Below are 115343 nucleotides of genomic sequence, written 5' to 3'. Positions count from 1 at the left end.
AACCGCTCGCAGCTTCTCCGGCCTGCGCGGCGGCATCCACGCCGCGGCGCATGCCGATACCGTGGTCGCCGTCGCCGGCGATTGCGTCCAGCTTGCCGAGCTCCTCTTCATGCTCGACGACGACGTCCCGCACCTGGGCGAGGACCGCAATGGCCTGCCGCCCGAGTTCGGCGGCAGCCGGGGTGGGCTGTTCGATGTCGGCGGTTTCGGCGTAGTCGATGGCCGCGGCCGCGCGGGCTGCGCGCGGTGCCATGCTGCCCTTTCGGAAGGCGGGAGTGTCAGCGGGTGCTGCCCAATACTGTTCGAGTTCCTCGTCCAGCCACAGCAGCGTCAGCGAGAGTCCGGACATGTCCAGGCTGGTCACCAGCTCGCCGCATTCAGGTTCAACGACCGTCAGTCCTGCGGCACTGAGCAGTTTTTCGATCTTCCCGAACAGCAGGAAAAGTTCGTCGTATTTGACGGTGCCCAGTCCGTTGACGATCGCTACGACGCGGTCCCCTGCGTCCTCCGGCTTGTCGGCCAGCAGCTTAGACACCAGGAGATCGGCGAGCTCGGAGGCCGTGGGCATGGGGTGCTCGGAGATGCCGGGTTCGCCGTGGATCCCCAGGCCGAGGGACATCTGGCCGGCAGGGACATGGAACAGCGGATCCGTGGCTCCCGGGAGCGTGCAACCGTCGAACGCCACACCGAGGGAACGTGTGCGGTAGTTGGTCTTGATGGCCAAACGCTCGACGTCGTCGAGGTTCAGTCCTGCTTCTGCGGCGGCGCCGGCGATTTTGAAGACCGTGAGGTCCCCTGCAATGCCGCGGCGCTTTTCGATCTGCTCAATAGGCGCACTGGCGATGTCGTCGGTGACGGTGACCGTGCGGGTTTCGATTCCCTCGGCGTTAAGCCGCAGCTGGGCCTGGCCGAAGTGGAGGACGTCGCCGGCGTAGTTTCCGTAGCTGAGGAGGACTCCCCCGCCCGCATTTGCAGCCTTGGCCACGCGGTAGACCTGGCCGGCCGCCGGGGAGGCGAACATGTTGCCGCACGCCGAACCAGCCGCAAGGCCGGGTCCGACGAGTCCTGCGAAGGCCGGGTAATGCCCGGAACCTCCACCAACCACCAGCGCCACCTGGCCGGCGGGTACTTCGGTGGAGCGCACCACTCCGCCGTCCACCCTGGCTACGTAGCCGCGGTTGGCAGCGACGAAACCGTCTAGGGCTTCGTCGGCGAAGTCTGCCGGGTTGTCAAAGATCTGTGTCATTTCGCGGCTCCTGCCAACGCTGCCACGGGTTGCTGCCGTCCCTGGGCGACCTGGCTCGTTCCCAGCGCATAGCCATCGGACTTCGGGAGGACGTGCCGGCGGAGGTAGTCCTGGTTGCTCGCGGTCACGCTGAGGCCGTCTCCGCCGTAGTGCTCAGTGCAGAGGATGCCCTGGAAGCCCACCGAAAGCGCCACTTTGAAGGCCTCGCGGTAGTTGATGAGTCCGCTTTCCATCGGGGCAGGCATGGTGATGTAGCTGTCGCGGGCTACGTCTTCGTCGCGGATGTAGTTCTTCATGTGCCAGTAGTTGGAGTACGGGAGGGTCTTGGCCACCATTTCCCGCCAGTCCTCAATGGGCCTGTGGAGGCGGATCAGGTTGCCAAGGTCCGGGTTCAGGCCAACGTTGTCCAGGCCGATGTCCTGGACCAGCTGAACGGAAGAGTCGGAGGTGCCCAGGTAGGTGTCCTCATACATTTCCAAGGAGAGCAGGATGCCGGCCTCTGCTGCGTGCTTTCCGAGTTCCCGGATACGGGAGACCGCGTTGCCCCATGCTTCCTTGTCCCCGACCGGATCCTTGTAGCCCTCCACGGTCCAGAACCAGAGTTGTTTCTGCTGCTCGGCAGTGATGGCCTGGTGGAGTCCGATGGAGACAACTTCGCAACCGAGCTCTGCGGCGGCGTCGATGGTGCGGTGGCTGTAGGCGAGGTTGTCGGCCCAGTCCGTGCTGTGGATGACGCTGCGACGAATTGCTGAGATCACCGGCATCCCGATGCCCACATGGTCCGCGGTCTGCTTGAACTCGGCGAGGCGGTCCGTGCTGAGGTTTCCCGGACGGACCCAGCTGTCGGTCAGGTCGGCGTTCGCGAACCCTGCTTCCTTCACTTCCTGAAGGACTTCGGCCCAGACGGAAGCATCGGCGTCGTTGATGTCCCGGCCCGTGCTGTCGGTGCCCGGGAACTGCAGGAGGGCCGCTGTAATGGGCCAATTCTCGGCGGTATACGCCATGATGATCACTCCTTCGTGGAATCCTGTTTCCTATAGGATTTACGAACAGAGAGGAACTGTCAAGCCTTTTCGGAAACTTCCTAGATCCTATATGTCATACATATGTCTGTGAAGGGGGTCACAGGAGCTGGTGGCGGGGCGCGCGGGTCTCTGCGGGCATGCGCGTGCGGTCAGCGGGCAAGTCCATGCCCGAACCAGACGCGGGCGGTTAGTCCGCCGGCGTGGGCCGGTTAGTCTGCCGGCGCGTCCGCGATCGCCCGGCCGCGCACCTTTTCCACGTGCTCGGTCATTTTCTGCGCGGCTTTCTCCGGGTCGCCGCTCATCATCGCATCCAGCACGGCCTGGTGCTCGGAGATTGCCTGCTCAGCATCCGTGATGCCCACTCCCCCGAACAGCCTGAAGCGCTGAATCTGTCCACCCAGGGTGTTATAGGCCGCCAAGAGGAACTGGTTGCTGGCCTGGGCCGCGATGAGCTGGTGGAATCGCTCGTCCGCTTCGAGATAGTTGCGGTATTCAGCGAACGTCCCGCCCCTGGGAGCTGTCTTCAAGTCCTCCACAGCCTGCTTCAGTGCTTCCAAGCCCTCCGGGGTCATGCGGGCACACGCCAGGCGGGCGTTGACGGGCTCAATTGAGAGCCGGGCTTCCATCAGTTCGGCGAAGTCTTCGCGGGTGAACACCGGCGCCACCCGGTAACCCTTCAGCGCGACACGACGCACCATCCCCGTATGCTCCAAGCGGGCCAGCGCCTCACGCACCGGCGTCGGCGAAACGTCCAGTTCCCGCGCCATTCCGTCGATGCTGACGGCAGCTCCGGGCTCCAACCGGCCGTCCATGAGCCATTCGAGCAAAGCTTCATACACGTGGTCGGCCAGGACTTGGCGACTGACAGGAAAGCCGCGGCGGGCGACTGCCGGCGAAGGTTGAGACATGCCACAAATCCTATAGGAACGCGGACCCATGGCCGATAGGGAGACGTCGTCACATTGCGCTGGATGCCGGTAGTTACAGGTGACCGGTACTTAAGGCACGACGCCGGCAACGCACCACTGGAAACGAGTGGTGAGTGCCGGCGTCGTGGCGTGCTGTGGGTTAGTTCGCGTAGAACGGGTAGTCCGTGTAACCCTCGGCGCCGTCCGCGTAGAACGTCGAAGCGTCCGGTTCGTTCAATGGCAGGCTTTCACGCCAGCGGCGGGCAAGGTCCGGATTCGCGATGGCGGGACGGCCAACCACTACGGCGTCGGCGAGACCTTCTTCGATGATGGCGAACGCTTCATCGCGGGTAGTGATCTCGCTAAAACCCGTGTTGACCAGGAAAGTGCCGTTGAAACGCTCGCGAAGATCCTGGACCAGCGCACCCTTGGGCTCGTGGTGCAGGATGCTCAGGTACGCGAGGTTCAGCGGGGCGATGGTGTCCACCAGCACTTCGTAGGTGGCCCGGACGTCGGTGGCATCCGTCTCGGCGATGCCCTGGACGTTGTGCTCCGGGGAGATCCGGATGCCAACGCGGTTGGCACCCAAGGCTTCAACCACAGCGTTGACGGTCTCGATCACGAAGCGTGCGCGGTTCTCGGGAGAACCACCGTAGCTGTCGGTACGGACGTTGGAATTCGGGGCAAGGAACTCGTGCAGGAGGTAACCGTTGGCGGAGTGGAGCTCGACGCCGTCGAAGCCTGCCTCAATAGCGTTCTTCGACGCTGTGACGATCTCCTGGATCACTCCGGGGAGCTCGTCAGTGCGGAGTTCACGCGGCACGGGGTAGGCCTGCTTGCCCTGCGGGGTCCGCACCTCACCGTCAATGGCTACCGCGCTGGGAGCCACGATCTCGTGGCCACCAGTGATGTCGGCATGCGAAACCCGGCCGCCGTGCATGATCTGGGCGAACATCCGGCCACCCTCTGCGTGAACGGCATCAGTCACCTTTTTCCATCCGGCAATCTGGTCCTCGGTCACGAGGCCAGGCTGCCCCGGGTAGGACCGGCCTGCCGGCGTCGGGTAGGTTCCTTCGCTCACGATCAAGCCCAAGGAGGCGCGTTGACGGTAGTGCTCGGCGATCAAGGAACCGGGCACACCCTGTTCGCCGGCGCGGAGTCGCGTCAGCGGGGCCATTACCAGTCGGTTGGAAAGTTCAAGCTCGCCGAGGGCCAAGGGGGAAAACAGCATGCGCAGTTCCTTTCAGAATGAAACAGGTTCACTGCGCACAACTGCATGGCGTCTGCAACTATTCCGGCTGAGTGGCAGATCACATCCTCGTGTCCGCTCCTGCTTCGCCAGGCCCCCCCGCTTGCTGATCCAGCAGCGCATTCACCCTGCGGAGGTAGGAGCCCCAGTAGCGGCGGTATTCTTCTCCTTCCAAGGAGAAGTCACCAGAGACTTCAAGGTCGCTCTCAATGGTCAGCCGGGATCCGTCTCCGGTGCCCTCCAGCCTGTACCTCGTCAGCATGTCAGGGCCGACCGGCACCCGCGGGCGGGTGACGGCCAGCTGCTCCGGAACCTCTTCGACGACTTCCAGTACGCCGATGTAGCCGTTGCGGTGGAAGAAACACTGAAGTTCGCCCGGCCCATCCGGAATAGCCGGCACGGACAGGGCGTGGTACACGCCGTCCTCCAAGGAGAGGGACGATTCAGCAGGGCGAATGACGGCCCACACGGCGGACGGTGAGTGTGCAAAATCCTCGGAGGCAACGACGGTGGTCGTCGTCGACTCCCGCGCGATGGCCCCGGGAGACCCAACAGCGCTCCCGGCCTTGCTTTTCCGCCCAAGCATCACCCCCTGAACGAAGGTCAGCAACAGGCCACCGACCACCAAGGCAAGAACAGGGATGCCCCGGTTGTCGTTGCGCTGCAGCATGGATGCACCAAGGACACTAAGGGACACCAGCCCTGAGAGCGCCAGCACCGCAAAATAGCCAATAACAGTACTTTTCACAGGGATAGAGTGTCACGGCCACGCGCCCAGCCCGGGCTGACACACGCCGCCGCTGTTACTTGGTCAGCTCCCGCATGGACTCGTCGAAGCACTCACAGAGGGCAAGGACGGCCACCAGGTGCGCTTCCTCGGCATGTGGGGGGTCCGTGTTGATGTTGATGGCTTCACTGACGGATTGGGCCAGGTCCTTGGAGTCCCTGCCTGTCAGAGCCCACACCTTGGCGCCGGCGGCTTTGGCAGCGGTCGCGGCGTTGCGGAGATCGTCCGTAATCCCCTTGGCAGCCAGGAGCACCACGATGTCTCCCTGCCTGACCACTGAGGGAATTTGGTCACTGATGGTTTCCCCGGTTTCCTTGCTGGCGACGATGGCCGTGAACGAGCCGGGGCTGCCGTCGTGAGGATGCGCAGCGCCATGGGCGGTCAGCTCGGAGGTAAAACGGTCGGCTTCGTGGGCTGAGCCGTCGCTTCCGGCAGCGAACACACTGCCTCCCCGCAGGCGGACACGGGCCAGCTCTTCGCCCCACTCGGCGAGCCTGGACGACTCCCGGCGCAATGCCGCCACGGCCGGGCCGATCTCACCAAGGTGGCCAAGGACGACGTCGACCGCATGCCGGTTCGCCTTCGACTCCGTACCGCGGATCGCCTGACCTGTCCGTCTCACCACAATGCTCACTTTCCTACCTCCGCTTCGTCGTTGAAACTACAGGTTCCTTTCATCCTCACGCGTCGAGCGGTCGCGCCTGCTCCGGTCGCGTGTGAGCCGCTCACCCTCAGCCAGATTGGAGCGGTCAGATGAACCGTTCACGTCCTCGGCACGGTCCGCGCCGGCAGTGCCGCGGTCGTTTGCGCGGCTGGCATCGGCGGGCCGGGCCGAAGCGGCATTCGGATCAAGCTTTTCGGCATGCCGAAGGTGTTCCTCGACGCGTCCGTGCGCTTCGTGGGCCTTTTCCGCGTGCTTTTCGGCGTCCATACGGAGCCGGTTCGCTTCGGCTTCAGCTTGCAAAGCATTGGCCTCGGCTTGGGCAGCATCCGCTTTGGCTTGATGGGCGCCAATGGCTTCTTCCTGCGCCTTTTCGCGCAATTCCTCGGCCCTGCGATGGTTGACTTCGGCCTTCTTGCGGCGTCCGACGACGACCGCGAAGATCACAGCGGCGATGACCACCACGGCCAGCACGATGATCAGTACCAGTTGTCCTGTATCCATAAGGATTACCTCCCTGGTGAGCGGGCTTCTGTGGGCGCCGCTCGCGGCCCTCGCTGTGCTTAATGTCCGAGTCGTACCCAGATCGGGTTATTCCTAAACGTTTCCGGGTCCGCCTCTCCTTTATGGTAGCTAGTTATCAGGTTACTTACTAGTTTCAGCTGCCGGTCTCCTCCGGATCTTCCCTGGCACGCTTCGCGTCCGGCGTCTCCCCGGAGTCATCCGGGACAAAAGTGGGGTCCAGTTCAGTTGTGAAGTCGCCCGATCCGGCGGTGCCTTTGTCATGTTCGACGGCGGCAGGCGCCGCTTGCCCGGACTGTTCCGCTGGCGTCTCTTCAGCCTTGTTTGCTTCCTCGCTCATGGCCTCAATGTAGGCTTCGCCGGGGAAGCCTGTCGAGAGCGGGCGACCTTGTGCCTCGGCATGATCTCTGTTTCGCTGGGAAGGTCTCCAGAAGAGCGGGACCTACCCCCAGCAGCACAGCAGGGAGATCCAAAAGTGAAAGCAGTGACATGGCAAGGCCGGCGCTCACTCAGCGTCGAAGACGTTCCGGACCCCTCCATCCAGGAGCCCACGGACGCGATTGTCCGGATCACCTCCACAGCCATCTGCGGCTCGGACCTGCACCTGTATGAAGTCCTGGGACCGTACATGCATAAAGGCGACGTCATTGGCCACGAGCCCATGGGCATCGTGGAAGAAGTGGGATCCGGGGTCCATCGCCTCAAGAAGGGCGACGGCGTGGTTGTCCCCTTCAATATTTCGTGCGGGCACTGCTACATGTGCAACCTCGGCCTGCAGTCCCAGTGCGAAACCACTCAGGTCAAAGCAAAGGGTTCTGGAGCGGCTCTGTTTGGCTATTCCGAGCTGTACGGCTCCGTTCCGGGCGGACAGGCCCAGTACCTGCGAGTGCCCTTCGCGGACTACGGCCCCGTGAAAGTGGACTCGGACGCGCCGGACGAGCGTTATCTTTTCCTCTCCGATATTTTGCCCACCGCGTGGCAGGCAGTGGAGTACGCCAATGTTCCCGAAGGTGGAACCCTGGCGGTCCTGGGCCTGGGACCGGTAGGCCAGTTTGTCACCAGAATCGGCCTGCACAAGGGCTTCCGGGTCATTGGCGTCGATCCCGTTCCGGAACGGCGTGCCATGGCAGAGTCGCGTGGTGTGGAAACGCTGGACTACAGTTCGGACGTTTCCGGAAAAGTCCGCGAGGAAACGCTTGGCCGGGGGCCCGACGCCGTGGTTGACGCCGTGGGCATGGAAGCGCATGGCTCCCCGGTGGCTTCCTTCCTTCACCGGGCGGTATCCCTCCTTCCGGACAAGCCCGCACAGGTCGCCATGGAGACCATGAGTGTGGACCGGCTTGCCGCGCTCCACACGGCCGTGGATATGGTCCGCCGCGGTGGCACCATTTCCTTGAGCGGCGTCTACGGCGGCCAAGCCGACCCCATGCCCCTCATGACCATGTTCGATAAGCAGATCCAGCTCCGCATGGGTCAATGCAATGTACGCAGCTGGATGGACGACCTGCTCCCGCTGGTAGAGGACGACGCCGATCCCCTGGGAGTGATGAACCTGGTCACGCACACCGGTGGCCTGGAGGAGGCGCCTGCACTCTACGAGAAGTTCCAGAAGAAGCAGGACGGCTGCATCAAGGTGGTGCTGAAGCCCTGACGGCGGGACGGGTATCCCGGACGCCTACGCCAGAGGCTTTCCGCCCGTGACACCGATGACCGAGCCCGAAATGTAGCTGGAATCCTCGGTGGCCAGCAGCACATAGGCAGCCGCGAGTTCGGCGGGCTGTCCGGCCCGGCCCAGCGGAATGCCCAAAGGGGACTCCCCCCGTTCTTCGTGGGCTGGATTCTGCGCGGGCCGGACGGACGGTTGCGCCGTTGTTCCTATGTCCCCGGGAGCAACGGCGTTGACGCGGATCCCCCGGGGTCCCAAGGCTTCGGCCAAGGAAAAAGTCATGCTGTTGACGGCTGCTTTGCTGGCGGCAAAGTCGATCAGCCACCGGCCGGGTTGGTAGGCCTGGTATGAGGAAGTGTTGATGATGGCAGCCCCGGGCTGCAGATGCGGCAGTGCAGCCTTGCAGAGCCAAAACAGGGCGTAGACGTTGGTTTTGAAGGTCCGGTCGAACTGTTCGTTGCCCAGGTCTTCAAGACCATGGCTGGTAAAGAGCTGATAGCCGGCATTGTTCACCAGGACATTGAGTCCGCCGAATTCAGCAACGGTCTGCGCTACGGCTTCCTGGCAGAACTCCTCGTCCTGCAGGTCACCGGGAAGGGCGAGCGCCCGGCTTCCGGCGTCTTCGATGAGTTTGACGGTTTGCTCGGCCTCCTGCTCATCCTCCGGAAGATACGTAAAGGCGACGTCGGCACCCTCCCGTGCGTAGGCGATGGCCACGGCCCTGCCGATACCGCGTTCACCGCCGGTGATCAACGTGCGCATGCCCATCATCCGGTGGTGGCCAACATAGTTGCGCTCGCCGTAGTCCGGGCGGGCAATCGCGGCCTCAGCCCACCCCGGGTCCTGGAGCTGAGGCCCGCTGGCTGCGGCCGGGTTTGCACCGACAGGAGCTTCGGATTCCCGGGCGTCGTCTTTGGGAGGATCCTCGGAAGGGCGGATTACCTGGTTCACCAAGGCCATCGCAATGTCCTCGTCCAAGTCCGTTTGTCCCGATTCCCCATTCGGGGTGTCCTGAACCATGGCTTCAGTGTAAGCATCCTGGCCGCTGGCGGAGTACGTTCAGGAAGTACCCAGAATTGCTCGTTAGCCTAGCAATTGTCAGCGTTGGACTACATCGAAGGAGATCCCATGGGACTCGGAGACAAGATCAGCAACAAGGCACAGGAAGTCACCGGCAAGGCCAAGGAAGCCTTGGGTGACGCCACGAACAACGAAAAACTGCAGGCCGAAGGTGTTGCCGACCAGGCAGCAGCCAAGACCAAGCAGGCAGGCGAGAACGTCAAGGACGCCGCGAAGGACGCCTTCGACAAGTAAGCCCCACAGCTCGACCAACAAACGCAGAACACACAGCAGAACGCCCCGGCTCCCCCAAAGGAAGCCGGGGCGTTCTGCGTCGGCCAAGCAGGTAGCAATCAATGCCGTCCGGGTTCTGATAACCGCGTCGGCCGCTCCCCGTGGGGCGGGTCCGGCTACTTTTGAGCGGGAAGGACCAGGCCGCCCGACTTGTCCGTGGACAAGGCGAGGGACGAGATGTACTGCGGTTCGCCGTCGGGACCGTCCTGGCCGGAGCGGAGCATGTCGGGGCGTTCGAACTCCAGGCCTGTGACGTGGCAGAGGAGCTTGGCGTCGCTTGGGTTGCCGTCGGCGTCGAACATCGGCAGCTCGATGCCGTCGTCGGTGCGGCGCAAGTAGTAGCGGCCCTTGGTCGCCAGAGCCAGCACCGGCGGCAGCACCAACGCCAGGCCCACAGCGAAGATCGGCGAGAACGGCTGGACGGCGGAGCCGAAAGCACCGAAGAACACCGCGATGGAAACTCCGGCGGAAACCAGCATGGACACGAAGCCCACCGGGTTCACGGCGTACAGCATGCCGCGCCGGAATTCCGGAACCTTGGGCGAGATCTTCAGCAGGTACTTGTTGATGGCAATGTCCGAGGCTACCGTGACCACCCACGCCATGGCGCAGTTGGCGTAGAAGCCCAGAATGGTGTTGAGGAACTCGAACATGTTCGACTCCATGAGGATCAATGCGATCACCAGATTCACCACCACGAACACCATGCGGCCCGGGTAGGTCTTGGTGATGCGGGTAAAGGAGTTGGTCCAGGCAAGTGATCCGGAGTAGGCGTTGGTCACGTTGATCTTGATCTGCGAAATGACCACCAGCACCACGGCCAGGGTCATGGCGAGCCAGGCCGGCATCATCTCTTCGTAGACGCCCAGGAACTGGTGGACCGGCTCATTGGCGTGGACTGCGGCTGCGGGGTCGAGCTTGGCGATGAGGTAGATGGCGATGAACAGGCCGATGATCTGCTTGATGGCGCCGAAGATCACCCAGCCCGGCCCGGCGAGGATCACTGCACGCCACCAGGCGCCCTTGTTTTCGGCGGTCTTGGGCGGCATGAAGCGCAGGTAGTCGATCTGCTCGGCGATCTGGGCCATCAGGGACAGACAGACGCCTGCGGCCAGCATCACCGACGCCAGTTTGGGTCCGCCGTCGCCCGAAGCACCGGTGAACGCGAAGAAGGCGTCGATGCTCTCAGGGTGCGAAAGAAGAAGGTAGCCCACCGGAACCACCATCAGAAGGAGCCATAGGGGCGTGGTCCATACCTGCAGCGTGGCCAGGGTCTTCATCCCGTAGATCACCAGCGGAATGATGATGATGGTGGACACGGCATAGCCGATCCACTGCGGAATGCCCAGGCCCAGCTGGAGGCCCTGGGCCATGATGGAGCCTTCCAGGGCGAAGAAAATAAACGTGAAGGTGGCAAAGATGATGTTGGTGACCACCGAGCCGTAGTAACCAAAACCAGAGCCACGGGTGATGAGGTCAAGATCGATGTTGTAACGGGCCGCGTAGTAGGCAAGCGGAAAACCTGTGGCGAAGATGATCACTGCGGCCACGATGATGCCGAAGATGGCATTCACCGTTCCATAGGCAATCCCGATGTTCGCTCCAATGGAGAAGTCGGCCAGGTACGCAATTCCACCCAGGGCGCTGGTTGCCACCACGCCGGCGCTCCACTTCCGGTAGGAACGCGGTGCGAACCGGAGCGTGTAGTCCTCCAGGCTTTCTTTCGCTGCGCTCATTGCGTCGGCGTTGCCTGACGCTGGAACGGTTGAGGTGCCGTTGACGACGGCGGGGCCTGCCGCCGTCGTCGGCTCCAGCGTTGCGGTACTCGTCGTGTCGTCGCTCATGCGGGCTCGCTTTCTTCGTGGGTCCTGGGCTCGTCCACGACGCTAGTCACGCAGCGCGTCAATTCAGTCACGGGCGTGTTTCGCAGTTGTAACTTCTGCATCAGGGCTACCAAAGCTTCCATTACCAAAATCCCGGATCACCCTTTGTGCGCACCCCACAAAATGCCCTTCCACCTGCACGGATACCGTCGAGGACATGACCCACGCACCCCAGGAAAAGACCGTCCACGCCATTCTTGACACCGCCCGTCGGCAGGTCCTGGAACGCGGCGAGGGCCTGAACGAAGACCAGCTTGTCGAGATTCTGCGGCTGCCTGATGAGGCCATCCCGGCGGCACTTCAACTCGCGCACGAAGTTCGGCTGAAACACTGCGGCGAGGACGTGGAGGTGGAAGGCATCATCTCCATCAAGACCGGAGGCTGCCCTGAAGACTGCCATTTCTGCAGCCAGTCAGGACTGTTCGACTCCCCCGTCCGCGGGGTCTGGCTGGACATCCCGGAACTCGTCAAGGCAGCCAAGGAAACCGCCGCGACAGGTGCCACGGAGTTCTGCATCGTCGCCGCCGTACGTGGCCCCGACATCAAGCTCATGAACCAGATCAAGTTCGCGATCGACCGCATCAACGAAGAAGTGGACATCAACATCGCGTGCTCCCTGGGCATGCTCACCCAGCGCCAGGTGGACCAGCTGGCCGGGTGGGGCGTGCACCGGTACAACCACAACCTCGAAACGGCCCGCAGCTACTTTCCCGAGGTCGTCACCACGCACAGCTACAAAGAACGCCTCGAAACCTGCGTCATGGTCAAGGCTGCCGGCATGGAACTCTGCTGCGGCGCCCTGATCGGCATGGGCGAATCCGTGGAGCAACGCGCCGAACTGGCCACCCAGCTCGCCGCCCTTGAACCGCACGAAGTCCCCCTGAATTTCCTCAATCCCCGCCCCGGAACGCCTTTGGAGAACCAGGGGATCATGGACGGCAAGGACGCCCTCCGCGCCATCGCCGCCTTCCGCCTCGCCATGCCACGCACCGTGCTCCGCTACGCGGGAGGACGCGAACTGACACTCGGCGACCTCGGCACCCGGGAGGGTCTCCTCGGCGGGATCAACGCCGTCATTGTCGGCAACTACCTCACCACCTTGGGCCGTCCTGCCAACGCCGACCTCAATCTCCTGGTGGAGCTGAACATGCCCATCAAGGAGCTCCAGAAGTCGCTGTGAGGGCCGCGGTGCCGCCCGCCTACTGCGGGCACTGCGGAGGTGAGGGCCCGACGTCGGACGCTCACCAAAGCTGCCGACAGCAGTTGGTGATGGAGCCGCCGCGCTATTGCCCGGCGTGTCGGAGGCGCATGAAGGTCCAGGTCACGCCGTTGGGATGGACAGCCGAGTGTTCACGCCACCCCCTCACGAGTTTTTGTACAGATAATGCTCCCAAAAGCGCCCCATAAGGCCATTATCTGTACAAAAACTCCCTGGGTAGAGTGGTCTTATGGGCGAGAGCCGGGACCTGTTGACACCGGAGCAGCGCAGCCGCAACATGTCCAAAATCCGGGGAAAGGACACCAAACCGGAGTTGCTGGTCCGCAGGCTCCTGCATGCCAAGGGCTACAGGTATCGCCTGCACGGCCAATCCGGCGGATCAAAGCTCCCCGGCCAGCCCGATCTGGTGTTCGCCGGCCGCCGCAAGGTCATCTTCGTCAACGGCTGCTTCTGGCATTTCCACGACTGCAAGGCCGGCCTGCATGCTCCTGCCGCGAATGCGGACTTCTGGGCGGCCAAGCGTTCCCGGACCCGGGAGCGGGATGCCCTGCAGCGGGAGCAACTCGGTGCGTCCGGCTGGCAGGTGCTGACGGTCTGGGAATGCGAGCTGAAGGATCTTCCGGTTCTCGAAAACCGCTTGACGGATTTCCTGGGCAGGCGCGCCGGCTACGGCCTGGAGGACGTTGAGGGGGCAGACTCGACGGGGTGATCGGAGCCAACACTGTGTGATCCCTGCTCCCAGAGAGCATAGGCTGCGGTCCCGCCGATGCCGAGGAGGATCGCCAGGCAAAAGGCAATAGTGACCATCAGCCCAGGCGATGGGCGAGCACTGCTGTCCACGCTTTTCCCCTCTCCTTGGTAGACGCTGGAAGGTCCCCCGGATCAGGGATTTCTTCTGTTCGCCCTACTCTGCGGCCCGGGAATCAAGACTCCCTCTGAGTCCGCTCAAGATTGGATCAAGCTTCGCTTTTATGGCACTTCCGCTGTTCCACGGGTTCTACTGTTGAAGCGTGAATCGATTGTTCGGAGGCGGGAGGGGTTTGGTGTCTGAGTATGACGAGTGCACAGACGCCTTGGTGGATCACACCGTTCTCACTGGACTCCAAGCCGAGCTCGGCGGCGACCCCACCATCATCCACGCGTTCGTTCGCAATTACGTGGCCCTGCTGCCCTGGCGGGTTTCCCGGCTGCATCGCGCCCTGGACAATCTCGACATCGAAGACGCCATGGACGCGGTCCTGAGCTTGAAGACGTCCAGCCATATGGTGGGGGCGATCTGCATGGAGCGCCTGGCGACGGAACTGGAGATGAGCATCCGGCTGCTGCCCACTGCCGATCACCTGCACGAACTGACGGATCAAGTCCGTGCGATCGAGAACTTCGTCTTCGGGACCATCCGGGAGCTGGAAACCCCGATTCCGTAAAATTCTTCACCTTAATGAAGAAAACCATTGACTCGCTAAAAATCTTCACTATAGTTGTGTGAGTTAGCTCACCAACGAAGGATGCGGCAATGACCACCGAGACTCCTGCCCCACCAGCCACCAGCGAACTGCTGGCGACTGTAGGAAACAAGGTGCGCACCATGCGCAAGGCAAAGGGCATGACCCTCGCCCAACTCTCGGACATTACAGGCCTCAGCCAGGCAATCGTCAGCCAGATCGAACGCGGCATGGCCAACCCTTCCTTCACCACGTTGGCCCAGCTGGCCCACGGCCTGGACATCCCCGTAGGGAGATTCTTCATAGGCCAGGACGAATCAAAGTCCCCCGTGGTCCGCAGGTCCGATCGACGCAACCTGAAGAACGTCACGCGCGAATCCGTCGGTGAAGCAGTACATGAACTGCTCACCCCGAACCGCGATGGAAGCATCGAAGCACAGTGGATCAGCACGCCCCCAGGGCACGACACCAGCGACACCCCTTTTACCCACAGCGGTGAAGAGTTCTGCTACATCATCTCCGGCCGTAAAGACGTCTATTTGAACGGCGTCTGCTACAGCCTCGAAGAGGGCGACTCCATCACCTACTCCTCAGAGATCCCCCACTGGTACAAGAACAGCTACGAAGAGGTATGCGTAGCCATCTGGGTCAACGCACCACACGCGTGGTAACCCTGCCGCCGTACAACGGCGCCGGCGTTTTCCCTTAACCGTCCGGGCACGAACACGTGGCCGCTGACACTCCTTGCCACTTTCGCATCAAACGCCTCCAACGGGCGTTCCTGCGTCATACCCTCCCACGCCCTCCCGGGCGTCAGCGTAAGGACACTTCCATGCTCGACATCCAAACGGACAACGTAGTCCCCTCACCCAAAACCCATGAATCCACTGCCGTGAAGAACGCCAGGTTCACCCCGGAAGTCCGTAAGGGCCTCCTCGGACTTGGCCTGGGCAACGCCCTTGAATGGTACGACTGGATGGTCTTCGGCCTCCTGTCAGCCTTCATCGGCCCCAACTTCTTCCCCAACACCGATCCCCTCTCGGCAACGCTGAACGCCTTGGCCGTGTTCGCCGGCGGGTTCGCTTTCCGCCCCTTGGGCGGCATCCTCCTGGGCACGCTGGCGGACCGGATCGGCCGACGACGCGTCATGCTCCTGTCCATCATGCTGATGGCAGGCACCACCCTAATCATCGCTATCACCCCGAGCTACGCAACCATCGGCCCTGCCGCCGGCATCATCCTCCTGGTGTGCCGCGTCCTGCAGGGAATCTCGACCGGCATCGAAGCTCCGCTCTCCACGTCCCACGCCGTGGAACTGGCACCGGAAGGCCGCGAAGGGTACGTCGCAGGCATCATGTCCTTCTATGTGAACATCGGCATCCTCATGGCCTCCCTGGTCAGCTTCCTCTGCAGCCTGGTCATCGGCGGGACCGCCATGGGCGAGTGGGGTTGGCGGGTCCCGTTCATCATCGGCGCCCTCTTCGGCTTCGTGGTCCTCTACCTTCGCCGTTCCCTCCCGGAAACCCTCAAGCAGGAGGAAATGGCAACCAACACCCCCCGCGCAGTCTGGAAGGGCGTCGGCAAGCACTGGTTGTCCGTCCTGGCCATCATCTTCGTGGTGGGCGCGGCACAGGCCTACAACTACGCCTGGAACGTAGGCCTCCCCAGCGCCGCCCGCAGCGGATTCAAGGAAGATCCCACCGCTGTATTCGCCCTGACCACCATCCTGGGCGTCATCCTGGTCATTGGCAGCTGGGTCATCGGAAAACTCGCCGACGGCAAAGCGATGTCCACCTGGTTCCTGGTCACCCGCATCCTTGCCATCCCCGCGGTCTTCCTGATGCTGCTCTACGTACAGCCGGGCATCGGAGGCTTCGCGGCAGTCCTCCTGGGCGGCTCGATCGTTCTGGTGCTCAACATGACCCTCTACAACGTGGTCAGCTCCTCCCTGATGCCCAAGAACATCCGCGGCACCGGCGTAGCCCTCGGCTACGGGATCGGTGTGGCCCTCTTCGGCGGAACCGCCTCCTACCTCCTGGTCTGGTTCCAATCACTGAACCTCAGCTGGATCTTCCCGGTCTACGTGGCCGTCCTGTCCATCCTCAGCATCGTTTTCTACATCGCCGCCCGCCGCAGCAACGGCATCTTCGTCGGCAAGTAAGGACTTCACCATGAACCCGCTCGAACACCACACGTCCCTCGAACTCAGCACTTCGACGGCGGACCTCACCGCCCCGGTCATCTCCCGCTCCGATGTCCTCGTCGTAGGTGGCGGGCCCGCCGGTGTGGCCGCCGCCGTAACCGCAGCGCGCTCCGGCGCGAAGGTCACCCTGCTCGAACGCTACTCATCCCTGGGTGGCCTCGCCTCCGGCGGCATGGTCCTTGTCCTCGACGACATGATCAACGGCCAGGAAATCACCGTCACCGGCATCGTCTCCGAGTACGTCGAACGCCTGCAGAAGCTGGGCCTGGCCATCGTCCCGCCGGCCGATGACCGCAAGACCTCCGAGGAACTCTGGAACAAGTGGGGGCGCTTCGGCACCTTCGACTTCCACTCCCACACCAACCCCAAGCCCATTTGCTACGCCGCCGCCTTCGACCCCGACGGCTGGAAGCGGGTATCCAACGACCTCGTCCGCGAAGCCGGAGTGGACCTCCGCCTGCACTCCTGGTTCTCCCGTCCCATCGTGGACAACGGCGTGATCAAGGGCGTCATCTGCGAAACGAAACTTGGCCCGCAGGCCTTCATGGCCGACGTCGTCATTGACACCACCGGTGACATCGACGTCGCATCCCGTGCCGGTGCCAGCTACGCCAAGGACAACTACCTCACCACCTTGGTCTTCCGCCTCGGGAACGTCGACACCAACGCGGCCGAAGCCTTCGAGCAGGCCAATCCGAAGGAAGCCCGCGCCATCAACCGCAAGATCAAGCGCCTCCTCGGCGGCGCCTGGGAACTGTGGTGGCTCAAGACCCCCATCGACGGCGTCGTCTGGTGCAACGCCCCGCACATGACCGGTTTCGACGGTGTCGACCCCGCCGACATGACCGCAGCAGAGTTCGCTGCCCGCGACCGGATCTCCGAGGCCGTGGATTACGTCCGCGCCAACCTCCCGGGCTTCGAAAACTGCTACATGCTGGACGTCGCCTCCCAGATGGGCGTCCGCCAGACCCGGCTCCTGCAAGGCGAATACGTCATGACCAAGGACGACATCACCCAGCGCCGCCACTTCGCAGACACCGTGGCACGCGGCCGGGACTACTACTACCCCTACCGTTCTCTGCTGCCCAAGGAAGTGGACCAGCTCCTGGTAGCCGGACGGCACTACTCCGCAACGCCCGAGGCCCAGAAGATGTCCCGCGAGATCCCGCCCTGCATGGCCATGGGCCAAGCCGTTGGCGTCGCGGCGGCTCTCGCCGTCGAGAACAACGTCCTGGTCCGCGATGTCGCGGCAGCGGACATCCAGCAGGGCATGCGCCGCCACGGTGCAGACCCGGGCGACGTCCCGTCGTCGAACGCCACCGTCGACTCCGAAGCAGCGGTGCCGGCATGAGCACCGTGACCCTGGAACAAGCAGAACACACGACGGCGGCACACGCCGCAGAGTCCCGGGCACCCATGCGGCTCCCCCTGGACGGCATCAAGATCGTGGACTTCACCCAAGTGTTCATGGGCCCGTCCTGCACCCAGCTGCTGGGCGACTACGGTGCCGACATCATCAAAGTGGAACGGCCCGGCGCCGGCGACATTTCCCGCAACTCCTTCCCGGACCAGGACGGGCAGGACAACCCGATCTTCCTGTCCATCAACCGGAACAAGCGCAGCGTCTCCGTAGACACCCGCACTGATGAGGGACGCGAGGTACTGCACAGGCTCATGGCCGACGCAGACGTCGTGGTCAGCAACTTCCGCTCAGGCGTCATGGAACGCATGGGCTTCGGCTACGAGGAACTCAAGGAGAAGAATCCGGGCATCATCTGGGCCTCCGGTACCGGCTTCGGCCCCGTTGGACCCTACTCGCACAAGGGCGGCCAGGATGCGATCGCCCAGGCCTATTCCGGCGTGATGTGGCGCCGCGAGTCCGAAGACGCCAAGCCGGCCATCTACCCCACCACCCTGTGCGACTACATCACCGGCATGCACCTCATGCAGGGCATCCTGCTGGCGCTGCGTACCCGGGAGACCTCGGGCACCGGCCAAAAGGTGGAAGTGACCATGTACGACTCCATGCTGCACCTCCAAATGCAGGAAGCGTGCATGCAGCTCAACCGCGGCTACGAGGTCAACTGGGGTGCCATGCCTTTGAGCGGAGTCTTCGAAACCACCAACGGCGCCGTGTGCATGGTGGGTGGTTTCACCCCGGACCCGTTGGCCCGGATCTCCGATGCGCTGGACCTCGACGAGGACCTCACCGAACGGCCCGGGTTCGCCACCTTGGAACAACAGTTCAAGAACAAACCCGCCCTCCAGGCAATCTTCCGGGAGCACTTCGCCACGAACACCACTGAATACTGGACCGCGAAGCTTGAGGAACAGGGCCTGCTGAACGCCCCCGTGCACACCTTGGAGCAAGCGCTCGCCGACGCACAGACCGAAGCCAACGGGATGATCGTCGAAGCTGAACATCCGACGGTGGGCACCGTGAAAATGCTGAATGCTCCCATCCGGCTCTCCGCCACCCCTCCCACCATCCGCAGGACAGCACCCCGGCTGGGCGAGCACAACGTCGAGGTCCTGCTGGAAAACGGCTTCGATGAGGAAACCATCGAACGCCTGCAGCAGTTGGGAGTCCTGCGATGAGCGTCGTGGTTGAAGAAACCGTGGACGAGGTCACGCTGACGATCACCGGTGGAGTCGCCACCGTGGTCATCGACCGGCAGGGCGTGCTCAACGCCGTGGACGGCGCCACGCACGCACGGCTCAACGAAATCTGGGCCCGGCTGGAGGCAGATCCATCCGTGCGGGCCGTGGTGGTCACCGGCGCCGGGCCTCGCGCGTTCTGCGTTGGCGCCGACATGTCGGCAGAGGCAGTGGACAAGACCGGGCTGGAATACTGGGCAGGACTGGACCCCAACGGCTTCGGCGGCCTCAGCCTCCGCACCAGCCTGGACATCCCCGTCATCGCCCGGGTCAACGGGTATGCCTTGGGCGGCGGCATGGAAATCGTGCTCGGCGTAGACATCGTGGTGGCGGCCGATACCGCGAAGTTCGGTTTGACCGAACCCCGGGTCGGGCGCTTGGCGCTCGACGGCGGTATCCATCAATTGGTGCGACGTGTCCCCTACACGCAGGCCATGGGAATGCTGCTGACCGGACGCAAGGCCGATGCTGCCGAAATGCGTTCCATGGGGCTCGTCAACGAGGTGGTACCCGCCGAGGAACTCGACGCCGCAGTCCAGCGCTGGGTGGACCAGATCCTTGCCTGCGCGCCCACTTCGGTCAAAGCCGTCAAACAAATGGTCAGCCGGACCGGCCACCTCACGGCCAAGGAAGCCCGGGGCATGCGTCTTCCCGCCCTGATGGCCGCGCTGGACAGCGAGGACTCCGTAGAAGGCGTCCGGGCCTTCCAGGAGAAGCGTCCGCCTTTGTGGCCCGGCCGCTGAGTAAGCGCCCACCACCAGCCACTTCAGGCACCACAGCACCGCATTTGCACTGAAAGGAACCACATGCCTCTCTCTTCTGCGCCCAAAAACCGTGAATCCCTCCCGCCCGGCGTATGGGGCGTTGTCGCCACGCCGTTCCAAGGCAGCACCCTGGACGTGGACCTGGACAGCCTCGCCGGACTCGTGGAGCACTACGAGGCCATAGGGACAACCGGCCTCACTGTCCTGGGCGTCTTCGGCGAAGCGGCCTCCCTGACACCGCAGGAACGCCGCGATGTCCTGGAAACGGTTATCGACAGCACCACCCTTCCGCTGGTGGTGGGCATCACCGCTCTGGCCACCCGGCCGGCCATCGAAGAGGTCCTGGCCGCACAGCAGATCGCCGGCCCGCGCCTTGCCGCGGTCATGGTCCAAGCGAACTCGCCCCGCGCCGAAGCAGTCATCGCCCACCTTGATGCCATCCACCGGGCAACAGGGGCGAAGGTTGTCCTGCAGGATTATCCCCTGGCCAGCGGTGTCAGCATCCCGACACCGGCATTGATCACTGCGGTCAACGCCTGCGCCTCGGTCATCGCAGTCAAAGCCGAAGCCCCGCCCACCAGCGTGGCCATCGCGCAGCTACGGGCCGCCGTCGGGGTTTCCATCTTCGGCGGCCTGGGCGGCCAGGGCCTCCTGGATGAACTCCTGGCAGGCGCAGCCGGTGCCATGACCGGTTTCTCCTATCCGGAAGCCCTCATTTCCTGCGTGCGGGCCTGGCAGGACGCCGGATATGCAGCCGCCGAACGCGAACTGCAGCCGTACCTGCCACTTATCAACTTTGAGCAACAGGCGAAAGTTGCCCTCGCCATCCGCAAGGAATGCCTTCGCGAGCGCGGCCTTATCAAGGACTCCGGCGTCCGTGCACCGGCGGCCGGATTCCCGGACGTGCTGCGCGAGGCCATGAACTTGCACCTGGCAGAAGCCGCTGCCGCACTGGCAGCACACACCACAGCAGGGAGCATCTGATGGATCTGGGCATCGCAGGAAAGACAGCGCTCGTAGCGGCCTCGACAGGCGGGCTTGGGTTGGCCGCTGCACGGGCACTGGCCGCCGAAGGCGTCCGGGTGGCAGTGGTGGGCAGACGGCGTGAGCGGGCCAAGGAAATCGTTGCCGAACTGCAGGCCGCCTACGGCACGGGAATGCTTGGCAGCACCGGCTTCGACGCGGTCGCGATCGAAGCTGACCTGGGCACTGAGGAAGGCATCGAATCCGCCGTGGACCAGACCGTGGCAAACCTCGGCCCGATCGACATCCTGGTCCTCAACGGTCCCGGGCCCAAGCCCGGCGCCGCCGCGACCCTGAGTTCGGCGGACATGGCAGCGGCTTTCGACCTCCTGGTCAAACCCCATCACGCCCTGGTCTCCAGGGTCTTGCCGGGAATGCGTGAACGCCGCTGGGGACGCATCCTGGCCATCGGTTCCAGCGGGGTCACTGCCCCGCTCCCCAACCTGGCGGTCTCCAACACCGGTCGTGCCGCGCTTGCCGGCTACCTCAAGACCCTCGCGGCCGAAGTCGCCTTGGACGATGTCACGGTGAACCTGCTCCTTCCCGGCAGGATCGCCACGGACCGCGTTGCCCAATTGGACCAGGCCGCCGCCAAACGCCGGGGTACCACACTGGAGGACATCCAGCTCGAATCCCGCAAGACCATACCCGCCCGACGGTATGGAGAACCTGCCGAGTTCGGTGCCGCCGCGGCCTTCCTGTGCAGCGCACCGGCGTCGTACATCACCGGAGTCGCGCTCAGGTGCGACGGCGGCCTGATCCGCAGCCTGTAACCCATCTACCTAAGGACCGACATGACCTCCACGACTTTTGATACCAGCCTCACAACCGGCGACACCCCCGGACCACACCTCACCGCCCAGCACCTCATCAACGGCCAATGGCTCGGCGAGGCCGGAACCAGGCGGATGAACCCGGCCCGTCCGGATGAGCTCGCCGCGCTCTCCCCCAGCGGCTCCGCCCAGGACGTGGACGCCGCCATCACGGCCGCTGCTGCCGCGCAGCCTGCGTGGGCCGCCCTGCCCGCACCGGCTCGCGGTGCCATACTGATCGCAGCCGGAAACCTCCTCCTCGACCGCCAGGCCGCCATTGCCGAGGATCTGGTCCGTGAAGAGGGCAAGACCCTGGCCGAAGCCAAGGGCGAAGTGAAACGGGCTTCCGACGTGCTCCGCTTCTTCGGCTCCCTGGGCTGGGCCGCCACGGGTGAAGTCCTGCCCAGTGGGCTTCCTGACACCACCATTACCACCCGCCGCGAAGCATTGGGCGTTGTCGGGCTCATTACGCCTTGGAACTTCCCTATCGCCATCCCCGCCTGGAAGACCGCACCGGCCCTCATCAGCGGCAACACCGTGGTGATCAAACCCGCCGAGCTCACTCCCCTCTCGGCCACGCACCTTGCCCGCGCCCTCCAGGATGCGGGACTCCCGGCGGGAGTCTTCAATGTGGTCCACGGCAAGGGCCGCATCGTGGGCGATGCCCTGGCCCGGGACACCCGGATCGCCGGGCTGTCCTTCACCGGCTCAACCAAGGTAGGTCTCGGGCTGCAGGAAATCCTCAACGCACGCCGGGCCCGTGTCCAGTTGGAAATGGGCGGCAAGAACGGGGTCCTGGTGCTGGACGATGCCGATGCCCGCAAAGCCGCGCAGGTGGTGGCCGCCGGGGCATTCGGGCTGACGGGCCAGGCGTGCACGGCAACGTCGCGCGTCTACGTGACACCCGGCATCCGCCCTGCCTTCCTGGAAGCCCTCGTAGCGGAAGCGGCCACCTACAACCCCGGGGACGGCCTTGGCAGTGGTGATTCGGGTGAAGCCCGAATGGGGGCCGTGGTGAGCAGGCAGCAGTTCGAGCAGGACCAGGACGCGGTGCGGACCGCCGTCGAACGCGGTGCGACGCTCCTGCACGGAGAGTACGACGGCGACCCCACCGGTCCGCTGTTCCTCGCACCGGCCGTCCTCACGGACCTGCCGTTCGACGACGCCGCAGTCACGGAGGAGATTTTCGGTCCGGTAGTGGCCGTGCTCGAGGTTGCCGACTACGAAGCGGGACTGGCCGCCATCAACGATTCCCGGTACGGCCTCACGGCAGGAATCTGTACGGACTCGCTGGCGTTGGCCACCGACTTTGCTGCACGGGCACAGGCCGGAGTAGTGAAAGTGAACCGTCCAACAGCGGGCCTGGACCTGAACGTTCCCTTCGGCGGAGTCAAAGATTCCTCCACCAACACGTTCCGCGAACAAGGCCGCTCCGCGCTGGACTTCTTCACTTGGGGCAAGACCGTTTACACAGGGGTGTAGCCCGCCATGAGCTACGTGATCGCCCAGCCGTGCGTGGATGTGAAGGACAAAGCCTGCATCGACGAGTGTCCGGTCGACTGCATCTACGAGGGTGACCGTTCACTGTATATCCACCCCTCGGAGTGCGTGGACTGCGGGGCCTGTGATCCGGTGTGCCCGGTGGAAGCGATCTACTACGCGGACGACGTCCCGGACGAGTGGGCAGACTATGTCCGGGCGAACGCCGAGTTCTTCGAGGATCCGGCCCGCGACCATTCTGTGGTCGCGGCCGAGCCCTTGCGGGTTGCCTAGTTGTTGTTGACGGCCGGGGCGAGCCGGTACCCGACGCCGCGGACCGTCTCGAGCCACCGCGGGCCCTGGATGCTGTCGCCCAGCTTCTTGCGCAGGTTGCCCATGTGCACCTCAACGGCACGTTCGTCCGCGTCGCTGACGTAACTGCCGACGTCGTAGGGTTCGTTGCGAAGGCGACGGGCGAGGTCGGCTTTGGTCCGCACAATCCGGCCGGTTTCCAGGAGCGCCAGCAACAGATCGAACTCTGTGCGGGTGAGCTTCAACTCGGTGCCGTTCAGGATTGCCGTGCGGGAACCGGCCGAAACGGCCAGTCCGTTGTGGATCATCTCGGGATCCGCTTCTTCCGGCGCGCTCTTGGTGTCCGACGACGCACGCGGCCTGCGCATCATGGCCTCCACCCGGGCACGCAATTCGCGCGGCCGGAAAGGCTTGGTGAGGTAGTCGTCGCCACCGGCCTCCAGGCCCATGAGAGTATCGAGTTCCTCGGCGCGGGCCGTGAGCATGATGATGTAGGCGTCGGAGGACTTACGGATCTGCCGTGCGACCTCGAAGCCGTCGATGTCAGGAAGGCCGAGATCCAGGGTGATGACGTCCGGGTTGAGTTCGCGGGCCGACGTCACACCGGCAGAACCCGTCGACGCCGTGTGAACATCAAATCCTGCTTGGGAAAGAACTACCCGCACCAACTCGCGAATATCCTGGTCGTCTTCAATGACCAGCCCCACACGTACTTCACTCATCGCTGCCCCTCAGCCCCTTCGATAACCTCAGAAGTATATCCGTTATGGTTAGGCTGATCTCATGAACCGAATTTCTTCCGCACCCGTGGTGGTTGTGCCATGACCCAACCCTCAGCTTGGGATATTGGTGAAAAGAAGAAATTGTTGATTTTTCAGCGCTCGTTCCACGAACATACCCTGCGGATGCGGGTTGTCCTCAGTCAATTGCCGTTATCGGTGTGTGTCTGTCTTTCGGCAATTCTGGTGTGGCTGTTTTTTCCCGCCACACTCGAAAACCCGTTGTTCCTCATCTTCCTGCTGAGCCAGGCATTCCTGTTGGCACTGTGCATTGTGGTTCCTTGGCACCGCCTGCCCTTCGCCAGCTTCCTCACCATCCCCATCCTGGACATGGTTTCCATAGCCTTCGGCAGGGAAGGCGGACAGGAGGCGCTTACCGGCCTCAGTGTCCTGGTGGTGTTGCCTGTCATCTGGTTGTGCGCTTCCGGCCTCTACCCGCGGCTGGCCATCGTCATGTCCTTCCTGGGCCCGCTCGGAATTGTCTGGGTACCGGTCTTCCTTCATAACCAGGTCAGCGAACAGGCCCTCACCAAACCCCTGCTGTTCCCCATCCTTATCCTCGGCATCGGCGTCTCGGTGAGTGTGCTCACCCTGAGCATGGTGCGCCAGCAGCGCGTCCTGGAGCAAAAGGACGAGGCCCTGAAAGAAGCGCTGGGTATCAGCACCAAACAGGAACGGCTGCTGAACACCGTCATGGAAGCCCTGCCGCTGGGCGTGGTGGCTGTTGACGGCGACGGGCACGACATCCTCATGAACAGGCGCCAGCGCCAGACCCACGCATTGGCCACACCGCCGGACAACGACGACCCCAACGAATCCCAGCTGCTGGTGTTCGACATTGACAGGAGCACTCCCCTGCCGCCCGACCGCCGGCCGGTGCGGCGCGCCGTCCTGGGCGAACGCTTCACGGACCAGCTGGTCTGGCTGGGTACAGGAGAGGAACAGCGGGCCTTCACCACCAGCGCCCGTCCCATGCTGGACGACGCCGGGAAGTTCGCGGGCTCTGTGGTGGTCTTCAGCGACGTCACGGATCTGGTGAATGCGCTGGCAGCCAGGGATGACTTCGTGGCCAACGTCTCCCACGAGTTCCGCACCCCGTTGACGTCCATCCTGGGTTACGTCGAGCTGATCCTGGACGACCCTGCTTTGGATGCTCATTCCCGCAAACAACTCGACGTCGTCAGACGGAACGCGGAGCGGCTGCTGACCTTGGTTTCGGACCTGTTGGCGGTGCGATCCGGACAGATCGTCATTCAACGACACACGGCAGACGTTGCCGAATTGGTGCGGGGAAGCGTCACCTCCGCCGAGCCCCGCGCAGCCAAGGCCGGCATCCGGCTCTCGATGGACCTGCCCGATGCCCTGGAAGCACGCGTGGACTCATCACGCCTGGCCCAGGTCCTGGACAACCTGGTGTCGAATGCCATCAAGTACTCCCCCGACGGCGGCGATGTGGAAGTTGCGGCCTGGGAAGATGAGGACTTTGTCTTCTGCCGTGTCACCGATACGGGCATGGGCATGAACGAGGAAGAACAGGCCGAGGCCTTCACCAAATTCTTCCGCGCCGGCGGGGTCCGCAAGAGCGCCATCCCCGGGGTTGGGCTGGGACTGCCCATCAGCAAGGCCATTGTTGAAGCGCACGGCGGGACCATCACCTTGGAGAGCGAGCCCGGGCGCGGAACCACCTTCACAGTGAAGATGCCCGCCTAGCTCTCAGCGTTTTGCCGGGGTGCCGCCCACCAAGCCGGATTCGCGTCGCCTGCCGAACAGGAAATAACTGACCGGCCCAAAGAAATTGATGAACGAAAGCGCACGCCACATCACTTTCTTCCCCCTGATGTTCGAGTCCGGGGTTTTGGCGATGCTTCGCTGCGCTGCCACCAGCAACGCCAGGTTCACAGCCCCACTGACCAGCACAGAGATGCGCTGCCCTTTGCTCATATCACGCCACGTTTTCTTGCCGGCCATGGTGCCTCCTCAGGGCGAAAGGTCTACTTCACAGGCTAGTCCGACGCCGATCGTCCCGCCACAGCCTGGCGCACTACTTCGCCCCACGACTGTTCAGCGAGGTCTGCCACTGCAGCAAGGATTTCCGACGGCGGCCGGGACAGGTCCAGCGGGTACTCCACGATGTCGATGTCCGTGTTCAGGATGCGCCGCAGCTTCACTTCCCCCGCCCCGGCATAAACCAGCCAGGCCGTAGGGACCCGCAGGGCGGTGCAGTAGGCCAGCAACTGGTAGTGGTCAGCGCTGAGGGAAGCCCCGGCGTCGGAAGCTGCCTTGTATTTGGAGTCGTACACCACCACCGGGCGGCCGCCCAGGAAGTGCACGGCATCCGGCCGGACGGTCAAACGATCCGAATCCCGGACGGCCTCGTTCAGGAGCGCGCCGTATTGCAGGCGCATCTCTCCCGGGTGGGCTGCCATGGCGCTTCTGAGGGCGGTCCCCACGAATTCCTCGAACACCTGCCCCATGTCCACCACGAATGACGCCGTCTGCTGCCTGCCCTGGCCTGCCTCTGCCGAGGCATTGCGCAGGATGACTTCAGCCAGGCGCAGCACCGCGTGGAATCTCAGGTTCATCCGGCTGGCCCGCCACGGCGGCAGCGGCGCGCCGGGCTGAAGGCGGGTCACGGCGTCGAGCTTTCCCTTGAGCTGCCGCAAGCGGCTCAGGACGTCGGGACGGACCCCGGGAACCTGGCCCATGCGTTCCAGTGCGGCCCGGAGGATCCTGTTCTCGGCGATGTCCTCGGTGAACTCGTCATAGGAGACCTCCAGCGGCACCATCATTCCGGGACGCCGTGAGATCTGGTCCGAGATCCGGATACGGCCCTTGACGGTGCGCAACGACTCTTCGACGGTGAGGTAGCCCTGCAGAACCCCACGGCTGAGCGCTTTATCGGCCAGCTGCGCCAGGGACTCCGCCAGCGCACTCCACAGGTCCGGGTGCTCCACGGCTTCCACGGAATGGTCGCGAAAACCTTGGTCCCCGGCGTAGCTGAGCAGGAACAGCAAGCGGCTAAGGCCCAAACGGTCCTTGGGCCGGACTTCCAGTTGCACTGTGGCCGTCCGAACGGAGCCCACCTTGCCCGCGGGCTCAATGCGGTAAAGGCCCATGCCCATGGGGGATGCCTTGGCCAGCCCGCTGGTGTTGATGAAAGCCGCGGATTCGGGATCGAGTTTTTCCACCACCCCGCCCGAGAGCTCGTCCATGACGATGTGCCGGGGCCCCTTGTTGGCGCCCCGGGCACTGGACGGTGCCCTCGCCGGCCTTGGGGGGATGGCGTTAGCGGTCCCCAAGACGTCCCAGCAACTGGTCCAGGCCGAAGCGCTCTTCCAACTGGGCCCGGTTCAGCTGCCCGTGGTAGTGCTCTTCCAGCAACGGCATGAGCTCGTACTTCCAGATCCGGCGCAACCCAGTGGGGTTCTGGGCGGCGTTCTTCATGAAATACGAGGGTCCGATCATGAGGTCCCGGTCCCAATCGTCGATCGAATCATTAAGGGCATCCAGCAGGTCCGCGTTGAGGGTGTCCAGCCCGCGGGCCTCCAGGAAGCGGCGCAGCGAACCACGGACCGGTTCCACCTTGGGGTGCAGCTCGATGAACGCGAAGCGGCGGCGGATGGCCGCATCCATCATGGCGATGGAGCGGTCCGCGGTGTTCATGGTGCCAATGATGTAGAGGTTGTCCGGCAGGCTGAAGGGCTCATTGGGGCTGTACTGCAAGTAGATGCGGTCGTCCCGGTACTCCAGCAGGAAGTACAGCTCACCGAAGACCTTGGCCAGGTTGGCGCGGTTCATCTCGTCGATGATCAGGAAGTACGGCTTGTGGGCGTTTTCCGGCTTTGCCGCTTCCTCGGCGAGTCGCCGCAACGGTCCGGCGACCAGCTTGAAGGACACCTGCCCGTCGTCGGTCTTGTCCGGCCGGTACCCCTCAAAAAAGTCCTCGTAGGCGTACGACGGGTGGAACTGGACCAGTTTCACCCGTTCATCGGTGTGGTCACCGGCGAGCTCAGCGGCCAGGTGCTTGGCGAGGTAGGTCTTGCCGGTCCCCGGAGGGCCGTAGAGGACCAGCTGGCGGTTCTCTTCGAGCAGTTCCGCGATCTCCTGCAGCGGCTCAAGGTCCATGTGGAGGGACGCTGCGAACTCTTCGGTCAAAGGCCGGAAGCCCTGCTGCACAACCTCGACGGCGACAGTGGGCGGCGCTTCGTCCTCGCCGTCGGTTTCGGCTTCCACGGGGAGCAGTTCCTGCAGCGCCTGGATGACCCTGGTGACATCGACGAGGATGCCGGGGGTGGACAGCTGCCGCTGGGCGTGGCGGGGAAGTTCGGGGATGGCATAGCTGTCGTCGAACCACCGGACTTTGCGGCGGATGCGGCGGTTGTCCTCGTCGTGCTCCGGCTCGCCAAGGACCACGCCAACGCGCACACGGCCGGCATGCTGGTACAGCGTGAGATCGCCGGGCTTCATGACGGTGAGGAAAGCGAAAACAGCCGTCTTGGTGTCTTCGCGTTCCACGTAGCCCAAGTGTTTGTAATCCTCGTCCACGGCGTGCTGGACGACACCGGCTGTGACGCCCGCGGTCAGGGTGCGGAGGTGCTGCACGTCCAGGGTTGCCTTCTCTTCGGCGACCCAGGAAGCGAGCAAATCCGCGTTGTCATGGTGGGTCCGCAGGAGCCAGGACCGGCGTCCCGGGTCTCCCACTTTGCGCCATTGGCTCACCAATTGCCGTGCGTACCAATCGATGCGCTGCCCGGCCTGCTCGTCCAGGTGCAGCCGGATGCGGTGGATGTCCGCTGTGATGTCCTCATCCGTGTCACCCTTGGCACCGCCCACCAGCGAGGCGAAGGCGTCCCGGATTTCCTGGCGTTCAACGTCAGCCACCACGGGCTCGAAATAACTTGGCCACACCAAGTACTCGATGCTCCGGCGCAGGGCAGGCTGGTCATCGGGCGTTGCTGCTGCCAGTTCGTGGAACATCAAAGGGTCCGCGAGGGCCCTGTTGATGGTTGCCGTGCTTTGGCTGTCCACGTGGGCTACGAAACGGCACAGCCACTTCAGGTGATCCCAGATGGTCCAGTTGAATTCTGCGGTACGGTCGCGGATCACCCCGTGGTCCGTCATGCCCTCGTACAGTTCTTCCGGAAGCTCGATGGGCGGCTCAACCCACGACGCAGCCTCGGCTACCCGGGCGCGCTTGACCCTCAGGGACTTGACCTCGTGCGCCAGCGGCAGCGACTGCAGGAAGAGCAATTCGACGGCCAGCAGCTTGGCTTCCCGGGAAGCGCCCTCCAGATTGTTCCGAAGGTTGGTCATCATGGGCGCCTTGGAGTCTTCCACCCCGCGCTCGAGCCTCTCGAGGAGCTCGGCGGCAGCATCCGCAGTCCAGGTGAGCGTCCGGCCATCCAGCGCCGAGGGTTTCCCGTGAAGCGCCGGACCGAGCACATACCAGGCTGCGTCCTCGATCTCCTTGGAGACTCCGGGGGCGCGGTCAATGGCAGGTTTCAGGGAGGGAATCACCCTGCCAACTTACCTTGTTTGGTTTAACCAAGCATCTGGATATCCACAAGCTTCACGTGCTATTGGCCCCACCTGCTGCTAGCTGCCGTCCCGGAGGTCGGCGGGTGGTTCCTCCGTCAACTCGATGGCGTCAAAGCGCGCCTCGCAGCTGGGTCCGAGTGGCGCCTGGGACATGAAACCCAAGTGGACCGGTTTTTCCGTGTCCAACCGGAAAAGCCTGACGAATGACCATTCCCGCCCGTCCGCAGAGGAGTGGAACGCCCATGCCGGCCCTACCCGGCTGACCCGCAGATATACCCAGGGCGCAGTGACCACAGGCCCGTTGGAGTCGTCCGAATAGCTGTTGGTCACCACGCTGACCACCATGGCCTCGCCTTGCGGAGAGAACTCGAAGCAGAGCTTGGCCCAGTGTTCGCTGTCCGCCCACAGACTCAGCACCCCGGCGTCGAACGTTGTCCTGGGCGACGCGACCAAAACCCTGGCGGAGAGCGAGAAAGCCGCTGGGGCCCTGAAGCCCAGCGCTGTGGCTCCGTGTTGCGGCTCTCCGCCAAGGGAGTCGTTGGTCCAGTCGACGCCGGGTGCGGCGGTGAGCACCAGCGCTCCCTCTGCGTCGTCGTAGCTGGCTTGGCCAACCGTCGAGGTCCACTCCAAGGGCGGGAGTCCTGCAATTTCGGGTATCACGTCCGTGCTCCGTTCATCGTCGCTGCTTTTCATCGTCGCTTGAGTCGTCCAGAACACGCTTTCAGAGCTTGCCCCGGATGTGCGGGAGGCCACACCGGGGCACCCCTCAATGCATTCCGAACTGGTAAGCGGCCGGCACCGGTTCGTCAGGACACACCTCTTGCCACAGCGCGGCAATCGCGTCCTCGCCCTCGCGGAGGTCCGGAACCTCCACGCCTCCGCGCAGAATCGAGGCCGCTTCATTGGCGTTTCCCGTTCGTGCCAGCGCCAGCGCCTTCAGGAAACGCAAACGCCCGACGGCGGCACCATCGTTGGGTACCGACTCCGCCAGTTCCAGGGCCATGGCAGGGTCCCCGTGGCGGATGCTGAGCGTCACGGCCTCCGTGAGCAGGGCTCTGTTGGAAGAGTCTGCCCCGACGCCCTTGCGGAGTTCAGCCAGCCCTTCGGCGTCCTGGCCGTTTGCGAGCAAGGCCAGCCCCAGTCCACGGTGCGCGAGCGCCTTGATACCCGGTGCTACCCCGTCGTCGGAGATTACCTCGCGGTAAAGATCCTTGGCGCCGTCAAGGTCCTGCCGGGCATGGCGCATGGTGGCCAGGTGGAACGTTGCCGCAGGACTGTCCTTCCCGGCCAGCAGCTGTTCCCAGTCCACCCCCGCGACGAAACTGGTCGCGCCGTCGAACGCCTTTCCCTTGAGCAGCCCAAGCCATGGCTCCTGTTCCGCGGAAACGCTCTCGTCCACGAACGGCGTACCGCTTTCGTCAATCCACGACAGACCGGCCTTCAGCCGCCGGGCCCTCTCCACCACGCCCCAGCCGCTGCCGTGCAGCAGCATTTTCGACGGCGGGACGTCGGCATTGGTGATGGCCTCGGGCAGCATGGCTTCAAGGGATTCGTGTGGCAGGAGCTCTTCCAAACGCTCACCGGCGTGGGCTACCGCGGCATCCCAGTCAGTGCTGTGGGCCGTATCCGTGTTCAGGTGTCCGTTGCCGTACGCCTCCACCCACGCCCACTCTGCACCGGCGGGCATGACCAGGTGTTCGAATTGCGTTTGTGCCAGGCCGGCCTGGATCTCCGCGTACGGGCCGGCTCCCGGGCTCAGCCATTCCTGCCAGCGTTTGCCGCCCTGTCCCTGGCCCCATACGAAGAGCTTCTTTCCCCGCAGGAGCCCCGTTGACAGCATCGCCAGCCCGTCGCCGTCGTCGTCCGCTGCCACAACCCAGCGCCGCTCGGAAGGGTCGATGTCGAAGAAGAAGTCCGCCGCGTGCGGGCTGTTGACCGGCCACGTGCCGTCATAGCCTTCGTGGGTGGTGGGCCTGACGCGGGTGATGTCCGTGGTGTAGTCGCTGCCGTAGGCCTCGTGGGCGGGCGCGATGACACGGGTGCGGTCAGTCTCCGGGATCGCGGCATTGCTCCACCAGTACATGGGGACGTCGTGGTCGTTCGGGTTCCGGATCCGAACCGCTGCCAGCACCACGGGCGATTCTGCGGGCAACCAGATGTCTACTTGGAACACCACTTCCCGGAGCCGTTCGTACTCCCACATCCGCAGGATGTGTTTGCCGTCCGGGGTGTGGACGATCGCCGTGTGCAACGGATCGCAGCTGGTGGGCGAATGGCCGCGGGTCCCGATGTTCCACTCAAGCCCGCCCGCGAACCAGGCCTTGCGCAACGCGATGTTGGCCAGCTGGGGGGCGTCATGGGTGTGGAGGAGCTGCTTGCCTGTTGCTTTGTCGAACAGTTCCCAGATGCGGCCGCCCAGGGACGGGAGGACTGTCACCTTGAGCTTGCTGTTTTCAAGCACGACGGCGGGAAACTCCCTGGGTGCCGCCTCCCGGCTGTAGCCGTCCTGCATGAGATACGGGTAGATGTTGGGCACCACGCCGTAGCGGGCCGATGCCTGCAGTTCCTCCGGCACGCCTTCGCCTACCGTATAGGGCTGGTCCAGTTCGGCGGCAACTACCGGTAGCGGGTTGAGCGGGCCGAGCTCAGCCATGGTCAGGGAGATGGTGGTGACGGTGATGCTGGAAGTTGCGGTGTCTGGCACGTCAGTATCCGATCGTGAGAAGGAGGCCGCGCTGCGGCTCAAGGGTGATGGCCTGGCCGGGCGCGTAGTCCATGGCGGGCTGGAAGCCGCGGATCGCGGGCGCCTTGATACCGGCGGCGGGGGCTGTGGAGGTTTCGTCGGTGAGGGCCGCGTTGTCGAAGATCAACGTCACGTCCTCAGTTTCCCCGGCCCATGAGGCCAGCGCCACCACCATCCCGTTGTCCGTCAACCACGTGGTTGCCAGGACATCCGGGTGGCTGGTCCGCACTGGCGTGTGGGGGTCCCAGAACCCGTGCATCCGGGCACGTTCCAGGTTGTTCGCCGTCCAGAACTCCCACAGCGGACGGTTGTCCACCGCGGGTGCCCGGCCCGTCATGCCGAACACCATTCCGCGCCACGGGTTGCCGCCGCCTTCGAGCATCTCGCCCATGAGGCCAAAAGGAATGCCGGACAATTCCACCAGCCAATAGTCGGGGTCTGTGCCGTCGTAGTCGAAATACTCCCCCAGCCACAGCCTGTCCACATACGGCAATTGCTCCATATACAAATTGGCTGATGAGGCGTAGCCGTCGTTGGCGGTGAACTGGTTGGCAGAGTGGAGGTCAATCTCCGGGCCCTCCACTCCCCTGTCCCTGCAGGCCCTTTCCAGGACCTTGCGGACGCGCACCATGGCGTGCCGGTCAAAGGCCAGGTCATCGAGGTAGATACCGTCGATTCCGTCGTCACCGGCAGCCAGTTCCTGCAGGCTGCGCACGTAGAAGTTCTCCCACCGCGACCCGCCCGTGGTCACCACCGCGATGTCCTCCACGTTCGGGGCAAACCAGGCCGAGACGTAGCCACTGCCGGCATGCTCCTGCAACCAGCTGTGGCCGGCGCCCGGACCGTCGCTGAAAATCTCGTGGTCCAAATGCAGCAGCGGCAACAGCTCGGGGCTGTGGAACGTGAGCTCACGGACAGTGTTGTAGATCTTGGCTGTCAGGCCCTCCCGATGACACTGCGCCACGTATTGCCGAAGCGTTTCCTTCGTGAGCAACGGATCATTGATATACGGTGCAGGCGCTGTCGCATGGTGGATATTGACCACAGTGGCTCCGGCCGCCCTGATCTCCGATGGGTCTTCAGGGGCGTGGAAGTAGCGCTTGCCCAGATGCCTGCCGGGTTGGATCGGCTTGAAGGGTGTGAGCAGAAGCCGGAATTCGAAGTGGAGCGGCTCGTTCGGCGTCAGCGTGCGGGCACCGCTGAACGCGCGGACCGACACTTTGCCGTTGGCAGTCCGAAGCCGGACGCCACCCCTCACCCTGTCCTCCTGGCGGTTGGCCCACGACGCCGGTTCGAGCAACGGCTTTTCCCGGTAGAAGTTGGTGTTCAGGGGACGCTGGTACTTCTCATCCCGCAACGACAACTGAAGCCCGGCGTTCACCCTTCCCAGCCACAGTGCATCCTGGTTCCTGGCAGCCACGTCCCACATCCAGTCCAGGGTCTCCGGCCGCCGGCCGCCCGGAACGCCCAGACCCATGGCCAGCGGGACGGCGTCCTCGTCGAACGAAAGCTGCAGCCCGACGTCGTTCACGTCCAGAGTCTTCCGCGGCGCGAGCCGCAGCGAGTACTCGACTGTTCCATCGGCGTCGAGGGTGGCGTTCAGCTCCAGCGACAACACCGCAACGCCTTCCTGGCTGCCCGTCCAGTTGCAGCCCCACGAGACCCGCGCAGGCCCTTCCGCGTTGAACGTCAGTGGCGAAAACTCCCAGCTGGTCCCCTCGATGTGCATAGCCATCGGAACGTCGAAAAGCCCGACGGCGGGACCATCCGTCGACGTCACGTCGCCCGTGAAGCTGGACGTCACTTGGGCGGGCAACCCCGATGCCGACAACCGCAGGCTCCGGCCAAGAATCCCCAAGGTTCGTTCCCGCTCGTCCACGGTGATGGCAGTGAAAGGAGCCACGAGCTCGGCGTCCTGGGCCACGGCAGAATCCAGCCAGGCCAAGCGCCGAAGGAAACGTGGATCGCCGAAACCACCTTCCAGGATGTCCGGGTCCGTTTCCGTCGCCACGTCCAGCGTGACCTCGATTTCCTGCGCAGCCTCACCTTCCGCATGGATGGTGACCATGGCGGAATGCGTGCTTCCGGCGGCGCCACGGGGCACGGGAAGGACCACGAACAGGGCCCGCACCGTGCCCGCCGGGACGGCCAGCTCCTTGTGCCATGGCCTGCCCAGCCGGTCTACGCCGTCGGAGTTGATGCAGTGACCCCCGGCTGATGACATGACGTCCACGGAGACGCCAGCAAGGTCCTTGAGCGCGTACAACCCCAGCTGCACCACATAGTCCTCGCCCGCAACGGCGCCCGCCCGAAAGGTGTCCGACGGCCCGTTGGCCACCCAGTGCGCAGGCAGGCCAGTACTCATGGAGACGGGATTCAGCCGGTCTTCGGGAAACACCAGGAAGGCCTCGCCCTTGTGGCACGAATGGAACTGTTCCAGTTCGTCCGCCCGGGCCGTGAAGTTCATCGGCGCGAACGAGTCCCGCTCACTTGCGGCCTCGTAACGGACGACCGTCGCGTTGGGCAGCCCGGCCTGCGCCGGTTCCCGCCAGGCCGAATACCCGACGGCGGCAGCCCACCCCGGCTCTGCCGTCGGACGACGCGGGAGGTACTGGGCCTGGGGATAGTGGGGTTTGCCCAGCATCGCGTAGGGCAGGTAGTAAACGTAGTAGATCCCCGGGCCGTCGATGGCTTCGAAAAGGAGGGTTCCTGATTCCCTGGTGCACTCCTCTATGACCACATTGCGGACCCTGGCGCCCGTCTTCCCGGAGACGACGATGACATCCACTGTCGCGGGGTCCTCATCCTGGCGCCGCCACGGCAGGACAAGCTTGTATGCCGGGGCCGTTGGGGCAACCTGGGCCGTCGGGACAACCTGGGCCGTTGGGGCAACTTCCACCACGAAGCGGTGGTTGCCGTACAGCAGTTTGTCCCACGTTCCGATGCCGCATGCCACCTCAGGATGGCCGGAGGTTGCGCTGTTGCTTCGACTGCTGGGTGGACGGGAATTGACGGCCGGTGAAACCGGCGAGGGCAGCGGCATCGCTGGGACTCCTGGAAGTAGCTTCGGGGCTTCTTCACCGAGTTGGTGAATCCTTACATCATCCGGTCGTTCCGCGGAATCGTAAAGGGTCATTGCGATGCGTACTCACTGGGATTTGCCCTGCCAGAGGCTGGACGGCAGGACTAATTCAGCCTAGCCAGATTCAAGGCGTTGATTTTCGCTTTGGCGGCACGGACGGTTTCGCGGTCCGTGACCGTGTAGGCCGTGGGATCGCTGCCGTCCTGGGTACCCAGGGAAATCGTTCCTCGGCCGAGCGTGGAGACGGTTTTCTTGGCGGACAGGTGGACCGCACTCAAACCTGCAGCGTGCATCGCCGGGATGTCTGCCAGGGCCAGTCCCCCGCCGGCCATGATCTCGATGGCACCTCCGGCGCGTTCCACCATGGTGGCGAGCGTGCCGAGGCCTGCTCCCGCCGTCGCTGCATGCCCCGAGGTGAGGACCCTGGTGAACCCCAGCTCCATGAGCTGGTCCAGGGCAGCCAACGGATCCTTCGATTGGTCGATGGCCCGGTGGAAGGTCAGCTGTGCCTCCGGCCTGGTCTCCTTTGCCGATTCCAACAAGCGCCGGATGGTGTGCACGTCGACTGTCCCGTTGGGTTCGAGTGCCCCGATGACAACCCCGTTTGCTCCTTGGCGCAGCAGATGCCTGATTTCATGCACCATGGTGTCCACGTCGGAGGCCGAGTACAGGAAATCACCGGGCCGGGAGCGGATCAGTGGATGGATTTCCAAACGGCCGTCGACGTGTTCCATGCTGGCTTCCAGCAACCCCTGGCTGGGTGTGACGCCGCCCAGTTCCAGGCTGCTGCACAGCTCAATGCGATGGGCACCCTCAGCGGCAGCCACACCTGCACCGGCGGCGCTGACCACAGCGATTTCAAGTTTCATGGTGAAACTCTACGGGCAATCGGGCAAAGTCCCGGCTAGGCCTTATAGCGTTCGAGCTTTTCCTTCTGGGCAGCCGTGAGCCTTAGAACCCTTCCGGTTGCCTCGGCGACAAAGGCCAGGTGGGTGGTAGCCTTCACGCACTCTTCCCGGGTCACGGGATCCTTGATGACGTAGTGAAGATCGAAGCTGGCCCCTTTGATGGCGCCCACCCAGATCTCCACGACCGCCGGAATATTGCGGTAGTCCAGGGTCCGGACGTAGCGGACCCTGTGCTCCACCACCAGGGTCATGACGCCCTCCTCAACGTCGTTGAAGAGGGCTGCCGGTGGTTCGACGCCGGGAAGCCCCGCACCGCTGGGCGGCCCGAAGGCTGCGATGCGGGCTTCCTCGAGGATGCGCACAATCTGGACATTGTTGATATGTCCGTAAGCGTCCATGTCACCCCAGCGCATGGGCACCAGGACCTCGATGCGCCGGGGTTCCACGGACTCCTCCGGTTGCTGCGTACTCAGCTGTGCACCGCCGTCGAATCATCCACCGCAGTCTCTTCCCCGCCAGCGAACTGGGACATGTACAAGCGGTAATAGGCGCCTTCGAGGGCGAGGAGCTGGGTGTGGTTACCCTGCTCCACGATCTGGCCGTTTTCCATCACCAGGATGGTATCGGCGTCGCGGATGGTGGACAGGCGGTGGGCGATGACGAAGCTGGTCCGGTCCGTCCGGAGCGCTGCCATGGCCTTCTGCAGCAGCAGTTCCGTACGGGTGTCCACCGAGCTGGTGGCTTCGTCCAGGATCAGCAAGGAAGGATCGGACACGAATGCGCGGGCGATGGTGATGAGCTGCTTCTCACCGGCGCTGACATTGTTGCCTTCTTCATCAATGATCGTCTGGTAGCCATCCGGCAGGGCACGGACAAAGCGGTCCACGTACGTGGCCTTCGCCGCTTCCATGATCTGCTCTTCCGTGGCATCCAGCTTGCCGTACTTGATGTTGTCGTAGATGGTCCCGCCAAAGAGCCAGGCGTCCTGCAGCACCATGCCCACCTTTGACCTGAGCTCGGAACGGGTGAGGTCCTTGATGTCCACGCCGTCCAAGGTGATGCGGCCGGAATTGAGCTCGTAGAAACGCATCACCAAGTTCACCAGGGTGGTCTTGCCGGCTCCTGTGGGCCCAACAATGGCCACAGTGTGGCCCGGCTCGGCACTGAAGGAAAGATCCTCAATGAGTGGCTTGTCCTCCACGTAGCTGAACGAGACATGCTCGAACTCAACATGGCCGTCAGTCTTTGCCGGAAGGTGGCGCGTACCGTTCTCTTCGACCTCTTCATCAGCGTCCAGGAATTCGAAGACACGCTCAGCGGAGGCGACGCCGGACTGCAGCATGTTGGCCATGCCGGCAATCTGGCCCAGCGGCTGCGTGAACTCGCGTGAGTACTGGATGAAGGCAGTGGCATCGCCCAGGCTCATGGAACCCGAAGCAACCCGCAGGCCACCCACCACGGCGATCCCGACATAGGACAGGTAAGAGACGAAGTTCATGGCCGGGAAGATCACGCCTGAGACGAACTGTGCACCGAAAGATGCCTTGTAAAGTTCCTCGTTCTTCTCGTCGAAGCGCGTCAGCATGTCAGCGTCGCGGCCGAACACCTTGACCAGGTCATGGCCGGAGAACGACTCTTCGATCTGCCCGTTCAACGCGCCGGTGTTCTTCCACTGCGCAGCGAAGAGCTTCTGGCTGCGGGCACCGATGACCCCGGCAACAACACCGGAAAGCGGCAGTGCGATCAACGCGATAAGCGCCAGCTCCCAGGACACGATGAACATCATGACCGTAATGCCCAGGACCGTGAGGACGGAGCTGACCAATTGGGAGAACGCCTGCTGGAGGCCTTGCTGGACGTTGTCGACGTCGTTGGTCACGCGGGACAGGATGTCGCCGCGCTGGCGGGTGTCGAAGTAGTTCAGCGGCAGGCGGTTGAGCTTGGCCTGGACATCGTTGCGCAGTTTCTTGATGACCCGCATGACGATCCTGTTGAGCAACCAGCCCTGCGCCCACAGGAAGATGTTGGCCACGAAGTACATGAGCAGCACTATCGAGATCAGGAACGTCAGCTTGGAGAAGTCGATCCCGTTGGTGAGTTCCATCTTGGAGACCATGTCGGCAAAGTTCCCCTGGCCCTGCTGCCGCATGAGCTCAACGAACTGTTCCTGCGATACCCCGGGCGGAATCTGCTTGCCCATCACACCGCCGAAGATGACATCCATGGCACTGCCCAGAACCTTGGGTGCGATCACGTTGAGGACCACGGAAACGATCACGAGGCCGATCACGATGAACACACCGATGCGTTCGGGCTTCAGCAAGCCCATGAGCCGCTTGGCGGAAGGCCAAAATTCCTTGGCCTTCTTTGCGGGCACATCACCGAACATGCCGCCATCGGCCTCCGAGGGGACGTACTCCTCCTCAACGAAGTCGTCGTCGTCCAGTGCTTCCGTTGCAACCTCTGCCGCAGCGGTTGCCTTGGCATCCTTCGCGGCTTCGGCCTTGGCAGCCCAGCCACGCTTCTTCTGCTGGTTCTGCTCGCTCATGCCACTTCCTCCACACTCAGCTGGGATTCGACGATTTCCTGGTACGTCGGTGACGTCTCCAGCAGTTCGTCATGCGTTCCCCGGTCAACGATGCGGCCGTTGTCCAGGACAAGGATTTCGTCAGCATCGGCAATGGTGGAGACACGCTGGGCCACGATGATGACCGTGGCATCCTTGGTCTTCCCCTTCAGGGCCTTCCGGAGCCGGGCGTCGGTAGCCACGTCCAGTGCCGAGAAGGAATCGTCAAACAAGTACACGTTCGGCTTGGTCACCAAAGCCCGGGCGATGGAAAGCCGCTGGCGCTGTCCACCGGAGACGTTGGTACCGCCCTGGGCGATGCGCCGGTTGAGGCCGGAGGACTTCTCCTCCACGAAACCCTTGGCCTGCGCGGTTTCCAGCGCGTCCCACAGTTCCTCATCCGTGGCATCGGGCTTGCCAAAGCGCAGGTTGTGCTCGATGGTTCCGGAGAACAGGTACGGCTTCTGGGGTACCGCCGATACACGACTGGTGATTTCAGAGGCATCCATCTCGGTGACAGGAACGCCGTCGAGCAGAACCTCACCGGAGGCGACGTCATAAAGGCGCGGCAGCAGGGAGACCAGGGTGGTCTTGCCCGCACCGGTGGATCCGATGATGGCGAGGGTCTTGCCCGGCTCCGCCGTGAAGGAGATGTTGCTCAAGACCGGTGCTTCAGCACCCGGGTACTTGAAGGTGACGTCACGGAATTCGACGCGTCCCTTCTTTTCAGCCGGCACTACCGGCGAAGAGGGGTTGTGGATGGACGGCTCAACGTCCAGGACCTCGCCGATGCGGTCTGCACAGACGGAGGCGCGCGGAATCATCATGGCCATGAAGGTTCCCATCATGACGGCCATGAGGATCTGGAGCAGGTACTGCAGGAAGGCCGTGAGGGCACCCACCTGCATGTCACCGGAATCGACCCGCTGCCCGCCGAACCAGAGCACCGCCGCAGTGGACAGGTGCAGGATCATGCCGATCGCCGGGAACATCAGGACAAAGAGGTTGCCGATCTTCACGGATACGGCCGTGAGGTCCTGGTTGGCATCGCCGAAACGCTTGGCCTCGTGGGGTTCGCGAACGAAGGCGCGGACAACCCGGATGCCGATGATCTGCTCGCGCAGAACGCCGTTGATGGCATCGATCTTGGTCTGCATGGAACGGAAAAGCGGCATGAGCCGGACAACGAGATAGCCAACCACTGCCACCAGGACAGGGACCGATACCCAGACGAGCCAGGAAAGGCTGAGGTCCTCACGGAGGGCCATGATGATGCCGCCAACGCACATGATGGGCGTGGAGACCATGAAGTTCAGGCCCATCAGGACGAGCATCTGGACCTGCTGGACATCGTTGGTGCCGCGGGTGATCAAGGTAGGGGCGCCAAAGCGGTTGACATCCTGGGCGGAAAAGCTGCTGACCTGGCGGAACACGCTGCGGCGCAGGTCGCGGCCGATGGCCATGGCAACGCGGGCGCCGAAGTACACGGCGATGATGGCGGAAAGCACCTGTCCCAGGGCGACAGCGAGCATGAGCGCACCGGTCTGCCAGATGAAATCAGTGTCGCCGCGGGAAACTCCCTCATCGATGATTTTGGCGTTCAGGCTGGGGAGGTAGAGCGTGGCGATGGTGGACGCCAGCTGAAAAAACAGCACGGCCACAATCTGCGGCAAATACGGCTTTGAGTAGCGCCGTATAAGGGTGACAAGCATGCCCACGGGTCCTTAGAAAGAGTGCGTGAATGTGATGAAAAGAAGTTTGGCAGCAGAGGCCGACAGTATTAGCCTCCCCACTCTACGAAATCCGTTGCCCCGGCGAAACAACTTCGGGAAAAGATCATCCCAGCGGAGTATCTGCCGTGTCGTGCATGCTCCCCCAGCGGCAGAAGGTTGCCGGAACACAGCAAAGCGCCGGCTGGAATCCCAGCCGGCGCTTTCAGTCCTGCCCTGTTCGGCCCTGTTCGCTGGACCTGTCCCGGGCCCCGTTCGCTTGACCTGTCAACTGCTCTGTTTCGCTGCAGCCGGCCTTGCGGGCCCGGAATCCCGAACCGGGTGGGGTCAGTGCCTTTCAGCCTGCGTGCTTGCCGTGTTCCTGGCGGGCTTCAACACCCTGGAGCAGAAGCAACGCCATACGTTCCTGCTGCCTGCGTTCGCGCTTGAGTTCCTTACGGATCGCGGCAAGTTCCTCAGCGGTGCGGGTCTGCTGTTCCGCGATGGTCTGCTGATCCCGCAAGCGGGCCTGCAGTTCCACGTTGGCACGGCTAAGCTGCAACTGCTGTTCGGCCAGGACGTACTGCGTGCGTGTCAGTTGCTCCTGTACTTCCTTGACGTCGGCCGTCGCTGAGGGCCGTTCCTGGGTCAGGATGCGGGCGAACTCCAGGTCGAGGTCGGAACCGGAATCCTCCGGCCGTACCTCACGCCCGGTCCCCGGAAGGGGACGACGGGCACCCACGGGGCTCGCGGCGTCGTCGGTCTTCACCCTGTCGCCAGCCTTCACCGCGTCCATGGACGCAGTGTCCAGCGACATGCCGGCTTCTCCCGAGGCCGTGGCCACGAGTTCCTTTTCCGGTGCGGCATCAACGGTGCGGCGCAACGGGCGTTCCTTGATGAAGAGGACTGCCAGGAGGGCCACCACGCTGATGATCGCGGAGATCAGGAAGATCTGTGCAGTCGCGTCACCGTAGGCGGCACGCATGATGTCTGCGATGGGAGCGGGCATATCCGCCAGGTCCATGCTGGCGCCTGAAGCGCCGCCCTGGACGGGGATGCCGGCGGCGGCCATGCCTTCAACCGCCAGGTCCTTCACATGGTTGGACATGATGGCGCCAAGAACGGAGACGCCGATCGCGCCACCCACCGAGCGGAAGAACGCCACCGATGCACTTGCGGTGCCGATGTCCTTTGCCTGAACGGTGTTCTGTACGGCCAGCACCAGGTTCTGCATCAGCATGCCCAGGCCCAGGCCGAACACGCCTGTGTAGATGGCCACGATCCAGAGTTCGGTGGTGTGGTCCATGGTTCCTGCAAAGGCAAGCCCGCCGATAAGGAGAACGGAGCCTGCAATCAGGAACCTCTTCCACTTGCCGAAGCGGCTGATCAGGATGCCCGATGCCACCGAACCGATGAGGTTTCCGGCGATCATGGGCAGCGTGAGCAGGCCGGCCTCGGTGGGTGTGGCTCCACGGGCTACCTGGAAGTACTGTCCCAGGAACGTGGAGGAGCCGAACATGGCGATACCAACCGCAACGGAAGCAACGATGGCCAGCGCCGTGGTGCGCTCCGAGATGATCTTGAGCGGAATGATCGGCTGGGCAACCTTGGTTTCGACGAACACCAGGAGCGCAAGGAGTGCTACGCCGCCGCCGACCATGAGTGCCGACTGCCACGAGAACCAGTCGTAGTACTCCGGGTTGCCGGCAAAGGAGACCCAGATCAGGAGCAGGCTCACGCCGGAGGTCAGCAGGATGGAACCGAGCCAGTCGATCTTGGCGGGCCGCTTGATGTGCTCGATCTTCAGCGTGATCTGGAGCAGGATCAGCGCGACGACGGCCAGTGGCACGCAGACGAAGAACGTCCAGCGCCAGCCGAGCGGGCTATCCACGATGAAGCCACCCAGCAACGGGCCGCCGGCCGTGCCGACAGCCATGACGGCACCCATGTATCCGGAGTACTTGCCGCGGTCGCGGGGCGGAATCATGGATCCGATGATCGCCTGTGCCAGGGCCGTGAGGCCACCCATGGCGATGCCCTGGATAACGCGCGCGGTAAGCAGGAGCGGGATGGTTTCGGACAGGCCCGCCATGACCGAGCCGGCCACGAAGATGATGATGCTCAGCTGGACCAGGAGCTTCTTGTCGAAGAGGTCCGCGAGCTTGCCCCAGATGGGCGTTGTGGCCGCGTTCGCCAGCAGGGCGGCCGTGATGACCCAGGCGAAGTCGGTCTGGGTGCCCTTGAGCTCGGACATGATGGTGGGAAGTGCGTTGGCGACGATGGTGCTGCTGAGGATCGCCGTGAAGAAGGCCGCGAGGAGGCCGGTCAGGGCTTCCATGATCTGACGGTGGGTCATGGGCGCGGCAGCCTTGGCTGCGGCGTCCACCGCCTGCGGATGTTGTGGTGCTGCTGTAGCCATGCGTGGGCTCCTAAGCTGTCTGGTCTGTTGTGATGGAGCCGGCCGCCGTTGCCCGGATTGAATCCTTGAGGGATTCGGTGAGTTTGTTGATGACCTGGGAGGCCTCGAGGGCGTCAGCCTCGCTCCAATCCGCCAGGTAATCCCGCAGTCTCACGCTGCGTTGTTCTTCGAATTCGTGCAGCTTCGCCGTCCCGCGTTCAGTCAGGGCCAGAAGCTGCGCCCTGCCGTCTGCGGGATCCGGCCGCCTGGTAACGAAGCCGAGTTCTTCGAGCTCCGCGACGTGGCGGCTCAGTACCGGCGCACTCACGCCAAGGCGCGCGGCCAGGTGCGTGGCACGGGTCTCCCCCTCGCCGATGAACCGCATCACCCCTTGGACCGCCATTCCGACGTCGGGAACGCGGGCCATGTGCGCGGTTACCACGCAGCGCAGAGTCCGCTGCAGGTCAAAGATCTGATGCACAAGATCGGTTGCTGTGGCAGAACCGACAGACATGTAAAACACCCCTTTTTGTTTGCCTAAAGCAACTATAACGCAGATTGATTGCTTTGGGAAACTAAAGGAAGAGCTTAGGCCTCCGGGCGGGTCAGCTCCCGGGCCGCGTTGATGACTTCCTCCACGCGGCGCGGACGGCTTACGCCCGGCGCCACTACGGCTGCCAGTTCGTTCGCCGGCACCTTGTCCTCGATCGGGACAAGCGCAACACGCGCACCCGTGTAGAGGGACTCGATTCCCGGCCAGACATTCGTCACCGAGTACGCCCGGCCGCTGGCCACGATGCCGCGGATTGTCTGGGCCACCACGCTGCGCCACCGCACTTTCGGCTCGATGCCCGCCGAATGGAACATCGCGATGACCCGCTCCGCGCTGGGTGGAACATCGAACAGGACTACATCCTCATCGGCGAGATCGGCAAAGCGCAGCGAGGCACTGCCGGCCAGAGGATGATCGGCGGCCAGCATGAACTGCGGCCGGGAAGGAGCCACCGTCAAAATTTCGACGCCGGGAACCGCCTGGAGCGAATAGATGAACGCAACGTCCAACTCGCCTTCCCCCACGGCACGCTGCAGCTCTTCGGCGTTTCCCTCCACGAAGTCGAGCTCCACCTCCGGCCATTTGGCCGCAAAGACATGGATCAGCTCGGGGATCAAGCGAGGCGAGATGGCAATCATGCAGCCGATGGCGACCCGACCACGCATGTCCTCATGGGAACCACGAAGTGCCCCCTGGAGATCTGCGGCTTCACGGAGGATCCGCCGGGCCCGGACGCCGAGCTCAACTCCGGCCGGCGTCGGTTCCACCCGCTTGGCGCGCGTCCGGATCAGCAGGTCCAGGCCAAGGTTTTTCTCCAACTGGGCGATGGCCATGGATGCGGCAGCCTGGGAGATATTGCTTTCACTGGCGGCCTTGGTGAGCGAACCGTGGTCCAGCACGGCCACGAAATATTCCAGCTGCCGAAGCGTAAACTCACCCATCAGTTCTCCTTATGAACTTCTTTGAATTGATTGATTATACAAGTGACGTGGTCCGCACCACACTGGAAGAAAGCCCATTCAGTCAAAGGAGCATCCATGACACCGACGTCATCCCTGAAGCCGCACATCGTCACCCTCGGAACGGCCGGCGGACCGCGATGGTGGGCAGCGGCTGACACCGGCGAGCGCACCGGGATCGCCACCGCCGTGGTGGTGGGGGATGCTTTCTACCTGGTGGATTTCGGCCAGGGCGCCGGACGGCGGCTCAGCCAGTCCGGCTTGCAGCTCAAGGACCTCCGGGCACTCTTCATCACGCACCTGCACTCGGACCACGTCTACGATCTCGCCGGGCTGGGAATCTTCGGCCTCTACGCCCTGACAGACCGCCTCGACTCCCCCGTAAAGATCATTGGACCGGGCAACCGCGGCGAGCTACCCGCCGTGTCGCCGCGCGCCGTCGTCGAGCCTCAGCCGCTGGCGCCTGAAAATCCGACGCCGGGTACCCGGCAGATGTTCGAACAGCTCATGAAAGCGCACGCCACCGACCTCAACGACCGCATCCTGGACAGCCTGCGGCCCAGCCCCTTGGACATTTTCCACGCCGAAGACATCCGGATCCCGGCGGAATCGGGCTACCACCCCAACAACAACCCGACGCCGGACATGGAACCCTTCGAGGTCTACCGCGACGAACTCGTCACCGTGACCGCGATCCTGGTGGAACACCCTCCCGTGGCCCCGGCATTCGCCTTCCGCTTCGACACCGCCGAGGGTTCCGTGACCATTTCCGGTGATACCGCTTACACGCAAAACATGATCACCTTGGCGCAGGACACGGACCTCCTGCTGCATGAAGCGATCGACTTCAACTGGGTGGAGTCGCTGTACGCAGACAAGACCGATGAGTCCAGCCGGGCTTCCCGCGACCACCACTACAAGTCCCACACCAGCGTCCGCGAAGCCGCGAAGCTCGCCGAGCTTGCCGGTGCCGGCCACCTGGCCCTGCACCACCTCGTGCCCGGTTCTGCTTCCGAAGCCGTATGGCGGGAAGCCGGGGAGCATTTCTCCGGGACGTTCACGGTTCCCAACGATCTCGACACCATCCCGTTCGCCCGTCAGCGCTGACGAGCCAGTACCCACACTGAGGAAGCACATGAGCTCAGCACCAACCGCCCCGAAGACAGGCACGGCCACTTCGGCGGATGCGTCCATGAACACCAAGGACATGCGTCGCATCCTCGCATCCAGCTTCATTGGCAGCGCCATCGAGTACTACGACTTCGTTCTCTACGCCACGGCAGCAAGCCTGGTCTTCAACAAGGTGTTCTTCGCCAACCTCGGCCCCGGCTTTGATTTGTTCGCCTCGTTCGTCACGCTCGCCGTGGGCTACATTGCCCGGCCGGTGGGCGGCCTGATTTTCGGACACTTCGGTGACCGACTTGGCCGCAAGAAGATGCTGGTCCTGTCCATGCTCATCATGGGACTGGGCACCACGGCGATCGGCCTGCTGCCCACCACCGCCCAGATCGGCATGGCCGCGCCGCTGGCTTTGGTTCTTCTCCGCCTGGTCCAGGGTGTTGCCGTCGGTGGCGAGTGGGGTGGTGCCGCGCTCATGGCGATCGAGCACGCCCCCAAGAAGCACCGCGGTTTTGCGGCCGCCTTCGCCAACGCCGGCGGACCGGCCGGCGCCATTCTCGGCACCCTTGCCCTGTCCTTGTTCGCCGCGGTTTCCGGCAATGACTTCCTCGTGTGGGGTTGGCGCGTGCCGTTCCTGCTGAGCGCATTGCTCATTGTCGTCGGCATGGTCATCCGGCTCAAGGTGGCCGAAACACCTGCCTTCCAGCGTCTGGAAGCTGCCGGCGAACAGCGCCGGGTGCCCTTGCTCGATGTCCTGAAGAACAACCCCCGCGCCGTAGTCCTGGGCCTGCTGGCCACCACCTCGTTCTACGTGTGCCAGTCCATGACCACGGTGTGGGGCGTCTCCGTCGCCGTCGAGAGCGGGGCGGACAAGAACGGTGTCCTGAATATCAAGGCCGTTGCCGCGCTGCTGACCCTGGTGATCTGCTTCTACTCCGCCCGCCTCAGCGACCGGATCGGCCGGCGTCGTGTCCTCATTGGTGCGTCCCTCCTGGGCGCCGTGCTGGTGTACCCGATCCTCATGCTGATGAGCAACGGTGAGTTGTGGGGCTTCGCGGCCGCGATCATCCTGGGCAACGGACTGGTCCAGGGCTTCCTGTACGGCCCGATTGCCGCATACGTCGCCGAACAGTTCCCTACCCGCAACCGCTACACGGGAGCATCGCTGGCCTACCAGGGTGCCTCGATGATCGGTGCGGGCTTCACGCCCATGATCGTAGCCGGACTGAGCCTTGCCGCCGGCGGTGGAATCTGGCTCATCGCGGTCTTCTGGATTGCCGCCATGCTGGCATCGGCCATCGCCGTGAAGGCCACGCCCGAAGGCACCCAACGCGAACTCGACTAACCGCTTCCCTTGCCGCCGGCATCCCCGCAACGCAGTCAGCCCCCGCACGGTATTCCGTGCGGGGGCTGACTCTTTAGGGACTTGATCGCCTTAGTCGTCCAGGTGGGTGGGGCCGAACATCTTCAGCAGCGTCTCAACCACGACGACGTTGGGTCCGTCCGCTGCGAAGGACGCCTTAAGCGCGTCCCCGACATCCTCCGGGGCAACCCGGCGGCCCGGGACACCGAAGGCTTCAGCGAGCTTCACGAAGTCCGGGCGGGCGAGCTCGGTGGCTGTGGCCTGGCCGAAAGCGCCCACCATGTACTCGCGCAGGATGCCGTAGCCGCCGTCGTCGACGATCAGCCAAGTGACCGGGACGTTGTGCTGCTTGGCGGTGGCGAGTTCCGAGATGGAGTACATGGAGGAGCCGTCACCGGAGACAGCCAGCACTCGTGCAGAACCACCGGTCTTGCCGGTGGTTTCCAGGCCCACGGCTCCGCCGATGGCCGCGGGGAAACCGTAGCCGAGGCCGCCGGCGCCCTGGGCGGAGTGGAACTGGCCCTGCCGGGCATCCCAGCAGCTCCAGCCCCAGTAGGCGGAAATGGTCATGTCCCAGAACGTCTGCATGTCCGCCGGGACGGCCTCGCGGATGTCGGACATGAACTTCAGCTCCTTGGCAAGGTCCTGGGATTCCAGGCGGGCCTTGACCTTCGCCAGGGATTCCTTGACCACATCTTCCGGAGCGGTTCCGTGCCAGGAGCGCGTTGTTGCATTCGCGGCTCCGGCTGCTTTGAGCGCTTCGTCGAGGGCCGCGAGGGCCTGGCCGGCGTCGGCGCGGATGCCCAGGCCGGGCCGGTTGGACTCGAGGACCCGGGGTTCGGCGTCGATCTGGATGATGCGGCCGCGGGGTTCGAACGTGAAGTAGTTCGACGTCACCTCGCCCAGGGAGGAGCCGATCACAATCAACACATCGGCGTCTTCGAGGACATCGGTCATGTACCGGTCCTCGATCCACGACTGCAGGGACAGCTCGTGGGTCCACGGGAACGCGCCATTGCCGCCGGGGGTGCAAATGACCGGTGCGCGCAACTGCTCGGCAATCGAGAGCAACGACTTTTCGGCCCGCCCACGGCGTGTACCGCCACCGGCGATGATCGCCGGACGTTCCGCCGTCGAAAGCCACTTCACAGCCTCGCGGACCAGCTCCACCCGGGGCGGGTTGTCGAAGGCTTCGGCGAGCGCGTCTTCAACCGGGGGCACCATGATCGGATCCAGCAGGACGTTCTGCGGGATTTCGATCCAGACCGGCCCCTGGGGCGAGGAGATGGCCTCGGTCCAGGCGTCCTGGATGGCCGACGGAATGCCGGATGCGTGCTGGATGAGGCGCTGGCTCTTGGTGACGTTCGCCGCTGAGGCCTTCTGGTCATCGAGTTGGTGCAGCATGCCCTTGCGGCGTGCGCCCAGTCCGTCGAGCGGGATCTGGCTGGCAACAACCACCATGGGAACACCCGTGGCATACGCTTCCTGGAGGGCGGCGAGGGACGTCAGCGCGCCCGGACCGGTGGACAGGAACAGCACACCGACTTCGCCGGTGGCACGGGAGTAGCCGTCAGCTGCGAACGCCGAGTTGTTCTCCACACGGGAGGACACGAAGTGCAGGTTGCCGCGGCCCATGGCGTCGAAAAGACCCAGGGCGTGCTGGCCCGGGATACCGAAAACAGTCTTGGCACCCAGCGCTTCAAGGGTCTCGACGACGAGGTCCCCACCGTTGCGCTGGTTGGTCCCCTTGGTGGGAGCTGCTGTCCCAGGATCGAAATCGATCATCGCTGCCCTCCGATGGCCTGTGCGACTTCCTGGATGCGGGCGCCGAGGGCCTGCTGCGCGTAGCCGTTCGGGGCACCGTGGCGGTCGCCTTCAACGGCGTTGTCTGCCATGAGGGTCACCAGTTCATAGGCAACGTGGCTGCCGGCGACGCCGGTGATTTCTGCGTGGTCGTAGGCCGGGGCGACTTCCACCACGTCCGCGCCGACGAGGTTCATGCCGCGGAAGCCGCGGATGATCTCCAGCAGTTCGCGGCTGGTGATGCCGCCCGCTTCGGGGGTGCCGGTGCCGGGGGCGTGGGCCGGATCAAGGACATCGATGTCCACCGAGATGTACAGCGGGCGGTTGCCGATGCGGTCGCGGATCTTTGCCACCGTCTCCAGGACGCCCTGGTAGTAGACGTCGGCGGAGGTGACGATTCCGAACCCGAAGCGGTGGTCGTCGTCGAGGTCCTTCTTGCCGTACAGCGGACCGCGGGTACCGACGTGGCTGATGGCCTCCGTGTCCAGGATGCCTTCTTCGACGGCCCGGCGGAACGGCGTACCGTGCGTGTATTCGGCGCCAAAGTAGGTGTCCCAGGTATCCAGGTGGGCATCAAAGTGCAGCATGGCGATGGGTTCGCCTGCGCGTTCCGCTGCTGCCCGGAGCAGCGGGAGGGCGATGGTGTGGTCGCCGCCGAGGGTAACCAGCTTGCTGCCGTTGGCCGTGAGGTCCAAGGCGTTCTGCTGGATGGTTTCGATGGCCTCGTTGATGTTGAACGGGTTCACTGCCATGTCGCCGGCGTCGGCTACCTGGATGTTCTCGAACGGGCTGACGTCCCAGGCCGGGTTGTACGGGCGGAGCAAACGGCTGGCCTCACGCACGTGGTTGGCGCCGAAGCGGGCTCCGGGGCGGTACGAAACGCCGGAGTCGAAGGGAACGCCGACCACGGTGACGTCGGCCTTGGAGACCTGGTCCAGGCGGGGCAGGCGGGCATACGTGGCGGCACCGGCGTAGCGCGGGATACGGGATGAATCGATGGGGCCCAGGTTGCCGTTGGCCTCGATGCGGAGTTCTTCCAAAGTACGCCACTCCTTGAGTGAATAGGGGGATTGATTCTGCGGACTGTGACACCCATCATACACTCAAAGTTGTCTAATATGCATCACTTGTTTACAACCTTCCAAAAGGATGAGACGCCGCTCACAGCAGGCGTAAAGATTCCATAAAAACCGGTGTCCCGGCGTCGAACCGGGCCATACGCTCCATGCGGAAGCAGTACCGTGCTGCGCGAAAGGACACCGTGACCACCCTGTCGAGGCCTCCGGCCGACCCGGCCAACCGGCCCAAAAATTCCTTCAAGCTCAAACCCTGGTTGCTTGAGGGAATGCCGGACACTTCAGGCAAGCGGCAAGGCCCCCACGGCCAGCCCTCGGAGTCCCACAAGCCGCAGGCCTGGTGGAAGGTCATGTGCCTCACGGGCTTGGACTACTTCTCGACACTGGGGTACCAGCCCGCCATCGCCGCCCTGGCAGCGGGCCTGCTTTCTCCCTTGGCGACGTTGCTGCTGGTCACAGCAACCCTGGCCGGAGCGCTGCCGGTTTACCGCCGGGTGGCAAAGGAAAGTCCACGCGGCGAGGGCTCCATTTCCATGCTGGAGCGGCTCCTTCCCCGCTGGGGCGGCAAGCTCTTCGTCCTGGCACTCCTTGGCTTCGCGGCCACGGACTTCATGATCACCATTACGTTGTCGGCTGCCGACGCCACGGCCCACCTCATCGAGAACCCGTTCGCGCCGGACTTCCTTGAAGGCCAGAACGTCGCCATCACCCTGGCGCTCATCGCGGGTCTGGGCATCGTCTTCCTCCGCGGATTCAAGGAGGCCATCAACGTGGCCGTCGTCCTGGTGGGCGCCTTCCTGATGCTCAACCTTGTGGTCATCGCCGTATCCATCGGCCACGTCTTCACCGAGACCCGCGTCATCACGGACTGGTGGACTGCTTTGACCACCTCCCACGGCGATCCGATCATGATGATCGCCCTGGCATTGCTGGTATTCCCCCGCTTGGCGCTGGGCCTCTCGGGTTTTGAAACAGGCGTCGCCGTCATGCCCCAGATCAAAGGCCATGCCACGGACACGGAAGCCAATCCGGCCGGCCGCATCAAGGGTGCCCACAAGCTCCTGACCACCGCCGCGATCATCATGAGCTCGTTCCTCATCACCTCCAGCTTCACCACGATCATGTTGATTCCGGCCGCTGAATTCGAACCCGGCGGAAAGGCCGATGGCCGCGCCCTTGCCTACCTCGCGCATAAGTTCCTGGGCGATGGCTTTGGAACCGTGTACGACATCAGCACAATCGCCATTCTGTGGTTCGCCGGAGCCTCCGCGATGGCCGGATTGTTGAACCTTGTTCCCAGGTACCTGCCGCGCTACGGCATGGCACCGGCCTGGGCGCGGGCACTCCGCCCCCTGGTCCTCGTCTTCACGGTCATCGCCTTCATCGTCACCATCATCTTCCAGGCTGATGTCAATGCCCAGGGTGGCGCCTATGCCACTGGCGTGCTGGTCCTGATCACTTCCGCGTCCATCGCCGTGACGCTGTCGGCACGCCGAAGGAAGCAAAAAGCACAGGTCATCGGCTTCGGCCTCATTTCCCTGGTCTTCGTTTACACCACCGTGGTCAACTCCATCGAGCGCCCGGACGGCCTGAAAATTGCCGCCCTGTTCATCCTTGGCATTCTGGTGGTCAGCTTCGTCTCCAGGATGAGGCGGGCATTCGAGCTGCGGGCCACGCACATCAAGATGGACCGGAAGGCCCTGGAGTTCACGGCCAACAACACGCACGGACCGGTCCGGATCATCGCGCACGAACCCAAACGCTTCAGTGCCGACAGGTACCGGGAGAAGCTGCAGCACGCCCAGCAGGCCAACCACCTCCCCCTGGACTGCGACGCCGTCTTCATCGAGATCATCGTGGACGACAGTTCAGACTTCGAGCAGGAACTCCAGGTGGTGGGCAAGGAACGGCACGGGTTCAAGATCCTGGAAGTGCACAGCAACAATGTGCCGAACACGCTGGCGGCAGTACTCCTCCACATCCGCGACGTCACCGGTTTCATGCCGCACATCTACTTCCGGTGGACTGAGGGCAACCCGATTTCGAACCTGAGCCGCTTCCTCTTCTTCGGCGAAGGGGAGATCGCGCCCGTCACCCGCGAAGTGCTCCGGGAAGCCGAGCCGGACATCACCCGGCGCCCCTGGGTCCACGTGGGCTAGCCGCCTCGCACGCTCCTGCCCGGTTAGTCCCTTCGCAGGCTGCGCTCCTCCCCAGTTCGTCCCCCCGCGGACTCCGCTCATCCCCGGATTTCGGGCGCTCCGCTTGGCCCGTGGGACGAAGGGCGGCGGCAACCGGGGAGGAGCGCCGCCACCAGGAGCTCAAACCGGGATGGAGCGTCGGCTGGAGTTGCCCACATACGGCAAGTGCGTCATTTCGTGGAACGTTGGAAGCCTGTGGACTGGTCCGATGGACGCCTTCCAGTACCTCGAAAAAGTAGGCGGCGTGGCTCGGACCGGACAACTCCTGGCCGCAGGCTATTCGCGCCGGGACATCGCGCGCCTTCCAAGCAAGGGTGCGAAACAACCCCGGCGGGGCATCTTCATGCTTGCGGATCACAGACCCGAGTTGGCAACCGCCCTCCGCTACAACTCCTACGTCTCCTGCGCCAGCGCAGCTCAACACTACGGATTGTGGATACGCAAAGCACCTGATCTCCACCATCTGGCATGCGATCACGGTCACGGCACCGGGTTCGTCAGGCACAGGACCATGAGATTCGAACCTCATCCCAGCCTCCCAATCGCCGCGGTGGAAGATGTAGTCCTACATGCCATGGCTTGCCTGGCGCCGCCCGCTTCAACGGCAATGGCAATCTCGGCGGTTCGACTGCACGGTGTGCCGTTGGAACTGCTGAAGGAACAGTTGCAGGGAGACAGGTCGCGGCCCGTCCTCAACGCGCTCAAGGATCTCGACCTGCGTGCAGAGTCCATTGTGGAGGTCGATGCACAGCATCTGCTCCGCACCCACGGCATTGCATTCGACGCCCAAGTGGCAATACCTGGCATCGGGCGCGTCGACCTCCTTCTGGAAGAGTTCCTCATTATTGAAGTGGACGGCTTCGCGTTTCACTCCGATAGAAAGGCCCTCCGCAACGACTTGGCACGCAACAACGCCTCCACCATCAACGGGTATTTGGTCCTGAGGTACCCACCGGAAGTCATCTGGTTCGAGCCGGAGCGCGTGATCGCGGAGATCCAGGCGGTTCTCAAGCTGCGTCGTGACGATCCCGCCCGGTTGGTGGACGGCTTTGCCCAGCCGAGCCCCGGACTTTCGGGGATCGGCCCGGTCCCTGGCTTCCAATACAGGAGGTAACTGGGAGGGAGTGCACAACGCCGGGAGGGAAAACTACCGGCTTGCTGCGGGCACCAGCACCCAGAGCACTTCCACGGTTTCGTCCGTCGGGTTGATCCACGTGTGCGGTTCGCGGCCCGGGAAGGAGAGGGTGTCCCCTTCCTCAAGGTCGTATTCTTCGTTGGTCAGGATGAGCTTGATGCGGCCCTTGACCACATGCAGCACGTCCACGTCGCAGTCCACCGCGTAAAGCTCGTTTTCGCCGCGCCCGCGGGGCTCGATGGTGGCTTGGAGTATCTGCAGGCGCCGCTCGGAACGTGCGGTCAGCAGGCGTTCCACAATGCCTTGGCCGCCCAGCGAGATCCTGGGGCCGTCGTCGCGACGTGTCAGATGGGTCTCCGGCGCGGCGAACAAGTCGCCGACGGAGACGGACAGAACCTGGCAGAGGGTCACCAAGGAAGCCACCGACGGCGATGTCAGGTCGCGCTCCACGCGGCTCAGGAAGCCTTTGGTCAACCCGGTGGCGTCCGCAACCTGCTCGATGGTGAGGCGCTGCGCTTGCCGGGCTGCGCGGATTCTGGAACCGATGGCAACGGGAACATTGCTCGGTTCAACGGGTAGAGCCTTCATTCACGAACCTTTCAGGCCTGTCATGTGGCCCTGTCATTGGAGCAATAGTAGCCGGGAGGCACGCCAACAGGGCCACTGCGGGCGTAACCAAGTCCAAAGGATCTTGACTGTTACTCCGATCACAACATATCCTCATAGGCAACAAGTGTTGTCTGTGAGGCACACAACACATCCCCAAGCTCCAAACCCAAATCTCCAATCATCCGCACAGAGACTTCGACGCATCGCAGGAGTATCGTCGAAAACCCCAACCTCCGTGCATCAGCTCCAAGGACCGTTCATGGAATCTTCGGCTAGTAATATCGCAATCGTGGTGGTGTACCTGCTCGCCATGCTGGCCTTCGGCTGGTGGGGCAAGTCCCGCACAAAGAACAACAGCGACTTCCTGGTGGCCGGCCGCCGCCTGGGACCCTTCCTCTACACAGGCACCATGGCCGCCGTGGTCCTCGGTGGCGCATCCACCGTGGGCGGCGTGGGCCTCGGCTACAAGTTCGGCATCTCCGGCATGTGGCTCGTGGTGGCCATCGGCTCCGGCGTGCTGCTCCTTAGCCTCCTGTTCGCCGGCACCATCCAGCGGTTGAAGATCTACACGGTCTCCCAAATGCTGAGCCTGCGATACGGCAGCAAAGCCACCCAGACATCCGGAATCGTGATGTTGGCTTACACCCTCATGCTCTGCGCCACGTCCACCGGCGCCTACGCCACCATCTTCGTGGTGCTCTTCGACTGGGAACGCTGGTTGGCAATCGCCGTCGGCGGCGCCATCGTGCTGGTCTACTCCACCATCGGCGGCATGTGGTCCATCACCTTGGCAGACCAGGTGCAGTTCCTCATCAAGACCGTAGGCATTTTCTTCCTGATGCTGCCGTTCGTCCTGAACGCAGCCGGCGGAATGGACGGCATCCGTGAGCGCCTTGACGCCAGCTTCTTCCAGATCGACGGCATCGGCGTCCAGACAATCATCACTTACTTCGTGGTCTACACCCTCGGCCTCCTGATCGGCCAGGACATCTGGCAGCGCGTCTTCACCGCCAAGACCGCCACCGTTGCACGCTGGGGCGGAGCTACCGCCGGTGTTTACTGCATCCTCTACGGCATCGCCGGCGCACTGATCGGCCTGGCTGCCCGCGTCGCCCTCCCGGACATCGATGTCGCCAACCTCGGCAAGGACGTTGTCTACGCAGAGGTGGCAACCCACATCCTGCCCGTCGGCATCGGCGGACTGGTGATGGCCGCGGCTGTGGCTGCGATGATGTCCACCGCTTCGGGCGCCCTGATCGCCGCCGCTACGGTGGCCCGCGCAGACGTTGTCCCGTTCGTGGCCAGCTGGTTCGGCAAGACGATCAACACCGACGACACGGAAAACCCCGAGCACGACGTCAAGGCTAACCGCTACTGGGTCCTGGGCCTGGGCATCGTTGCCGTCCTGATTTCCATGGCAGCGCAGGACGTCGTTGTTGCCCTGACCATCGCCTACGACATCCTGGTGGGCGGACTCCTGGTCGCCATTCTCGGCGGCCTGGTCTGGAAGCGCGGAACGGGCATCGCGGCTGCATGGTCCATGGCAGTCGGCTCAGTTCTGACACTGGCCCTGCTCATCATGTACGCGGTTGGTGTCATCCCGAGCGAAGACGGCGTCTACGCCAACGAGCCCATCTACTGGGGCCTCGGTGCTTCCCTGGTGGTTTACGTCGTGGTCTCCCTGCTGACTCCGCCCACGGACGCAGCCGTCCGCGAGGCCTGGGACAAGCGCGTAGCCGGCGCCATCTCCGAGGAACTGCCGCCGGAAGTCCACCCGGTGGGCAGCAGCAAGTAACCAGGCAATACCCGACGGCGGTGCCGCCCCTTCGCGGGGGCGGCACCGCCGTCGTTTTGTTCCCGGCAAAAGGGCCTTCACAACCGCAGGTGCGGTACTGTTGTCCCAGCTTCAAGAGATGTGGCGCCAAGCTCCGACTGGCCATGCACCAACCCCATGTTCACGGGTGGTTCGGATGAGGAAGCGGCCCGTCCCGGACCTGAGACAACCGAGCGGGCAAGAGCACTCTCCACAGGAGCAGCACCTTGCCGTATCAGAGCGATGCCAGCCACGCCCACAACACCACCGGCCCAACCGAAGCCCGGAACGTCACGGTGATTCCCGCCGTCGACCTTTACCTGGGCACGGTCACCATAGTGGCCAGGAACGAAACCCTGTTCTTCCGGCATCCCCATCCGCAGCAGATCGCCAGAGCGCTGGCCCAGGCCGTCCGGCCCTCAACGTGGTGCGAGGCGTCCCGGACCCTGACGGTTACTGTGGCCGCGACAGGAAAACGGGATGGCCAGCCGCGCCTGTTCGCCCTCGGCAGCCGGGACGAGGACTAGATTTCCTCTTCCTCCCCACGGAATTCCTCGGTCTCATCGATCGGCACCACCCGTTCGTCGTCCTCGGGGGCGTCCACTTCCTCAACCCAGGGCTCGTCCACTTCCTGGTCTTCGGCGTAGTCGTAGGCCGGGTCCGACTCGATGGTGGTGCGTTCCGGGTACTTGGCGTGTGATTCGGTGGTGTCCATGGTGCAACCTCCGTCCCGTGGGCCTGTAAGAGCCCGCTAACCGAGTGCGGGGAGGCTCCCCGCCCCTGTCCTTCCATCTGAGCACCGGCCAAAGCGAGGGTCAAGCAGAGCCGGAAATTACGGTGCACCGAACATTCCAGCTAAGGAATACCAGCCAAAAAACCCTGCAAATAAGCGGTAGTGTGGGGCGTGCAATGGGGCCGCAACTACCCCACCCAGCACAGGAGATAAAGTGCAGATGCACCAGGAATCCCACAGTTCGTCGAGCCCCGCTCCGGACCCCGCAATCGAACCCGCAGCCCTCCACCACACCGCAGAACCGGCAGCACCCACTGCGTCGGACATCAGGCGTTGGCGGCAGTACCTTGCCGATGAACGCGCCGAGGCTGCGGTCTACCGCGAACTCGCCCAGCGCCGCGACGGCGAGGAACGGCAGATCCTGCTGGCTCTGGCCGAAGCCGAAGGGCGTCATGAAGCGCACTGGCTCAAACTCCTGGGTGAGCACGCAGGCATGCCCAAGGCAGCTTCCGCCCGCAGCCAGTTCCTGGGGTTCCTGGCCCGCAACTTCGGTTCGGTCTTCGTCCTGGCCCTGGCGCAACGTGCAGAGGGCCGCTCCCCCTACGGAACCGAGCCGGCCGCCACCCCCGCGATGGTGGCCGATGAACAAATCCACGAGGAAGTAGTCCGGGGCCTGGCGACCCGTGGACGCAACCGGCTCTCGGGTACCTTCCGTGCTGCAGTTTTCGGCGCCAACGACGGTTTGGTGAGCAACCTGTCGCTGGTCATGGGCATGGCCGCGACGGGTGTACCGAGTTCCGTGGTCCTCATGAGCGGCGTTGCAGGGCTCCTGGCTGGCGCACTGTCCATGGGTGCCGGCGAATACGTCTCCGTCCGCTCGCAACGCGAACTGCTCAATGCCACCCTCCCCACCCAGGCCACCCTGACCGCAGCCCCGTCGCTGGACATCGACCACAACGAGCTGGTCCTCGTGTACCTGGCACGCGGCATGACCCGCGAAGCCGCCGAGCACCGGGCAGCCGAGCGCATGGGATTGTTCAGCTGCGACTGCGATCCCAGCCTCTCCCTGCAGCCCGAGAAGCCGGTGGCCGATGAGCATGAATCGGTGGGTTCGGCGTGGGGCGCGGCGCTGTCCAGTTTCTGCTTCTTCGCCTCGGGAGCCATCGTTCCGATCCTGCCCTTCCTTTTCGGGATGACGGGTATGGCCGCGCTCCTGGTGGCCGGAGTCCTGGTGGGCATCGCGCTGCTGGCGACAGGCGCCGTCGTGGGTTTGCTGTCCGGTACGTCGCCGCTCAGCCGCGGCCTGCGGCAACTGGCCATCGGGCTGGGAGCAGCTGCTGCCACCTACGGTCTCGGTTTGCTGTTCGGCGCGGCGATCGTCTGAGTTTGGACTGCTCCCCCGGCAGACCGTAATGTTGGTTCGTCCTCCGCGCTGCCCCGCGTGACCAAGGGCCTGAGGAATGGAGAACCGTGGACTGGGAGCGGGAAGCTACGCACGTGCCGAAGCACCGGCGATCGGGAACAACCCAGCGCGTTCTGCTCGGCCTGCTGATGGCATTCATCGCGGCGACGGTCGCTGTGCTGGTGTCCTGGTTCCTGAATGGCGACCCCCGCATCACGGCACTGTTCCCGGGCGTCAGCGTCCCGGGCGGCCCGCAAACCGGGAAGATACAGCCCACCTCGGCCCGCATTCCGGACGCACCACCGCCGGGACTTGAGGAAGCTGACGCCCCGCTGGCCTCGCCGACGGCACCGGGCACCACCAATGATTCGTACAAGTTCCTGGCCATGAACGACGACGGCACCCCGGTGGGCTATTCCCCTTGCCGGCCGCTGCACTACGTGGTGAACAACGCCTCCGCTCCCGAAGGAACCGACCCCCTCCTGGCGACGGCCATTGCCAATATCTCTGCAGCCTCGGGCATCCAGTTCGTCAACGACGGAACAACCGACGAACAACCCGCGGACCGGCGAGAGCCCTACCAACCCAACCGCTACGGCGACCGGTGGGCTCCCCTGCTGATCTCGTGGACCACACCAGAAGTGGCGCCGGCCCTTGAAGGGAAGGTCATCGGCACGGGCGGCAGCACCATGTATTCGCTGGACAAGGGCCCCAAAAGCTACATCACCGGAAGCCTGGAGCTGGACACACCCCAGATCGCGGAACTTCTGGCCGATCCCGGCGGTGCGGACTACGTCCTTGCCGTCATGCAGCACGAGCTGGGACACGTGATGGGACTGGACCATGTGGACGATCCGATCCAGCTCATGTACCCGGAAATCGGGGCACCGGACGGTCTGGCCGCCGGTGACCTGAACGGCCTCCATCTCCTGGCATCAGCCCCCTGCCGCAAGGACATCTAGCAGCTTTCAGGCGTTGGGTACAAAGGCCATGGACTCACGGGGACACTGGACTTATGCTGGCGAATACGGCCGACGGCGGCGCCCCACCGCCCGTCCGCGGCCTCCACGTCAGGGGGTTCCATGGAACCTTATGGGTCGTCCAAGTGGCCGGACCCGGATCCTCCCCGGCCCCATTACCTTCCGCCTTCGGGTCCGCACGAGCCGCCTGAGCACCGCCCGCCGATCAAGCACAGCAGCGTCGCCGCCATCCTGTTCCTGCTGGGCATCCTGGGGCTCGTGTGCGCCGGAGCCTATTTCGGCGGAGAGCTGCAGCAATTCCTCTACGGATCATCGGAAAGCCAGAGCCAGCCGCCACGTCCCGGGCTGGCACCCTTCGGACAACGGGACGATCCCCTGCCCGGACGTGAAGAAGCCGACGCGCCCCTCGGCACGCCGCCCCCGCTGGTCCAAGCCAGCAGCTCGTACAAGTTCCTGGCAGTCAAAGAAGACGGCACGCCCTTGGCGTACTCGCCCTGCAGGCCCATCCACTACGTGGTGAATTCGGACCTCGCACCGGCTTCCTGGCAGGTTCTTGTAGAGAAGGCTGTCCATGAAACCGGGAGAGCTACGGGGTTGAGATTCATTTACGACGGGCCGAGTTCCGAGGTTCCCTCCCCCAACCGTTCCGGGTATCAGCCGGCCAGATACGGGGACCGTTGGGCGCCGGTGTTGATCGCCTGGAGCACCCCGGAGCAGGTACCGCGCCTGACCGGGCAGACGGTGGGTCTGGGCGGAAGCTCCTCCATTGGCCTGAGCAACGGCTACAAGGCATACGTGACCGGGACAGTCTCACTGGATGCACCACAGTTTGCCGGGATCGTGGACACCCCGGACGGTGAGGACATCGGCGTGGCGGTCATCCTGCACGAGCTCGGACACCTGGTGGGCCTGGACCACGTGGACGATCCCCGGCAACTCATGTTCGGGCAGGCATCGTGGGTACGGGAATATGCCGCAGGCGACCTGACGGGGCTCGCGGAACTGGGTTCAGGTCCCTGCAGCAAAGACTTCTGAGCCGGGCTGTGTCTTAGCGGGCCAACACCGCGAGCGCATCCTCCACCGTGTCCACCAAAAAGATACGCTCCGCCATGGGCTTCCCGGCGGCCAGGCTCTGCAGCATAGGCCACGCCGGGAAGGTCCGTTCCCAGTGTTCGCGGCCCACCAGGACCATGGGGGTAATGGTTTCGGGCGCGCCGTAGTAGTTCTCACAGGCGTCCTGGAAAATCTCCTGCACCGTGCCTGCAGCTCCCGGCAGGAACACGATCCCGCCGTTGCAGACTTCCAACAGGATGGCTTCCCGGATGGCGTTGGCGAAGTACTTGGCGATGTGGGTGGCGAACAGATTGGGCGGCTCGTGCCCGTAGAACCAGGTAGGGATGCCGAGGGTCGGGGTGCCTTGCGGGTAATGTTCGACGACGGCCGCCGCCTGACGCGCCCAAGCCGTCACCGAGGGCCTGAACCCCGGTACATCGGCGAGGGTCGCAAGGGCCGCCTGCAGTTCGGCGTCGGGCCTTCCGCTGAAGTAGGCGCCCATATTGGCCGCTTCCATGGCACCGGGACCCCCGCCCGTGGCGACGGCGAAGCCGGCTTGGGCGAGCAGGCTGCCCAGCCGGGCGGCGTCGGCGAATTCCCTGGATCCTCGCTGGGCGGCATGGCCGCCCATGACTCCCACAATCCTGCTTCCTGCGAAGGGGCCCTGATCCAATGCCTCGTCCAGGGCGTCGCCTATGGCGTGATCGTGCAGCGCTGCGGCGAGCGTGGCGTCGAGGCTCTGACGCTGGCCGGGCAGGATGCTCCACTGGTAGACCTGCGCGTCGAGGGTGGACTCGTACTCAGTAGCCGGGATGTCCCGGTAGAGCTCCGCCGGGGTGTAGAGAGTGCCGCGGTACGGGTCAAAGGGAACACCCAGCAGCTTCGGAAAGATCAGTGCGCCACGGCTTCGCAGACTTTCTTCCACGCCGGTGTCGAAGGTGCAGCCGAGGAAGATGGCACCTTGCGGATCCATCGCTTTGAGCTGGCGCGAGTAGCCGCGAAGGTCCAACGACTGCGCGTGCCAACCGTGCATTGACCGGGCTCCGGCACCGACCAGCCGATCGAAATGAACCACGCTTTCGACGTCGAGTGTTCGAGGACTTGGGTTCAAAGCTGCGGTGCGGTTCATGAATTCAGCGTAATGCGGGGTTTATGCGGACCGCCGGGATTTCGCAGAGAGGGGCCCGGACCCTAGCCATGTATTTCGCCGAGGAGTACAGTATCGATCACTGCTCCACTTTCGATCCATGAAAGGCAATGGCAGTACCCAACTGAATTCCGCAATGACGTCCCGGGGGCGTCGTAAATTTGCCGGCTGGGGGGCCCAACATCTGCTCGAGGAGCATGGTTGTGGACCGTCCAAAATACGCTCGGCGTCATACTCATTCCACCCTGTTCAGTACCCGTTCCCTTTTCCGGAGAATCCTTGTTTTCCTGCTGGGTTCCGCTGTTGCCTTTTCTGCCCTGACCCTTGGTGTGGCGGCGCCTTCCGCGGCTGCGGTCCCGCCGTGCCCGGGCACAGGCGGCGCCATGCAGATAGTGGCCCACACCGATGATGACCTGATTTTCATCAGTCCGGATTTCATGCGTGACATCCAGTCCAAGCGCTGCGTGCAGACCGTGTACGCAACGGCGGGTGAAGCCGGTGAAGGGGCTGCGTACTGGAACAGCCTGGAAGCGGGAATCAGGGCAAGCTACGCGAAAATGGCGGGCGTAGCCGATGCCTGGACCACCTCCGACGCGGGCGTACCGGGCCGACCCCTCACCCTTCAGACCTTGAATGCGGCACCCAACGTTTCCGTCGTTTTCATGCGGCTTCCGGATGGCTTCCCGGATGGGAGGGGCAGCAGCCGCTACAACGGCCAGAGCATCCTGAAACTGTGGGACGGCCGGCTCAGCTCCATCCGTCCGGTTGATGGGGCCGCAGCGTTTACCAAGGCGCAATTCCAGACGACGTTGAACCAGCTGGTGGCCAATTACCAACCCACCACCTTCCGGACCCAAGATTGGACGGGAAATTACCAGGACCCCTACGACCACAGCGATCACTGGGCCACAGCAAAGTTTGCCCAGCTGGCCAGCAGGGCCTACACGGGACCCCATACGGCATCTGCATACGACGCCTATGTAATCGATGAATACGCCCAGAATGTGACGGGCGCGGACCTGACCAACAAAGTCAACACCTTTGTGCGCTTCGCCGATTTCGATAAATACCTCTGCGACACTCCCTGCCCGGCGCCGCCTTACAGCGACTGGCTCAAACGGCAGTACATCACGGCCATCGAGTGGACGGGCAATGCTGCCAAATCAGCAGGCACAACAGTGAGCGCTTCTTCGCAGAAGGCCTCGGGGCAGAGCCCCGAGAAGGCCCGCGACGGGTACGCATGGGGTACGCCCATGGACGCCAACCGCGAATGGGTCACCAACGGCGGCAAGGCAGGCAGCTGGATCCAGTACAACTTCTCCCCTGCCCGGACCATCAACGCCGTGACGCTTTTTGACCGACCGGTCCTCAGCGACCAGGTAACCGGCGGCAACCTGGCCTTCCCGGATGGCAGCACCGTGCCAGTGGGCGCCCTGCCTAACAACGGTTCGGGACTCACAGTGAATTTCCCGGCACGGACAGTCAGTTCGGTCCGCTTCAACATCACCTCCGTGAGCGGCTCCACCACGAGCGTCGGCTTGTCCGAGTTCGAGGCCCACATCACGGCCGACGTCGTTGCACCCGAAGTGACGGCGACACCGCCCGGCGGCACCTATGACATCGGGCAAAAGGTCACCCTGTCCGCGAACGAACCTGCGACGATCTTCTACACACTGGACGGGACGACCCCCACCACCGCGAGTGCCAAATATGCCACGCCGATCACCGTGAATGGTCCACTGACGCTGAAGTACTTCGCCGTGGACGCTGCGAACAATCCGTCGGCCGTCGTGACTCAGAGCTACTCCACCGGCCCGGACGTGACCAAGCCTGTGGTGACGGCCAACCCGCTGGGCGGCGCCTACGCCCCGGGCACCAGCATCACGCTTACGTCCAACGAGGCAAACTCCGTGATCAAGTACACCAAGGACAGCAGCGATCCCCTCACTGCAGGATTGGTCTACTCCACGCCGATTGTCTTCGCGGGCCCGGATCCGATGACCCTGAAATTCTTCGCCACGGATCCTGCCGGAAACGTCTCCGATGTCGTCACGCAGACCTACAACGTTCCGCCTGACACGCGGGCGCCTGTGGTGACGGCGAACCCAACCAGCCGTGCGCTGGCCAGCGGGGCAACCATCACGCTTTCCGCCGATGAACCAGGCGCAAGCATCTACTACACCACAGACGGCAGCAGCCCCACGGCTACGGAGTCTGCCACCAACTTCAAGTATTCGGCTCCGCTTGTCATGGGGACATCACAGCTGACCCTGAAGTACGTCGGTGTGGACGCTGCAGGGAACACCTCACCCATTGGAACCCAGACGTACAGCGTTCCCGCAGCCGGGCCACCGTCGTCCCATGACTTCAACGGCGACGGCAAGGCCGACGTCTTGTCCTCCGATACTGCCGGCAACCTGTACCTCTACCCGGGCAATGGCGGAGGCGGTCTGGGGCCGCGGCAAACGGCCTTGGCGGCACCTGCATGGTCCACGATCACCGACACCATAACCCCGGGCGACTTCAACCGGGACGGCAAACCGGACCTGCTGGCCCGGGCAGGTGACGTCCTGTGGTTCTACCCGGGCGACGGCGCCGGCAGCTTCGGCGCCAGGGTCCAGGTGAGCACCGGATGGAGCACCATGAGCCAGTTGTTCTCCCCGGGCGACTTCAGTGGCGACGGAATCCCTGACCTGATCGCCAGGCGGAGCACCGGCGATCTGCGCCTTTACGAAGGCAACGGCAGCGGCGGGCTCCGGACGCCAATCACGATTGGAACCGGCTGGAATGTTATGAATGCAATTCTGAGCACCGGGGACTTTAATGGAGATGGTACGGGAGACGTGCTGGCCAGGCGTTCGGATACTGGCGCCCTCTGGCTCTACCCCGGCGATGGAACCCGCGGATGGCTCGCATGGAAGCAAATCTCCGCGGGTTGGGACAACCGAACATCGATCGCAGGCCCCCGGGACCTCGACGGCGATAACAAGAACGACGTCATCGGCCGCATCGGAGACACCCTGTGGCTCTACCCAGGCAGCGGCAACGGGACTCTCAGCAACGTCCCGCCCACTAGCCTCGGCACCGGTTGGCAGGCCATGAAGATCATCGGCTAGCCAACCCCATGGACCTGGCGCGGGTCGGAGTTTTCCCCCAGACTCTTCGGCCCGCGTCAGCCATGTCCGGAGCCTGTCCGGGGTGGGCTGCTAAAAATGTCAGACCCTCCTGGCAGGGTTGATGCATGGGAAGCATTGGGGATGTTTTGGCGCGGCGGGCAGGTTCGCCCGGCGCCAAAGTCCTGCCCCGACGCGTTCGCCACAGCGAGAAAACAGGTTCGACGGCGTCACTCGCCGCCGCGCTGACCGGCAGCGACCCTGGCGTGCGGCTAACCGGCGGTATGCCATTTGAGGGCCGCGCCGGAGCTGCAGGACTCGCCGAATCGCTGGCATGGGGTGCTGCAGCAGTGGCGGCCGTGCGTTCACTCGCGGCCGAGGAGACACGGCTGTTTGACTTCACGGAGGCCGCAGATTTCGCAGGATCGGTCGAAGAGATTTGCCGGGCCCTTGAGTACGTGCAGGTCGTTGCGGCGCAGGCTGTGGAGCGGACCCGGACCGAGGCGCAGCGTGCGGTGCCGGCACAGCAGCCCGGACAGTCCCCGGCGTCCGGCGCCCAGGAATGGCGGACGGGGTGGACCGAACCAGCCGGTGAGTCAGAAGGCGGCGGTGGCGGTGACTCCGTCCCGGCTGCTGCTGCTGATGGTGCTGGTGCTGGTGGTGGTGGCAGTGTTTTGGATGATGGGTACCGGAACGCGGCGGAGTTCCTCCGGGCCCGGTTGAGGATCGGGATCGGCGAAGCACGGCGCAGGCTCGCCCTCGCGAACGAGGTCCTGCCCGGAGCCGGAATAACCGGCCAGGAAATCCCGGCCCATCGTCAAAGACTCGCCGACGCCCTCCACACCGGACAGGTCCCGTCCCGGTCCGCGACGATCATCAGCACCGCCCTGGACAAAGCCCAACACTTCACCGACCCGGACACCCTCACCGGCATGGAACACGCCCTCACCACCACCGCCACACAATCCGACCCCGACTTCGTCACCACAATGGCCAACCGCTGGATCGACCACATCGACCACAACGGCCCCGAACCCACCGAAGAAGCCCTCCGCCACGTCCAAGGCGCGTTCCTCCGCCGCCGACGCCGCCACGGACTCCACCACCTGGAAATCTTCGCCACCACCGAACAATACGAAACCCTCACCACCGCCATGAACGCCGCCACCAACCCACGACTCACCAACACCACAAACACCCAAACCGGCACCACCGGCCCTCAGCTGGACCGGCGCTCCCGCGCCCAGAAACTCCTCGACGGCCTCATCGGAGCCTGCGCCGTGGCCATGACCACCGGGAAACTGCCCAGCAACGGCGGACTCCGACCCCAACTCACCGTCACCATCGACCACCACGACCTCTTCCAACACCTCACCCACACCACCACGAGCGCCACAGAAGAAACCAACACCCCGAAGCAGCCGGGCCCCCGGAACACTGTCAGTACCGGCACCGCGACCTTCACCGGCCCGATCCACCCCAACACCATCCGCAAAATAGCCTGCGACGCCGACATCCTGCCCGTCCTGCTCGGCACCGACTCCCAAATACTCGACATCGGCCGCACCACCCGGATCTTCCCACCCCACATCCGCAAAGCCATCACCGCCCGCGACGGCGGCTGCGCGTTCCCCGACTGCACCCTCCCCGCACCCTGGTGCGAAGCCCACCACATCACCTACTGGTCACAAGGCGGCACCACAGGAACAAACAACGCCACCCTGCTCTGCACCCACCACCACCACCACCTCATCCACAAAGAACACTGGCGCATCACCATCCAAAACGGCGTCCCCTGGTTCATCCCCCCACCCCACATCGACCCCCACCAAACACCCCGACGCAACCACCACCCAAAACATGACACCGGGCGAAGCAGACACGTCTCAGCTAGGCAGAAACCCTGACCGGCGCACCCGTCTCCAGGGACTCCTGTGCTGCATCCGCCACCTTGGAAGCAGCCACAGCGTCCTCCGGCGTGCAGGGATTCTTCCGCTGCCCGCGCACCAGTTCAACAAACGCAGCCATCTCCGAGCGATAAGCCTGATCAAACCGCTCCGCAAAAGTCAGATGAGGAATGCCCGTGGGAAACGCGACGCCGGGTTCGGCGGACCGCATGGCCATGTGCTCGTCCATCCCAACCAGGACGGAGCCATTGGAGCCTTGGAGTTCCAGCCGGACATCATGGCCGGCCCCGTTGTAACGGCTGGCCGAAACCGTGCCTACCGTGCCGTCGTCGAACGTCACCACCGCCAAAGCAGTGTCAACGTCGCCAACCTCACCAATTGCCGGATCGCCGTTGTTGGAGCCTTTGGCATAGACCTCCACGATTTCCTTGCCGGTGAGCCAGCGGAGGATGTCGAAGTCGTGGACGGAGCAGTCCCGGAACAAGCCACCCGAGGTGGCGAGGAACTGGACCGGCGGCGGGGTCATGTCGCAGGTGACTGCCCGAAGCGAATGGATCCAGCCAAGCTCTCCGGCTTCGTAGGCCCGTTTTGCCTCGAGGTAACCCGCATCGAAACGACGCTGGTGCCCGATCTGCACCACGCCGTTCTTCTCCCGGATATAGTCCAGGACCAGGAGGGATTCCGGAACGTTCACGCCCACAGGCTTTTCGCAGAACACAGGGATCCCGGCATCGATGCCGGCACGGATGAGCTCCGGGTGGGTTGCCGTGCCTGTGGCTATGACCAGACCGTCCACCCCGGAGGCAAGCAATTCCTCCACAGAGCCCAGGAAGTCGGCGCCGACAGAGCCGGCCACCACGCGCGCATGCTCCTCCGCGACGTCTGTCAGCTTCAGTCGTACCTTCACACCGTCCTGCGCCATGATGCCGTTCAGCGCGCTGATGTTATTCGCATGCATCACACCGATCCGGCCAACGCCTACCAATCCGAGGGTCACTTCGTTCGTCATGTTCTGTCTCCGTCACTGCAGCAGAAAGCGGTCTCGGGGCGAGAATCCTGAAGCGAGACTAGACCTTGTTAGTTTGTCCTGTCAAACTTTTTGCTTCAATGACTCCTCCAGTGCAGCATCCGCATCCAACAGGACCTTCGCCGCGACCTCCAGCCCTTCGATGCGCCCCAGGGACACGTCTTCATGCTCGATGTTCACCAGCATGTCCGGGTCCACGTCATGCAGCGCCCGGAGGAATTCGGTCCAAAAAGCGGTATCGTGCCCACGGCCCAGGGCAACGAAGTCCCACGCCGAGTTCTTGGGCCACTCATTGGCCCACTCATCGCCGCCAAGGTTGGTGCGATTCTCGTCGGCTGAGAGTCTGCGGAAGCTGTTGTCCAGCACACCGTAGAGCGCGGCATTTTCCTGGTTGACGCGCACGTCCTTTGCGGCCGCCTGGAACACCAACGGGCCAAGCTCCCGGACCACGGCCACCGGATCCATCTGCTGCCAGAACAGGTGGGAAGCGTCGAGCTCCACGCCCACATGGGTGGCGCCGGTGAGCTCGATCAGCTTGTAGACGTCGGCGGTGTTGAACACGATGTTCTGCGGATGCAGCTCCAAAGCCACCTTGACACCGTGATCGGCAGCGAGGCGATCGGTTTCCTTCCAGAAATCCGCAGCCACGCCCCATTGGTAATCCAGCACATCCAGTGCCGCCGAGTTCCAGGCGTTGACCACCCAATTGACGGTACTCGCGCCAGGCTCACCACCCGGAAGGCCGGACATGGTGACCACCCGGTTCTGGCCCAGGCGGCTCGCCAAACGGATCGAGCGCCGAATGTCCTCCGCGTGCTTTTCACCGATCTCGCGCTTGGGGTGCAGGGGGTTGCCGTTGCAGTTCAAGCCTGCAATGGACACGCCAGTGCCCTCGAAGACCGCGAGGTAGTCATCACGGGCTGCGTCGCTTTCCAGAATCTGGTCAAAAGTAGGCACGTGCACAGCGGGCAGGAAGCCGCCCGTGTTGATCTCGATCCCCGTGAGCCCAAGGTCGGCAATGACTTTCAACGCTTCGGGCAGGGGGCGGTCATGCAGGATCGCGTTGTAGACGCCGAGCTTCATAGCGTGATCTTCTTTCCGTTGTTGAGAGCGGAGTCGGTGACGGCGCCAAGGAGCTCCATATTGCGGACACCTTCATCGAACGTTGCACAGCGGGGCAGGGAGGACTCCGCGCTGAGGCCGGCAACCTCTTCCAGGAAGGCCCGCGCCTGGTAGCCGAACGCGTCGTTCTGGCCGAAACCAACCTCGGGCGCATCCATGGCAAGGCCTCCGGCGATGTAGGGGTGGCCCGGGCCAAGGATGACTTGGCGGTAGCCGTTCTCATTCCCGGATCCATCGTTCAGGAACAACTGGATCTCTGAAGGCCTGCGCTGGTCGAACTTGGCTGCGCCGTTCTCGCAAAAGACTTCAAATTGCAGGCTGTTGGCGTGGCCTGCCGCCACACGTGAGACTTCGAAGCTGCCGGCGCCGTTGGTGAACTCAGCGTTGAAAGCGGCGTAGTCGTCATTCTCCACGGCTTCAAATACGTCACTGACAGCAACATGGTCATGGCCCATCACGGCGCTGAGCGGCAGGGGACGCTTGTCGATCGCCGTCGTCAGTCGTCCGCCGCTGATGGATTTGATGTCGCCACAGAGGAATTCGGAGACGTATGTCAGGTGGCTTCCGACGTCGGCCCGCGCACCTGATCCGGGCCCGCCCTTGTAGCGCCAGCTCATGGGCGCGGCGGGGCTGAAGCCGTAATCCGTCCAGTATCGGCCACTGAAGTGGAGCACATTGCCAAGCGTTCCATTGCGGATCAGGTCGCGAATGTAGGCGATGCCAGGGGTGCGGCGGAATGTGAAACCGATGCGGGCAAGGGTTCCGCGGGCTTCCGCTGCCCGGGCGGCGGAAGCCATGGCCCGTGCGTCGTCCAAGGTATCGCTGAGCGGCTTTTCGCATAGGACATGCTTGCCGGCGGCCAACAACCCTTCGACCACTTCGCGGTGCAGGGAGTTGGCGATGACCACGCTGACCACATCGATGTCGTCAGCTTCGGCGATGGCCTGCCAGGAGGTGTCGTTGCGCTCGTACCCGAAACGGCGTGCTGCCAGTGAGCCGAATTCAGCATTGACGTCGCCGATCGAGACGAGGCGGACCGGTGGCAGCACCGGGCTGTAGAGGGCAGATGCGGTCCGGTAAGCGGCAGCGTGGGCCTTGCCGGCCATGCCCGCACCGATGACGGCGACGCCGAGGCTTTCAGCCATGATTTCTCCTTCGAAATTTCGCCTGCGCCCGAGGCGCTTTACGGCGTTTTGTAGCGCTACAATTTTTACGCTGGATCTGATCGTAACTATGTCTATATGTCCTGTCAATCATTAACCGACTATCCTCGAAGACAGAACGAAAGGCATCCAGGAATCCCGTGACAAGCCCCGGAACACAGAACAGTCCCCTGGCCCGTCGGCCAACGCTCTACGACGTCGCTACCCAGGCGGGAGTCTCGCCGTCGTTGGTTTCCTTGTTCCTCAAGGATCCCGCACGCATCAGCGAAAAGCGCCGGGGCGCTGTGCAGAAGGCCATCTCGGAGCTCGGCTACCGGCCCAGCCGGGCCGCCACCACCCTGGCGAGCAGCAAGACCAAGAGCATCGGCCTGGTCATCGACGACTACCGGAACCTTTGGTTCGTGGATCTTCTCCGCGGCATGGAGTCCGTCCTTTCCGATCTCGGCTACCAAGTGATGCTCGCGGACTCCAGGCCAGGCGAGAACCGCATCAAGGAAGCCACCGACGGCCTGCTTGCCATGCATGTTGACGCCCTGGCACTCGCGGCCGAGCCCAGCGAAGCCATGTTGTCCGGAACCTGGGTTCCCACCGTGGTGGCAGGCTGGCGCAAAGGCATCCCGGAAGGCGCGGACCTGATCACCAACGACGACGACACCGGCGGCCGCCTGGCCGCCAACCATCTGCTGGAACTGGGTCACGTCCGCATCGGTCACCTCTCAGGTTCCGACGGCGCCTCCGCACACCGGCGGGCCGGCTTCCTGCGCGCTGTGGAGACTGCCGGCGTCGGGCCTGTCGTCAGTGAGTCCGTCGGCACGTCGGAGGAAGACGGCTACGCTGCGACCGTGTGGCTCCTGGAGCACCACCCGGACACCACCGCAGTCTTCGCAGCCAACGACACCATGGCGCTGGGCGCCTTCGCCGCCCTCAAGGCCCGTGGCTTGTCCGTGCCGGATGATGTATCGGTGATTGGCTACGACAACTCCCCCTTGGCGAAGTCGCGCTACTTGGACCTGACCTCCATCGACAACCGGAGCGATCTGGTCGGAGTGGACACCGCCCGCAGACTGCTCGCACGGATCGAGGACCCCGCGCTCCTCCCCGAGCGGAAGCTTATTGAACCCGCCCTGGTACTGCGCGGCACAACGTCCATGCGCTGAGGCCCTGCTGCTGAAATAACTCTGCCCGGAACCGTTGCAGGCTCCGGGCAGAATTCCATGAAGGGCTGCCTAGTGGCGCTTGGGGGCGGCCTCCGTCGTGGCCTCGGCGACATCCGCTACCTCGGCTTTGACTTCCTCGAGCGCCGCGGAGTGTCCGCCAAGCTGCTCCAGCTCATGGGCCAGCTCAGCCAACTCCGCGCCACCAGCCATCTGGGCTGTCAGTTCATCCAGGGTGATGTCCTTCTTGTCGTAGTAGCCGATCGACTTGCCGCGCTTGAGCAGCAGGAACCGGTCACCGACGGGGAAGGCGTGGTGCGGGTTGTGGGTAATGAAGATGACGCCCAGGCCCCGGTCGCGCGCCTGCAGGATGTAGCGAAGTACGACGCCGGATTGCTTGACTCCCAGCGCTGCTGTCGGTTCGTCCAGGATCAGGACCTTGGCGCCGAAGTACACCGCACGGGCAATTGCCACACACTGGCGCTCACCACCGGAAAGCTGGCCGATGGGCTGCTCGACGTCGCGCAGGTCGATGCCCATGTCGGCGAGTTCCTTCCTGGTGATGTCCTTCATCTTCTGGACATCCATGCTCTTGAACGGACCGAAACCGCTGGTGAGTTCGGAGCCGAGGAAGAAGTTCCGCCAGATGGGCATCAGCGGGACCACGGCGAGGTCCTGGTAGACGGTGGCGATGCCGGCGTCGAGGGCGTCACGGGGTGAGTTGAACTTCCGCTCGTCACCCATCACCTGAAGTGTGCCCTCGTCGTGCTGGTGCAAACCAGCGATGATCTTGATCAGCGTGGACTTGCCGGCGCCGTTGTCGCCCAGGACGCAGGTGACGCGGCCGTTGTCCACGGCCATGGTGACATCGCGCAGGGCGATGATGTTGCCGTAGTGCTTGCCTATGCCATCGAGTGAGAGCAGGTGCACCGGTGTGTGCGTCAAAGGGTCCTTCTCGTCTTTCAGCAGGGTTTGCTGGTCAATCTGTTGTGCGTTCATGGTTCCGGCCCCTTACTTCAGCTCTGCCCGGCGTTTGACGATGAGGTTGACGATGGTTGCCAGCAGGAGCATCAAGCCAAGGAAGAACTTGAACCAGTCCGGATTCCATTGTGCGTACACGATGCCCTTATTGGCCATGCCAAAGATGAAGGCACCGATGGCGCCGCCCACTGCTGAGCCGTAGCCGCCGGTGAGGAGGCAGCCACCAATGACTGCGGCGATGATGTAGAGGAACTCGTTGCCGACACCTTCACCGGACTGCACGGCGTCGAAGGCGAAGAGGTTGTGCATGCCCAAGATCCAGCCGCAGAAACCCACAGCCATGAACAGGCCGATCTTGGTCTTGGTCACCGGGACACCTACGGCCCGGGCAGCATTGGCGTCGCCGCCCACTGCGAAGATCCAGTTGCCGACCTTCGTGCGCAGGAGTACCCAGGATGCGATCAGGACAAGGACGATCCAGAAGAAGACGGTGATCTTCACTTCCACTCCGCCAATGCTGACGGAGGACGCAAAAACCGCACGTGCTGATTCGAAGCCGTCAAGCTTGGAGATGGACGGGGAGGAAACACTGCCGCCGATCAGGCGGGTCAGCGCCAGGTTGAGGCCGGTGAGCATCAGGAACGTGGCCAGGGTGACGATGAAGCTTGGCAGCTTGGTCTTGACCAGTATCCAGCCGTTGATGAATCCGATGCCCAGCGAGACCACCAGGGCCAAGCCCACACCAACCCAGGCGTTCAACGAGAAGTTCCAGCTGAACAGCGAGGCGGTCAGCGCTGACGAGATCACGGCCACGCCGGTGGAAAGGTCGAACTCGCCACCGATCATCAGCAGCGACACGCCCACGGCCATGATGCCGATGGTCGAAGAACCGTAAAGGACGGTGGCGAGGGCGTTCGGTTGGGTGAACGTCTGCGACACCGAGGCGAAGAAGATAAAGAGGACCACGGCACCAACGAGGGCACCAACCTCGGGCCTGGCGAGGAATTTCTGGAAGGGGTTGCGGCGGCCGACCCGTTCATCACCAGGCGATGTCGCCGGCGGCAGGGTTGCTGTGTTTGCCATGGGAGTGACTCCTTGTTGTCCAGGCTGCGCGGCGGTTGCCCGCCGCGCAGCCTGATGCCGGGATCTAGCGGACGCCCTGCTGGGCGAATTTGAGGACGTCGGAAGCGTTGGACTTGTCCACGATGGTTGGTCCGGTCAGGACCGGCTGGCCGCCACCGATCTTGAAGCCGCCGCGCTTTGCCTGCCACAGGGAATCTACGGACATGTAGCCCTGAAGCCACGGCTGCTGGTCAACAGTGAAAATGACTGCTCCGTCAACGATCTTCTGGGCGAGGTCGGCGTTGAGGTCGAAGCTGGCCACCTTGGACGAGCTTCCAGCGTCGGTAACAGACTTGAGCAGGGTCAGCGTGATCGGGGCACCGAGCCCGATGATCACATCCGCGTCCTTGGCCGCCTGGAGTTTGGCAGTGGCCGTGGACTGGACGGCTGTCATGTCCTTGCCGTCAACATAGAGGATCTCCGTTGCGGGAACCTTGGCCTTGACGCCGGCGCAACGGGCTTCCAAACCTACGTGGCCCTGCTGCTGGATGACGCAGACGGGGTGCTTGTAACCTTCGGCTGCGAGCCTGGTACCGACGGCCTCGCCGGCCAGTTGCTCGTTGGAACCGAAGTGGGTGAAGGCGCCGAGCTGGGCCGAGACGGATTCGCCGGCATTGAGGCTGACCACCGGGATACCCGCATCGGTGGCCTTCTTCAGTACATCCTTCAGGGCGTCCGGGGTCGCCAGCGTTACGGCGATGCCGTCCACCTTCTGGTCAATGGCCTGCTGGACCAGCTGCGCCTGGCGGCCGGCTTCGGGGTCGCTGGTGTACAGCAACTCAACATTGTCCTTCGCCGATGCTTCCTCCGCACCCTTGCGGACGATGTCCCAGAAGGTGTCACCGGCAGCGGCGTGCGTAATCAGGGCAACTTTGATGCGATCAGTGCCGGCCACCTGGCCGGCGGCTGCTCCCCCACCGGAATCTGCCGGCTTGCCACCCTGGCTCGAACAAGCGCTCAGTGCCACCAAGGGAACCACTGCAGCGACGACCGCCGCTTTGCGCCATGAGAATTTTGCCACCGTTATCTCCTTTGATTTCAGGTTGAGGGGTCCGAAGACTCGTATCCGGATCTCCCCACTACACCGATCATGGTGACTCGCCTCACACTTTGTCAATAGTTTGTCCTGACATTAGGATGTTTTTACTTGACCTCCTCGTGTAGACGACAAAGAACGTCCCGCGTGGGGCGATGACCTTGACGGCCATAACCCGGCTGCTATCATCAAAAAAGGCAGTATGTCCTATCAAGAGAACATGAGCGGACATACGCTTCCATCCGGCAGAGGAGCCACATCCTGCTTCCCTGGCCGGTCTTCAGCAGGCGTCTAGGAGAATCCAGTGGCGAACCAACTCAGTCTCAGCATCGATCGTTCGTCTCCAGTGCCCCTCTACCACCAAGTGGTCCAGGGCATCGAGGCCGCGATCCACAGCGGCATCCTGGAACCCGGGAGCCGCTTGGACAACGAGATCGACCTCGCGGCACAACTCAACCTGTCCCGGCCCACCATGCGCAAGGCAATGGATGAGCTCGTCCGCGCCGGTCTCCTGGTTCGCAAACGCGGGGTGGGAACACAGGTGGTAGCCAGCCAGGTCCGCCGGCCGCTGGAACTCTCCAGCCTCTACGACGACCTCAGCAACAACGGCAAGAAGCCCACCACCGAAGTCCTGAGCTTCTCCCACGTCGAAGCCGACGCGCTCACGCTCACAGCCCTCCAATTGCCCGCCGGCTCCAAGGTCTACCACTTCACGCGCTTGCGCAAAGTGGGCGGCAAGCCGCTGGCGCTCATGGAGAACTGGGTCCGCGATGACATCACCAGCATGGATGAAGCCCAGCTTTCCAAGGAGGGCCTTTACGCCATCCTCCGCCGTGGTGGCGTCAACTTCAGGCTCGCTTCGCAGCGCATCGGCGCCATGATTGCCAACGACTACCAGGCTCCCCTGCTCGAAGCAGAGGTGGGTTCAGCCCTGGTCACCATGGAACGCACTGCCGTGGACGACACCGGCCGCATGGTGGAAACCGGTCACCACGTCTACCGTGCCGACTCCTACAGCTTTGAAATGACACTCGTACAGCGCTAAAGCAAGGACTGATTACATATGGCCAACTGGGTCTACCCGCTGGGGACAGCCAATGACGGCAAGTGGGACATCTCCCTGGGCACGTCAGATTCCAACCTCGCAGTCGACACTTGGGCCCACACGGGACTGAAGGTGGCGACGCTCGCCGCCGGGGCCGCCGTCGAACTTCCCGCAGCCGCGGAAGAACGCATAGTGGTGCCGCTGAGCGGCTCGTTCACCGTAACGGTCGACGACGGCGAGTACGTCCTCGCCGGGCGGCAGTCCGTTTTCCACGGGCCCAGCGACGTCCTGTACACGGGTATCGACAAGGCAGTCACCATCAGTTCGAACGACGGCGGCAGGGTCGCCATTGCGACCGCCCCGGCCAAGGCCGCGTACCCGACCCGGCTGATCACCGCAGCCGAGACCCCCGTGGAACTTCGCGGTGCCGGTAACTGCTCGCGGCAGGTCCACAACTTCGGTACGCCCGCCGCACTGGAAGCGGACCGTTTCATCGTCTGCGAAGTCATCACCCCGGCCGGCAACTGGTCGTCGTACCCTCCCCACAAGCACGATGAGGAGAAGGACGGCGAGACCAGCCTTGAAGAGATCTACTACTTCGAGACCCGGGTAGCTGCCGGTTCGCCCGCGCCTGAAGATGCCGACGCGTTCGGCCACGCGCGCGTGTACGCCTCCGACGAGCGCCCCATCGATGTCTCAGCCGAGGTCCGCACTGGCGACGTAGTGCTGGTGCCGTATGGCTGGCACGGACCTGCCATGGCGGCGCCGGGCTACGACCTGTACTACCTCAATGTCATGGCCGGTCCTGGCCGCGTGCGCGACTGGCTCATCAGCGACGACCCCCACCACGGCTGGATCCGCCAGACCTGGGAAGGCCAGGACATCGATCCCAGGCTCCCGTTCACGGCCTAACCGGCTGAGTTTTTGTACGGCTAATGCCCCCAAGACCGCGTCTTGGGGGCATTAGCTGTACGAAAACTCGCGTTACTTGGCCTGGGCGATGTAGTCGTTCATCGTCTTGAGCTGGTAGCGGGACACGTCTTCCGCGTTCTCATCCTCGGCGAAGACCGAAGAAACCATCACGGTGTTCGCCTTGTCCAGGAAGCCGATTTCTTTCAGCCCGCCAAAGAACCCGTCCCAGTTGACGTCCCCGTCGCCGATCTTCAGGTGCTGGTGGACGCGTACGGCGTTGCCGGGCGGGTTGGTGATGTAGCGCAGGCCGTGGGACGCGTGATGGTTCATGGTGTCCGAGACGTGGACCAGCCGCAGCTTGTCCCCGGCCGCCCGCATGATCTCCAAGGGTTGGTTCCCCATGTGGAACGTGTGCGAAGCGACATAGACCATGCCGATATTCGGCGAGTTGACGCCGCGGATCACGCGCAGGGCAGCAAGCCCGTCTTCAACGAAGTCGTCCGGGTGCGGGTCAATCAGCACGTCCAGATCTTCGCGTTCGATGATTGGCAGGAGCTCTTCCATGGAGCGGTAGAACGCCCGCTCCGACTCTTCGGCCTTCTCGGGGCGGCCGCTGAACTCCGTGTTCATGGTCTGCACCCCAAGGTCCACGGCAATCTGGATGGCGCGCTTCCAGTAGCGGACCGCGGCTTCCCGCGCATCCTCGTCCGGACCGGACCAGCGCAGGACCGGCAGGACCGAGGCGATCTCGACGCCGGCGTCCTTGCACGCTGCTTTCAGCTTCCCCACCAGCTCGTCGTCTGCCTTGGGGTGGTTGAAGAACGGGATGAGGTCCGCGTGCGGGGTCATCTGCAGGTATTTGTAGCCCAGGTCCGCGGCCACACGCGGGAACTCCAGCAGGCTGTGACTGTGGTGGAACGGTGTGGGATCCAGTGCGATCTTCATGCTCAATCCCCTACTTGTACAGGTCCGGCTTGGTGTTCAGCTGGACTTTGACCTTCTCGCCGGACTTCTGGGCCTCGACGCCTGCCTCGCAGCAAGCCGCGGTGGCGTAACCGTCCCAAGCGGTGGGCCCGCCGATTTCGCCACGAAGGGCGGCGTCCACCCAAGCCTGCACCTCGACGTCGTACGCCGCTCCGAAACGCTCCTCAAAGCCCGGGGTGACGTTGCCGCCCCACTTGCCCGCGGACTGGATGTAGGGGCCGGAGTCCCCGCCGATGCTCACAATGCCGTCCTCGAAGGAAGCCTGCGTAGCCACCTGGTAGCCGAACTTGGCGTTGACATAGATTTCGACGTCGGCCAGCACACCTGATTCGGTCTCCAGCAACACGTGCTGGGGATCGTGCTGGCCGTTCGGGGCGTTACGCGTCGCCTTGCCCAGGCGGACCTGCACGGAGGTGATTTCCTCACCGGTGAAGTAGCGGATCGCGTCGAATTCGTGGACCACGGAGTCGTTGATCAGCATCTCGTTGGTGAAGCCCTCGGGCGTTGTCGGGTTGCGGTGCTGGTGGTGCAGCATCAACAGCTCCCCCAATTCGCTGTTGCGGATGACCGAACCGAGCGCCGCATACTCGGCGTCGAAGCGGCGCATGAAGCCCACCTGGATCCGCTTGTGGCCGAGCGCCTGCTCGGCCTGAACAACCTTCCAGGCGCTTTCAGCGTCAGGGGTCAGCGGCTTCTCGCAAAGAATCGGGAAGTCTTTTTCGAGCGCCTTGTAGAGGATTTCCTCGTGGAGGAATCCCGGGGTGGCAATGAGGACGGCGTTCACGTCACCGTTGTTGAGGGCCTCGTCGGCGCTGGCCAGCGCCACGGCGCCGTCGATGCCTTCAATGGCGGCTTGCGCGCGGGCGAGGTCGACGTCGACGACGGCGGCAACTTCAGCGCCGTGGATGCGGGTGCTGAGGCGCTTGATGTGGTCCGCACCCATGCGGCCCGCACCGATGACGGCAACGCGGAGAGTCTTGGTCACTGTTCTTATCCTTCGTGAGGTTCTTGTGGGGTGCTGTTGGCAGGCGTTACTGGACTGCGTTACTCAACGCGGGTACGGGATCCGCAGGAAAGCAGATAGTTGCGGGTCCGCTTGGCGATGGGCATCGGTACATCGAATGCCACCGGGTACATGTCCTGCTCGACGATGCCGAAAATGGGGCGGTTGAGCGCCTCCACGGCGTCGATGACGGCGCGCAGGTCCGGGAGTCCGTTCGGCGGCTCGGTCATCACGCCGGCAATGTTGGCAGCTGCCCACGTCATGTTCTTCTCGTTGACCTCGGCAAGGACCTCGGGGTTGATCTGCTTGAGGTGCAGGTAGCCGATGCGGTCCGGATAGTTTTTGATGAGTTCCAGGCTGGAAGCGCCGCAGTATTCCGCGTGGCCCGTGTCCAGGCAAAGGTTCAAGTACCGCGGATCCGTCGCCGCCAGCAGGGTTTCGATGTCCTGCTGCGCACCGACGTGCGAATCGGCGTGCGAGTGGAACTGCTGGTGCAGCCCGAAGTCCTCCAGCAGGACCTTGCCCATGCGGTTGTGGCCTGCGAAGAGGTCCGCCCACTGCTCATCCGTCAAGTTACCGTTTTCCACGGCCTCGCCTGTGACATCGTCCCGCCACATCGCGGGGATGACCACCACGTGTTCACCGCCCATGGCTGCCGTCAGTTCGGCAACCTTGCGCGCCGGTTCCCACGCCTCGTCGTACTGCTTGGCCCCGCGGTGGAAAGCCGTGAAGACCGTTCCCGCAGTGACCTTGAGGTCGCGCTGCTTGAGCTCTTCAGCCAAGCGTGCGGGGTCGTTCGGCAGGTAGCCGTACGGGCCCAGTTCGATCCACTTGTAGCCGGACTCCGCAACCTCGTCCAGGAAGCGTTCCCAGGGGGTCTGTTGGGGATCATCCGCGAACCATACGCCCCAGGAGTCGGGGGCGGTGCCGATGATCAGCTTGTTCTCAACATCAGTCATGACAGCGTTGTCCTTCTTCGGGAAGCTGCTAGTTGGAGGGGAAGTTGTACGAGGCGCCGGAGGCGTGGGTGGGCTCGGGCCAGCGTGAGGTGATGACCTTGCCCCGGGTGTAGAAGGAGACGCCTTCGGGGCCGTAGATGTGCTTGTCTCCGAAGAGGGAGTTCTTCCAACCACCGAAGGAGTGGTAGGCCACCGGCACGGGCAGGGGTACGTTGATGCCGACCATGCCCACGGTCACGGAGCGCTGGAACTTCCGGGCGTTCGCGCCGGAGGAGGTGAAGATCGCGGTGCCGTTGCCGTACGGGTTGGAGTTGATCAGGGCGATGCCTTCCTCAAGGTCGGCCACGCGGACCACCACCAGGACGGGTCCGAAGATTTCCTCGGTGTAGGCGGTCATTTCGGTCTTGACGTGGTCGATCACGGTGGGGCCCACCCAGAAGCCGTCTTCGTGGCCGGGGACCACCAGGTCACGGCCATCCACCACCATTGCCGCGCCGGCCGTTTCGGCTTCGGTGACGATCTTGACGATGCGTTCCTTGGAAGCCGGGGTGATGACCGGGCCCATTTCAGCGTCGGGTTCGGTGCCGTTCTTGACCTTCACGGCCAGGGCGCGTTCTTCGACCTTCTTCACGATCAGGTCGGCGGCGTCACCGACGGCCACAGCGACGGAGATGGCCATGCAGCGCTCCCCCGCTGAGCCGAAAGCGGCAGCGGCGAGGTGGTCTGCGGCGTTGTCGAGGTCGGCGTCGGGCATTACGATGGCGTGGTTCTTCGCCCCGCCCAGGGCCTGGACGCGCTTGCCGTGCTTGGTGGCGGTCTCGTGGACGTACTGGGCGATCGGGGTGGAGCCGACGAAGGAGATGCCGTCCACGTCCGGGTGGGTCAGCAGGCCCTCAACGGTTTCCTTGCCACCATGCAGGACCTGGAACACTCCGTCCGGCAGTCCGGCCTGCTTCCACAGCTTGGCCAGCAGCATCGAGGCGGACGGATCGCGCTCGGAGGGCTTGAGGATGAACGCGTTGCCGGTGGCGATGGCCATCGGAGCCATCCACAACGGAACCATGACCGGGAAGTTGAACGGCGTGATACCGGCTACCACGCCCAGCGGCTCACGGAACGAGAAAACATCGATGCCCGTGGAGACCTGGTCAGAGTAGTCACCCTTGAGCAACTGCGGAATGCCACAAGCGAACTCGATGACCTCCAGGCCACGGCCGATCTCGCCCTTGGCGTCAGAGAGGACCTTGCCGTGCTCGGCGGTGATCAGCTCAGCGAGTTCGTCCACGTGGGCGGCCACGAGCTCACGGAACTTGAACAGCACGGCGGTGCGCTTGGCCAGGGAAATGTCACCCCAGGACTCCGCGGCCTTCTTCGCGGCGGCAACCGCTGTGTTCAGGTCAGCCTCGTTGGCCAGGCGCAGTTCAGCCGTAACCTGGCCGGTGGCCGGGTTGTACACCGGCTGGGTGCGGTCGCCCTCACCGGTGGTTTCAGCGCCGTTGATGAAGTGGTGAATGGTGGTCAGTGTGGTCGTCGTCGACATGTGCGGACTTCCTTTGGTCTGTAGCGTGACGTGTGCGGGAATCAGCCGAGCAGTTTGCGCTGGCGGTTCTTGTGGTCGGTGTATGTCTTGTAGGCCTGCTGGGTGGACTCCAGGTCCGAGACCTGCGAGACGGGGACGTCCCACCAGGATTCGGAGGACGGCGCATCCAGCAGCGGATCGGATTCGACGTGGATCACGATCGGGCCGGTCTCCGGGGCTGCCTTGGCTTCCTTGATGGCGGCGCCCAGGGACTCAATGACGTTCTCTCCAGGCTCGATCCGGATGACCTTCGCGCCCAGGGATTCGGCGTTGGTGGCGAGGTCGATGGGCAGGTGTTCACCGGCGTCGAAACTGTGCTGTTCTTTGTCCAGGACGCGGTACTGCGTACCGAAGCGCTGCGAGCCGAGGGACTCGGACAGCGAACCGATGGAGGCGTAGCCGTGGTTCTGGATCAGGACCACGATCAGCTTGATGCGTTCGGCGACGGCGGTGACCAGTTCGGTATGCATCATCAGGTAGGAGCCGTCCCCCACCATGACCACCACATCCCTGTCCGGACCACCGGCGGCGGCTTCGGCCAGCGCTGCGCGCTTCACGCCCAGCCCGCCGGGGATTTCGTAGCCCATGCAGGAGTACGCGTATTCCACGTGGTAGCCGAACGGGTCGCGGACACGCCACATCTTGTGCAGGTCACCCGGCAGCGAACCGGCGGCACAGATGACAACGTCGTGGTCATCCATGGCCTTGTTGGTGGCACCGATGATCTCGTTCTGGGCCGGCAGCGGTGTGTAACGGGTCTCGAAAGCCTCGTCCACGATCGCGTTCCAGCGCTTCTTTTCCGCAGCGACCTTCTGTTCGAGGTCAGCACCGACGCGGTACCCGCCCAGGGCCTCGTTCAGCTTCACCAATGCCTTGCGGGCGTCAGCGACGATCGGGAGCGTTGTCCCGTGCTTGTAAGCGTCGATTGGGGCCACGTTGATGTTCACGAACTTCACGTCCGGGTTTTGGAACGCCGTGCGGGACGCGGTGGTGAAGTCCTCGTAGCGCGTGCCGATCCCGATGATGAGGTCCGCTTCGGCGGCGATGGCGTTGGCCGCCGTCGTGCCGGTTGAACCGATGGCACCGAGGGAGAACTTGTGGTCCCACGGCAGGACGCCCACGCCGGCCTGGGTGTTGCCTACCGGAATGCCGGTCAGTTCAGCGAACTTGGCGAGTTCATCGTTGGCGTAGGCGTAGAGGACTCCACCCCCGGCGATGATCAGCGGGCGCTTGGCCGCGCGGATGGCCTCCACGGCGCGGCGGATGTCGTCATCCTCGGCCTCGGGGCGGCGGATCCGCCATTCACGTTCGGCCAGGAACTCTTCCGGGACGTCGAAGGCCTCCGCCTGGACATCCTGCGGCAGCGAAATGGTGACGGCACCAGTCTCCGCCGGGTCGGTCAGGACACGCAGCCCGTGGTGGAACGCGGAGAACAACTGTTCCGGACGCGAAACCCGGTCGAAGAATTTGGACAACGGACGGAAGGCATCGTTGACCGTGATGTCGTAAGCGTACGGGAGCTCCAACTGCTGCAGCACAGGGTCCGCCGCGCGGGTTGCGAAGGTGTCACTCGGCAGCAGCAGAACGGGAAGGCGGTTGGTGGTGGCCAAGGCGGCACCTGTCAGCAGGTTCGAGGAACCCGGGCCGATGGAGGTGCTGATCGCGAACGTCTGGCGGCGGCGCGTGTGCCGTGCGTAACCTACCGCCTGATGGGCCTGGGCCTGCTCGTTGCGGCCCTGGTAGTACGGCATGATGGTGGGGTCCGCGGCCTGGTACTGCTTCAAGGCCTGTCCCACACCAGCAACATTGCCGTGTCCGAAGATGCCGAACGTGCCCGGAATCAGGCGCTCACGATACTCCACTCCGTTAATGGAATCCACGGTGTACTGCTTGGAAAGGAACTCGACCACGGCCTGCGCCACGGTCATCCGACGGGTTGCTGTTCCCATGGGTCTTCTACTCCGATACTTTCACTGGAATACGGGCATCAGCGCCATTCTTCGCCGCGACGGCGGGCACGGACGCAGTGTTGTTCAGCAGCGAGGCGGCCGTTGCTACGGCACCTGCGACGTCGCCGTCGTGCGGGTACAGCAGGGTGCGCCCGACCGTCAGGCCACGCACGCCCGGAAGTGCCAATGCCGCTTGCCAGCTGGCGAACACCTCGTCCTGGGTACCGTCCGGGTCGCCGCCCAAGAGTACGGTCGGCAGGGTGGTGGAGGCCATGACGCGTTCCATTTCGGCCACCACCGGCAGCTTCATCCAGGTGTAGGCACTGGTAGAACCGAGGCCCTCGGCAATTCCCACGGACTTGATCACAGCATCCGCGCGGAGGTCGTTGCGGACTTTGCCGTGGGCGTCACGCACGGACAGGAACGGCTCCACCATGGCGATCAGCTTGCGTGCTGCCAGGGAATCAATGGCTTTGGCAGTGGCTTCGAGGGTGGCCACCGTGTCCGGGTCGCCCAGGCAGATACGGGTCAGCATCTTGCCGCCATCGGCGCCGAGTGCTTCAAGGGCCTCTGCCGTGTGTCCGGTGAAACGGTCGTCGAACTCGTTGACCAGACCGGCCAGGCCGCCACGGTTCATGGAACCAAAAATGAGTTTGCCATCCAACGCGCCCAGGAGCAGGAGGTCGTCCATGATGTCCGGCGAGGCGAGGATGCCGTCCACGGCGGGGTTGGCCAACGCAATCTGGAGGCGGTCCAGGAGGTCGCGGCGGTCGGCCATCGCCATGGGCTCGGAGCCGACGGCCAGGGCACCACGGGCCGGGTGGTCAGCCGCGACGATGAAGTTCTGCTTGCCGTGCTTCAGTCCAGGGTGCCTGCGGCGCGTGGCTGCCGCGCGGGCAACAGCTTCCGGGTCTTCAAGCCTGATCCGGCTCAGGTGCTCATAACGGCGGGGGTCATCGTTGAGGCTCAACGCACTGCTCCTTCTGCGAGGGTCGAGGAGGCTGCAAGTGAGGCACCGGGAATGGGCCGGCCACGTTCGGCGAGCAGCGAGGTGACCTCGTCCGGCGTCGGCATCGCATCCGCGCACGACACCCGGGAGGCGACAATCGCGCCCGAAGCGTTGGCGTAGTCGAGGACTTCCGACAGCGGCCAGCCGGACAGCAGTCCGTGACAGAAAGCGCCGCCGAAGGAGTCGCCGGCGCCCAGGCCGTTGACGGTTTCCACCGGGACTGGCGCCGAGACCACGCGTTCCGTGCGGGTCTTGGCCATCACGCCTTCAGCGCCAAGCTTCACGACGGCGATTTCGACGCCGGAGGCCAGCAAGCGGTCCGCCTGCTCATCAGGCGTTCCCTCACCCACGGCGACGGCGCATTCCTTATCGTTGCCGATCGCGACAGTGACGTGCGGGAGGATCTTGGCGACCTCGGTGCGGGCTTCTTCTTCGGACGACCAGAACATGGGGCGGTAATCCAGGTCCAAGATGGTGAACTGGCCCGGCTTCAAGCCGGTCCGGGGACGGGCCTGGTGTGCGGCGATGTGTGCGCTGCGGCTGGGCTCCTGGCACAGGCCGGTGACGGTGGACCAGAAGATTCCTGCTTCGCGGACAGCTTCCAGATCAAGCTCTTCGGCTTTGATCTGCAGGTCAGGCGCCGTGGGGAAGCGGCCGTAGAAGTACAGCGGGAACTCGTCCGTTGCGGGCTTGATCGCGCAGAACGTCACTGCCGTGGGGTATTCCGCAACCGGCGACACGAACGAATCGTCAACGTTGAACTTGTGAAGTTCGCGGTGCAGGTACTTCCCGAAGGCGTCATCGCCGGTGCGGGTGATGACACCGGTGCGGCGGCCATGGCGGGCTGCCGCAACAGCCACGTTGGAGGGCGAGCCTCCGAGGTACTTACCGAAGGACGTCACGTCCTCCAGGTCCACTCCGATGTCATTCGGGTAGATATCAACGCTGATGCGCCCGATCGTGAGTAGTTCGTGGGTCACGGTAATCGTTGACCTTTCTCTTGTGAACTCTGAACCTTTGAGCGCTGGGCCCCAATGCCTTGCCACCCCTCAGTGAGCGGGGCCACATGACTACTTTGCACCAGATTTCATGTCCTGTCAAAGGTTTGTACTGACATATTTACAACATGACACGGACAGCTTTTACTTGCTCGGAACGGCCAGTTCCCCACTGACATATTGGCTGCGCCCAAAGCCAAAGGACCAGTCCCCCGGCGAGTTCTCCATGTATCCCACGAAGACATCCTCGCCCGCCACGCCCACACCGGCCAGACCAGTCGCGATGGCCTCAAAGAGGGAGCTCTTGGCCTCCTGGCTGCGTCCACCCTGGGTGAAGATCTGGATCATGACCACACTGTCGGTGCGCTCGAAACCGAGGCCTGCGTCCTGGGCGACGATTTGACCCTGCGCATGTTCCGTAAGGATGTGGAAGTAGTCCCGCTCGGGGATTCCATACTCGGCAAGGATGGCGTCGTGGATGGCGCGGCTGAGGGCAGCCAGCTCCGCGGGCGAGCGACCTTGATTTACATCGATTCGAACAAGCGGCATTGCGATCCTCCTGGAGTAGTTTGTCCTGACATACTAACAAACAATTGCATCTGGAGTACAGCAAAAGCCCGCCCGGGACATTCCGGACGGGCCTTTGCTTGAGCGTTGCGAGGCCCACTCTGCGCCCCAAAACATGCGAATACCCCGCAAAGCGGGCCCCACAACGGGGAACCTCACGTTGCAAGGCCCACTCTGCGCCCCAAAACACGCGAATACCCCGCACAGCAGGCCCCACAACGAACGCTTAAAGTACGACGGCGGCCCGGCACCTTCCGCGGGGAAGGGACCGGGCCGCCGTCGTAAATGACACCCAAACTCCTGAGCGACACCCAACCCGATCCAGGACACCCACATACGGGCGTCACCAACGAATATGCGTGTCCCCAGCGAACATGCGCGTCACTCGTCCCCGCGCTACGCCACCCAAACACGCGAATACCCCGCACAACAGGCCCCACAACGAGGAACCTCACGTTGCGAGGCCCACTCTGCGCCCCCAAACACGCGAATACCCCGCACAGCGGGCCCCACAACGAACGCTTAAAGTACGACGGCGGCCCGGCACCTTCCGCGGGGAAGGGCACCGGGCCGCCGTCTTAAATGACACCCAAACTCCTGAGCGACACGCAACCCGACCCAGGACACCCACATCCGGGCGTCACCAACGAATATGCGCGTCGCCAGCAAACATGCGCGTCACTCGTCCCCGCGCCGCCCCCAAACACGCGAATACCCCGCACAGCAGGCCCCACAACGAACGCTTAAAGTACGACGGCGGCCCGGCACCTTCCGCGGGGAAGGGAGCCGGGCCGCCGTCGTAAATGACACCCAAACTCCTGAGCGACACCCAACCCGACCCAGGACACCCACATCCGGGCGTCACCAACGAATATGCGCGTCCCCAGCGAACATGCGCGTCACTCGTCCCCGCGCTACGCCACCCAAACACGCGAATACCCCGCACAACGGGCCCCACAACGAGGAACCTCACGTTGCGAGGCCCACTCTGCGCCCCAAAACACGCGAATACCCCGCACAGCAGGCCCCACAACGAACGCTTAAAGTACGACGGCGGCCCGGCACCTTCCATGGGAAGGCACCGGGCCGCCGTCGTTAGTCTTACTGCGGAACCTTGAGCGTTGCGTAAACTTCGCGCAGCAGCTTCGCGGTCTCGGACGGCGTCTTGCCGACCTTCACGCCTGCAGCTTCGAGGGCTTCCTTCTTGGCCTGTGCGGTACCAGCGGAACCGGAGACGATGGCGCCGGCGTGGCCCATGGTCTTGCCTTCGGGAGCGGTGAAGCCAGCCACGTAGCCAACAACAGGCTTGGTGACGTTGGCCTTGATGAAGTCGGCTGCGCGCTCTTCAGCGTCGCCACCGATTTCGCCGATCATGACGATTGCCTTGGTCTCGGGGTCAGCTTCGAACGCGGCCAGGGCGTCGATGTGCGTGGTGCCGATGATGGGGTCGCCACCGATGCCGATCGCGGTGGAGAAGCCGAGGTCACGGAGTTCGTACATCATCTGGTAGGTCAAGGTACCGGACTTGGACACGAGGCCGATGGGGCCCTTGCCCGTGATGTTCGCAGGGGTGATGCCAACCAGGGCCTCGCCCGGGGTGATGATGCCGGGGCAGTTCGGTCCGATGATGCGCGTGACCTGCTTGCCGTCGGCGTCCACCTTGGACTGGGCCAGTGCCCAGAACTCTGCGGAGTCCTGAACCGGAACACCTTCGGTGATGACAACCACGAGGCCGATGCCGGCTTCGATGGCTTCAACCACGGCGTCCTTGGTGAATGCCGGCGGAACGAAGACGATGGAGACGTCAGCGCCGGTTTCAGCCATGGCTTCCTTGACGGTGCCGAAGACAGTGATTTCCTTGTCGCCGTGCAGGACCGTGGTGCCGGCCTTGCGGGCATTGACGCCACCAACAATATTGGTGCCGGCCTTGAGCATCAGGGCGGTGTGCTTGGTGCCCTCGCCGCCGGTGATGCCCTGAACGATGACCTTGGAGTCCTTGTTGAGGTAGATAGACATTGTCGCGTCCCTTTACTTAGCTGCGTTGGCGAGCTCGGCGGCCTTGTCGGCGCCCTCGTCCATGGTGGCGGCCAGGGTTACCAGCGGGTGGTTGGCCTCGGTCAGGATGCGGCGGCCTTCCTCAACGTTGTTGCCGTCGAGGCGAACAACCAGCGGCTTGTTCGCGGAAGACCCGAGCTCGGCCAGTGCACCCACGATGCCCTTGGCAACAGCGTCACACGCAGTGATGCCGCCGAAGACGTTCACGAACACGCTCTTGACCTGGGAGTCGCCCAGGATAACGTCCAGGCCGTTGGCCATGACCTCGGCGGAAGCTCCACCACCGATGTCCAGGAAGTTGGCGGGCTTGACGTTGCCGTGGTTCTCGCCGGCGTAAGCAACGACGTCGAGGGTGGACATCACAAGACCGGCGCCGTTGCCGATGATGCCTACTTCGCCGTCCAGCTTGACGTAGTTGAGGTCCTGGGCCTTGGCCTTGGCCTCGAGCGGGTCAGCTGCGTCCTTGTCTTCCAGCGTTGCGTGGTGCACGTGGCGGAAGTCGGCGTTCTCGTCCAGGGAGACCTTGCCGTCGAGGGCAACGATGTCGCCTGCTCCGGTGCGGACCAGCGGGTTGACCTCAACCAGGGTTGCGTCTTCCTTCTTGAAGACATCCCAGAGCTTCAGAATGACGTCGGCGACCTTGCCGCGCAGTTCTTCAGCGAAGCCTGCAGCTGCGACGATCTCGTCAGCCTTGGCCTGGTCGATGCCCACAGCCGGGTCGATGGCGATCTTGGCCAGGGCCTCGGGACGCTCGACAGCAAGCTGCTCGATTTCCATGCCGCCTTCAACCGAGCACATGGCCAGGTAGTTGCGGTTGGCACGGTCCAGGAGGACCGAGAAGTAGAATTCCTCGGCGATGTCAGCACCCTGGGCGATCATCACCTTGTTGACGGTGTGGCCCTTGATGTCCATGCCCAGGATATTGGTGGCGTGCTCAAGTGCCTCGTCGGCAGACTTGGCAACCTTGACGCCGCCGGCCTTGCCGCGGCCACCAACCTTAACCTGTGCCTTGACGACTGTTACGCCGCCGATCTTCTCGGCAGCTGCCTTCGCTTCTTCAGGAGTGTGCGCCACGATGCCGGCGAGCACGGGTACACCGTGCGCTTCGAACATATCGCGCGCCTGATATTCAAACAGGTCCACGGTTTAGTGTCCTTCTACGTCGAAGTAGTTTTCTGTTCAGCCGGGAACCGCGATGACCGCGATAGCCAGCTGCGGAGAGTACGCGGTAACAACCAGGATTGAAGCCGGTCACATTGCGTAAGGTCCTCTCGGAACTTTAGCCCTTTGAGGAGTCCCGCCAGCTACACAGTACCCGTTAAGTGAGTAACCTTACACTTCTATCGTATGTAGAAAAACCGCATAATCACGCGGATTTTGGGTTCTTCCGGATCCGTGCAAAGCCCATCAGAAGCCTTCCTTCAGGCTCCCGCGGACCGTCTTGCCGCCGTCGGAAACCAACTGGTAACCCTCACGGCTGACGAAGAACGCCACGCCCCCGGAGACGTTTCCGCAGGCTACTCCCCCGTTGTAGGCAGAACACCGCAGGCCGTTGCGTTCGATGTTCTGGCCGTCGGCCAGCTCGCGAAGCTTGGAGATGGGACCGTTGCGGCTGCCCTTGGGTCCGAACTCCGACTCCATTTGTGTTACGCCGGAACGACACGAGCCGTAGACGGCCTTGTCCGGAGTGAGGAGCGCTGTTCCGCCAAGGTAGCCCAGCCCGGTGCCTGCGCAATCGTCCGCCATGTCGTCAAGCTCAGCCTTGGCGTACGCGGCAAGTTCGCAGTGCGCCACCGGCACTACCGCGAATTTGTTGTTGGCTGCGTCCGAGTAGCTGTTGGCCTCGTACGGGAGGTTGAGGTGGCCGCCCCTTGAGGAGGTCATGGCGCACACGATGTTCCGGTCCCCGGTGACGAAAGCTGTCACGTCCTCGCCCGCAGCCAGAGTGGTCTGCTCAGAGACAGGTACCTGCTGCAGTTGCTCCAGCGGCGGCAAAGGGGCAGGCGGAACGTAGTCCGGGTCCTTGGTGGCGAAGGAGCAACCCGACACCAACACCAGAAGCAAAGCGGCCAGAATCCCCCACACTGTGCGTCGCATGGCACCAATTATGCCGTGCGGCCTCATGCATCAAGCTTGGTCAGCGGCGCATAACGCAACAACAGGCGCTTCTCGCCGACGTCGAACTTCACCTTCGCGACCGTCTTGTCGCCCGCACCTTCGACGCCGAGCACCACGCCGTTGCCGAAACTCGTGTGGTTGACTTTGTCCCCCACCACTACGGAAATGACTTCCTTCTGTGGCTGCACCCTGTTGCGTGCGACGGCGGCAGGAACGTCGGCGTCGAACCCGGCGGTTGGGCTCGCGGCCACACCGCGGGAGGTACCCGCACCCCAGAACGAACCACCGTAACGGTTGGAACCGATGGGAGCACTCCCCCATCCGCCCGCCTGCCGGCTCATGCCTTCGCGCTTCCACTCCACGAGTTCGGACGGAATCTCTTCGAGGAACTGGCTGGCCGGGTTGTACTGGCTTTGGCCCCACATGCTGCGGACCTCCGAGCGCGTGACGTAGAGCCGCTGGCGTGCCCGGGTGAGCCCCACGTAGGCCAGCCGGCGCTCTTCTGCCAGTTCCTTGGGGTCCGTGGCCGAGCGTTGGTGCGGGAAAATCCCGTGCTCCATGCCGGTCAGGAAGACCACAGGGAACTCAAGGCCCTTTGCTGTGTGCAGAGTCATCAGCGTGACAACTCCCATGCGCTTGGCTTCTGCCACCGCAGCATCGATGTCCGCGCCGGGAGCGTCCGGAATCTGGTCGGCATCAGCCACCAGGGACACCTGTTCCAGGAACTCGCCCAGTGAACCCTCCGGGTTGTCCCTTTCGTACTCACGGACGACGGCTACAAGTTCGGCAAGGTTCTCTACCCGCGATTCGTCCTGCGGGTCGGAACTGGCGCGCAGTCCGGCGAGGTAGCCGGTCTGTTCCAGGACTGCCTCGAGGGCTGCAGCCGCGCCGGATCCGGAGGCGACTTCCGCGAGGTCGTCCAGGAGCTTCACGAAGCCGAGGACAGCGTTGACCGAACGCGTGGCCATGCCCGGCGCCTGGTCCGCCCGACGCGCCGCAGCCATGAAGGATGTCCGCTCGCGCTCGGCAAGGGCGGCGACGGCACCCTCGGCACGGTCGCCGATCCCTCGTTTGGGTTCGTTGAGCACGCGGCGGAGGTTGACGTCGTCGTCCGGGTTCACCAGGACGCGCAGGTACGCCAGGGCGTCCTTGATTTCCTTGCGCTCGTAGAAGCGGGTGCCGCCAACAACCTTGTACGGCAGGCCCACGCGGACCAGGACGTCTTCAATGGAGCGCGACTGTGCGTTGGTCCGGTAGAAGATGGCAACGTCTCCGGGACGCAGGCCTTCCTCGTCCTGCAGGCGGTCGATTTCCTTGGCAATGAACTGGGCTTCGTCGTGCTCGTTCTCGCCCACGTAACCGATGATCTTCTCGCCATCGCCTTCGGCCGTCCACAGCCGCTTTTCCTGGCGGTTGGGGTTGCGGGAGATGACGGAGTTTGCTGCGCTGAGGATGTTCTGCGTGGAACGGTAGTTCTGCTCCAGCTTGATGGTGCGCGCGTTCGGATAGTCGGCTTCGAACTCCACAATGTTGCGGATGTCCGCACCGCGGAAGGCGTAGATGGACTGGTCCGAATCACCCACCACGGTCAGTTCGCTGGGTTGGACCTCTGTGTCAGTGCCCAGGCCCACGATCTCCCTGACCAGAGCGTACTGTGCATGGTTGGTGTCCTGGTACTCGTCCACCAGGACGTGCCGGAAGCGCCGCCGGTAGGACTCCGCGAGCGCAGGGAAAGCCCGGAACATGTAGACGGTCTCTGCGATGAGGTCGTCGAAATCCATGGCGTTGGCCTGGCGCAGGCGTTGCGTGTAGCCCTTGAAGACATCAGCCACGGCGGTTTCGAAGGGGTCGTTGTGATTCGCCGCGGAGGAGTAGGAGTCGGCGTCGATGAGCTCGTTCTTGAGGGCCGAGATCTTGTGCTGGATGGCCTTGGGCGCGAACTTCTTGGGATCGAGGTCCAGGTTCTTGGCCACCAGGGTGATGAGGCGCAGCGAGTCGGCGGAGTCGTAGATGGAGAAGTTCGAGTTCAGGCCCACGTTGGCGGCCTCGCGCCGCAGGATACGGACACAGGAGGAGTGGAAGGTGGAGATCCACATGCCCTTGGCCCGCGCCCCCACCAACGCCTCAATGCGCTCCCGCATCTCGGCTGCTGCCTTGTTGGTGAAGGTAATGGCCAGGATTTCGCCGTGGTGTGCCCGTTTGGTGGCGATGAGGTAGGCGATGCGGTTACTGAGCACGCGCGTTTTGCCCGAACCTGCGCCTGCAACGATGAGCAGCGGACCTCCGGCGTGCTTGACTGCCTCTTCCTGCTGCGGGTTCAGCCCTTGGAGCAGGGCATCGGCAGAGGGGAGCCCGGACGTGCCCAGGTTGCCCCATCCCCCTGAGGCAGGACCGTCCGACTGGCCGCCGCCGCCCTCCTGAAGACGGGGACCCGGCGCACCACCACCTGGGCGTGATAGCTCCGGGGCAGCCTTGACTGCGGCTTTGGTGCCTGCTTTGAAGGGTCCGTCTGCGTAGGGGTCAAACAACATATCCATGGTGCCTACCAGTCTAGGCGGTGCCCCCGACACTATAGGGCGGTACGTCCACGGCCCCGGGGCCAACCACCGGAATCTACTGCCGCGGGTCCTCCAGCAGCCATCCGCCGGCAGTGAGCCGCTCCCGGAGTCCCAGCCTCGTCAGGGGCTCGGGACCGTCCTGGAACTTCCGGCGCACTGACGCCAGGTGTTTCTTCACACCATCCACGGAGATACCCAGCAGCTGGGCTGTCTCCGCCATGGTCCCGGCCTCTCCTCCGAGGTAGACGGAGACCACTTGGTGCTCCCTGGCGGACAATTGCGGTTCCCCCCTGCCGGCATCCATGGCTGCGGCCACTTCAGGGGTGATGTGTTGCAGCCCTTGCGCTGCGCGCCGGAGCGCGGTTTCCACCACACTCGCGGAGGCTGTCTTGGGGATGTAGGCCATGGCGCCGGCCGCCATGGCCTGGCGCATTACGGCAGGGTCAAGGACAGAACTGCACACCACAACCTGCGGGCCGGAGGAAAGGATGGCCTGGATCTTGGCGCGCAGCGGGACCTGGTCACCCAGGAGAACGTCCAGGATAACGACGTCGGACAGGGCACCCAGGCTTGCTGCGGCTTCGGCCCAGGAGGCGAACCGGCCAACCACACGGATGCCCGTGGTGTTGTCCTGGAGCCACTGGGAAAGCCCTTCGAGCAGGACGGCGTGGTCCTCCACGATGTCCACTTCGATCGTGGGTTGGGACACCGGGTATCGCACTTAAATCGGCCCTCCCCGCATATGATGCTGGCTAAGTGGTCATCATATTCCGATGACGGGTTTTGGGGAGACATTCATGGGGGCATGGATAACGCGGCTGGCAACCTGCCGGCCCGCGTTGGAGCGCTCGGACCTGCTGGCCAGATCCGGGACGGTAATGAGCTTCGTTTTCATGGCGGCCTCCTGGCTATACCTGTTTCCGATCATGGGCGGACCCCTGTGGCACCGGGCCTTGGCGTGGGTGCTCGTGATGATGCTGGTGATGTGCTTCGCTACGATGCTGCGGACCGATTTCTGGCCCCTTCGGCTGATGATCGTCGTGGGCCTGATCGCCCTGTCCGAACTCCTGGCAGGAGTCAGCTACCGCCAGGATTCGGACTCGCTGCTCCTGGCGCACAGCCTGCTGATCGGTGCCAGCTCCACGGTGGCCTTGTCCTTGCGAGCTTCTTGGCAGTCGGCGGTCTATACGGCGCTGCTGGCCGTCCTGGTATTTGGGCATACCATCGCGACATCAATCCTGCATCGCCTCGGTCCCATCACCTTCTCGATTCTTGTGGGATTCTGGCTCATCATGCTCGCCATCCGTCACTCAGCGCCCAGGGCCCTGGATATTTTCCTGCGCGACCAAGCCGTGAAGGCGGAATCCCTTGCTGCCCAGGCGGTCGTCCGTGACCGGACCAGTGCTGCCGCCCATGACGCCCGATTGCTTCACGACACCGTGCTGCGGGGGCTGACCCTCTTGGCCCGGGGCGGCGCCGGGTTGGCTCCGGAGGACTTCCGCAGCATGTTCGCCGCTGGGGAGTACGACGGCGTCGGGTCAGGTCACCGGAGCCCCGGCACCCCGGCGGAAGCCACCAAGCTGGACGGCCGGCGCGCGGCCCTTGGCAGCGGAGGCGGGCTGGCCGTCGTCGAGTCTTCCACTGCCGCTGACGTGGCGTCGTTGCTGAAAGAGCGGGCCCGCGAACACAGCCGGAACGGCTTCACCGTGGACGTTTTCGGCGAGGGCGGAACCCTGCCGCCGGATACCTTGCGGGCGGTTGCTGATGCTGCCGGGGAATGCATGGTCAACGCGGCCCGGCATGCCGGGAGCGATCACGTGGATGTGCTCATTTCGCGCACAGGTCCTGTGGTGTCGGTCCTCGTCAGCGATGCGGGCCGCGGATTCGACCCCGGGTCCCTCCCGGCGGAGAGCTTCGGGGTGAGGCATTCGATCATTGAGCGAATGGCACAGGTCGGCGGGAACGCCAGGCTGTTGTCGACACCAGGGCGTGGAACCACTGTTGTCCTTGAGGTCGAGGCGGCATGAACCGATTCCTTCCGGATGTACACGGGGCCACTGCCGGTCCCCTTTTCCTGTCCCGGGGCATCCTGGTGAGCACCAGTCTGACGCTCTGGATATTCTCGGCCATGACGCAGGTGGTGTCCTTCGACGGGAGCAGCCTTGATCGCTCAAGGTTTGCTGCCGTGGCCCTCGACCTCATTGGCTGCTGCGCGGCTTTCCTGGCGTCTGCGCCGGCAACGCCCCGCAGGCATCTTCCCTATGTGCGCCTGGCCTGGCTGGCCACGTCCATTATTTCGGGCGTGATGACGGCCCAAGTGGTGACGCTGGGCTCGGGCTACCTGGCCCTCGCCTTCAACGTCATGCTGGGGTCGGCTTTGGTCTTCCTTGTCTGCATGCGGTGGGACCTGATGGGTTTCATGCTCCTGTCGGCCGCCAACTCGGTCCTGAGCAGCTTCTACTACGCCACCACTCCGCGATTCGGGTCCGGCGAGGGCCTGCTGATTTTCTTCATCACGCTGATCCCGGGGCTTTTGGGCGCTTTGTTCGTCGTGGGAATCCGGAGCCGCATGGAGGAACAGCTCGCCCGGCATTCCGCCCAGGCCATGACTGCCCTGACCCGGCAGGCTGATACCCGCAGTTCGGCCCACACCGAGGAGCTGTCAGCCACACACCATCAGATCCAGGAGCTGTTTGCGAGGGCAGCCCGGAGCGAAAGCCACCCGCTGACGCCGGGCCTGGCGGAGGAAGCCCAGTGGCTCGCCTCGAGGTTGCGTGCCCAGTTGATGGTGGCACAGGGCGGCGACTGGTTGTCGGAGTCCTTGGTGCTGGCCGGCCTGGACTCCACGGCCACTGTGACGGCCCAGCCGGACCTCCTTCAACGTATCCCGCAGGCACAGCGCCCGGCACTCCTCGCTGTCACCATGCTGCTGCTGAAGCCGGTGCCGGACGGGCCGCGCCAAGGCAGCAGTTTGCCCGGAAGGGTACATGTCTATGTGGAGCCGCATGTGAACGATCATTTGCTGATTACCTGGCGTGTGACCGGACTCAATCCGAACCGCTGCACCCCCGCGTTGTGGAGCGAAGTGGAAGCCCTGGGTTCGCCACGCGTTCACACGGACCCCGGAGGAGCCAGCATCATTGTCCCCATCAAGGCACCCAAGCCATGGTGACGCGCCTGATGGTGGTGGACCAGCACCAATTGATGATCGATACCTTGGATGCGTGGTTGCGCCGCAACGCCCCGGACCTGGTGGTCGCGGCGGGCTTCACTACTGTTCCCACGCAACTCCAGCAGGAGGCCTTGGCCGGCCTTTCGGTGACGGTGGCTGTCCTGGGTACCCTCGATCGCCGGGAAAAACTGGTCCCGGCAGTTCAACAGCTGGTGCGGGCCGGATTGCGGGTGGTAGTCCTTGCCACCGCCCTGGACCGCTGGGACGCGGGCGCGGTCCGCTCTGCCGGTGCCTTGGGTTATGTGCCCAAGGCAGCTGGCCCCCGGCACACGGAACTCGCCCTCCGCGCCGCCGCATCCGGACAGGAATATCTGCATCCTGACGTCCTGGCCGGTCATGACAGCAGCACACCGCTGCGCATCACACTTTCACCCCGGGAACAGCGTCTTGCCGAGCTGTACCTTGGCAGTGACGCCATGTCCGTTCGTGGCGTTGCGGATGCCATGGGAATCAGCGAGCAAACAGTCAAGGCGCACCTTCACCGGATCCGGCAGCGCTACGCCACGGCCGGCATCAAGCTCGGCAATGTCATCAGCCTCCGCAAGCAGTTAAGCAACGATGGCTGGATCAGCTGAGCCTTGCTGTGCCTTGGCCCGCCGGCCCCTGCGCTTTCGCGCCGGCACCTTCCCCGGCTCCGAAGCCAGGATGCTGATCAGGGCCACCAGCAATGGCCCGCACAAAGCCGCCATGAAGCCCGCAATGATCATCTGCTTGTAAATTTCGGCCTGGCCGCCATTGAGCATGACGGCCCAGAACTGGAACCAGCATCCCAGCACCATGATGACCGCCAGCCTTCCCACGGCACTCCGCTTCCGGAAAGCCACGGCCAGGCCCAGCAGCAACGTCACCAACTGCATCCCGACGAAGGCCACCGGAGCAGCTTTTACGGCGCTGAACAAGCCCAACACCACGGGAAAACGCCGTTCCTTTTCATAAGGGCCATGATCGGAACCCTCAAGGTACGAGCCAACATAGCCCAGTTCCGGAGTCAGCATGGCAGTCACTCCGCGTTCGCCCATGGTGATGAGCCGTTCCGGATGCGTGGCGTAAAAACCGGCGATCGTGCCCAGGCTGATCTTCTCCTGGAACTGGGGGTACAGCGGGTTGTAAACAGCCGAACGTGTGGAGGCCACCGTAGTGTCCATGGAGTTGATGAAACTTGGGTCCAGCCCCAACCATTCGAGGTCTGCCTCAGGGGTTGGGCTGTACGGAAGAAGCTCCACAAAGACGGCGTTGTAAAGGTTCACTTCCGAGAAGCGCTTGGGTTGGACGTTGATGAATGCCACCGAAAACGCAACGATGAGCAGCACCGCCGTCGCGGGCAGCAATAGCGCGCGCCAATGTCGACCCCTGCCGAGCGCACCGTCGGCCGGTTTACCGTCGGACGGAGGCACGACGACGGCCGCCTCACCGTCCGCTGCACCCCGCCGCCACGGCACCCAGAGCAGCGCCAGGGCAATAACGGGCAGCCACGAGACAGTTTGTGTTTTTGCCGCAACGGTAAAGACCGTCGCGAAGACGACCAGCAGCAAAGCCAGCCACCGCGGACCGCTGCCGTTCCAGTAGTGGAGCAGCGCAACGGACACGGCAAGAATGCCAAGGAAGGCCGCGGGTTCGCTGTAGGGCGAGACGAAGAAGTCAGCGAAGACGCCGTCTGCCATCACCCCGGTGACCAGCGCGGCGATGAGGATACGGAACCAGGTCCGGCCAGGCAGCACGTTGATCAGGGCCGCGATCAGCAATCCGAAGACCACACAGCAGACGATTCCAACGGCACGGGTGTCCAGCCCTGGTCCCCAGCCCAGGAGGGGTGTCAGCAGTTTCCCCAACCACAGGAACAGCAGCTGGGAAGAGTAGTACGGCTCCCCGGTGCCGTTGGCGCCGCAGCCTTCACCGTAGAACTGGTGCGGGACCCAGGAAGGGTGGATGTACTTCGTGAACCCCGCGTAATCCCAGGGCCGTTGGTTCATGACCCCCAGGGAGCACAGCAAACCATGCCCTTCGCCCTGGTCCCCCATCCCCACAGGTTCCGGAATGAACAGCCGGACCATCATGAGGGCGGCCGCAACCAGCCCCGCGATCAGGGCCGCGCCGTGGACTGGTCCCAGCGTCAAGGTACCGGGACCGAAGGTCCTGGCAAAGTATCGTCCCAGGCTGCCGAGCGGACGGGCCTTGGTGCCCTTGCGTCCGCGCACAGGGGCAGGGGTGAACGTTCTCTGCGCTTTCCCGCCACGTTCACGGAGCTGCGTGGCGCTCCCGGATCCTTGATCAGCCATTGTTTACTGCTCCCCCGGTGACAGGCACGCGCACGGGAGCCAGGGTTCCGGTCACCAATTCCGGAGCTTCACCCGGTACTGGCTGCCGGGCGGAGGCGACGGCACAGCGGACGGTCCGGGCAGTGCCCACCGTCCGGATGATGGGATGGACTGTGACGCCTGCCGGCAGTTTTTCCGTGCCGAGGAATTCGAGCGCATAGGGAAGGCAACGCGCTTCACGCGCCACGGGTGTTGCCAGTGACGCGTCCTGGGCGATCCATGCGCTGATGTCTTCCGCGGTATGGGGCTCCGAACACGGGACATCGGTTCCGTCGTCGGAAAGAACGCCGTCCTTGTATTCCTGCCGGTAGCAGAGCCGTACCGCTGCCGAGTGTGGTCCCGCCAAAGCATCCTTGAGGTCAAGGCCGGTTTCCTGCGGGGTGCCGTCTTGGTCCGTGACCGCTACGTCGCAACGAACCGCCCGGCTGCCGGCAGCCCAGGCGTCCCTGTCAGGGAAGTAACTGGTGACCGCCAGTCCGTACGTCCCGTCCCTGTCGGACGCGGAGAGATAAGTACGCAGGTCCTCGCTGGTGCACAGCCGTTTGCCGACAGCCTTGAGCTGCTGCTGGTTGGGACGTGACTCCTGGCGGGCCAGGGGTTCGGGCATCGTCGTGACCAGGAAAGTCTGGGTGGTGTGGCGTTCGGTGCAGGAAACAGGCGGGCTGGCTTCGCTGCTGGCATCGAATTCTTCCGGGGACACCACGGCATGGCAGAGTCCTGTTTCCGGACTCGCCGTGTCCACCCCGGGTTTTCCTTCATCACAGGCGGCCAAGGCTGCCGTTATCATCACCGCGGCCATGACGGTCGACGCCCGGAACAGACTACGAGGACGCACGCCGGCCCTTGCTGCGGGTCTTTGCACGGTCTTTGCGGACGACGGCGGCCCGGACCAGCACGATGATGGCCGCGACGAAGCCGAAAATCACCACGAAGGAACCCAGGAAGTGGTGCATGACATCGAATCCCTGCTGCCCCCAGCTCTGTTGCGCCGCTGCGATCATGAAATAGCGGGTTGCGTTGCTGATGCAGACTATGAGGAGTGCGATGAGGGCCGCGGGCATGAGCCGGGAGACGGGGATGCGTCCCATCAGGAAAAGAATCCCGGCGAGGCCTGCGATCGGCGTGAGGAGGACGGCGCTGGAGCACAGCCCGGTGACTTGGAGGGCGAAGGGCTGGCCCCCGCCCACATTGTGGAAAATGATGTCGCCCACGCTGTAGGAAGCCCCGCCGAGGACGCCGTCGAAAATGGCGGACATGAGCCAGGCTTCGGCTGCCCTGATGTGCTCCTGCTGCAGCATGGCCGCGGCCGCGGCAGCGATGAAGACCAGCCCGATGAGGCCCCCGCCACGGGCCTTCCGTACGGGGATCGCACGGGGTCCGGTGGGGACGCTGATGTTGCCGGCTTCGGCGCTCATGGCCACTAGGCTTCCTTCGCTAGGAGTTTGACGTCTGTCTCCTGGTTGCGGCGGGTCTTGGCCCACCCCTGCCGTCCTGTGATGAGGCGGTAGGTTGCCCTGAGCACCGTGACGTAATTCTGGTACATGTAGAGCCAGTAGCCGAAGCCCCAGAGGACACCGAGCATGAAGTTCTTCTCCGGCGTGACCTGCTTCCGGTACACCAGGCCCCACAGCGCGAACGGCAGCACGCCTGTTGCGAAGATCAGGGGAATGATGAACCATGCCGCACTGATCCAGGCGCCAAAGCTGCCCATGGTCAATGAGCCCTGTGCCACCATGGTGATAAACAGCGTTGGCCACAGGACCAAGCCGAGAATCTGGATGAAAGGCTGGACCAGGAAGTAGCTGGATTCGATCGCGCCGACGTTGCTGAAGTAGGGCGATTCGAAGATCCGCTTGAGGTAGACGCTGCACTGCATGCCGCCGTGGCACCACCGCGTGCGTTGCGTGAGGAGCCTGCGGAGGTCAGGGAGTGCTTCCTGAGCTACGTGGGTGTCATGCATGTAGACGGTCTTGTAACCACCCAGCATGATGTGGATCGCGAGTTCGTAATCTTCAAGGAGCGCCCCGTGCCATGGCTGGCCGGACGTCCTGGCGATGACATCCAGGGCGGACAACCGCGTGAACTGGCCGTTGCCGCCCAGGCCGACCGTCAGGGTGTGCCGCCGAAGGGACTGCATGGCCGCGATGGTGGTGCGGAACTCCATGTCCTGCATCAGGACCAGGTACCGTCCGAAGGACTTCCTGAGACGCTGCATCCCGGTGCCGCCTTCGAGGGCCGGGTCCTGCAGGTTGGACATCCAGACGGCGGTTTGGGCGGCGCCGACTTCCGGGTCACCGAACGCCAGGGGACCAGCCGCCTGACGGAACGCATTGTCAGCCAGGTGGCCATCGGCGTCGACCACCAGGACAATCACCGACGACCGGTCGACGTCGGCGGGCAGCCAACCGTCCAAAGTGCGGTAGGCGGCGTTAAGCGCATCTCCCTTGCCGGTGCGGGCCAGTGGCCGGCGACGGCGAACGAGGTGGATCATGGCGTCGCGCTCAGAGGCCGCGTCCACGATGTCGGCGGTGGCGTCGTCGCTGTCGTCATCGACAACCCATACGTGAGCCTGCGGGAATTGCCTGCGGAGCAATCCCAGGGTTTCGCCGATCACCACTTCTTCATCGCGGCACGGAATGAACACATGCCACGAGAAAGAGTCGGGATCGCCCTCGGGATCGGGTTTGCGCCGGAGGAAGGGCACCAGAATCACCAGGATGTACGACAGAAAAACCACCAGGAGCACAAAAGCCAGCGCCTGTGCGGATTCGAGTACCGACATTTACTTCCGATGCTTGGGCGAGGCCGGAAAGGCCCGGGAAAAATGGGGATGGCGGGACGGCCCGGAAAGAGCCGCCCCGCCGATGGTATTACGAGTTGGGATGTGTTCCCCGCTTTGCGGCTTTGAGCCTGCTGTTTCGCAGGACTACAAAACCGGTAATCAGCAGGGCTACCCCCACGAGGATGACCCAACCAAGGGTTGGGGCTCCCGTGACAGCGAGCGTGGTACCGCCGGCGGCGGTACCGCCTGCGGTCCAGTTATTGCCGTACATTGACTGTTCTCCTTTCGCCGTGCGTGATCGCCGGGGCGATCAGACAGCGGCTACCGCGGTGCGGCGGCGTGAGCGGACGAACAACCAGGTGAGCAGAGCCAGGAGGGCCACGCCACCGCTGATGGCCATGGTGTCGGCGTTGACCAGCGGGATCGCCGCTGCGTCAAGGTTGGGTCCGACGGTTGCGTTGGCCAGGTTGACGGTGGCGATGGAGCCGCCGGCAACGGCGATCTGCAGGGCGCGCTGGGTAAAGGCGCCCGACGGAGCGGTTTCCTGGACGTTGACCTTGGCCGAAACGAGGGCGGTCAGCGCGGTGCTCAAAGGAGCCACAACGCTGGTAGCAACTGCTCCGGTCACGCCGTTCAGGGTGGTGGTCAGGACAGACAGGGCAGGTCCTGCGACGAGCTGGGCGATCGGTCCAAGACCGTTGACGGCGGCCGTGGCGGTTGCCAGGGTGCTGCTGACGATGGAGGTCAGCTTGTTGGCAACAGCCTGCGGCAGGAACGAGATCAGGTCGGTTCCGGCCGGCAGGGAGTTCAGGTCCGGCACGCCGGCAACGGCCAGCAGGTCTGCCTCGGTGATGGAGATGGTTCCACCGGCCACCGGGTTGGCCACCGTGACGCCCAAGGGGGTCAGGACGGCGTTGGCCGTGTTGATGGCGGTGCTGATGGTGCCTGCGACGCCGCCAATGACAGTGCCGCCGACTTCAGCCGAAACGCCGGCCAGTGAGTAGGCACCCTGGGGGGCTGCACCCTGGTCCTTCTTGGCTGCCGCCGCGAGGGTGGCCACCTGAAGGTTGACGTTGACCAGGTCCGTGCCACCGAGGATGGCTGCAGTGCCGAGGCTGACGCGGGCTGCCGGGATGGCAGGATCACCGGACGTGGGAAGGCCGCCGGGCAGGGTCACCAGACCGGGAGCGCCGCTCACGGTACCGGAGAATGCTTCCGAGGAACCATCGTTGACTGCCTTGCCGTACTGGCTGACAGCACCAACCTGGATGATGCCGTTGTTCTGGAGCAGCGGGATGTTGCCCGCGCCCACGTTGACGACGCCGAAGACTGCGCTGAGATCCAGCGGGTCGGTGGCCTCAATGACTGCCGGGCCGCTCGGCGGGGTGCCGATCTGCTGGGCAGTTGCTGCTCCGTTGGATGCCAGGTTGGCAAAGTTCGGAAGTGTCAGGACAGAACCATCGATGATCTGTCCGCTACCCACCGAGATGACGTCGGTGGGCGCTGCGTTTGCGGCTGGTGCGGCCACGAGGCCGATTGCCAAGGCCGATACGGCGGTGACGCCGACGGCTGTGGGCCACAGCTTGCTCTTGCTGTTCAAGTATTTCCCCCTTGCGAACGCTGCAGGACAGGGCTGTTCTGCAGCTGAGACCGTGGGGGCAAACGCCCCCCGGTGCAAAATAACAAGGGGAATGGGGCCAGGTCCGCGGGGGTACCCGAAGGGGTTAACCGGCGTCCTGGTTCTATAGCTGTTCTATTTACTGAGTTGGTGTCAGTCCGGCAGTTCCAGCTGGAACCCGCACTGGCACCGCAGCAACTTCGTGCCGACGTCGACTGCCGAAGCGTCGTCGCCGGGTTCGTCCGTCGACAAGGGCGCGTAGATGCTCTTGACGTTGGAGCCTGCCAGGGACATTGCTTCGCCGCAATGGAAGTACTCTCCTGCGAAGCGGAGCAATCCCTCCAGCGAGCGCACCTTGTTCAGGACCGCTGCCACATCACGGAACCGTGCCCTGTGCAGGTAGTTGCCTTGGCATTTGCGGCAGACGTACCCGACCTGGACCTGCAGTTCGCCCGGATGCGGCGGCAGGGACTCGATGGATTCGATGGCAACATTTTCGTTCGTTCCGCAGTGCAGGCAGCCAAGGGGCCGCATGTCTTGCGTCAGCCGTGGAAGGCTGGGACCACCAATGCCTTGCATGGCGTCTCCTGGGGCTCGGCAGCTGACCGGTCAGCACCTGGGCAGCGGGACGAACCATTCGTCCCAGTACAAGGAAACCATTACTAAGGCTACTTAGCAATACCCTGCGGGGTACGTTGGCGGCAGCTAGGCGAACTGCGGAACCGAGGTTAGCGCGGCACCCAACTCGCGGACCGCCGTCGGGCTTCCGGCAACGAACCAGTTCATCCCGTTGACCTTCACGACGGCGGTGTCCCCGCCGGCCGCGCGAACGATCGCCTTGCCGGGCAGCCAGTCCCATTCGGGGCAACTGTGCTGGAACCAGCAACCGAGTTCGCCATCGGCCACCCGGCCCAGGTCACAGGAACCTGAGCCAAACATCCGCAAGGAGGCGGCGGTGATGGCGGCCGCGTGCCATGGCATGGCCGTGCGCGGATCCGCGAGCCAGGTCGGATGGATGTACGTGGCTGCGCAAATCCCGGCCACCGAAACATCGCCGGAACCGGAAATGGGTTCTCCGTTGAGCGTCGCCGCCTGGTCCTCGCCGCCCAGCCAGAGCTTGTCCAGTTCGGGCTGGTAGATCGCCCCCAGCAACACCGACGGGTCCACCAACGGGCTGCCGGACTGGCCACTGTGGGCGGTGTCATCACGCTTCAAGGCAATGGCCGAGCACCAGTAGGTAGAGCCGTGCAGGAAGTTGTAGGTGCCGTCAACGGGGTCGATCACCCAGGTCCGTCCGCTGGTCCCGGCCACCGAGGCACCCTCTTCACCAAGGATGCCGTCCTCCGGCCGGCAACGGCGCAGTTGCTCCAGGACGTAGGCCTCGGCTGCGTGGTCGGCTGCGGTGACGACGTCCGAGACGGACGTCTTGCGTTCGCCCTGCAACCCGCCCATCCGCATGAGCAACGCCAGTTGCCCCGCTTCCCGGACCAGGGCGCTGGCCAACTGGTAGTCATCAAGTGAAGGATCGAGTTCAGTTGCGGTGTGCCTGCCGGTGGTCATGGATCCAGCTTAGGTGGCGGGATAATGAATGACATGGCCAAGACACCAGCTCAGCGGATCAAAAAGCACGGAGCGAAGGCAGTGGTTCCCGACCACACACTGCCTCCCGTGATCAACAGCACCACCGCGCGGACGCCGCAGAAGGCACAAAACAACTCCAGGTTGATCGTGATTGCCGGCGTGGTGGCCAGCCTGTTCCTCTTCTGGTACCTGCACCTGTTGACCCTGAACCAGATGACCCAGCTTTCCGGCGGGCTGGCAATGCCGGACTCCCTGATCGGCGGTTTCTCCCCGGACTACATCGCCCAACTGCGCGCAGCCATGGATGACGCGGCACGCGGCCAGCTCAACTACGTCCACAAGACGGCCGGCACGCTGTTCCCGTTGATCTTCGGCTTCAGCTGGCTCCTGCTGATCGGCACCAACGTGGCGAGGAAGTCCTGGCGCTGGGCCATGTGGGCCGCTCCCCTGCTTTTTGCCGTGGCCCACTTGTGGTCGAACGTGGCCATTGATTCGGTGCTGGCCGCAGAGACGCCCGACGCCGGTTCGGTCGCCGTGGCATCGGCCGTCACCGTTGCCTCCTGGGTACTCTTCCTGGTGAGCCTCGTGTGTGGCGTCGTCGCCGTCTTCCTGGGAAAGAAGCGCGCGTCCTGAAACGGGGGGCCACCTCCCCGCCCCCGCCCCCGCAGCAACCGTTGAGGATAGCTCTCCCCATTCCGCGTCCCGGCCCGCCCGGATAGTGTTGCGCTTGCCGCCAAGTGCTGGCGCGCAGTAAGTGGATCTTGGGGGATCAATGGGGGAAATTCACGTCGATGCGAGGCTCAACATCGTTGAGCTCAGCGGAATCGCCTGGGCAGAAACTGTCCGCAGGGCGGCCGAAGCAACGGGCAGCGAGGCCGACGCCGCCGCCTATCCGGAGTACTTTCCACATCCGGACGCGCACCACCAGGACGCCGGGGACGAACTTCGCCGTGCCGGCATCCTCGATGCGCAGGGCACCTTGTCACCGCAATGGATACTGGCGGTTACCCTCGCTGTATCGGCACCCCTGACGGCCACCACGGTGGTGCAGTTCCAAGACCAGTCCATCCACAGCAGGGCCGGCCTGGCAGGAGGGCGGGGCGTCGCCGTCTCCTATCGACGCCGTATAAGCCACCAGCCAAACGGTGTGGTGGTGACGGAAGTCCGCAACGCCGTCGAGGTTTCCTTCTTCCAGGAGGAAAATGCGTGGGCTGCCCTCAGCCGCCATTTTCCCCGGTTCCATCAGCTGGAGCCGCTGCCCGAAGCGACGCCGCAGGCGGTAGCGGCCAACACCAGCTGCACCATCCACCTTGAGGTGTCAGGCCACCTTGATGTTCCAGGCACTCCGGCGCCAGGTTTCCGCCCGTATACCAGCCGGCGCGTTTGGGCCGTCGCGGACCAGCTGTACTCCGTGGACCAGCTGAACTCCGTGGAAACCGGGCCAGGACAGAACCCCTCGCCCACCCTGACCGCCGTTCCATCCACGGACCCCGGGCTCGAATTCGCCTGGTCCCTCCTGGGAGCAAAGGAATACCTTGGCAGCGCCGCCGGTCGGAGCGTGCGCTCATGAGCCTTTACGGAATGGATGTGGAGGGCGGGCGACGCCTCAGCAAAGAGTTTGCCCGCAGCAGCCAACGCCTGCTGGACCTGAGCGGCAACCTCACTCCCTTGATCACCGGTGTGGACTGGCACGGCGATGACGGGAAGCGCTTCACGCAGGAGTGGATGGCCTACCGCAGCCAGCTCATCGCGGCAGGGCATGCGCTCGCCGCCGCCTCCAGTGCCGTGCAACGCAACGTCGACGAGCAAATGGCCGCCAGTACCACCGCGGCCGGCTCCGGGAATCCGTCCGTCCTTGACCGGCTCCTGGACGCCGCCGCCGGGGAGGCTGAGGACCTGTGGGATGCCAGCGGAAAAGTCACCAGCCTGTTGGCAGGCACTGCGTCCACCATATGGAACCTTGCCCAGGACCTGGCTCCCCTCCCTATGGGGAACCTCATGGATGCCGAGGAAAACCGTGCCTCGCGGCTGGGCGACTTCGTGAACATGGGCTGGGGGTGGCTGACCTCGGGCGAGCCACCGTCGATCACCCAGCTGGTGTCCAACGGGGTGCTGTTCGTAGCGGCGACACTGAACACAGCCGCGACGGTGACGAGTTTCGGCTTCCACAATCCGCATTTGATGGATGACGGCAGGCCGGTGGCCGGCGAGCCCATCCCCCTGACCGTAGGCAAACCCGGAACCGCCGACGTGAACGGCAGGCCGGTCACGCCCGTGCCGTCAACCATCAGCTCCGTCCTGGCCGCCACCGACGCAGCCTACGCCGACGCAGGAATCGCGGGCACGGAAGATACCGGGATCCGGATCACCACAGTCGACAAGCCGGGCAGTCCCCCTGCCTACATCATCAGCATTCCAGGAACCACCCGGTGGATGCCGGACGGCGCGGCCAACCCCACCGATCTCACCGGGAACCTTGAACTTGCCGGTGGGAACCTGTCCACTGCCGCCCAAGCGGTCCGCATCGCCATGGAGAAAGCCGGCATTCCCCAGGACGCACCGGTGATGCTGTCAGGTCATTCGCAGGGCGGCATGATCGCCACGGCCTTGGCATCCGACAGCAGCTTCACCGACAGGTTCAACGTCACCAACGTTGTCACGTACGGATCGCCGGTGGATTCGGCCCCCATCCCGGCATCCATCGACGTCCTGGCCCTTCAGCACGCCGGTGACCCCGTCCCGCAGGTGGACCTGGCGGATGCCACTTTGCTTCCCGGCGGCAGCATCACCACGAGCCGGGACAACAACGCCCTGGTGGTGACGCTGCCCAACCCGGACATCGATCCGGGATTCGCCGGAATCAGCTACCACGACTCCTACCGTTACGTTGACTCGGTAGCGCAGCAGGAAGCCGGGGGTCCCATCGCCCAGTACAGTCAAAAGGAATCCACCCAGCAGTTCCTCACAAGCGATGCCGGCCAGGTGTCCTCAACCGTGTCCAACATCTCCCGAAAGCAGTGACCTTGAAGAAACTTCCCAAGCCGGTGCCGGCCCTGATCATCATGATGCTGATTCTGGGCATCACGGCTTGCGGTGTGGGTGGCCCGTCCAAGGCCGAGCGGCTCGGCAAGGACATGCAGGACGCTGCTGCGTCCGTGCCGGGAGTAAAGGACGCCCAGGTCCACGTGAACATGAATACGTCCGGCAACTTCATCACCGCCAAGCTCACAGGAATCGGCTCCGAGCACGCCGCGCTTGCACAGGCCCTGGAAGAGGCCCTTCCGGCCATGCTGGAGAAGACCACGGACTTGGACTCGGGATCCTTCTCGGTCAGTATCTTTTCACCCGACGACTCGGTTTCGGTGGGTGCTGGCGACCTCGGCTACGCGGGAGGGACTTCACTCGTGGACTTCCGCGAGTACTTCCTCAATCGGCCCTGAGCGCTTTTTCGTTCCGTTCGTACCCGCTGGGCAATAACAAGGCCTGCAGTGGCCAGGCCGATAGTGACCGGATACCCCATGAAGCGTTCCAGAGTTCCGGGCCGGGGTACATCCATCGCGGTGATGCCGCCAATGACCAGCGCCCCAAGGCAGAGAATCCCGCAGATTCCGAGGAACCAACTGACGGGGGTTTGCCTGAACCACAATACGGCCAGCAGGAGCAAGGCGAACCCTCCCCCAATGAAGAACATGAGGGCCCCTGCAAAATGCCACGGCGAGCCCAAGTCTTCGGGTACCAGTCCCACAATCACGGTGCCCACCCCCGCAACGCCCGTCAGGATCCGGATGGCGACCGCCATGATCCAGGGCACGGCCAGCACGCGGATGGGCGTTTCACCCTCCTGCGTCGCCCGGAAACGCCTGGCCCGGACTTCGGGCCTCGCCGCGACGCACAGGAGCCCGGCCGTCAGGAGGATTGCCCCGAGGACCAACGCCAGCCCCTGGACCACGAAAGAGGCATTCATCAGCCAATGCAAGGGCGAACAGACTGGCCGGTCCTCATACAGTCCGCAGGAAACAGCGCCCAGGTCGCTGATGAAGCCCGTGGCCCTGCTGTAGGGCTCCGGACCGGCCCAAGCCTCGATCACAGCAGCCTCGGCCACGAAGTACTGGACGACGCTCAGTTGCGCCCATCCCCCAATATTTGCCCTGATGCTGCGGACATCCGGAAGGAACCATCCCGCCGGTGCCGACGCCGTTGCACGCCCGTTCATGGTGGCCAGCCTAGCTGTGTTCGGGCATCGCCCCGGCAGCTTGTATGCTTGTAGTCGTGTCCGGGCCCTTGAGCTCCAGCAGTGGGATTCCGAGCCATGGACACACAGGCCCTCGTAGCTCAGTGGATAGAGCACGGCTCTCCTAAAGCCGGTGTCGTTGGTTCGATTCCAATCGAGGGCACTTGAAGCACCAGCAGCGCATCCAGGACTTGCGGGCCTACCTGGCCGGCAGCTGGAGGGTGGAGCGAAACCTCCTGGACCGCGCCTCCGGCACCCGCGGAACCTTCACCGGCGTCGTGCACTACAGCCCGAACCCCGACGGCGGCCTGGACTACCGCGAAGACGGCACCATGCACTGGCCCACCCACACCGGCCCCGCCTTCCGTGAATACGTCCTGACACCCGGCGCCGCACCGGACACCATGGACGTGTCCTTCCCCGACGGCAGGCCTTTCCACGTCATGGGATTCTCCGAAGAGGGCCACGAGGACAAGCACTGGTGCGATCCCGACGACTATCAGGTCAACTACACCTACAACGGCCCGGATTCGTTCAGTTTCACCTGGGACGTCACAGGGCCCGCCAAGGACTTGCTGCTGGAATCGCATCTGGTCCGCATCGACGCCGGGAGGCCTGAATGACAACAACGGACCTGATCGTGGTCAGCGCCGTGTGCGTCTACAACAACGAAGGGCAGCTGTTGACCGTCCGCAAGCGCGGCACGGACAAATTCATGCACCCCGGCGGCAAACCCGAACCGGGTGAAACCGCCGCCCAGGCCGCTGCCAGGGAACTGTCCGAGGAAGTCGGCATCGAGGTATCACCGGAGCAGCTGGAACCCTTGGGTGTCTGGCTCGCCGTAGCCGCCAACGAAGCCGCCACGAACATCGAAGCCACCGTCTTCACGGCGCCCGGAACGTGGGACGCGCACCCCTCCGCCGAGATCGCGGAAATCCGCTGGCTGGACCTCTCAGCACCCCTGCCGGCGGACCTGGCGCCGCTGCTCACGGACCACGTCCTTCCGGCCCTCAAGTAGCGCTAGAGCTCCGGGACAGCTTCCTGCGCCACTGCCGTGGCCTCCGCGAACTGGGTCTGGTACAGCTCGGCGTAGCGCCCGTCCGCCGCCAGCAGCTCGGTATGCGTGCCACGCTCCACGATCCTGCCGTCCTCAACCACCAGGATCGCGTCAGCGGCGCGGATGGTGGACAAGCGGTGCGCAATCACGACGGCGGTACGTCCCTCGAGCGCCTCACCCAGGGCCGCCTGCACGGCGGCTTCGTTGGTGGAGTCCAGCGCCGCCGTCGCCTCATCCAGAATCACCACGCGCGGCTGCTTGATGAGCAAACGTGCGATGGTAAGGCGTTGGCGCTCGCCGCCGGAGAGCCGGTAGCCACGCTCCCCCACCACTGTCTCCAGGCCATCGGGCAGGGAACGGATCATCGGTTCCAGGCGGGCGCGCCTGAGCACATCCCACATGTCGTCCTCGGTAGCATCCGGCCGTGCCAGGCGCAGGTTGGAGGCGATGGTTTCGTGGAACAGGTGGCCGTCCTGGGTCACCATGCCCAGCGTGTCGCGCAGGGAATCGAAAGTGATGTCCCGCACATCGGCACCCGTCCGGGGCCCGTTCCCGCCCAGGCGCACTGCTCCGGAGTCGACGTCGTACAAGCGGGACAGCAGCTGGGCGATGGTGGACTTGCCGGCACCCGAGGAACCCACCAGGGCCACTGTCTGGCCCGGTTCCACCCGGAAGCTCACCCCGTGCAGCACTTCCTCTCCGCCGCGGGTGTCCAGCGTGGACACCTCCTCCAGGGAGGCCAGGGAAACTTTGTCTGCTGAGGGGTAGGAGAAGCGGACGTCATCAAATTCCACCGCGACAGGGCCCGGAGCCACCTCAATGGCATCCGGCTTTTCGGTGATGAGCGGCTTCAGGTCCAGGATTTCGAAAACCCGTTCAAAGCTGACCAGTGCGCTCATGATTTCCACCCGCGCGTTGGACAGCGCGGTCAGCGGCGCGTAAAGCCTGGTGAGCAGGAGCGCCAGGACCACCACATCGCCCGGTGCCAGCTGGCCGCTGAGGGCCAACCAACCGCCCAGGCCGTACACGAGGGCCAGTGCCAACGCCGAGACCAGGGTCAGGGCGGTGACGAAGGTGAACTGCAGCATGGCGGTGCGGATGCCGATATCCCGCACCCGTCCAGCCCGGTCGGCAAATTCACGCGATTCCTCGTCCGGGCGGCCGAACAGTTTCACCAGCGTGGCACCGGGCGCCGAGAAACGCTCCGTCATCTGCGTGCCCATGGCGGCGTTGTGGGCTGCAGCCTCACGGCGAAGATCTGCCAGTTTGGAGCCCATGCGCCGCGCGGGGATGAGGAAGATCGGCAGCAGCACCATGGCGAGCACCGTCACCAGCCAGGAAGTATTGAGCATCACGGCGAGGGTCAACGCCAGGGCCACTACGTTGCTGACCACACCGGACAACGTGCCGGCGAAGGCGGACTGCGCCCCGATGACGTCATTGTTCAACCGGCTCACCAAAGCGCCGGTCCGTGTCCGGGTGAAGAACGCGATGGGCATGCGCTGCACGTGGTCGAACACCCGCGTGCGCAGGTCCACGATGACGCCTTCACCAATGATCGACGACAACCAGCGCGTCAGCAGGCCCACTCCGGCCTCACCCACCGCAACGATCGCAATGAGGACGGCCAGCCAGATGACCGTTCCTACGCCTGCGTTCGCGATGATCGCATCCACCACCTGTCCGGCAAGCACCGGGGTGGCCACTGCCAGGAAAGCGCCCGCGATGGAGGCTATGACGAAGGCAATCAGCTTCCCCTTGTGAGGGGCAGCGAAGGCGAGGACGCGTTTGAGGGTTTCCTTGGAGAACGGCTTGGAGCCGCTCTTGGCAGTGGTGATGTTGTACAGCGAGCTCCAGGCCACGCGGTCCATGCTCATGGGTTACTTCTCCTGGCTTGGAGTGTGGTGGAATTCCCGGACTTGTCCGTTGTCCAGGTGCCACCGCGAATCGAGACGGACGTTTTCCAGCAGCCGGCGGTCGTGGGTGACCAGCAGGAGCGCACCGTCGTAGCTCTCCAGCGCTTCTTCAAGCTGTTCGATCGCCGGGAGGTCCAGATGGTTGGTGGGCTCGTCCAGCACCAGCAGGTTCACGCCGCGGGCCTGCAGCAATGCGAGCGCAGCCCGGGTCCGCTCCCCCGGGGACAACGAGTCCACAGTGCGTGAGGTGTGGTCCGCTTTGAGCCCGAATTTGGCCAGGAGGGTGCGGACGTCTGCGCTGTTCCAGTCCACGAGCACGGCTTCCACCGCGTCGCCGAGCGGCTGCCCGCCGTCGAGCAATCCGCGTGCCTGGTCGATTTCGCCGATGGCGACGGACGCGCCCATGGAGGCAACGCCGTCGTCGGGTTGTTGCGTCCCCAGCAGCAGGCGCAACAAGGTGGACTTGCCGGCGCCGTTCGGACCCGTGATGCCGATCCGCTCCCCACCGTTGAGTTGGAGGTTCACCGGTCCCAGCGTGAAGTCGCCCTGGCGCGCGACGACGTCACGCAAGGTCGCGACGACGGCACTTGAGCGGGGTGCCTGGCCGATGCTGAACTGCAGCTGCCACTCCTTGCGGGGCTCCTCCACCTCAGTGAGCCGGGCAATGCGGGACTCCATCTGGCGGACCTTCTGCGCCTGCTTCTCCGACGATTCGACGCTGGCGGCCCGGCGGATCTTGTCGTTGTCCGGGTTCTTCTTCATGGCGTTGCGGACACCTTGGGAGCTCCACTCCCGCTGGGTGCGCGCGCGGGAAACAAGGTCCGCTTTGGTGTTGGCGAACTCCTCGTAGCGCTCCCGGGCATGGCGTTTGGCCACCGCGCGCTCTTCGAGGAAGGCTTCGTAGCCGCCGTCGTAGACAGCTACCAAGTTCTGGGCCAGGTCCAACTCCACCACTGTGGTGACGCAGCGGGCCAGGAATTCGCGGTCGTGGGAAACCAGCACCACTCCGCCGCGCAGGCCCTGGACGAAGGCTTCAAGGCGTGCCAGCCCGGCGAGGTCCAGGTCATTGGTGGGTTCGTCCAGGAGCACGACATCGAAGCGGCTCAGCAGCAGCGCCGCCAGAGCCACGCGGGCGGCCTGTCCACCGGAAAGGCCGGTCATCAGTGCCTCGGTCCCAACCTCCAGCCCGAGATCGGCCAGAACGGCGGGGATGCGGTCTTCCAGGTCTGCCGCGCCGGAGGCCATCCAGCGGTCGAAGGCAAGGGAGTAGGCGTCGTCGGCTCCTGCGGCACCTGAGCCGAGGGCTTCGGCAGTGGCTTCCATCTCGGTGGTGGCTTGCGCGCAACCAGTGCGTCGGGCGATGTAGCCGGCGATGGTTTCGCCTTCGGTGCGCTCGTGTTCCTGCGGCAGCCAACCCACGAACGCATCCGAGGGTGCAAGGCTGAGGCTGCCTTCCTGCGGCTGGTCGACGCCCGCCAGGATACGGAGCAGCGTTGATTTTCCGGCGCCGTTGGCTCCCACTACGCCAACCACGTCGCCGGGCGCCACCGTGAGGGACAGCTTGGAAAAGAGTGTGCGGTGGCCATGCCCACCGGCCAGTTCCTTGGCCACCAAGGTTGCAGTCATTTGTCTATCCTCCAGCAAGGAAACGCAGATCATCAGGCCCCGATTCCCGCGGGCATGGAAAAACCCGCTGGTCCGGACTTGGGGGGTGTACGGACCAGCGGGTTCAATCATCAAGCATAATTCAATGTGGCGTCGGCGTAAAATCGATCTGTACTCCCACTTACCGCAATTTGCCGGTTTGCCGCGCCCCACATCACAGAGAGTTCCACATGCCCTTACAGTCCAAGGCGTTCCAGCGCTGGCTTCATGGCGTTGCGCCCGATGCCAGCACGGCGGACGTCTGCAGGATCGCCGGCATCAAACGGACAACCCTGGCCCAGCAGCTGGTCCGCGGCAAGGTGGCCGAGTCCACGCTGGTGAGCATCAGCCGGGGCTTCAACATCAACCCTGTGCAGGCCCTGGCCACTTTCGACCTCTACTCCGATCTCCGCGGCGACCCCGTTCCGCCCACGGGCTGCGAACTGGTCAGCCAGGTTGCCACGATCGATCTTCTGCGTGCCGTAGTGGAGCGCAGCGAGCCCGGCTCCGCGCCCGTGGCCCGCCTTTCGGAGCCACCTCACCCTACCTCCGTGCGCAACTGGGTGGACGCAATCGACGACGGCGAGTTGCGGCACCGGGTCAGCGACACCACCGGCATCGCGCCCCAGAATTTCTCGGCCCACCTGACAGCCAACAGGCTTCCGCCGGAGCTGGCGATTGCCACCTCCCGTGCGGCCGGGGTGGGACCGGCAGGAGGGTTGGTGGCCGGAGGACTGATCACCGAAGCCGAAGCCGGCTGGCCACCCAATGCACGCCGGGAGGCCTTGGACGCAATGTCCCAAAGTGCACTGGTGACCCTTGCCGGTGAGCGGCTGCTGGCATTGGGAAAGACCCTTCGCCGCCAGGAACAAGACCACGAACGAACTGAACGAATTTGGGAGAACCTCGGATGACGGCTGTCCTGCCCTGGGTCACGCTGGCAGTTTGCCTGGCGATTACGATCGCACGGATTCCGAGCGCACTGCGTGGGGAGAACCGCGTTGTCTTCTACATCTTTTCGTTGATCTCACTGAGCATCTTCATCAGCATCGAGGCGCCCTACCTTGTCATCGACGGCTGGCTTGGCGGGATGAACGTTGGGAACCTGATTCTGCGTTTCCTGCTGTATGCGACGTTCTTCTTCATGGGCATCAAGATCGCCACCGCGTTCGGCTCCCAATCGGCAGTGCGGGCCATCCGCGGGCCACTGGGTATCACGGTTGCCGCAATCGTGGGCGTGCTGACCATCTACTTTTTCCTCATCACCGACACCCGGGGCTCGTCGGCGGGGATGAGCGGGCTGGTGTGGGGGCCGTCGTTGGAGGCCTATGCCTTTATGGGCCGCTTCTACCCGGGATTCGTTGCTGCCTGCCTGGTGCCGGCCATCTGGCGCACGGTGGCGAGCCAGGCGCCTGTGTTGCTGCGCGTCGCCTCGGGCCTGCTTTTGCTGGGACTTTCGTTGCTTTTGCTGTCACAGCTTTTTCCGCTGATCCCGTTTTCGGAGGCCTGGCTGCGGGTGCTGATCAACTACTCCGCAGCCATGTTCACGTGTATCGGATTGGCCGGAATCTGGTTCTCGAAAGCAGTTGCGCGTCGAAAACGGCGTCTCTCAGCGTAAGACTTTCACAAAACCATTAGATCGTGGCACAATCATGAATGTGTGAACGCGGCTGCAGCCTGACACCGGAATCAGAGAACGGGTTTCCGGTGGATGTGGCGCCCACGGGATCACAATTGGGGGGATGAGTGGTGGCGGGCTGTTGGGGACCGCCCCCACTCAGCCTTTTTAACGCACCTTTACCTGGCACTGGTGTCCACCGCCGTGCCCGTTCCCTCCGGTGACTAAGATGGCTCCATGAACAGCCTCCGCACCCGACGTTCCATCCTTGCCGCCACCTTGGCTTCCGCTGCCCTCGCTCTTTCGGCGTGCGGTGGTGGCTCAACGCCGGCGCAGTCCGGCGGGGACACCTCCCTCTCTGACGTGAAGTCCAAGGGCGAACTGGTAATTGCCACCGAGGGCACCTACCGCCCGTTCAGCTTCCACGCCGAGGGAGCCGGCGACCTCACCGGATTCGACGTCGAGATTGCGCAGGCCGTCGCCGGGAAGCTCGGCGTCAAGGCGTCTTTCCAGGAGACCCAGTTCGACGGCATCTTCGCAGGCCTCGACTCCAAGCGTTTCGATACCATCGCAAACCAGATCTCCATCAACGACGACCGCAAGGCCAAGTACGAGTTCTCCACCCCGTACACGATCTCCACCGGCGTAGTGGTCACCAAGTCGGACAACTCCAGCATCAACAGCTTCGCCGACCTCAAGGGCAAGACCACCGCCCAGTCCCTCACGAGCAACTTCTACAAGATGGCCGTGGAAGCCGGCGCCAATGTCCAGGCCGTTGAAGGATGGGCCCAGTCCGCCACGCTGGTCCAGCAGGGTCGCGTGGACGCCACGGTGAACGACAAGCTGACCTACCTGGACTATGCCAAGACCACTCCCGACTCCGGCTTGAAGGTGGCAGCCGAAGCACCGGACAAGACTGAGAGTGCCTTCGTCTTCCGCAAGGGTTCCAGCGAGCTCACCAAGGCCGTGGACAAGGCTCTTGAAGACCTCCGCGCGGACGGAACCCTGGCGAAGATTTCGGACAAGTACTTCGGCGCGGACGTCACCAAATAGATGAACTGGGACCTCATCTGGAGTTCCTTCGGACCACTCATCACCGGCGCCGTGACAGGGACCATCCCCCTGACACTGGCTTCCTTCGCCTTTGGCTTGTTGCTGGCCTTGGTAGTGGCCCTGATGCGCCTGAGCCCCAACCGGTTGTTGTCCGGCATTGGCCGGTTTTATGTCTCAGTCATCCGCGGCACTCCCCTGCTGGTGCAGCTGTTCGTGATCTTCTTCGGACTGCCCAGCATCGGTGTGCGGCTTGATCCGTGGCCCAGTGCCATCATCGCGTTTTCGTTGAACGTGGGTGGTTACGCCGCCGAGATCATCCGCGCCGCCATCCTTTCCGTGCCCAAGGGCCAATGGGAAGCCGGGCACACCATCGGCATGTCCAACCGGCAGACGCTGGTACGGATCATCCTTCCGCAGGCTGCCCGGGTCTCGGTTCCACCGTTGTCCAACACCTTCATTTCCCTGGTGAAGGACACGTCCCTCGCATCACTGATCCTGGTCACCGAACTGTTCCGGAACGCCCAGCAGATCGCCGCTTTCAGCCAGGAGTTCATGGCCTTGTACCTGCAGGCAGCCCTGGTCTACTGGGTGATCTGCCTGGTTCTGTCCACGGCGCAGTCCGCGGTCGAAAGAAGATTGGACCGCTATGTCGCCCACTGATCCGTCATCCATGGTCCTGGAGGCAAGGAACCTCGCCAAGGCCTTCGGCAGCAACACAGTATTGCGGGACATCGATATCACCATCCGCCGCGGCCAGGTGGTGGCCCTGATCGGGCCTTCCGGCTCCGGTAAGACCACGGTCCTGCGTTCGCTCAACGGCCTGGAAGTTCCCGACGCCGGTACGGTCACCTTCGGCAGCGGCGATGCCTCAAGCGGGCTGACCATTGATTTCGGGGCCAAGGTGGGCAAGAAGGAGATCGCAGCGCTCCGCGACCGCAGCGCCATGGTTTTCCAGCACTACAACCTGTTCCCGCACATGACGGTGCTCAAGAACGTCATCGAGGGGCCCGTCCAGGTGCAGAAGCGGCCGAAGGCGGAAGCCATCGCGGAGGCCGAG

101 protein-coding genes, 1 tRNA gene, 1 pseudogene and 1 riboswitch (2 of these 104 cut by a window edge) are annotated in these 115343 nt (G+C 63.9%); of the genes and pseudogenes, 44 read left to right on the top strand and 59 right to left on the bottom strand.

What is annotated here, in order from left to right:
* The 8 genes from dhaL to HMI60_RS09385 form a co-directional block, all read right to left on the bottom strand.
* A protein-coding gene (gene dhaL, locus HMI60_RS09420; protein ID WP_193591026.1) for a dihydroxyacetone kinase subunit DhaL crosses the window boundary here: on the bottom strand, nucleotides 1-1246 show its 5' portion. The gene continues 509 nt to the left of window position 1, outside the view; only the first 1246 of its 1755 coding nucleotides appear in the window; the start codon lies at nucleotides 1244-1246; its stop codon lies beyond the left edge, outside the window.
* Nucleotides 1243-2250: a sugar phosphate isomerase/epimerase gene (locus HMI60_RS09415; RefSeq protein WP_193591025.1), complete on the bottom strand. Its 1008-nt coding sequence runs from the start codon at nucleotides 2248-2250 to the stop codon at nucleotides 1243-1245. Before HMI60_RS09415 ends, dhaL begins: the two co-directional genes overlap by 4 nt.
* Nucleotides 2251-2480: 230 nt before the next feature.
* Nucleotides 2481-3179: a GntR family transcriptional regulator gene (locus tag HMI60_RS09410; RefSeq protein ID WP_193591024.1), complete on the bottom strand. Its 699-nt coding sequence runs from the start codon at nucleotides 3177-3179 to the stop codon at nucleotides 2481-2483.
* A 160-nt stretch (nucleotides 3180-3339) separates the two neighbouring features.
* Nucleotides 3340-4410: an alkene reductase gene (locus HMI60_RS09405; protein ID WP_110505851.1), complete on the bottom strand. Its 1071-nt coding sequence runs from the start codon at nucleotides 4408-4410 to the stop codon at nucleotides 3340-3342.
* Between the two features lie 79 nt (nucleotides 4411-4489).
* On the bottom strand, nucleotides 4490-5176 hold the full coding sequence (locus HMI60_RS09400; RefSeq protein WP_146230320.1) for a hypothetical protein: 687 nt from the start codon (nucleotides 5174-5176) through the stop codon (nucleotides 4490-4492).
* A 55-nt stretch (nucleotides 5177-5231) separates the two neighbouring features.
* A complete protein-coding gene (locus HMI60_RS09395; RefSeq protein WP_039240495.1) occupies nucleotides 5232-5816 on the bottom strand; it encodes an SIS domain-containing protein in 585 nt (194 codons plus the stop codon).
* A 60-nt stretch (nucleotides 5817-5876) separates the two neighbouring features.
* Nucleotides 5877-6380 carry a hypothetical protein gene (locus HMI60_RS09390; protein ID WP_193591023.1) on the bottom strand — a complete coding sequence of 168 codons (504 nt, stop codon included), beginning with the start codon at nucleotides 6378-6380 and terminating at the stop codon, nucleotides 5877-5879.
* A gap of 154 nt (nucleotides 6381-6534) precedes the next feature.
* A complete protein-coding gene (locus HMI60_RS09385) occupies nucleotides 6535-6738 on the bottom strand; it encodes a hypothetical protein (RefSeq protein ID WP_193591022.1) in 204 nt (67 codons plus the stop codon).
* 135 nt (nucleotides 6739-6873) lie between these two features.
* Between HMI60_RS09385 and HMI60_RS09380 the strand changes: the two genes are divergently transcribed.
* Entirely contained in the window at nucleotides 6874-8049 is a 1176-nt protein-coding gene (locus tag HMI60_RS09380) for a zinc-dependent alcohol dehydrogenase (protein ID WP_193591021.1), read from the top strand.
* Between the two features lie 24 nt (nucleotides 8050-8073).
* Here the strand turns inward: HMI60_RS09380 and HMI60_RS09375 are convergent, their stop codons facing one another.
* On the bottom strand, nucleotides 8074-9084 hold the full coding sequence (locus HMI60_RS09375) for an SDR family oxidoreductase (protein WP_193591020.1): 1011 nt from the start codon (nucleotides 9082-9084) through the stop codon (nucleotides 8074-8076).
* 108 nt (nucleotides 9085-9192) lie between these two features.
* Here HMI60_RS09375 and HMI60_RS09370 point away from each other — a divergent pair, with 108 nt between their 5' ends.
* Complete coding sequence (locus HMI60_RS09370) at nucleotides 9193-9378, top strand: CsbD family protein (protein ID WP_018777112.1); 186 nt, start codon at nucleotides 9193-9195, stop codon at nucleotides 9376-9378.
* A 155-nt stretch (nucleotides 9379-9533) separates the two neighbouring features.
* Here HMI60_RS09370 and HMI60_RS09365 read toward each other — a convergent pair whose 3' ends face one another.
* Nucleotides 9534-11261 (bottom strand): cytosine permease, encoded by a 1728-nt coding sequence (locus HMI60_RS09365; protein WP_193591019.1) that lies wholly within the window; start codon nucleotides 11259-11261, stop codon nucleotides 9534-9536.
* Nucleotides 11262-11457: 196 nt separating this feature from the next.
* Between HMI60_RS09365 and bioB the strand changes: the two genes are divergently transcribed.
* The 12 genes from bioB to fdxA all read left to right on the top strand — a co-directional run bounded on the left by bioB (nucleotide 11458) and on the right by fdxA (nucleotide 23194).
* Complete coding sequence (gene bioB / locus HMI60_RS09360) at nucleotides 11458-12480, top strand: biotin synthase BioB (protein ID WP_193591018.1); 1023 nt, start codon at nucleotides 11458-11460, stop codon at nucleotides 12478-12480.
* A gap of 268 nt (nucleotides 12481-12748) precedes the next feature.
* Complete coding sequence (locus HMI60_RS09355) at nucleotides 12749-13228, top strand: very short patch repair endonuclease (RefSeq protein ID WP_039240121.1); 480 nt, start codon at nucleotides 12749-12751, stop codon at nucleotides 13226-13228.
* 334 nt (nucleotides 13229-13562) lie between these two features.
* Nucleotides 13563-13943, top strand: a complete 381-nt coding sequence (locus HMI60_RS09350) for an Hpt domain-containing protein (protein ID WP_018777108.1) — start codon at nucleotides 13563-13565, stop codon at nucleotides 13941-13943.
* 89 nt (nucleotides 13944-14032) lie between these two features.
* On the top strand, nucleotides 14033-14632 hold the full coding sequence (locus HMI60_RS09345) for a helix-turn-helix domain-containing protein (RefSeq protein WP_018777107.1): 600 nt from the start codon (nucleotides 14033-14035) through the stop codon (nucleotides 14630-14632).
* 161 nt (nucleotides 14633-14793) lie between these two features.
* The gene (locus HMI60_RS09340; RefSeq protein WP_193591017.1) at nucleotides 14794-16122 is read left to right on the top strand and encodes an MFS transporter; all 1329 of its coding nucleotides are present in this window, start codon (nucleotides 14794-14796) and stop codon (nucleotides 16120-16122) included.
* Between the two features lie 10 nt (nucleotides 16123-16132).
* Nucleotides 16133-17515 carry an FAD-dependent oxidoreductase gene (locus HMI60_RS09335; RefSeq protein ID WP_193591016.1) on the top strand — a complete coding sequence of 461 codons (1383 nt, stop codon included), beginning with the start codon at nucleotides 16133-16135 and terminating at the stop codon, nucleotides 17513-17515.
* Nucleotides 17512-18762 (top strand): CaiB/BaiF CoA-transferase family protein, encoded by a 1251-nt coding sequence (locus HMI60_RS09330; RefSeq protein ID WP_055974404.1) that lies wholly within the window; start codon nucleotides 17512-17514, stop codon nucleotides 18760-18762. Before HMI60_RS09335 ends, HMI60_RS09330 begins: the two co-directional genes overlap by 4 nt.
* Nucleotides 18759-19565, top strand: a complete 807-nt coding sequence (locus HMI60_RS09325) for an enoyl-CoA hydratase-related protein (protein ID WP_193591015.1) — start codon at nucleotides 18759-18761, stop codon at nucleotides 19563-19565. The genes HMI60_RS09330 and HMI60_RS09325 overlap by 4 nt, the downstream gene beginning before the upstream one ends.
* A gap of 63 nt (nucleotides 19566-19628) precedes the next feature.
* Nucleotides 19629-20570, top strand: a complete 942-nt coding sequence (locus HMI60_RS09320) for a dihydrodipicolinate synthase family protein (protein WP_193591014.1) — start codon at nucleotides 19629-19631, stop codon at nucleotides 20568-20570.
* The gene (locus tag HMI60_RS09315; RefSeq protein ID WP_018777101.1) at nucleotides 20570-21382 is read left to right on the top strand and encodes an SDR family oxidoreductase; all 813 of its coding nucleotides are present in this window, start codon (nucleotides 20570-20572) and stop codon (nucleotides 21380-21382) included. The genes HMI60_RS09320 and HMI60_RS09315 overlap by 1 nt, the downstream gene beginning before the upstream one ends.
* 21 nt (nucleotides 21383-21403) lie before the next feature.
* A complete protein-coding gene (locus tag HMI60_RS09310) occupies nucleotides 21404-22903 on the top strand; it encodes an aldehyde dehydrogenase family protein (protein ID WP_193591013.1) in 1500 nt (499 codons plus the stop codon).
* A 6-nt stretch (nucleotides 22904-22909) separates the two neighbouring features.
* Complete coding sequence (fdxA, locus tag HMI60_RS09305; RefSeq protein ID WP_110505861.1) at nucleotides 22910-23194, top strand: ferredoxin; 285 nt, start codon at nucleotides 22910-22912, stop codon at nucleotides 23192-23194.
* Here the strand turns inward: fdxA and HMI60_RS09300 are convergent.
* A complete protein-coding gene (locus HMI60_RS09300; RefSeq protein ID WP_018777098.1) occupies nucleotides 23191-23934 on the bottom strand; it encodes a response regulator transcription factor in 744 nt (247 codons plus the stop codon). The genes fdxA and HMI60_RS09300 overlap by 4 nt on opposite strands.
* A gap of 99 nt (nucleotides 23935-24033) precedes the next feature.
* Here HMI60_RS09300 and HMI60_RS09295 point away from each other — a divergent pair, with 99 nt between their 5' ends.
* Nucleotides 24034-25701: an ATP-binding protein gene (locus tag HMI60_RS09295; protein WP_110505862.1), complete on the top strand. Its 1668-nt coding sequence runs from the start codon at nucleotides 24034-24036 to the stop codon at nucleotides 25699-25701.
* 3 nt (nucleotides 25702-25704) lie between these two features.
* Here HMI60_RS09295 and HMI60_RS09290 read toward each other — a convergent pair whose 3' ends face one another.
* The 13 genes and pseudogenes from HMI60_RS09290 to HMI60_RS09230 form a co-directional block, all read right to left on the bottom strand.
* Complete coding sequence (locus HMI60_RS09290; RefSeq protein WP_018777096.1) at nucleotides 25705-25959, bottom strand: PLDc N-terminal domain-containing protein; 255 nt, start codon at nucleotides 25957-25959, stop codon at nucleotides 25705-25707.
* A gap of 35 nt (nucleotides 25960-25994) precedes the next feature.
* Nucleotides 25995-27203 (bottom strand): restriction endonuclease, encoded by a 1209-nt coding sequence (locus HMI60_RS09285; RefSeq protein ID WP_039240112.1) that lies wholly within the window; start codon nucleotides 27201-27203, stop codon nucleotides 25995-25997.
* 73 nt (nucleotides 27204-27276) lie between these two features.
* On the bottom strand, nucleotides 27277-29508 hold the full coding sequence (locus HMI60_RS09280; RefSeq protein WP_055974383.1) for an McrB family protein: 2232 nt from the start codon (nucleotides 29506-29508) through the stop codon (nucleotides 27277-27279).
* 78 nt (nucleotides 29509-29586) lie between these two features.
* Complete coding sequence (locus tag HMI60_RS09275; protein WP_193591012.1) at nucleotides 29587-30222, bottom strand: DUF1349 domain-containing protein; 636 nt, start codon at nucleotides 30220-30222, stop codon at nucleotides 29587-29589.
* A 1060-nt stretch (nucleotides 30223-31282) separates the two neighbouring features.
* Nucleotides 31283-32041: pseudogene (locus HMI60_RS21255) on the bottom strand (DUF5107 domain-containing protein); the annotation flags it as partial.
* A gap of 193 nt (nucleotides 32042-32234) precedes the next feature.
* Nucleotides 32235-35315, bottom strand: coding sequence for a glycoside hydrolase domain-containing protein (locus HMI60_RS09265; RefSeq protein WP_193591011.1), 3081 nt, complete (start codon nucleotides 35313-35315; stop codon nucleotides 32235-32237).
* Nucleotides 35316-35458: 143 nt separating this feature from the next.
* Entirely contained in the window at nucleotides 35459-36223 is a 765-nt protein-coding gene (locus HMI60_RS09260) for a copper homeostasis protein CutC (protein ID WP_039240108.1), read from the bottom strand.
* 35 nt (nucleotides 36224-36258) lie between these two features.
* Complete coding sequence (locus HMI60_RS09255; protein ID WP_035733455.1) at nucleotides 36259-36675, bottom strand: thioesterase family protein; 417 nt, start codon at nucleotides 36673-36675, stop codon at nucleotides 36259-36261.
* Between the two features lie 56 nt (nucleotides 36676-36731).
* Nucleotides 36732-38810, bottom strand: coding sequence for an ABC transporter ATP-binding protein (locus HMI60_RS09250; protein WP_039240107.1), 2079 nt, complete (start codon nucleotides 38808-38810; stop codon nucleotides 36732-36734).
* Nucleotides 38807-40540, bottom strand: coding sequence for an ABC transporter ATP-binding protein (locus HMI60_RS09245; protein WP_064722054.1), 1734 nt, complete (start codon nucleotides 40538-40540; stop codon nucleotides 38807-38809). Before HMI60_RS09245 ends, HMI60_RS09250 begins: the two co-directional genes overlap by 4 nt.
* Nucleotides 40541-40895: 355 nt before the next feature.
* On the bottom strand, nucleotides 40896-42956 hold the full coding sequence (locus tag HMI60_RS09240) for an MFS transporter (RefSeq protein ID WP_193591010.1): 2061 nt from the start codon (nucleotides 42954-42956) through the stop codon (nucleotides 40896-40898).
* Nucleotides 42957-42966: 10 nt separating this feature from the next.
* On the bottom strand, nucleotides 42967-43449 hold the full coding sequence (locus tag HMI60_RS09235) for a MarR family winged helix-turn-helix transcriptional regulator (RefSeq protein ID WP_018777085.1): 483 nt from the start codon (nucleotides 43447-43449) through the stop codon (nucleotides 42967-42969).
* A gap of 74 nt (nucleotides 43450-43523) precedes the next feature.
* Nucleotides 43524-44429 (bottom strand): LysR family transcriptional regulator, encoded by a 906-nt coding sequence (locus tag HMI60_RS09230; protein WP_055974375.1) that lies wholly within the window; start codon nucleotides 44427-44429, stop codon nucleotides 43524-43526.
* Between the two features lie 96 nt (nucleotides 44430-44525).
* Between HMI60_RS09230 and HMI60_RS09225 the strand changes: the two genes are divergently transcribed.
* Together HMI60_RS09225 and HMI60_RS09220 are read left to right on the top strand one after the other, a co-directional pair.
* Complete coding sequence (locus HMI60_RS09225) at nucleotides 44526-45554, top strand: MBL fold metallo-hydrolase (protein WP_110505867.1); 1029 nt, start codon at nucleotides 44526-44528, stop codon at nucleotides 45552-45554.
* A gap of 28 nt (nucleotides 45555-45582) precedes the next feature.
* Nucleotides 45583-46911 carry an MFS transporter gene (locus HMI60_RS09220; RefSeq protein ID WP_110505868.1) on the top strand — a complete coding sequence of 443 codons (1329 nt, stop codon included), beginning with the start codon at nucleotides 45583-45585 and terminating at the stop codon, nucleotides 46909-46911.
* Nucleotides 46912-47001: 90 nt separating this feature from the next.
* Here HMI60_RS09220 and HMI60_RS09215 read toward each other — a convergent pair whose 3' ends face one another.
* Together HMI60_RS09215 and speB are read right to left on the bottom strand one after the other, a co-directional pair.
* The gene (locus HMI60_RS09215) at nucleotides 47002-48714 is read right to left on the bottom strand and encodes a thiamine pyrophosphate-binding protein (protein WP_193591009.1); all 1713 of its coding nucleotides are present in this window, start codon (nucleotides 48712-48714) and stop codon (nucleotides 47002-47004) included.
* On the bottom strand, nucleotides 48711-49772 hold the full coding sequence (gene speB, locus HMI60_RS09210) for an agmatinase (RefSeq protein ID WP_018777080.1): 1062 nt from the start codon (nucleotides 49770-49772) through the stop codon (nucleotides 48711-48713). Before speB ends, HMI60_RS09215 begins: the two co-directional genes overlap by 4 nt.
* A 221-nt stretch (nucleotides 49773-49993) precedes the next feature.
* On the opposite strand from speB, the gene HMI60_RS09205 reads away from it, so the two are divergent.
* Nucleotides 49994-51967 (top strand): APC family permease, encoded by a 1974-nt coding sequence (locus HMI60_RS09205; protein WP_039240095.1) that lies wholly within the window; start codon nucleotides 49994-49996, stop codon nucleotides 51965-51967.
* Between the two features lie 247 nt (nucleotides 51968-52214).
* A complete protein-coding gene (locus tag HMI60_RS09200; protein ID WP_035733454.1) occupies nucleotides 52215-53120 on the top strand; it encodes a type IV toxin-antitoxin system AbiEi family antitoxin domain-containing protein in 906 nt (301 codons plus the stop codon).
* A gap of 33 nt (nucleotides 53121-53153) precedes the next feature.
* Here HMI60_RS09200 and HMI60_RS09195 read toward each other — a convergent pair whose 3' ends face one another.
* Nucleotides 53154-53729 (bottom strand): helix-turn-helix domain-containing protein, encoded by a 576-nt coding sequence (locus HMI60_RS09195; RefSeq protein ID WP_018777077.1) that lies wholly within the window; start codon nucleotides 53727-53729, stop codon nucleotides 53154-53156.
* A gap of 280 nt (nucleotides 53730-54009) precedes the next feature.
* Between HMI60_RS09195 and HMI60_RS09190 the strand changes: the two genes are divergently transcribed.
* A complete protein-coding gene (locus HMI60_RS09190; RefSeq protein WP_193591008.1) occupies nucleotides 54010-55545 on the top strand; it encodes a sodium:solute symporter in 1536 nt (511 codons plus the stop codon).
* Between the two features lie 109 nt (nucleotides 55546-55654).
* Nucleotides 55655-55774, top strand: a riboswitch (SAM riboswitch).
* Between the two features lie 16 nt (nucleotides 55775-55790).
* Nucleotides 55791-56090, top strand: coding sequence for a hypothetical protein (locus HMI60_RS09185; protein WP_193591007.1), 300 nt, complete (start codon nucleotides 55791-55793; stop codon nucleotides 56088-56090).
* Here HMI60_RS09185 and HMI60_RS09180 read toward each other — a convergent pair.
* Nucleotides 56087-56278: a hypothetical protein gene (locus HMI60_RS09180; RefSeq protein WP_018777074.1), complete on the bottom strand. Its 192-nt coding sequence runs from the start codon at nucleotides 56276-56278 to the stop codon at nucleotides 56087-56089. The genes HMI60_RS09185 and HMI60_RS09180 overlap by 4 nt on opposite strands.
* Before the next feature lie 238 nt (nucleotides 56279-56516).
* On the opposite strand from HMI60_RS09180, the gene HMI60_RS09175 reads away from it, so the two are divergent.
* From HMI60_RS09175 to HMI60_RS09165, 3 genes are all read left to right on the top strand, one after another.
* Nucleotides 56517-57680, top strand: coding sequence for a VIT1/CCC1 transporter family protein (locus tag HMI60_RS09175; protein WP_055975145.1), 1164 nt, complete (start codon nucleotides 56517-56519; stop codon nucleotides 57678-57680).
* Between the two features lie 86 nt (nucleotides 57681-57766).
* Entirely contained in the window at nucleotides 57767-58660 is an 894-nt protein-coding gene (locus tag HMI60_RS09170; RefSeq protein ID WP_179128333.1) for a matrixin family metalloprotease, read from the top strand.
* Between the two features lie 120 nt (nucleotides 58661-58780).
* Nucleotides 58781-59713: a peptidase M10A and M12B matrixin and adamalysin gene (locus HMI60_RS09165; RefSeq protein WP_193591006.1), complete on the top strand. Its 933-nt coding sequence runs from the start codon at nucleotides 58781-58783 to the stop codon at nucleotides 59711-59713.
* Nucleotides 59714-59726: 13 nt separating this feature from the next.
* On the opposite strand, the gene HMI60_RS09160 is transcribed toward HMI60_RS09165, so the two are convergent.
* Complete coding sequence (locus tag HMI60_RS09160) at nucleotides 59727-60860, bottom strand: LOG family protein (protein ID WP_189076017.1); 1134 nt, start codon at nucleotides 60858-60860, stop codon at nucleotides 59727-59729.
* A gap of 401 nt (nucleotides 60861-61261) precedes the next feature.
* Between HMI60_RS09160 and HMI60_RS09155 the strand changes: the two genes are divergently transcribed.
* Both HMI60_RS09155 and HMI60_RS09150 read left to right on the top strand, forming a co-directional pair.
* Nucleotides 61262-63994 carry a chitobiase/beta-hexosaminidase C-terminal domain-containing protein gene (locus HMI60_RS09155; RefSeq protein WP_227453691.1) on the top strand — a complete coding sequence of 911 codons (2733 nt, stop codon included), beginning with the start codon at nucleotides 61262-61264 and terminating at the stop codon, nucleotides 63992-63994.
* A gap of 125 nt (nucleotides 63995-64119) precedes the next feature.
* Entirely contained in the window at nucleotides 64120-65898 is a 1779-nt protein-coding gene (locus HMI60_RS09150) for an HNH endonuclease signature motif containing protein (RefSeq protein ID WP_193591004.1), read from the top strand.
* Here the strand turns inward: HMI60_RS09150 and HMI60_RS09145 are convergent.
* The 3 genes from HMI60_RS09145 to HMI60_RS09135 form a co-directional block, all read right to left on the bottom strand.
* Nucleotides 65882-66907 carry a Gfo/Idh/MocA family oxidoreductase gene (locus HMI60_RS09145; protein WP_193591003.1) on the bottom strand — a complete coding sequence of 342 codons (1026 nt, stop codon included), beginning with the start codon at nucleotides 66905-66907 and terminating at the stop codon, nucleotides 65882-65884. The two genes, HMI60_RS09150 and HMI60_RS09145, sit on opposite strands and share 17 nt — an antisense overlap.
* A gap of 81 nt (nucleotides 66908-66988) precedes the next feature.
* Complete coding sequence (locus HMI60_RS09140; RefSeq protein WP_039240072.1) at nucleotides 66989-68008, bottom strand: sugar phosphate isomerase/epimerase; 1020 nt, start codon at nucleotides 68006-68008, stop codon at nucleotides 66989-66991.
* Complete coding sequence (locus HMI60_RS09135; protein WP_193591002.1) at nucleotides 68005-69192, bottom strand: Gfo/Idh/MocA family protein; 1188 nt, start codon at nucleotides 69190-69192, stop codon at nucleotides 68005-68007. Before HMI60_RS09135 ends, HMI60_RS09140 begins: the two co-directional genes overlap by 4 nt.
* 158 nt (nucleotides 69193-69350) lie before the next feature.
* Here HMI60_RS09135 and HMI60_RS09130 point away from each other — a divergent pair, with 158 nt between their 5' ends.
* Nucleotides 69351-70367, top strand: coding sequence for a LacI family DNA-binding transcriptional regulator (locus tag HMI60_RS09130; protein WP_064723883.1), 1017 nt, complete (start codon nucleotides 69351-69353; stop codon nucleotides 70365-70367).
* 69 nt (nucleotides 70368-70436) lie between these two features.
* On the opposite strand, the gene HMI60_RS09125 is transcribed toward HMI60_RS09130, so the two are convergent.
* From HMI60_RS09125 to HMI60_RS09115, 3 genes are all read right to left on the bottom strand, one after another.
* A complete protein-coding gene (locus HMI60_RS09125) occupies nucleotides 70437-71363 on the bottom strand; it encodes an ATP-binding cassette domain-containing protein (RefSeq protein ID WP_018779627.1) in 927 nt (308 codons plus the stop codon).
* Between the two features lie 12 nt (nucleotides 71364-71375).
* A complete protein-coding gene (locus HMI60_RS09120) occupies nucleotides 71376-72428 on the bottom strand; it encodes an ABC transporter permease (protein ID WP_018779626.1) in 1053 nt (350 codons plus the stop codon).
* A gap of 64 nt (nucleotides 72429-72492) precedes the next feature.
* Nucleotides 72493-73488 (bottom strand): substrate-binding domain-containing protein, encoded by a 996-nt coding sequence (locus HMI60_RS09115; RefSeq protein ID WP_018779625.1) that lies wholly within the window; start codon nucleotides 73486-73488, stop codon nucleotides 72493-72495.
* A gap of 319 nt (nucleotides 73489-73807) precedes the next feature.
* Between HMI60_RS09115 and HMI60_RS09110 the strand changes: the two genes are divergently transcribed.
* Nucleotides 73808-74548, top strand: a complete 741-nt coding sequence (locus HMI60_RS09110) for a GntR family transcriptional regulator (protein ID WP_018779623.1) — start codon at nucleotides 73808-73810, stop codon at nucleotides 74546-74548.
* Between the two features lie 18 nt (nucleotides 74549-74566).
* Nucleotides 74567-75460 carry a 5-deoxy-glucuronate isomerase gene (iolB, locus tag HMI60_RS09105; RefSeq protein ID WP_193591001.1) on the top strand — a complete coding sequence of 298 codons (894 nt, stop codon included), beginning with the start codon at nucleotides 74567-74569 and terminating at the stop codon, nucleotides 75458-75460.
* 72 nt (nucleotides 75461-75532) lie between these two features.
* Here iolB and HMI60_RS09100 read toward each other — a convergent pair whose 3' ends face one another.
* From HMI60_RS09100 to HMI60_RS09040, 13 genes are all read right to left on the bottom strand, one after another.
* Complete coding sequence (locus tag HMI60_RS09100) at nucleotides 75533-76405, bottom strand: sugar phosphate isomerase/epimerase family protein (protein WP_193591000.1); 873 nt, start codon at nucleotides 76403-76405, stop codon at nucleotides 75533-75535.
* Nucleotides 76406-76415: 10 nt separating this feature from the next.
* Nucleotides 76416-77429 (bottom strand): Gfo/Idh/MocA family protein, encoded by a 1014-nt coding sequence (locus HMI60_RS09095; RefSeq protein WP_110505761.1) that lies wholly within the window; start codon nucleotides 77427-77429, stop codon nucleotides 76416-76418.
* A gap of 59 nt (nucleotides 77430-77488) precedes the next feature.
* Nucleotides 77489-78406, bottom strand: a complete 918-nt coding sequence (locus tag HMI60_RS09090) for a sugar phosphate isomerase/epimerase (protein WP_039240059.1) — start codon at nucleotides 78404-78406, stop codon at nucleotides 77489-77491.
* 28 nt (nucleotides 78407-78434) lie between these two features.
* Nucleotides 78435-79946, bottom strand: coding sequence for a CoA-acylating methylmalonate-semialdehyde dehydrogenase (locus HMI60_RS09085; protein ID WP_039240057.1), 1512 nt, complete (start codon nucleotides 79944-79946; stop codon nucleotides 78435-78437).
* Nucleotides 79947-79987: 41 nt separating this feature from the next.
* A complete protein-coding gene (gene iolD, locus HMI60_RS09080) occupies nucleotides 79988-81934 on the bottom strand; it encodes a 3D-(3,5/4)-trihydroxycyclohexane-1,2-dione acylhydrolase (decyclizing) (RefSeq protein ID WP_193590999.1) in 1947 nt (648 codons plus the stop codon).
* 7 nt (nucleotides 81935-81941) lie between these two features.
* Nucleotides 81942-82904 carry a deoxyribose-phosphate aldolase gene (locus HMI60_RS09075; protein ID WP_018779616.1) on the bottom strand — a complete coding sequence of 321 codons (963 nt, stop codon included), beginning with the start codon at nucleotides 82902-82904 and terminating at the stop codon, nucleotides 81942-81944.
* A complete protein-coding gene (iolC, locus tag HMI60_RS09070; RefSeq protein ID WP_193590998.1) occupies nucleotides 82901-83923 on the bottom strand; it encodes a 5-dehydro-2-deoxygluconokinase in 1023 nt (340 codons plus the stop codon). Before iolC ends, HMI60_RS09075 begins: the two co-directional genes overlap by 4 nt.
* Before the next feature lie 162 nt (nucleotides 83924-84085).
* Nucleotides 84086-84490, bottom strand: coding sequence for a tautomerase family protein (locus HMI60_RS09065; protein ID WP_193590997.1), 405 nt, complete (start codon nucleotides 84488-84490; stop codon nucleotides 84086-84088).
* Nucleotides 84491-85609: 1119 nt separating this feature from the next.
* On the bottom strand, nucleotides 85610-86524 hold the full coding sequence (gene sucD / locus HMI60_RS09060; protein ID WP_193590996.1) for a succinate--CoA ligase subunit alpha: 915 nt from the start codon (nucleotides 86522-86524) through the stop codon (nucleotides 85610-85612).
* A 12-nt stretch (nucleotides 86525-86536) separates the two neighbouring features.
* Nucleotides 86537-87706, bottom strand: a complete 1170-nt coding sequence (gene sucC / locus HMI60_RS09055) for an ADP-forming succinate--CoA ligase subunit beta (RefSeq protein ID WP_039240049.1) — start codon at nucleotides 87704-87706, stop codon at nucleotides 86537-86539.
* A 264-nt stretch (nucleotides 87707-87970) separates the two neighbouring features.
* Entirely contained in the window at nucleotides 87971-88660 is a 690-nt protein-coding gene (locus HMI60_RS09050; protein ID WP_055973477.1) for a hypothetical protein, read from the bottom strand.
* Nucleotides 88661-88683: 23 nt separating this feature from the next.
* Nucleotides 88684-91218 carry a DNA helicase PcrA gene (gene pcrA, locus HMI60_RS09045; RefSeq protein WP_193590995.1) on the bottom strand — a complete coding sequence of 845 codons (2535 nt, stop codon included), beginning with the start codon at nucleotides 91216-91218 and terminating at the stop codon, nucleotides 88684-88686.
* A 76-nt stretch (nucleotides 91219-91294) separates the two neighbouring features.
* Complete coding sequence (locus HMI60_RS09040; protein ID WP_018779609.1) at nucleotides 91295-91948, bottom strand: response regulator transcription factor; 654 nt, start codon at nucleotides 91946-91948, stop codon at nucleotides 91295-91297.
* Between the two features lie 88 nt (nucleotides 91949-92036).
* On the opposite strand from HMI60_RS09040, the gene HMI60_RS09035 reads away from it, so the two are divergent.
* From HMI60_RS09035 to HMI60_RS09025, 3 genes are read left to right on the top strand one after another with little or no spacing between them, the layout of a single operon-like run.
* Nucleotides 92037-93266, top strand: coding sequence for a sensor histidine kinase (locus tag HMI60_RS09035; protein WP_193590994.1), 1230 nt, complete (start codon nucleotides 92037-92039; stop codon nucleotides 93264-93266).
* A complete protein-coding gene (locus HMI60_RS09030) occupies nucleotides 93263-94411 on the top strand; it encodes a hypothetical protein (RefSeq protein ID WP_193590993.1) in 1149 nt (382 codons plus the stop codon). Before HMI60_RS09035 ends, HMI60_RS09030 begins: the two co-directional genes overlap by 4 nt.
* Entirely contained in the window at nucleotides 94405-95046 is a 642-nt protein-coding gene (locus HMI60_RS09025) for a LuxR C-terminal-related transcriptional regulator (RefSeq protein ID WP_193590992.1), read from the top strand. Before HMI60_RS09030 ends, HMI60_RS09025 begins: the two co-directional genes overlap by 7 nt.
* Here HMI60_RS09025 and HMI60_RS09020 read toward each other — a convergent pair.
* The 8 genes from HMI60_RS09020 to HMI60_RS08985 form a co-directional block, all read right to left on the bottom strand.
* On the bottom strand, nucleotides 95020-96747 hold the full coding sequence (locus HMI60_RS09020; RefSeq protein ID WP_039240042.1) for a sugar ABC transporter permease: 1728 nt from the start codon (nucleotides 96745-96747) through the stop codon (nucleotides 95020-95022). The two genes, HMI60_RS09025 and HMI60_RS09020, sit on opposite strands and share 27 nt — an antisense overlap.
* Nucleotides 96740-97621: a septum formation family protein gene (locus HMI60_RS09015; RefSeq protein ID WP_193590991.1), complete on the bottom strand. Its 882-nt coding sequence runs from the start codon at nucleotides 97619-97621 to the stop codon at nucleotides 96740-96742. The genes HMI60_RS09020 and HMI60_RS09015 overlap by 8 nt, the downstream gene beginning before the upstream one ends.
* Nucleotides 97608-98201 carry an exosortase S gene (xrtS, locus tag HMI60_RS09010; protein ID WP_144401237.1) on the bottom strand — a complete coding sequence of 198 codons (594 nt, stop codon included), beginning with the start codon at nucleotides 98199-98201 and terminating at the stop codon, nucleotides 97608-97610. Before xrtS ends, HMI60_RS09015 begins: the two co-directional genes overlap by 14 nt.
* A 5-nt stretch (nucleotides 98202-98206) precedes the next feature.
* The gene (locus tag HMI60_RS09005; RefSeq protein WP_064723368.1) at nucleotides 98207-99568 is read right to left on the bottom strand and encodes a glycosyltransferase; all 1362 of its coding nucleotides are present in this window, start codon (nucleotides 99566-99568) and stop codon (nucleotides 98207-98209) included.
* An 88-nt stretch (nucleotides 99569-99656) separates the two neighbouring features.
* On the bottom strand, nucleotides 99657-99839 hold the full coding sequence (locus HMI60_RS09000; RefSeq protein WP_193590990.1) for a peptidase: 183 nt from the start codon (nucleotides 99837-99839) through the stop codon (nucleotides 99657-99659).
* Between the two features lie 39 nt (nucleotides 99840-99878).
* Nucleotides 99879-101168, bottom strand: a complete 1290-nt coding sequence (locus tag HMI60_RS08995) for a choice-of-anchor G family protein (protein ID WP_018779600.1) — start codon at nucleotides 101166-101168, stop codon at nucleotides 99879-99881.
* Nucleotides 101169-101339: 171 nt separating this feature from the next.
* A complete protein-coding gene (locus HMI60_RS08990; protein ID WP_018779599.1) occupies nucleotides 101340-101765 on the bottom strand; it encodes a hypothetical protein in 426 nt (141 codons plus the stop codon).
* Nucleotides 101766-101891: 126 nt separating this feature from the next.
* Nucleotides 101892-102746, bottom strand: coding sequence for an inositol monophosphatase (locus HMI60_RS08985; protein WP_018779598.1), 855 nt, complete (start codon nucleotides 102744-102746; stop codon nucleotides 101892-101894).
* 33 nt (nucleotides 102747-102779) lie between these two features.
* Between HMI60_RS08985 and HMI60_RS08980 the strand changes: the two genes are divergently transcribed.
* From HMI60_RS08980 to HMI60_RS08965, 4 genes are all read left to right on the top strand, one after another.
* Nucleotides 102780-103400 (top strand): hypothetical protein, encoded by a 621-nt coding sequence (locus HMI60_RS08980; protein WP_018779597.1) that lies wholly within the window; start codon nucleotides 102780-102782, stop codon nucleotides 103398-103400.
* A gap of 139 nt (nucleotides 103401-103539) precedes the next feature.
* Entirely contained in the window at nucleotides 103540-104337 is a 798-nt protein-coding gene (locus tag HMI60_RS08975; RefSeq protein WP_193590989.1) for a hypothetical protein, read from the top strand.
* The gene (locus HMI60_RS08970) at nucleotides 104334-105788 is read left to right on the top strand and encodes a hypothetical protein (protein ID WP_110505739.1); all 1455 of its coding nucleotides are present in this window, start codon (nucleotides 104334-104336) and stop codon (nucleotides 105786-105788) included. The genes HMI60_RS08975 and HMI60_RS08970 overlap by 4 nt, the downstream gene beginning before the upstream one ends.
* Nucleotides 105785-106207, top strand: a complete 423-nt coding sequence (locus tag HMI60_RS08965; RefSeq protein WP_110505737.1) for a hypothetical protein — start codon at nucleotides 105785-105787, stop codon at nucleotides 106205-106207. Before HMI60_RS08970 ends, HMI60_RS08965 begins: the two co-directional genes overlap by 4 nt.
* On the opposite strand, the gene HMI60_RS08960 is transcribed toward HMI60_RS08965, so the two are convergent.
* Nucleotides 106150-106980 carry a DUF998 domain-containing protein gene (locus HMI60_RS08960; protein ID WP_018779593.1) on the bottom strand — a complete coding sequence of 277 codons (831 nt, stop codon included), beginning with the start codon at nucleotides 106978-106980 and terminating at the stop codon, nucleotides 106150-106152. The two genes, HMI60_RS08965 and HMI60_RS08960, sit on opposite strands and share 58 nt — an antisense overlap.
* Nucleotides 106981-107088: 108 nt before the next feature.
* On the opposite strand from HMI60_RS08960, the gene HMI60_RS08955 reads away from it, so the two are divergent.
* The 3 genes from HMI60_RS08955 to HMI60_RS08945 all read left to right on the top strand — a co-directional run bounded on the left by HMI60_RS08955 (nucleotide 107089) and on the right by HMI60_RS08945 (nucleotide 108016).
* Nucleotides 107089-107161 (top strand) — tRNA-Arg (locus HMI60_RS08955).
* Nucleotide 107162: 1 nt separating this feature from the next.
* A complete protein-coding gene (locus HMI60_RS08950) occupies nucleotides 107163-107621 on the top strand; it encodes a DUF6314 family protein (RefSeq protein WP_110505736.1) in 459 nt (152 codons plus the stop codon).
* Nucleotides 107618-108016 (top strand): NUDIX domain-containing protein, encoded by a 399-nt coding sequence (locus tag HMI60_RS08945; protein ID WP_039240031.1) that lies wholly within the window; start codon nucleotides 107618-107620, stop codon nucleotides 108014-108016. The genes HMI60_RS08950 and HMI60_RS08945 overlap by 4 nt, the downstream gene beginning before the upstream one ends.
* A gap of 2 nt (nucleotides 108017-108018) precedes the next feature.
* Here HMI60_RS08945 and HMI60_RS08940 read toward each other — a convergent pair whose 3' ends face one another.
* Nucleotides 108019-109932: an ABC transporter ATP-binding protein gene (locus tag HMI60_RS08940; RefSeq protein ID WP_110505734.1), complete on the bottom strand. Its 1914-nt coding sequence runs from the start codon at nucleotides 109930-109932 to the stop codon at nucleotides 108019-108021.
* A 3-nt stretch (nucleotides 109933-109935) separates the two neighbouring features.
* Nucleotides 109936-111597, bottom strand: a complete 1662-nt coding sequence (locus HMI60_RS08935) for an ABC-F family ATP-binding cassette domain-containing protein (protein ID WP_193590988.1) — start codon at nucleotides 111595-111597, stop codon at nucleotides 109936-109938.
* A 209-nt stretch (nucleotides 111598-111806) separates the two neighbouring features.
* On the opposite strand from HMI60_RS08935, the gene HMI60_RS08930 reads away from it, so the two are divergent.
* The 5 genes from HMI60_RS08930 to HMI60_RS08910 form a co-directional block, all read left to right on the top strand.
* Nucleotides 111807-112529, top strand: a complete 723-nt coding sequence (locus tag HMI60_RS08930) for a hypothetical protein (protein WP_018779588.1) — start codon at nucleotides 111807-111809, stop codon at nucleotides 112527-112529.
* Nucleotides 112526-113233 carry a hypothetical protein gene (locus HMI60_RS08925; RefSeq protein WP_018779587.1) on the top strand — a complete coding sequence of 236 codons (708 nt, stop codon included), beginning with the start codon at nucleotides 112526-112528 and terminating at the stop codon, nucleotides 113231-113233. The genes HMI60_RS08930 and HMI60_RS08925 overlap by 4 nt, the downstream gene beginning before the upstream one ends.
* 237 nt (nucleotides 113234-113470) lie before the next feature.
* Entirely contained in the window at nucleotides 113471-114286 is an 816-nt protein-coding gene (locus HMI60_RS08920; RefSeq protein ID WP_039240027.1) for an amino acid ABC transporter substrate-binding protein, read from the top strand.
* Nucleotides 114287-114946 (top strand): amino acid ABC transporter permease, encoded by a 660-nt coding sequence (locus HMI60_RS08915; protein ID WP_018779585.1) that lies wholly within the window; start codon nucleotides 114287-114289, stop codon nucleotides 114944-114946.
* Nucleotides 114933-115343: the 5' portion of an amino acid ABC transporter ATP-binding protein gene (locus HMI60_RS08910; RefSeq protein WP_193590987.1), read on the top strand. Its footprint extends 378 nt past the window's final position; only the first 411 of its 789 coding nucleotides appear in the window; it begins with the start codon at nucleotides 114933-114935; the stop codon falls past the right edge of the window. The genes HMI60_RS08915 and HMI60_RS08910 overlap by 14 nt, the downstream gene beginning before the upstream one ends.

It is taken from the genome of Paenarthrobacter sp. YJN-D, from assembly GCF_015040335.1.
GTDB lineage: Bacteria > Actinomycetota > Actinomycetes > Actinomycetales > Micrococcaceae > Arthrobacter > Arthrobacter nicotinovorans.
Note: the sequence above shows the minus strand (reverse complement) of the source record. Positions and strands in the feature narration are given on the sequence as shown.

Bases quoted from the DNA above. Each gene is read 5' to 3' on its own strand.
- HMI60_RS09150 (WP_193591004.1), top strand. From the start codon at position 64,120: ATGGGAAGCATTGGGGATGTTTTGGCGCGGCGGGCAGGTTCGCCCGGC.
- HMI60_RS09390 (WP_193591023.1), bottom strand. From the start codon at position 6,380: ATGGATACAGGACAACTGGTACTGATCATCGTGCTGGCCGTGGTGGTC.
- HMI60_RS08930 (WP_018779588.1), top strand. From the start codon at position 111,807: ATGCCCTTACAGTCCAAGGCGTTCCAGCGCTGGCTTCATGGCGTTGCG.
- HMI60_RS09370 (WP_018777112.1), top strand. From the start codon at position 9,193: ATGGGACTCGGAGACAAGATCAGCAACAAGGCACAGGAAGTCACCGGC.
- HMI60_RS09030 (WP_193590993.1), top strand. From the start codon at position 93,263: ATGAACCGATTCCTTCCGGATGTACACGGGGCCACTGCCGGTCCCCTT.
- HMI60_RS09120 (WP_018779626.1), bottom strand. From the start codon at position 72,428: ATGGCAAACACAGCAACCCTGCCGCCGGCGACATCGCCTGGTGATGAA.
- HMI60_RS08935 (WP_193590988.1), bottom strand. From the start codon at position 111,597: ATGACTGCAACCTTGGTGGCCAAGGAACTGGCCGGTGGGCATGGCCAC.
- HMI60_RS08975 (WP_193590989.1), top strand. From the start codon at position 103,540: ATGGGGGAAATTCACGTCGATGCGAGGCTCAACATCGTTGAGCTCAGC.
- HMI60_RS08920 (WP_039240027.1), top strand. From the start codon at position 113,471: ATGAACAGCCTCCGCACCCGACGTTCCATCCTTGCCGCCACCTTGGCT.
- HMI60_RS09145 (WP_193591003.1), bottom strand. From the start codon at position 66,907: ATGACGAACGAAGTGACCCTCGGATTGGTAGGCGTTGGCCGGATCGGT.
- HMI60_RS09410 (WP_193591024.1), bottom strand. From the start codon at position 3,179: ATGTCTCAACCTTCGCCGGCAGTCGCCCGCCGCGGCTTTCCTGTCAGT.
- HMI60_RS09415 (WP_193591025.1), bottom strand. From the start codon at position 2,250: ATGGCGTATACCGCCGAGAATTGGCCCATTACAGCGGCCCTCCTGCAG.
- HMI60_RS09365 (WP_193591019.1), bottom strand. From the start codon at position 11,261: ATGAGCGACGACACGACGAGTACCGCAACGCTGGAGCCGACGACGGCG.
- pcrA (WP_193590995.1), bottom strand. From the start codon at position 91,218: ATGGATATGTTGTTTGACCCCTACGCAGACGGACCCTTCAAAGCAGGC.
- HMI60_RS09230 (WP_055974375.1), bottom strand. From the start codon at position 44,429: ATGGGTGAGTTTACGCTTCGGCAGCTGGAATATTTCGTGGCCGTGCTG.
- HMI60_RS09190 (WP_193591008.1), top strand. From the start codon at position 54,010: ATGGAATCTTCGGCTAGTAATATCGCAATCGTGGTGGTGTACCTGCTC.
- sucD (WP_193590996.1), bottom strand. From the start codon at position 86,524: ATGTCTATCTACCTCAACAAGGACTCCAAGGTCATCGTTCAGGGCATC.
- HMI60_RS09175 (WP_055975145.1), top strand. From the start codon at position 56,517: ATGCACCAGGAATCCCACAGTTCGTCGAGCCCCGCTCCGGACCCCGCA.
- HMI60_RS09025 (WP_193590992.1), top strand. From the start codon at position 94,405: ATGGTGACGCGCCTGATGGTGGTGGACCAGCACCAATTGATGATCGAT.
- HMI60_RS09340 (WP_193591017.1), top strand. From the start codon at position 14,794: ATGCTCGACATCCAAACGGACAACGTAGTCCCCTCACCCAAAACCCAT.
- HMI60_RS09225 (WP_110505867.1), top strand. From the start codon at position 44,526: ATGACACCGACGTCATCCCTGAAGCCGCACATCGTCACCCTCGGAACG.
- HMI60_RS09295 (WP_110505862.1), top strand. From the start codon at position 24,034: ATGACCCAACCCTCAGCTTGGGATATTGGTGAAAAGAAGAAATTGTTG.
- HMI60_RS09180 (WP_018777074.1), bottom strand. From the start codon at position 56,278: ATGGACACCACCGAATCACACGCCAAGTACCCGGAACGCACCACCATC.
- HMI60_RS09165 (WP_193591006.1), top strand. From the start codon at position 58,781: ATGGAACCTTATGGGTCGTCCAAGTGGCCGGACCCGGATCCTCCCCGG.
- HMI60_RS08980 (WP_018779597.1), top strand. From the start codon at position 102,780: ATGGCCAAGACACCAGCTCAGCGGATCAAAAAGCACGGAGCGAAGGCA.
- HMI60_RS09020 (WP_039240042.1), bottom strand. From the start codon at position 96,747: ATGGCTGATCAAGGATCCGGGAGCGCCACGCAGCTCCGTGAACGTGGC.
- HMI60_RS09275 (WP_193591012.1), bottom strand. From the start codon at position 30,222: ATGAAAAGCAGCGACGATGAACGGAGCACGGACGTGATACCCGAAATT.
- HMI60_RS09085 (WP_039240057.1), bottom strand. From the start codon at position 79,946: ATGTCGACGACGACCACACTGACCACCATTCACCACTTCATCAACGGC.
- HMI60_RS08970 (WP_110505739.1), top strand. From the start codon at position 104,334: ATGAGCCTTTACGGAATGGATGTGGAGGGCGGGCGACGCCTCAGCAAA.
- HMI60_RS09155 (WP_227453691.1), top strand. From the start codon at position 61,262: ATGCAGATAGTGGCCCACACCGATGATGACCTGATTTTCATCAGTCCG.
- HMI60_RS09375 (WP_193591020.1), bottom strand. From the start codon at position 9,084: ATGGTTCAGGACACCCCGAATGGGGAATCGGGACAAACGGACTTGGAC.
- HMI60_RS09345 (WP_018777107.1), top strand. From the start codon at position 14,033: ATGACCACCGAGACTCCTGCCCCACCAGCCACCAGCGAACTGCTGGCG.
- HMI60_RS09405 (WP_110505851.1), bottom strand. From the start codon at position 4,410: ATGCTGTTTTCCCCCTTGGCCCTCGGCGAGCTTGAACTTTCCAACCGA.
- HMI60_RS09005 (WP_064723368.1), bottom strand. From the start codon at position 99,568: ATGTCGGTACTCGAATCCGCACAGGCGCTGGCTTTTGTGCTCCTGGTG.
- HMI60_RS09335 (WP_193591016.1), top strand. From the start codon at position 16,133: ATGAACCCGCTCGAACACCACACGTCCCTCGAACTCAGCACTTCGACG.
- HMI60_RS09050 (WP_055973477.1), bottom strand. From the start codon at position 88,660: ATGCGACGCACAGTGTGGGGGATTCTGGCCGCTTTGCTTCTGGTGTTG.
- HMI60_RS09245 (WP_064722054.1), bottom strand. From the start codon at position 40,540: ATGCTTGTCACCCTTATACGGCGCTACTCAAAGCCGTATTTGCCGCAG.
- HMI60_RS09090 (WP_039240059.1), bottom strand. From the start codon at position 78,406: ATGACTGATGTTGAGAACAAGCTGATCATCGGCACCGCCCCCGACTCC.
- HMI60_RS09240 (WP_193591010.1), bottom strand. From the start codon at position 42,956: ATGGCTACAGCAGCACCACAACATCCGCAGGCGGTGGACGCCGCAGCC.
- HMI60_RS08915 (WP_018779585.1), top strand. From the start codon at position 114,287: ATGAACTGGGACCTCATCTGGAGTTCCTTCGGACCACTCATCACCGGC.
- HMI60_RS08960 (WP_018779593.1), bottom strand. From the start codon at position 106,980: ATGAACGGGCGTGCAACGGCGTCGGCACCGGCGGGATGGTTCCTTCCG.
- HMI60_RS09135 (WP_193591002.1), bottom strand. From the start codon at position 69,192: ATGGCTGAAAGCCTCGGCGTCGCCGTCATCGGTGCGGGCATGGCCGGC.
- HMI60_RS09000 (WP_193590990.1), bottom strand. From the start codon at position 99,839: ATGTACGGCAATAACTGGACCGCAGGCGGTACCGCCGCCGGCGGTACC.
- HMI60_RS09140 (WP_039240072.1), bottom strand. From the start codon at position 68,008: ATGAAGCTCGGCGTCTACAACGCGATCCTGCATGACCGCCCCCTGCCC.
- HMI60_RS09300 (WP_018777098.1), bottom strand. From the start codon at position 23,934: ATGAGTGAAGTACGTGTGGGGCTGGTCATTGAAGACGACCAGGATATT.
- HMI60_RS09260 (WP_039240108.1), bottom strand. From the start codon at position 36,223: ATGAAACTTGAAATCGCTGTGGTCAGCGCCGCCGGTGCAGGTGTGGCT.
- HMI60_RS09100 (WP_193591000.1), bottom strand. From the start codon at position 76,405: ATGAAGATCGCACTGGATCCCACACCGTTCCACCACAGTCACAGCCTG.
- HMI60_RS09310 (WP_193591013.1), top strand. From the start codon at position 21,404: ATGACCTCCACGACTTTTGATACCAGCCTCACAACCGGCGACACCCCC.
- HMI60_RS08925 (WP_018779587.1), top strand. From the start codon at position 112,526: ATGACGGCTGTCCTGCCCTGGGTCACGCTGGCAGTTTGCCTGGCGATT.
- HMI60_RS08940 (WP_110505734.1), bottom strand. From the start codon at position 109,932: ATGAGCATGGACCGCGTGGCCTGGAGCTCGCTGTACAACATCACCACT.
- HMI60_RS09285 (WP_039240112.1), bottom strand. From the start codon at position 27,203: ATGGACGAGCTCTCGGGCGGGGTGGTGGAAAAACTCGATCCCGAATCC.
- HMI60_RS09290 (WP_018777096.1), bottom strand. From the start codon at position 25,959: ATGGCCGGCAAGAAAACGTGGCGTGATATGAGCAAAGGGCAGCGCATC.
- HMI60_RS09160 (WP_189076017.1), bottom strand. From the start codon at position 60,860: ATGAACCGCACCGCAGCTTTGAACCCAAGTCCTCGAACACTCGACGTC.
- HMI60_RS08990 (WP_018779599.1), bottom strand. From the start codon at position 101,765: ATGCAAGGCATTGGTGGTCCCAGCCTTCCACGGCTGACGCAAGACATG.
- HMI60_RS09125 (WP_018779627.1), bottom strand. From the start codon at position 71,363: ATGAACGCACAACAGATTGACCAGCAAACCCTGCTGAAAGACGAGAAG.
- HMI60_RS09035 (WP_193590994.1), top strand. From the start codon at position 92,037: ATGGGGGCATGGATAACGCGGCTGGCAACCTGCCGGCCCGCGTTGGAG.
- iolD (WP_193590999.1), bottom strand. From the start codon at position 81,934: ATGGGAACAGCAACCCGTCGGATGACCGTGGCGCAGGCCGTGGTCGAG.
- HMI60_RS09220 (WP_110505868.1), top strand. From the start codon at position 45,583: ATGAGCTCAGCACCAACCGCCCCGAAGACAGGCACGGCCACTTCGGCG.
- HMI60_RS09355 (WP_039240121.1), top strand. From the start codon at position 12,749: ATGGGCGAGAGCCGGGACCTGTTGACACCGGAGCAGCGCAGCCGCAAC.
- HMI60_RS09200 (WP_035733454.1), top strand. From the start codon at position 52,215: ATGGACGCCTTCCAGTACCTCGAAAAAGTAGGCGGCGTGGCTCGGACC.
- HMI60_RS09265 (WP_193591011.1), bottom strand. From the start codon at position 35,315: ATGCCGCTGCCCTCGCCGGTTTCACCGGCCGTCAATTCCCGTCCACCC.
- xrtS (WP_144401237.1), bottom strand. From the start codon at position 98,201: ATGAGCGCCGAAGCCGGCAACATCAGCGTCCCCACCGGACCCCGTGCG.
- HMI60_RS08945 (WP_039240031.1), top strand. From the start codon at position 107,618: ATGACAACAACGGACCTGATCGTGGTCAGCGCCGTGTGCGTCTACAAC.
- HMI60_RS09065 (WP_193590997.1), bottom strand. From the start codon at position 84,490: ATGCCGCTTGTTCGAATCGATGTAAATCAAGGTCGCTCGCCCGCGGAG.
- HMI60_RS09325 (WP_193591015.1), top strand. From the start codon at position 18,759: ATGAGCGTCGTGGTTGAAGAAACCGTGGACGAGGTCACGCTGACGATC.
- iolB (WP_193591001.1), top strand. From the start codon at position 74,567: ATGGCCAACTGGGTCTACCCGCTGGGGACAGCCAATGACGGCAAGTGG.
- HMI60_RS09235 (WP_018777085.1), bottom strand. From the start codon at position 43,449: ATGTCTGTCGGTTCTGCCACAGCAACCGATCTTGTGCATCAGATCTTT.
- HMI60_RS09195 (WP_018777077.1), bottom strand. From the start codon at position 53,729: ATGAAGGCTCTACCCGTTGAACCGAGCAATGTTCCCGTTGCCATCGGT.
- HMI60_RS09385 (WP_193591022.1), bottom strand. From the start codon at position 6,738: ATGAGCGAGGAAGCAAACAAGGCTGAAGAGACGCCAGCGGAACAGTCC.
- HMI60_RS09250 (WP_039240107.1), bottom strand. From the start codon at position 38,810: ATGAGCGAGCAGAACCAGCAGAAGAAGCGTGGCTGGGCTGCCAAGGCC.
- HMI60_RS09215 (WP_193591009.1), bottom strand. From the start codon at position 48,714: ATGATCGATTTCGATCCTGGGACAGCAGCTCCCACCAAGGGGACCAAC.
- HMI60_RS08985 (WP_018779598.1), bottom strand. From the start codon at position 102,746: ATGACCACCGGCAGGCACACCGCAACTGAACTCGATCCTTCACTTGAT.
- HMI60_RS09255 (WP_035733455.1), bottom strand. From the start codon at position 36,675: ATGCGCTGGGGTGACATGGACGCTTACGGACATATCAACAATGTCCAG.
- bioB (WP_193591018.1), top strand. From the start codon at position 11,458: ATGACCCACGCACCCCAGGAAAAGACCGTCCACGCCATTCTTGACACC.
- HMI60_RS09330 (WP_055974404.1), top strand. From the start codon at position 17,512: ATGAGCACCGTGACCCTGGAACAAGCAGAACACACGACGGCGGCACAC.
- HMI60_RS09320 (WP_193591014.1), top strand. From the start codon at position 19,629: ATGCCTCTCTCTTCTGCGCCCAAAAACCGTGAATCCCTCCCGCCCGGC.
- HMI60_RS09315 (WP_018777101.1), top strand. From the start codon at position 20,570: ATGGATCTGGGCATCGCAGGAAAGACAGCGCTCGTAGCGGCCTCGACA.
- fdxA (WP_110505861.1), top strand. From the start codon at position 22,910: ATGAGCTACGTGATCGCCCAGCCGTGCGTGGATGTGAAGGACAAAGCC.